The sequence below is a fragment of the Pseudomonas frederiksbergensis genome, assembly GCF_900105495.1.
GTDB lineage: Bacteria > Pseudomonadota > Gammaproteobacteria > Pseudomonadales > Pseudomonadaceae > Aquipseudomonas > Aquipseudomonas frederiksbergensis.
Genome location: NZ_FNTF01000002.1, coordinates 2,872,768 through 2,988,110, shown reverse-complemented (window position 1 = coordinate 2,988,110; position 115,343 = coordinate 2,872,768). Strand labels below are relative to the sequence as shown.

Here is a 115,343-nt window from a genome sequence, read left to right as displayed (position 1 = left end):
TGGGCGACGCGACTGGCGTGACGCACCAGACGCTCGGCCTGTGCATCGCCATCGACGCCGACCAACAGGCGACCGCGCACCGCTGGCGCCGCTTGGCCGAGCTGGCGATAGCCCTGAGTCAAATCATCATCGACCTGAGCGGCAGCGGTTTGCATCGCCAGTTCGCGCAGGGCCGTGAGGTTGGTCTGGGTGAAGAACGCGTCGATGGCCGCCCTCGCCTGCTCCGGCACGTAGACCTTGCCATCGCGCAAACGCTCGAGCAGCTCGCGCGGTGGCAGGTCAATCAGCAGCAGCTCGTAGGCTTCTTGCAGCACCCAGTCCGGCAGGGTTTCGCGAACCTGCACACCGGTGATGCCACGCACTTTGTCATTAAGACTTTCCAGGTGCTGGACGTTGACCGTGGTGTACACGTCGATGCCTGCCGCGAGCAATTCCTGAATGTCTTGCCAGCGCTTGGTGTGGCGGCTGCCGGGGGCGTTGCTGTGCGCCAGTTCGTCCACCAGCACCAGTTTCGGTTTGGCGGCGAGCAAGCCGTCGAGGTCCATTTCTTCGAGCATCACGCCACGGTATTCCGAGCGCACCAACGGCTGCTGCGGCAAGCCGCCGAGCAGCGCTTCGGTCTCGGCGCGACCGTGGGTTTCGACCACGCCGGCAATGACTTTCACGCCCTGACGCAGTTGGGTGTGGGCCGCTTGCAACATGGCGTAGGTCTTGCCGACACCGGGCGCGGCGCCGAGAAAAACCTTGAGCCGGCCACGGCCGTCGCGGGGCAGGTCTGCTAACAGCGCGTCGGCGCGGCCGGAGTCACTCATGCTTGGGGATCTCTTTTTTCAGGTAGTGATGTGGTGATTTTTCGGCCGCCATTGCGAGCAGGCTCGCTCCCACATTTGGAATGCATTCCCCTGTGGGAGCGAGCCTGCTCGCGATTAGCGGCGCCACCGATTTACAAATTTTCCAGCGCGATATTCAGCGCCAGCACATTCACCACCGGCGGCCCCACCAATGGCTGCTCGATGTGCGCATCCATCAACTGTTGAAGCGTAGATACTGGCAGATGGCGCGCCGCTGCAACACGCGCCAGTTGATAGGCAATCGCGGCCGGTGGCAAGTGTGGATCGAGACCGCTGCCGGAGGTGGTGACCATCGCCAATGGCACCGGCCCCTGGCCCGGCACCTGCAGTTTGTTGGCATCGTCGATCACCCGAGTGGCCAACGCCGGGTTGCTCGGAGAAAGGTTACTGGCACTGCTCGACACGGTGGCAAATGCACCGGCCGATGGCCGTGGATGGAACCAGGTATCGCCAACGAAATCCTGCGCGATCAGCGACGAGCCGCGGACCTTGCCATCGGCGTCGTGTACCAGGCTGCCGTTGGCTTGGTCGGGGAATGCGACCTGGGCGACACCGGTGACCACCAGTGGATAGGCGACGCCGGTGATCAGGGTCATCAGGACAAGCAGGCTCAGGGCCGGGCGGATCATTGTGGACATTTCAAAATCCTCTATTTGATAAAAAACTCAGGTCTGGAAGCTACTGCTCAGCCCTGTGGCAAAAGGGCTTCTGTGGCGAGGGGGCTTGCCCCCGTTCGGCTGCGAAGCAGTCGCCAAACCGATGTATGCATGTCTGAAGAATTGAGGTTTCAGGTTTTGGGGCTGCTGCGCAACCCAACGGGGGCAAGCCCCCTCGCCACAGAAGCCCCCTCGCCACAGAGCCTGCGTCACCCGATAGAACGTCAAACCAGATGCAACGCCGTCAACAGCATGTCGATCGCCTTGATCCCCACAAACGGCACCACAATCCCGCCCAATCCATAGATCAACAGATTGCGTCGCAGCAACGCCGCCGCACTCGCCGCCTGCACGCGCACGCCGCGCAATGCCAATGGAATCAGCACCACGATGATCAAGGCGTTGAACACGATCGCCGAGAGAATCGCGCTCTGCGGACTGTTCAGGTGCATGACGTTCAGCACGCCCAGTTGCGGGTAGATCGAGGCGAACAGCGCCGGCAAGATCGCGAAGTATTTGGCCACGTCGTTGGCGATGGAAAACGTCGTCAGCGCACCGCGGGTCACCAGCAATTCCTTGCCGATCTGCACCACGTCCAGCAGCTTGGTCGGATCGCTGTCGAGGTCGACCATGTTCGCCGCCTCGCGCGCGGCTTGCGTGCCGTCGTTCATCGCCATGCCCACGTCCGCCTGGGCCAGGGCCGGGGCGTCGTTGGCGCCGTCGCCGCACATGGCGACCAGGCGACCGTCGTTCTGCTCGTGGCGAATGCGCGCCAGTTTTTTCTCCGGCGTGGCTTCAGCCAGCACATCATCGACGCCCGCTTCGGCCGCAATCGCTGCTGCGGTCAGCGGGTTGTCGCCGGTCACCATGACGGTGCGGATGCCCAGTTTGCGCAGTTCGGCGAAACGCTCGCGAATGCCGGGCTTGACCACGTCCTTGAGGTGGATGACACCGAGCAATTTACCGTCGGCGCAAACCAGCAACGGGGTGCCGCCGCTCTGAGCGATCTTGTCGATTTCCCGGGACAGCGGCGCGGCCAGATCGGCGCGTTTCAGACCAACGAAGGCCAGCAGCGAATCCACCGCGCCTTTGCGATAGACCCGGCCCTGATAGTCAACGCCAGACAAGCGGGTTTCAGCGCTGAACGGCACGGCAGTCAGCACCTCGGGAGCCGGCTCAGGTTGCGGGTGAAGACCGCGCAGGTACTCGACGATGGATTTGCCTTCAGCCGTGTCATCGGCCAAGGAGGCAAACAACGCGCCCTCGGCCAGTTCCTTGGCAGTGACACCCGGCGCGGCGTACACCGCTGTGCAACGACGGTTACCGAAGGTAATGGTGCCGGTCTTGTCCAGCAGCAGGACGTGTACGTCCCCCGCCGCTTCAACCGCACGACCGGATTTGGCGATCACATTCAGGCGCACCAGACGGTCCATCCCGGCGATCCCGATGGCCGACAACAGGCCGCCAATGGTGGTCGGAATCAACGTGACCAATAACGCCACCAGGAACACCAGCGGCAGGCTGCCGTTGGCAAAGTGGGCGAACGGTTGCAGGGTGACGACCACCAGCAGGAAGATCAGCGTCAGGCCGATCAGCAGGATGTCGAGCGCCACTTCGTTCGGGGTTTTCTGGCGTTTGGCGCCTTCGACCAGGGCGATCATGCGGTCCAGTGTCGACTCGCCCGGGTTGGCGGTGATGCGCACCAACAGCCAGTCGGACACCAGTCGAGTGTTGCCGGTAACGGCCGAACGGTCGCCGCCGGACTCGCGAATCACCGGCGCCGATTCACCGGTAATCGCCGCTTCGTTGACCGCGGCGATACCTTCGATCACCTCGCCGTCACCGGGGATCATTTCCCCCGCTTCAACGCGGACCACATCGCCCTTGCGCAGGCTGGTCGCCGGCACGACTTGAAAGGCGCCGTTGCTGGTTTTGCGTCGCGCACTCAGACCCTCGCTGCCGGCCTTGAGGCTGTCGGCGCGGGCCTTGCCGCGACCTTCGGCCAGTGCTTCGGCAAAGTTGGCGAACAGCACGGTGAACCACAGCCACAAGGCGATTTGTGCGGCGACAAAAGTCGGCACGGCGCTGTCGGGAATGAAGCACAGCACGGTGGTCAGGATCGCGGTCAGTTCGACCACCAGCATCACCGGCGCGCGTTGCAGTTGCCGAGGGTCGAGCTTGACGAAGGCTTGCACCAGCGCCGGACGCCAGAGGGCCGAGATCGCGGTTTTCGGTTGTTCCGGCGCCTTGACGGTGGCGGCTTTAGTTGCGGGCATATTCATCATTGATTCCCCTTAGAAGCCCAGGCTCAAATGTTCAGCGATAGGACCCAGCGCCAATGACGGCAAGAAGGTCAAACCACCCACCAGCAGAATGGTCACGGTCAGCAGAGTCACGAACAGCGGGCCATGGGTCGGGAAGCTGTTCTGGCCGATCGGTGCGCTTTTCTTCATCGCCAGGCTGCCGGCCAATGCCAGTACCGGGAGGATGTAACCGAAGCGACCGATCAACATGCCCAGGCCCAGCATCAGGTTGTGGAACGCGGTGTTCGCGCCTAACCCGGCAAACGCCGAACCGTTGTTGGCACTGGCCGAGGTGTAGGCATAAAGCAACTGACTGAAACCGTGCGGGCCAGGGTTGCTCACCGCCGCGACCGGGCCGGGCAAACTCGCGGCAATCGCGCCGAGCACCAGCACGCCGACCGGCATCACCAGCAAGGTCACGACCAGCAACTGCACTTCCTTCGCCTGCAGTTTCTTGCCGAGGTATTCCGGCGTGCGGCCGATCATCAGGCCGGCGAGGAACACCGCGATCAACACGTTCAGCAACATGCCGTAGAGCCCGGCACCGACGCCGCCGAAGATCACTTCGCCGACCATCATGTTGACCATCGCGACCATGCCGCTCAGCGGGTTGAGGCTGTCGTGCATGCCGTTGACCGAACCGTTGGACGCCGCCGTGGTAGTCACCGACCACAGCACCGTGGCGGTGGTGCCAAAACGCGCTTCCTTGCCTTCCAGTGGCGCGGTCTGTTCGACGGCGACATTGTTCAGGGTCGGGTTCGGCTGGTATTCAGCCCACAGCGACGTCGCGCCGCCGATCAGGAACAGCGCCAGCATGCAGGCGATGATCGCGCGGCTCTGACGCAGGTCTTTCACGTAGTGGCCGAAGGTGAACACCAGCGCCACCGGAATCAGAATGATCGAGCCGACTTCAAACAGGTTGCTCCACGCCGTCGGGTTCTCGAACGGGTGCGCCGAGTTGACGCCGAAGAAGCCACCGCCGTTGGTGCCCAGTTGCTTGATCGCAATCTGGCTGGCGGCCGGGCCGAGCGGGATCACCTGATCGATGCCTTGCATCGTCACGGCATTCACGTACTGAGCGAAGGTTTGCGGCACGCCCTGCCAGACCAGAAACAGCGCCAGCAGCAGGCACAGCGGTAGCAAGCCGTAGAGGGTGGCGCGGGTCATGTCGACCCAGAAGTTGCCGAGGGTCTTGCTCGACTTGCGACCGATCCCGCGACACAGGGCGACCAGCACGGCGAGGCCGGTGGCGGCGCTGACGAAGTTCTGCACGGTGAGGCCGACCATCTGACTCAGGTAGCTGAGGGTCGCTTCGCCGCTGTAGGACTGCCAGTTGGTGTTGGTCATGAAGCTGACGGCGGTGTTGAACGCTTGCGTCCACTCCTGGCCCGGCAGGTTTTGCGGATTCAGTGGCAAGTGATCCTGAAACAACAGGATCGTGAACAACAGCAAAAAGCCCGCAAGGTTGAAGGCGAGCAAGGCCAGGGTGTATTTCTGCCAGCTCTGTTCGGCCTGCGGATCAACGCCGGCCACTCGGTAACATCCACGCTCCACCGGTCCGAGAATCGGCGAAAGCCAGGTGCGCTGACCTTCCATGACCTTGTAGTAGAAGCGCCCCAGAAACGGTGCCGGAATCAGCACCAGGGCGAAGAAGGCGAGGATCAGCCAATAGTCATAACTGTGCATAGCCGCTCCTAGTTCCGGTCCGCGCGCAACAGCGCAACCAACAGATAAATGAACAGCCCCACTGCCAATAGCAGCGACACTCCGTCCAGAACGCTCATGGAAATTCTCCGTGTTACGGCGTATTGCCGCGTGTGGATCCATTGTCGGCAGGGAGGCTGTAAAGGAACGAGAGCGAGGGGTGTGGCGGGGAATAAAGAATGCGTAAAGAGTGGGTTTATAGCTTTGTTACAGCGGTGTTCCGGCCGGCCTCATCGCGAGCAGGCTCGCTCCCACAGGAGTTCGGCGTTATATGGACGACGGCATTCCAATGTGTGCGAGCCTGCTCGCGATGGCGGCATAACAAACACCGCTGCCCCCAACTGGCGCACCAAAAAGCCTGCATTCAACAGCGAACATCCTCGATACGACGCCTTTCTGCACTTTACGACCGCTCTCACAACACTGGCACGCCCACTGCACACGCCTCCCCGAGCTTTCCAAACCGTTCAGGGAGCAACGCATGAACACACAACTCAAACCCACGCTGGGCACGCTGCATCTGTGGGGCATTGCGGTCGGGCTGGTGATTTCCGGTGAATACTTCGGCTGGAGTTACGGCTGGGGCGTGGCCGGCACACTCGGTTTTCTGGTGACGTCCTTTATGGTCGCCACGATGTACACCTGCTTCATCTTCAGTTTCACCGAGCTGACCACCGCAATTCCTCACGCGGGGGGTCCCTTTGCCTACAGCCGCCGGGCCTTTGGCGAGAAAGGCGGATTGATCGCGGGGCTGGCGACACTGATTGAATTTGTCTTCGCCCCACCGGCCATCGCTCTGGCGATCGGCGCGTATCTGAACGTGCAGTTTCCAGCGCTTGATCCGAAACACGCAGCAGTCGGTGCCTACATCGTGTTCATGGGCCTGAACATCCTCGGGGTGAAACTGGCTGCAACCTTCGAACTGGTGGTCTGCGTTCTCGCAGTGGCCGAACTGCTGGTGTTCATGGGCGTGGTCGCCCCGGCGTTCAGCTTCAGCAATTTCGCACTCAATGGCTGGGCCGGTTCCGATGTGTTTGGCGCGCCGGCGATTGCCGGGATGTTCGCGGCGATTCCGTTTGCCATCTGGTTCTTCCTGGCCATCGAAGGCGCCGCCATGGCCGCCGAAGAAGCCAAGGATCCGAAACGCACGATTCCGAAGGCCTACATCAGCGGCATTCTGACGTTGGTATTACTGGCGATGGGCGTGATGTTCTTTGCCGGCGGCGTCGGTGACTGGCGCACCTTGTCGAACATCAACGACCCGCTGCCGCAAGCGATGAAAACCGTGGTTGGCGAAAGTTCGGGCTGGTTGCACATGCTGGTATGGATCGGCCTGTTCGGCCTGGTGGCGAGTTTCCACGGAATCATCCTCGGCTACTCGCGGCAGTTCTTCGCCCTCGCCCGGGCCGGTTACCTGCCGGCGTCGCTGGCGAAATTGTCACGTTTCCAGACTCCGCACCGGGCAATCATCGCCGGCGGCGTGATCGGTATCGCCGCGATTTACAGCGATGGTTTGATCAACCTGGGTGGCATGACGCTGACGGCGGCGATGATCACGATGGCGGTCTTCGGGGCGATCGTGATGTACATCATGAGCATGCTCAGCCTGTTCAAACTGCGCAAAACCGAACCGAATCTGGAACGCACCTTTCGCGCGCCGTGCTATCCATTGGTGCCGTTCATTGCGCTGGTGTTGGCGGTGGTCTGCCTGGTGGCGATGGCCTGGTTCAACACGTTGATCGGGCTGATTTTCCTGGGCTTCATGGCGGTGGGGTTCGTGTACTTCATGCTGACGGCGCAACTGCGTGCCGATGCGCCGGCGGACGCGATGCTGACCGGGCTCTAAACAGGCCACATGCGGCTGTCAGAACAGGCATAGAATGGAACCACTGCGAAAACTAATCGCTCAAAGTGGTATGCACGATCGGTTGGCGAAACCCGCCAATCGGCCTGCCCTCAAGGAGAGCCCTATGCCCTGGTATGCCTGGTTGATTCTGATCGTTGCAATTGGCTCGATCGTTGGTGGTTTGATGATGTTGCGTGACACCGCCAACAAGGTCGAACTGACCGAGGAGCAACGCAAACGCGTCGCTGAACGCAACGCGGAAGCGGACGCCAAGGATGCGCAGGACCGCTAAAACAAACTTCGCCAGCCAGATCTGGCGAAAACCACCTGTAGCAGCTGGCGAAGCCTGCGTTCGGCTGCGCAGCAGTCGTAAATTTAGTTGACGCGATCTTCCTGAGTCACCGCATTGACTGATTTTACGACTGCTGCGCAGCCGAACGCAGGCTTCGCCAGCTGCTACAGGGGGGTGTCGTTGCGGTTACTCCCAATCGGCCTTGGCGATGTGCAGGCCATGCAGCCCTTTGTATGTCGCGCGCTCCGGCTGGCTCCAGCCCTTGAGCAACGAATCCTCCAACCGATAAATCTCCACCCCGAGCGGGCGGCACACGCTTAGCGGGTCTTGCGCATCCGGCCCCCACATGGCCAGCGACAGATCACCGCCCGGGCAGGTCGAGAGCGCACACAGCAGATCGATTTCAGCAAAAAACTCCAGGTAATCGCCCTTCTGCGCCGGACAGGCTTTCATGAAGTACATGTCGTCGTGGTTCAGGCCCGTGCACTGGAAAATGTTCAGCACGTCATGCACGTCGAACTCGGTCAGCCCATGAGGCAGCACTGCGCGGGTCAGGTTGGAGTGGCAGTGATGGTGGAAGTCTTCGCCGGTGAGCATTTTGTTCACATAAGGATCGCAGCGAGTGCCGAGCAAATCGTGCAAGCGACCGCCATGTTCGTCGATGCCGTAACCGGCCAGGCTGTCATCGGTAATGGTCACCAGCGGCCGCAGAAAAGGCAGGTTCGACCAGAGCCGGTCATGGGTGCTGACGTGAGCCCCCTGTAACTGCCGGGTCCGCGCCGCCCACAAACGCTCCCGCGGATCGTTGGCATTCCAGACGTTGAAATCCCCGACTTGCGGGCCGACGGGGGTGGTCACCCGGAACACATGCCCGGCCGGCACCTTCCAGGCACGACCGGTGCGGATCGGCACCTCAAATTCTTCGATCAGCATGCGCCCGTCCTTCTTGTCGCGGATCCGTTCGTAGAAGGCTTTATCCACCTGCAAGGCCGAACCTTTGCTGACTTGATAGGCCGCCGGATAGTCTTTGTACATGACACGAATCCTCGATCAGTGATGGGAAGAACGGGTAAGCATCTGCAACAAGAGGTGTTCGGAATCGTCGAGATACCGGCTCATGGCGTCCTCGGCCGCGGGTTTATCGCCCTCGGCCAACAACTCATGAATCTGCCGGTCACGCGCCAGCCAGGGCGCTTGAAAACGTGATTCATCGGGAGCGGTGCAGAACACCAGGCGCAACTGTGCGACAACGTTGGTGAAGAACTCGTCGAACAACGGACTGCGCAGCAATCCGACGATGTGTTGATGAAAGGCCAGGCTGTGGGTGCCGACGGCGCGCCAGTCTTCGCGCTCCCGGGCAAGCTCGGTGGCTTCCAGGGCTTCGAGCATCCGGTCGGATTGATAATCGCGCAGCGGCTGACTCGCGCTGATGGCCTGCAGCTCCAGGGTGCGCCTGACCTTGAACAGATCCCGCACGTCCTCGACGCCCAGCCTGCGCACCATCACGCCCTTGTTGCGCACATAACGGGTCAGCCCTTCCTGCCCCAGGCGATGCAGCGCTTCGCGGATGGTATTGCGGGAGGCGTTGTAGGCCGACACCAGATCGTTTTCCACCAACGCCATGCCGGGCAGTAAACGACCGCCAATGATGTCGGCGCGCAATTCAAGGGTGATGTGGTCGGCCAGGGACAGTCCGCTGTTCATGCTCATTGCCTCGTGATTGTTCAACAATCGTCAGTTAATGAGTAATCACTATTCGTGCCATGTGTTTAAACGCCGTTCTACCAAGATCGACGCATCTGCATGCTTTTTAGAAGTAGAAGTACAATCACCATCCCATTTTCATTGGTTAATATGGCGCATTGTTGCGGAGATACCCGATGCGCTATTCGCAGGACCATAAAGCCCAGACCCACCAACGCATCATCAAGGAAGCGTCAGCGCGCTTTCGCCGCGATGGCATTGGCGCGACAGGTCTGCAACCGCTGATGAAAGCACTGGGCCTGACTCACGGTGGTTTCTACTCGCACTTCAAATCCAAGGACGAATTGGTAGAAAAGGCTTTGCAAGCCGCGGGCGAGCAGGTCGATGGGATTTGCGCCGAGCTCTTCGCCCAGGATCGTCCGCTGGAAGCGTTCATCGACGCCTATTTGTCCGAATGGCACCAGACTTCACCCGATGAAGGTTGCCCGTTGCCGACCATGTCATCGGAACTCGGCCTGCGCGGGCAGCAAAGCCCGACCACTGACGTGGTGCTCAACGCAAGGCTCGAACAAGTGCAAGGCACCCTTGAAGACGAGGACGCCGCCGACCAAAGCATCGTCATCATGTCGACACTGGTCGGGGCTTTACTGCTGTCACGCAGTGTCGAGAACCCCGAGCTGGCGCAGCGGATTCTCGACGTGACTCGCGCCTATCTCAAACAACCCCGGGGCTAACCCTCCCAACGCTTGAACAGCACGCTGGCATTCACCCCGCCAAACCCGAAGCCGTTGGACAGCGCGTATTCGATAGCCATCGGCCGCGCCTGACCGTGGACGATATCCACGCCTTGGGCGGCGGGGTCCGGGTTATCGAAGTTGAGGGTAGCCGGCACGACCTGGTCGCGAATGGCCAACAGCGTGAAGATCGCCTCGATACCGCCCGCTGCACCAAGCAAATGCCCGGTGGCCGATTTGGTCGATGTCACGGCGATTTTGTTATCCGCGCCGAACAACGCCTTGATGGCCGCCAACTCACCCAAGTCCCCGACCGGGGTCGAAGTGGCGTGAGCATTGAGATGCTGAACCTGCCCCGGCGAAATGCCTGCCTGGGCCAATGCCAGCGACATCGCTCGTTGCGCACCACTGCCATCCTCGGGACCTGCCGTCAGGTGATAGGCGTCGGCACTGGTGCCATAACCGACCAATTCCGCCAGCGGTTGAGCACCACGGGCCAAAGCATGTTCCAGGGATTCAATCACCAGAAGGCCTGCGCCCTCCCCCATGACGAAGCCATCGCGGCCACTGTCGAACGGCCGCGAGGCGCGTTCCGGGGTGTCGTTGTAACCGCTGGACAAGGCGCGAGCGGCGGCAAACCCGGCGAGGCTGACGCGATCGATCGCCGCTTCCGCGCCGCCACATACCGCGATGTCTGCCTCGCCACAACGAATCAACCGCGCCGCATCACCGATCGCCTGGACCCCGGCCGCACAAGCTGTCACCGGCGCACCCAATGGGCCCTTGAAACCGTGCTGGATCGACACATGACCCGCAGCGAGGTTGACCAGAAATGAAGGAATGGTGAACGGCGACAAGCGTCGCGGCCCACGGCTGTCGGTGGTGCGCACCGCATCGGCTATCGCACCGAAACCACCCACGCCGGAACCGATAATGGTTGCCGTACGCTCCTGGGCATTGGCGTCCGCCGCTTGCCAGCCGGCCTGCTCCAGCGCCTGACGCGCCGCTTCCATGGCGAACATAATGAAGCGGTCCATCTTCTTCTGCTCTTTAGGCGCCGTCGCCCGATCCGGATCAAAACCCGCCTCGGGATCGTCAGCGAGCGTCGGCACTGCACCTCCGACCTTGGCCGGCAAATCGGCCACCACCTCGTCCGGCAAATTGCGCAACCCGGAACGCCCGGCCAACAGACGCGCCCAGACGGCCTCGACGCCAGAACCCAATGGCGACACCAAACCCATGCCCGTAACAACTACTCGACGATCACTCATACCGCAAATACCTCAAGCCGATTCATGACGCCTCACGTGTAACGCGCGGCAGCCTTACTTTTGGAAAGATTCGGCGCCAGTACATGACGCGCCGCCACGAAGGCATCCCAGTCGGCCGCATCCGGCAACGATGGAATGGTGATCAACTCACCCTGGTCCAGCCCCGACAACGCGGCATCGACCATATCATCGGCTTCCATGACCATATCCGCCGGAATCTGCGTTGCATCGGCGCCGGAGCGTTCCCAGATTTCAGTGCGTGTGACGCCTGGCAACACCGCCTGCACCTTGACCCCGGTGCCTTCCAGCTCGGCGTTCAACGACTGCGTCAGACTTAACACATAAGCCTTGCTGGCACTGTAAGTCGCATTGAAGCGCTCAGGAAACAAGGCGACCACTGACCCGATATTGATGATCGTCCCCCGACCCGCCTTGGCAAAACTGGCGGCCGCTGCCGAGGCCAACCGCGTGACCGTTGTCACGTTCAGTTGAATCAAACGTTCCAGCTGATCCATGTCGGCATTGGCCAACAAACCATCCGCTGCAACCCCGGCATTGTTCAGCAGCAGGCTGATACTCGAATCACTGCGAAGACGCTGCTCAAGCTTCAGCACCTCATCCTTTTGCGTCAGATCCGCCTTGAGCACCTCGACCTGAACCCCATGCTCGGCGCGCAACTTGCTCGCCGCCGCTTCCAGCCGCTCTTGATCGCGGGCGACCAACAACAAATCAAAACCACGCGCAGCCAACCGCTCGGCGTAAATCGCACCGATACCGGAAGAAGCACCGGTGACAAGGGCCGTACCTTGGGACTGGACAGAATTCATGACTGTGCTCCTGGGGAGATGCCTAAAGGAAAGACAAGCGCCTGAGGCTCAAAACGCTTGGCGGAAAGCAATTTATTATAGGCATAATCTTCGCTATATATGATAGCCGTAATTTTTATCGCATCGACGAAAGGCGCCCCATCACAGCGTTCGCCAGAAAGTAAAAAGGCCGATCAATGACCGGCCCCTGGCGCTGACGTATAAGCTTAGTTCACCTCAAGCTTCTCGCGATTCTTATCCAGGATCGCTTTACCGATTCCCTTCACTTCGAGCAATTCGTCCACGGACGCAAACGGCCCATTACCCTCACGATAGGCAACAATCGCCTTGGCCTTGGCTTCGCCCACACCGGCCAACTCACGTTGAAGGGTTGGCGCATCGGCCTGATTCAGATCGATCTTGCCGGACTGTGCCTTGGGAGAAACTTCCAGCACCACGGGTGCATTGCCAGCCTCGGGCTTGGCCGTCGGCGCAGCAATGGCCGCAATAGAGGCGCTGGTGAGCAGGGCAAAAACCAGAGAGTAGAAATAGCCAGTACGCATAAATGAAGCTCCATGACATCGATTGAGAAAGCAGCTTTTCCGAAGCTGCCTCCCAAACTTAGGCGATGTCTGGAGTCTGTCAAAAATGTGTCCGTTACAGGATGTGAAACAATCAGGGCTCGAGGCGACGTTGCTGGTGGATCCAGTCAACGATATCGCCATCAGGGGTGTAACCGCTGACGGTTTCGCGCAGGAGCTGGCGGACACGACTGTAATCGTCATGATCGACAGCAATCAGCAACTCCCTCAATCGGCCTTTGAGCACATCCCAGGGCAAATGATCTTCGTTGGCACTCATGATCATCGGATGTTGCGTCGCGGCCACGTTGTCGCCGATCAATAACTCCTCGTAGAGCTTCTCACCGGGACGCAGCCCGGTGAACTCGATGGAGATGTCGCCTTGCAAATTCTTGTCCGAACGAACGCTCAAACCGGACAGGTGAATCATCTTCTCCGCCAGCTCGACAATCTTCACTGGCTCGCCCATGTCCAGAACGAAGACATCACCGCCCTGCCCCATGGAACCGGCCTGGATCACCAGTTGCGCGGCTTCGGGGATGGTCATGAAATAACGAGTGATTTTCGGATGCGTGACCGTCAGCGGCCCGCCGGATTTGATCTGGCTATGGAACAGCGGGATCACCGAACCGGAAGATCCCAGCACATTGCCAAAGCGCACCATGGTGAAACGGGTCTTGTTGACCCGGGAGACATTGGCCTTGTCGCCGAACATCACCGGGGCAATCTCACGACTCAACGCTTGAAGGGTCATTTCGGCAAGACGCTTGGTACTCCCCATCACATTCGTGGGGCGCACAGCCTTGTCGGTGGAGATCAGCACAAAGTTGGACACGCCTGCTTGCAATGCAGCCTGGGCAGTGTTGAGCGTGCCTATGACGTTGTTGAGCACGCCTTCGGCGATATTGTGCTCGACCATCGGGACGTGCTTATAAGCAGCAGCGTGGTAGACGGTGTCCACATTCCAGGTCTTCATCACATCCAGCAGTTTGTCCTGATGGCGGATGGAACCGAGAATTGGCAACAATTTGACCGAAATCGACTTACGACAAGCGCGCTGCTCCAGTTCCGAGAGAATGCTGTACAGATTGAATTCGCTGTGTTCAAACAAAATAAGCGTCGTCGGTTCAAGCGAGAAAATCTGCCGGCTAAGCTCAGCGCCAATCGATCCGCCTGCGCCCGTGACCATCACTGTCTTGCCTTTGATACAACGCTCAAGCAGGTCCGGTTGCGCCGGGACCGAGTCGCGCCCCAGAAGGTCGGCGATATCCACTTCCTGGATGTCTTCGACCTTGACTCGGCCACTGGCCAGATCGGTGAAGTTTGGAACGCTTCGAATGTGAAGGGGGAAACGCTCCAGAATGGTGAGAATTTCCCTACGTCGTGCGCGGGTCGATGACGGGAGGGCCAGGAGGATTTCCTGGGCGCCGGTGACGTCGATCATCTGTTGGATGTGTTTGGGTTTGTAGACTTGCAACCCGGCGATCGAACGATCCGCGATGCTCGGATCATCATCGATAAACGCCACGGGGCGCATGGCTCGGCCCATGCGAAGTGCTGCGACAAGCTGATTGCCAGCCACGCCTGCGCCGTAGATGGCGACTTTGGTGAGGCCATCGTCACGGTTGGTGAACGGTACATGATGAGCGCCGGAAAACCAGTCGCCCATGAAGTACTGACGCATGCACAAGCGAAGGCCGCCAATGATGACCAGACTGAGCCACCAATAGTTGAAGACAATGGAGCGCGGGACTACCGTTTCGTGGTTGCTGTACCAATAGACAACAACAGCCAGAATCAGCGACGAAAGGCTGACAGCCTTGATGATGGCGATGAGGGCGTCATTACCGAAATAGCGCATGACCGCTCGGTACATGCCGAAACGTACAAACAAGGGAATCGCGATAACAGGGGCACAAACGAAGAGCCAAAAGTGGGCTTTCAAGGGGTTGTACATATCGTCCAGGCCAAGGCGCACAATGAACGCCAACCAAAGGGCGATCCAGACTAGCAGGATGTCAGTGGCGACCTGTATCAACCTTTTCCGACGCCGAGGGAGCCCTACCAAATATGCTCTGATTTTATCCATAAACCCTTCAAACACCTCAGTCGCCTCCTCTCAGCAGACCCATCGTCGTGGTGAAATCCATGGGCGCCGCGCGATCACTCTAAACCTAATGACATAGTAGTTGGTGCTTAGTTCTTTACCGCAGCATCTTCCAGGTCCCCTGCTCGAAACTTTATAGCCAGCGCGATCAATGGCACGTAAGCCAATATGACGCCCAACGCCCCATCCAGACCGAAATGGGTCACGGCCACGGCAAATGGCAGTAGCCAGAAAAGATTAATCACGCCCACGGCAAGAGTGACCGGTAAATGCCTGCCGAAATGACGTGAGGCGAATTGATAAGCATGACTGCGATGCGCTTCATAAACTTTGTCCCCCCTCAACAAACGGCGAAACAATGTGAATGTTGCGTCGACGATAAAAACCCCTAGCAAAATCAACCAAGCCCACAGCATCGGTCCGCTCGCCCACGCTGCCTGCAGAGAAAGCCCACCCAACGCAATGCCGAGGAAACCACTGCCAGCGTCGCCCATGAAAATCTTCGCGGGCGGGAAATTCCAATAAAGGAAACCGGCGACGGCAACTGCGAGCAATAACGGTCCCCAAATCAGCGTGTCGAGGCCGGCCAACCAGTAAAGCAGGCTGGCGCCAAGGCACACGCTAATGGCTTCAATGCTGGCAATGCCATCAATGCCGTCCATGAAGTTATAGAGATTGAGTAACCATACCAGATACAAAGCAGCCAGCACGTGACCGGCCCAACCCAGATTGACATGGAGTCCGAACAGCTCAATGGCTGGCAATCCGCCCATCCAGACCAGCAGCCAGGTCGCCGCGGCAAAATGGCCGAGCAACCGCCAACGTGCGGCGATGTGCCCGTGGTCGTCCATAAAGCCGATCAACGCTATCGAAACTCCTGCCCCAGCCATCGCGAAAAAAGCCGATGGGGAAATCAATCCTGCACTGTACAGAAAAACCAACGACACGATGAAAGCCACGACAATTGCAACACCGCCGCCCCTAGGGGTCGCGACCACATGGGAACTACGAGCATTCGGAACATCCATCAGGCTTCGAGATATTGCGTACTTGCGTAACGCTGCCGTCAGTAAAAAAGAAATACTGGCGGCCACTAGAATAAACCACGCATAACTCATTATTTGCGAGACTCCAGAAAATACTGCGCGGTTGATTTCAACCCATCACTCAGCTTTGCAGGCGGGCGCCAGCCCAGTAGCTCCTGATTTTTCTGGATATCGACCTGCAAGGAACCGAAAAGCCGTTGTGCTGCAGCACGTCGCCCCAACAAACCAGCCAGGAACACCAGAATCCCGACGGGGACGGGTACGAGCCAGGTTTTGACACCCAAATAGTTGATTAGACGCTGCATTAAGTCGGTCGTTGAAACGTCCTCGTCGTCGCTTACCAGAAATACCTGGTTTTTGGCGTGAGGATGATCGACGCAGGTCTTGACCAGATCCACGACATTTTCCAATGAGACAAGGCTTCGATAATTGGTCACTGACCCGAATGGCAACGGAATGCCTTTCACCAGCCAGAGCATCATTTGCTGAAAATTCGCACCTACACCGGCACCGTAAATAAGGACAGGACGGATGATCACGACTTCAATCGCGCCCGTATTGGCTAGTTGCATGAGTTGCTGTTCTGCTTCGTATTTGGAAACACCGTAAGGATCCGAAGGTTGCGGAATGTCATCTGCCGAGAACGCACTTCCTGGTAGAGTCGTTTCTCCATTGACCTTGATTGAACTGATAAAGATGAATCTTTTAACTCCCGCCTGTATCGCCTGGCGTGCAAGATTAAGTGTGCCCTCAACATTAATCGCACGAAACTTCTCCAGCGACTGCGCTGAATCCTCGTGCATGACGTGCACTCGGGCCGCCGAATGTACAACCACACTCACACCCGCAAGCGACTGAGTCCAGTCGGTGGATTGATCAATGTTTGAAATATGAATTTTTTCTACTGAATCGGGTAACTTGCTATTCAAATTTCTGAGGGGAGTTACAATCGATGTTTCCGGCAAAGTGCAGAAACGCCTGACTACGGCACCTCCCAGAAACCCTGTCGCGCCGGTCACAAGTATTTTTTTTGACATTTCAAACCGATTCAAAAAATAGATAGCAATGGAATAATCTATCACGAAAAGGCGTCATTTTGAGCGCTGAATTTGTGCGGAGCCCCTTGCCCTGCCCCTTGTGGGGCACAGGCCAGCCAGCCGAAAAAAACTCAAAGCCCTGCGTCTCAACACAATTTGCCATTACACAGGTTGGAGCAAACACGCGGGAGAGATAGAATCCCCCCCAATTTTGACCAAACGTTCGATGAGTTGAGCTTGAGACGCCTCGCAGAGATGGGCGGCGTCGGTAAGTCATTCAAAATACATACTAAATTTAACAGGCTACGCCTCGAAGGGAGCATATCGATGCAGCAAATCAATAATCTCAGCGCGAAAATTGCGAAGTACCGGGATCAGATCGATGCATCCATTCAGCGCGTGGTATCCAGCGGGTGGGTAGTCCTGGGTCCAGAGGTCAAACGTTTTGAATCATCCTTCGCCGAATATCTGGGTGCCAGCCACTGCGTCACCGTAGCCAATGGCACCGATGCAATCGAATTGGCCCTCAAGGCATTGGGTGTCGAAAAAGGTGACATCGTCGCTACGGTCGCCAACGCTGGCATGTATACCACCACGTCGGTCCTGGCCATCGGCGCAGTCCCTGCCTTCATGGATGTCGACTTCGATACCCAGGTCGTCACACTCGCTGAAGTGAAAGCTGCCGTTGAAGCGGGCGCCAAAGTCGTCGTCGTCACTCACCTTTATGGCTTGGCCATCCCGGAAATCCGGGAGATTGCGACTTTCTGTGCGGACAACGGCATTCCACTCCTGGAAGACTGTGCACAAGCTCACGGCGCCAGCATGCACGGCAAACGTGTAGGCACATTCGGGGACGCTTCGAGCTTCAGTTTCTACCCAACAAAAAACCTCGGCGCCCTTGGCGACGGTGGTGCAGTAGTCACCAACTCTGCCGAGATTGCGCAGCAAGTTGCTCAATTGCGTCAATATGGCTGGTCCTCCAAATACTGCGTGGAGTTGAGTGGAGCCAGAAACAGCCGCCTGGACGAAATGCAAGCCGCCATCCTTTCCGAGTTCTTGCCGCACCTTGATCAGGGTAATGCGCGACGCAACGAAATTGCCGAACGTTATCGCAACGAAATCAAGCAACCCGAGATTGTTCACCCGCGAGGCAACAGTGACGCCTGGGTCGCTCACCTGTATGTGATCAAGAGCGTGAAACGTGACGCTTTGCAGCAACATCTACGCGGCCTGCAAATCGCTTCCGAAGTTCACTACCCGATCCCTGACTACAAACAACCCATATTCAAGAACGCCAACACAGACTTCCACTTGGCCAACACCGAGCGTCTGGCCAAAGAAATCCTGACATTGCCATGCTATCCAGAAATGGAAGAGCACGAAGTCAGCGCAGTGATCAAAGCCGTCAACGGATGGGTTGCATGACGTATTCGATCATCATCCCGGTTTACAAAAACGCAGAATCCATTCCGCGCTTGATTCAGGCACTCAGCGAAATCAACGAGAGCTTGAACAACGAGGTAGAAGCGGTTTTTGTCGTCGATGGCAGCCCAGATGCATCGTTTGCGTTGATTCAAAAAGAACTGCCGAACCTGCCGTTTGCTGCGCAGCTACTGGCGCATTCGCGAAACTTCGGTTCATTCCCGGCGATTCGAACAGGCTTGATGGCGGCCACCGGCGAGTACTTCGGCGTCATGGCTGCTGACCTGCAGGAGCCGCCGGAACTGTTGATCAGTTTCTTTCAATCACTTTCAAATGATGAGTGCGATGTTGCCATCGGCACGCGCAACGCCCGTAAAGATCCTTTTTGGAGCCGCATGGCCTCTTCGATTTTCTGGGGGCTTTACAGAAAGCTTGTCGTCCATGACATGCCTAAAGGTGGCGTCGACATCTTTGGCTGCAATAACACATTCAAAGAGCAATTGTTGAAGCTTGAAGAATCTCGCTCCTCATTGATCGCACTGATCTTCTGGCTCGGTTTCAGAAGAAAATTCGTCGACTATGATCGCCAGATTCGTCAGGAAGGCAAGTCCGCGTGGACATTCAAGAAAAAGCTGGAATACATGATGGACAGCATTTTCGCCTTCACCGACTACCCCATTCGTCTATTGATAAAAATGGGCACGATCGGCTCATTAATGTCAGTCGCAATAGGCCTGCTGGTCATCATTGCAAGAATTCACGGCACCATCGCGGTACCAGGTTATGCCGCCACTATGGTCGTGGTCCTGCTGCTGGGCACCTTGAATCTTTTGGGGCTGGGCCTTGTAGGCACTTATGCCTGGCGCGCCTATGAAAATACCAAACAGCGACCGTTGGCAGTCGTGAGCATACAGTTGAACAACCGAGAGCAAATCAACCATGTCTAATCCGACAATCCACCCGAGCGCAGACGTCAAAAGTACCAACATTGGCCAAAACACCCGTGTTTGGCAGTACGTTGTTATTTTTCCTGACGCTGTCATCGGTGCAGATGTGAACGTCTGCTCTCATTGCTTAATTGAAAACGATGTCGTAATCGGCGACAGGACGACGATTAAGTCGGGCGTTTATGTTTGGGATGGCTTGAGGATTGGCAATGATGTATTCATTGGTCCAAACGTCACCTTCACCAATGACAAGTTTCCACGCTCCAAGGTTTACCCGGAAACCTTCCTGCCAACCGTAATTCACGACAAAGCTTCGATTGGCGGCGGTGCCGTCATCCTCCCTGGCGTTACCATCGGTATGGGGGCGATGGTTGGAGCCGGTGCGGTGGTAACCAAATCCGTACCTCCGTATGCGATCGTGACCGGGTCACCGGCACGGATTACCGGATACGTAGAAAATTCAGCGGCAAGTGATAACAGCGAAAAACCGAAACTCGTTGAAAATACAGAGTTGCGGGAAGGAATTACAAAGGTTGGAGTGGGCGACGTCACCTCACACAACTTCAAATACGTAGCGGACATGCGCGGCGATTTGTCGGTAGGCGAGTTTGAGAAGGAAATCCCTTTTGTTCCGAAGCGCTATTTCCTGGTATTTAACGTACCTAGTCAAAAAACCCGCGGCGAACATGCTCATCACAATTGCCACCAGTTCCTCATCTGCGTAAAAGGAAGCTGTGCGGTTGTGGTAGATGACGGACAAAACCGTGCAGAAGTAATGCTCGACGCGCCGAACAAAGGCATCTATTTACCGCCTTTGACGTGGGGCATTCAGTACAAGTACTCAGAAGATGCCGTTTTACTTGTTTTCACATCTGATTACTACGATGCAGATGACTATATTCGCGACTATTCGGAATTTATAAAAATCACTTCGAGCCTCGAATAAAGTGCCAACATTAAAAAGTGAAAGATTAAATAAGTGGTTTTTATTTCTGATCGGGGGCGGTTTAAACACCGCCCTAACATATGGGTTATACCTGCTATTAAATCTAGTCATAAATTATCAAGCATCGTACATTGCAGCCTACCTCTCAGGAATATTATTCTCATACCTATTCAACTCACAGATAGTATTTAAACTTAAAAAGACCTGGAAAGGATTACTTATATACCCAAGTGTTTACCTGATACAGTACCTCATCAGTGCTGCACTGCTCCACGTGCTCGTGGAGTCTTTCGGACTACCAAAGGAAGTAGCGCCATTATTAATCATTGTAGCGCTTCTACCTACCACCTATATTCTGAGTAAAATAGTATTGAGAGCCTCACACAAACCACAGACAAACACAGACTCTCAGGCTCCAAATGAAAAATAGAGTGATTGGAGTCTCGCCCAACGCTGCCACAGACAAGTATAGAATAATTAAATTTTTAGCAGGCCATACGCTGCCCGCGTTAATTATTGTCGCTGCGATTTGGATTCCGTTCGGCTTTGCTATGACGGGGGTCGTTGAGGAGTGGTTGGTTTTGGAGCCATTCACCACTCATGGTCTTTTCTTTCTTACAGACCTGAACAGCCCAATGTCTGCGCATGCCTTGCGGCCATTGACTGTTTTTCCTCAAGCCATAGCCTATTTCCTTGACCCACAAAGCTTTAAATATTGGCATATCATGCTTATTTTATCGCTACTGGTAAAGGCTTGGTGCTTAAGCCTTATAACGACCAAAATCACCAACTCACTAAAATGGGGAATAGCGGCGAGCGTACTGTTTCTTGTCTACCCAGCAGACACTATGCAACTATCGTTTAGATCTCTGCACATCAACTGGTCACTAGCATTAGCGTTACTTGCAACCACCATCTCTTTATATACAATTGAATCGAAAAACCAAGCCCTGTCAATATTGGGAAGCGTTATCTCAGCAGTCATTTTTACTGCTGCTTGCGCGATGTATGAAGCTTCATTGCTGCTTTCTATCTTACCTCTGCTCGTGATATGGGCTAAAGGAGGAAACTCCCATGCCATACAAACAATCAAACAAAATTTTGCTCACTTCTCAATATGGCTATCAGGAGCGATAATCTATATTTTGTACGTCATTATAACTGCTCGCCTAATATCCACCTATCAAGGCGACATAATAGGCCAGAGCAGCATTATTCAGACCATCGAAAACTCTCTACCAAAATTATTTTCCGTTGGACTACTGAGAAGTATTTTAGGCGGCTGGTTTGACGCAACAAGAATTACGACTTTAGAGTTCACCAACTATTGGTATGCGCTAGCAGCTTTAACCTTGCTAGCCATCTGCACTACTTTGACATTAAAATCTAGCCAGAACAACTTGGATGAGGACAAAGAAACTAACACTCTAATAAAAGCAAGGCGATTACTTTGTATTGGTATAGTTTTAGTGATATTGGGATATGCTCCATTCCTTATATCAGTGCCTCACCAGTATATTAGCCAGCGGACCTTTTTATTCGCCACATTGGGGGCGGTATTTTTTTCAACAGGCCTGCTTATAGCAGTTTACAAATTATCTAAAACCTTCACCGCAGTAACGGCAACTGCCTTGGTATTTATTGGCTTATCTTTTCAGCTGTATCAATTTAACCATTACGTTAGAATATCGAATACTCAAGTTTCTATACTACACGAAATATCCGAGAAATTTGATGGAAACGCGCGCGGCAAAAAGCTACTGATACTTGATAACAGCAGTCAAATTGGACATACATGGATGCTCCCCGTTGGAAATCTTCGCGGCGCATTAACATATCTTTATGGGCATACTATAGACTCAGTTGAAGTTTGTCATTTACCCAGTCGTGAATGGCAAAAAGCAGACGGTTTGGCTCGAAAGGGCTTTTGTGAAGAAAACACACAAGAGTGGATCCTTCATTATCCCGACCCGGTATCGGGTCCGGGCATGGATATACAAACCAAAAAAGAAGACGTCAAGTTGGACAAGGCGAATTTAATAGTTATAAATATTAATTCCGACTCCAACGTCAAACCACCGTCTTCGCAGACAACTCTGCCTAACAAAACCCTCCCAAGTTTCGCTAACAGCATCGCAACACCTGTGAGATACTTGAGCTTTACTAATGAAAAGAGAAAAGACTTTTACCACGGGAACTTTGGTAAATGGTGGAGCATGGAAATCCCCACAAAAGGATCTGGCTGGCGCGAGGGAGAGTGGAAGGTTAATAGTTTCTACCACGAATCTGCTGCATGGAAAACGAGTAAAGCCTCGTATTTATATTTCCAGTTCTATGCAAAACAAAAAAAATACACCCTCAGTGGGAATTTCGACTACATCGTTAGCAGCAGTATAAAGGACAGTATGAAACTTTTGCTGAACGGGAAAGAAATTCCAATTCACTGGCAGCTAAACGGCGAATTTAAAGCGCCGGTGACTCCAGAACAACTTGTTTCTGGCACCAACGAATTAAAGTTCATATCGGACGTGGACGAAAAATATTATGGTTTTTCTGCACGTTTAAGCTGGGTCGAGATTAAAATATCTGAACAACAATAAATTGCCAAACAACGAAGCCGACTCACCCGTATTACGGCCCACGCGTCATAATCGGGATAACGGTAATTCGCAAACGTTACCGCGGTTTCGGTTGCTAGTAAAAAAAGGATGCGCACATTGAGTAACGATGCAATAACCATGGTCGATCTGTCAGCACCAACATTCCGGCACCCGCTCGCCCTAATCTTAGCGGCGTGGCTAATCTACCTGGGAATGTTTGGTTTGCTGCAAGTGTTTAACACCGGAGTCGGCTTCGAGATCTGGCCAATAGGTGAGGACCGCAATTGGATATATTTATTAAAGAGCGGAAACCCCGTCCAAACATTTCAAGAGTTTTGGGCGCTTGATCATCGAAACCCGCTGGCCGCATTCTGGTGGTTACTGGCTTCACCTATCATTAAGCTCTCGGATTGGGGTTTGCATGCAGTGGCACAAATTGTCTCACCTATTGTAGCGTGCGTTACCTTTTTGACTGTTGATCGTCTCGGGCATAAAAAGCATCGTCTTTTTTCTCTAATGACAGGACTCATCGTCCTGTTGTGGAACTTTCCGGCACGCCACGACCATGTCGATAGAGTGATGGTTATAGCTTTAATTTTTACATTGCTGTCGATATATTTCTATACAGATTTTATTGATAACAAACGAACTAGGAAGCTGACTCTCGCCACCTCCCTCGCGTGCTACCTTATCGCCCTATCGACATATACCATTCAAAGTGGAGCGATAATTGCCGTACTCTTCATTGCATTTTTCAGAACTTCAGGAACACTCAAAGACAAACTAAAATACGCAACGCTGGACTGTGTTATATTTTTTGCCGGTTTTGCAATTTACACTGCAATCTGGATTCACTTCGCCGGCTCAAATAGCGGGTTTAAAATTGGTCTGACGGAACTGATGTCAAATGCAATTATCAGCATAAAGGCGTTCATTTACCCACCGTCAGTTGGACAGTTTATCGATCTAGCCGATTCAGAATTCCCATCAGGGCAGCGAGCCACCTGGTACATTATTGCCGGTGTGTTTGCGGCTATTACTGTCTTTGGTTCAACCTTGGCATCCCGCCAAAGAGTCGTGTTCCCTCCGGTAGGATGGGTGCTGGTCCTACTCGTTTCTATCGGCACGCCCACTATTTTTGTCGAGGCCGGAAACCCAACATGGGGCCCTGGCAGTCGCTCTATAATGGTGCAGCAGGTATGGGAACCATTATTTCTGGTTTGCCTGATATTCATCATAGCTAGTATCCTTCGACCGCAAACTTTCCGTACCGCAGTTGCAGCTACATTGATGTGGGCACTTTGCACAAAAATTATATTTGTTGCGTTCGCCTTCAATCATTCCCAAACAACCCTGACATTTTATCAACGAAATTTAGGCGTAGCTTTGCGAACCTTGGACGAAGGTCAGACGAAGCCAATAAACTATATAATTAGGGTCGTCAACCCAGTCAGCCCAAAAGTTGGAAGCGAGCCGACTTTGCCCTCCTATGCAGCAACTGTTATAGGACGAGAGAAGACCTTTATTCGTGTGCTCATGAAAGCTCCATCACCGCTGCCATCATATGACTCCGTATGGAGAGTGGGATTCGGCAAAGATGGAGTTACAAATGGGGGCGCCTTCTTTGACAGAGCCGTGATTCCTTATGAGAATGTTAAAGTTGTAGATTTTGATGGGCTTCACCTTGTTGTGCCAACAGAACTGGACAAGAAAGACTTCGCAGACTTCCAAGTTGACTGGGCGCTCGATGGCCGAATAGTTCAGTAATATATAATTCACCTTGAACAATAGGCGATAACTCAACACCAAACAACTGGAATGCGAATGGAAGCTTTGTCGAAACCAGATAGAAAAGCCATGCTCTATACGTTGCTAGAGAGCAAACCTCAACTCTATTCTTTTGTCGCGGTATTTTTGATACTGTTTGTAACTCATCAATTATTTGGCATTGTTGTCTACCCCTTCGACTCGACAACGTATTGGAACCTAAGTACTCCTGCCTTCATTGCGAACTTCCCCGACATTGTCAGAGGATATGTCTACGCCTACCTGCTCTTTCCAATACACTTTTTAACGGATGCTATAAACGACACAGACCGTATTGTTTTCCGAGTTAGCACTTCTGCTATCTATGCCTATTTGTTGACAGGTCCAATAGCAAATTTTTTCCTGCAGTGCTTCGCCGGTCGCCTTACCGTAATACGCCGCGTTATATTTGCAATGCTTGTAATTGGCGTTTTTCCCGGATTATTCCTTTATCCGCTATCTGACATGCCCGCCGCGTTAGCTCTGATAATTGCAATAGCATTCGCAAACAGTGCGAAACGAAAGAACTGGCTAGCCTTCATGTTGTTTTCCGGAGCTGCAGCTAGTGCGGCTTACAACATTCGGACTATCTACCTCTTCGCGTTCATTGCGTTACTATTTATCATTCCATTTGTCTTCCTACGTAGCAAATCCTGGAATGCTCGGGGACTTGGAATGGTTGCGTTTATTTTAGGGGCTTTTTTTGTGGCGCTGCCACAGATGACTATTAATAAACGTATTCATAATGTAGCCACTCCATTAGTGTTCGCCACCGTCAAAGGAAAATCCTTGATGGCGACACAGCTGTATTGGGGAATAGCGATTCAGCGATACGAAACCTACAACGGTGGAGATACTCCTGCACCTAGCCTCTACTATAGGGATCCCGCTGGAATTGCCTTGCGCTCACTTAATGAATCGCTATTTACGGGCGATCCATCCATGGGTGGCTACATTGCCTTAGTGGCAAAACACCCAGTTCAGTTTCTTGGCATCTACGGAAGACACTTCATTAATGGCATTGATGTTCGTGACGGGTTGGTTTACGTCACGAAGCCTTCAATTAACAAAAGTGTCGTAGCTTTTCTTTGCTACAGTCTGTTCTTTTTTGGCGCTCTAATTCTTTGCACAAGACGAAAACCTCGATGGATTGAAGTCGCTTATCTCGCTCCCCTGCTCCTCCCGGTACTTGCAATTATTCCTGGGGCAGTAGAAACCAGATTTTTCATGCCTCTTTATCTGGTTTTGTTTGGCGCCATTGCAACCCAATTTGAGTGGTCAGCCTTTTCAACACTTCTAAAGAAATATTGGTTACCGATCCTCTTTGCTTATACATTACTTGCCGCCTCGTTTTTGGCTATAACCACTGCCGCCATGGCCTGCATATCGTATAGCTTACCCTGATTTTCAACAGCACTGGCCGTGCTGCGGGGAGCACTTCGGCAGTACGGCCATATTCCTTCAGCCATGAAGTCGCAAATGCTCAATCACAGCTGTCCATTGTCGATCGCTGTCAACGTGTTGGTGAGTGCTACCCAAGTCGGCTGGCAAATACTCGGTCGCTGTGCGTTCAGCTATCCAGAACAACGACATGGGTACGAAGCGCAGGACTACATAAATCTGCGGGGACGGCTATCGGAGCAGCAGGACGTTAAGCGCCCCTGCATGGGGATTACGAAGCCTGACGGCCTATCGCGAAAAATGGCAACGCGGGAGACTTCGCAACCTCTCTTTCCGTCAACCTCAAGCACGTATAGCGTTTGAGGCCTTCATATACCTAGCGGTCATTTACACCCAACTCAGGTGCAATTGCCTTCATAGCGTAATTTGCACCATAAGGAGTGAGATGAACGATATCTAAATAGAACGCGTCACCGCTGGATGCAGACTCTCTCATGAGACAACCGTCTTCGTTGCACATCTTTTCAACGACAGATATAAACAGCGCACCCGATTGTTGAGCCACAGATCGTAGATTTTGCTCCGCAATCCTTGTTTGGCGAATAAGCCCCTCCGGTGGTTGAACGCCATGGTCCCGTCCATATTTAGCATAATCCAGTCGCTCCGAAGGAACCCGATGCAGAGGATCACTACTCCACATATTGAAGGTTATGCGAGACGGCGCATCTTTCCATGCAGGGGCCTGACCCAAAATGATGACTCTGCGCACTCCCGTGCTCTGTATTTGTTTGATCGTAGAAGGCAGAAGCTCCTTGTTATATTCCGCCCACATTCCGGCTAAAATCACTGTATCGGGCGCCAGTTCCCGAACTTTTTCGATCGTCCACTGATTATTGCGGCTGCAGGCGACATTATCTCCCTCGTAACCAATCATTGGGGGGCAGGCCGAGGAAGTAAATTGTGCGAGCCGAAATTGACCGCTGCGATCTGCAAGGCCACGCAGGCCTGAATAAATGGCTGCTGCCCCTGAATCCCCCCATAACACCCACAACGGTGCAGTTCCTTTATCCAGGCACTCTGGAGCGTACTGCGACGCATCCTGCCCCATATCCATAAAGCAAACTCGATTACGCAATGCTGCACGATAACCGTCGAGGTTGTACTCAGTTGCTCGTTGAATAATTTCGGGATAACGAGATGCGAAACCACCAGACTTTAATATGACCCCTGACAGGACGGCCGCGACGCACATTAAAGCGCACAGTACAGAGACTTTGAATTGAGTACGCGAGCCTGAACGAAATGGCCTTTCGATATAAAGATACGTCAGAGTTGCCAACACAGCACTCGCAACCACTACCCCCAAGCGAGCAGTCCAAGGCAAACCTTCCGGGTAGGTGCTTCTGGCAAACGTCAACAACGGCCAATGCCAGAGATAAAGAGGAAAGCTGATTAACCCTATCGCTACCATCGGGCGACTATTGAGCAACACCCTGTTGACCCATGCTTCTGTTCCTGCTGCGATTAGCAGGAAGGTACCAACAGTAGGAAACAGCGCCCACTTGCCAGGAAACGGAAGCGTGTCTTTAATTCGAAAGATTGCATAAACAATGAACAGTAGGCCGATGATCGAAACAACAGAGCGCACCTTTGCTGAGCCGAAAAACGAAGTAATCACTACGAAGTAACTGCTATGTGAAATAGCTTTCGTACTGGACTTAAATGTAAGACATGCCAACGCAGCTCCGAGTATCAGCTCCCAACCGCGAGAGAGTGGAGAATAAAAAGTCGCGGTTTGATCCTCATGAATCCCAACGATATTAATCAAAAAGGATGCGCAACCCATAAGCACTACAATCAGTTGAAGAGGAAGTCGCAAGCGCCATCCTGCCCATAGCATCAGGGGCCAGACAACATAAAACTGCTCTTCGATTCCTAATGACCAGAGATGTAATAAAGGCTTTAACTCTGACGCCTTGTCAAAATACCCCGCCTCGCTCCACAAAACAAAATTGGAGACAAAGCTGGCACCTCCAAGAACATGCTTTGCCAGAAGGACCAAGTCATCCGCGAGCATCGTATTCCAACCGAATATCAAACAGCTGGCCAATACCGTCACAAGTGCAGGGAGTATTCGGCGTATGCGACGAGAATAGAATTCAGCGATGGAAAAAGTCCCCTGATACAACGTAGTCAGGATAACTTTGGAAATGAGAAAACCAGAAATCACGAAGAATATATCAACGCCTACAAAACCGCCGCGCAACACTGTTGGGAATGCATGGAAAATCAAAACTGCCAGGACAGCGATAGCACGAAGGCCATCGATATCAGGCCTGTACCCAATATGTCTTATTGAGCCACTGGTAATTTTCGAAGTAGATATTACGGCTTGAGTCTCACTAATGGACATCGTTTTCCACCAAAGCACGATTTTTTTCGGTTTTAAATTCGGCGCACTCCAGACGTTAAGTTCGGGCACCATGTAGGGCTCGGCGACGGTTGATTCGCTCAAAAGCATTGGAATAATATCATGGCACGGCCTAGCTGCTCTGGTCGAACTGAATATCAACGTTGCGGCATTCGAGCCGACGCTTTTCGTTTTTTCTAAATCGCAGCCGTAAACGAATGCAAAACCTTTATTGAGAGCGCAACGGTGTCTGATACCATGGCTACCTTTTGTATGCCCATAAGAGATTTCAGGGATGTCCATACCGACTTTGAATAATGATGGCTGCCGCTCCGATGTTGCGTTGCGTGCCGGCATGATTTCACTTGCAGTTGTCATATCCCTATTGCTTTGCTATCGCATGACGATCGGTGTAGACCTCACGGACGAGTCCTACTACTTGTCTTTTCTGGATGGTTGGCTGAAGACCGGTTTTCAGCACAGTAGCGCTCTAGGGCTACATCAGACCGCAGAATTGCTTGTCTTTCCTTTCATCAAAATCTTTGCCGCGGTTCTGCCAAACGAGCAAGGCCTGGCTCTTCTCAACAGATTTATATATCTGGTTGCGAGTCTTATCTCGGGATTCTGCTTTTTCCGTTTCGCTCGTACTCGCCAAACATTTCCTGTCGCAGTGCTTTGCGGAATCGCGGTAACGAGCTTCATCCCCTTCAGTCTTCCCTCTCCGTCATACAACACCTTGGGCATGCAAGGCATGCTTTGCGCGATCGCAGCTTATGCGATTTTTGAAGAAACGAAGCAGCTGCGCTGGTTAATAACATCAGCAGCGGCGTGGATGGTGTCAGTGCTCGCCTACCCCACGTTCGTGGTTGTTTTGGCAAGCTTCCTGGTTGCCATTGCGGCCGTACCAGTGCTACGACCTAGCTTTCGACGATATGTTGTGTGGTGCCTAACATTTCAGATCGTCGGACTCGGGCTTTTATTGTCTGCGTACGGCGTGAGCCGTTTGATGCAGATTATCGAGTTCACCAATTCATCACTTCAAGTTTCTACCGGGCTCGGAGGAAAACTATCGAAGGCGGCTGCCTTGCTTGGCGCGAGCGGCATCTTTGTAACCTTGTGCTTTGCATCAATAGCAGTCGGTATCTTCGCGGGCAAAGGGTCTAGCCGCTCTTCCCACGGATGGATCACAGCTGCAGTTATTATCGGAATTCTTATAGCTGCCCAGCTCGCAGGCCCCTTCCTTTACGCTACATCGCATGATTACGTGCTCTTACTCGCTACCGCAGGGGCGGCCTTTTTCGTTACCGAAACGATCAGGAAAGCTAGCAATGACCACGCAATGACTGCGTATTTTTTCGTAGGGCTCTTCGCTGGCATTGTTACGTCGCTAACTGCCACGAACAGCATCATTAACTTCGCCATCGGCGGGTTCACCTGCGTCTGCGTGTTTCTTCTTGCCATATTCCCGAAAAACGACGTTAAGCGTCATTCTCACTTGGCGCTTCTCTGTGGAGTCGTCGTCCTTTTTTTAATGAGCAACTTCAACTTCATTTATGGGGAAGGTGTAAATCCATTAAGTTCGGCACCTGCAAAGCGAATTGAGAACGGGGTCTTCGCCGGTCTGCTTACAACCGCAGATAAAGCCCAGGCCATTGACCAGACCACCGCGTTCTTAGCCACGATTCCGGGCGATTCAGTCGCAGTAATCGGACGGTTCCCTAGCATATATTTACTCACTGGAATGCGACCAAAAACGCTGTCAACTTGGGATTTCAGTCAACAAAATGGAGCCACACCTAAAATCGACAGTGCAATCTCTAGATTTTATTCACTCGACGCCAATCTTCCGTCAGTGGTATTAAACGTCACCGATCCTTGGACGGCTGCTCCGTCAGAGTCAGGCAAGCAGTTGCAGGCGCGTTATGTACGGGCTTCCCAAATCGACACCGGCCAATGGAAAATCGAGATACTTGTTCTGCCATCTCCCATGAAATGAGACTTTCGCGACGTGGAGTCGACAGCCGTTCGAAAATGTTTAATGCGCCTTAGCGGAAAATTAGCGTATCGATATGACGAATACGCTAATCACTTCAAAAGCGAGTGATACACATCGCTGTAGGCCTTAACCATATCATCGGCCTTGAAATACTCTTCATAACGCTTTAGAGCATTCTCCCCCATGGTGGCGGCCCTCTCTGGATCATCCCAGAGCTTCTTCATAGCGCTTGCAAGCGACGCGCTGTCTCCCGGGAGTGCCACATAGCCCGTTTCACCTTCGATATTGATGTATGTCGTGCCTGTCCCGATTTCGCAGGAGATGAGAGGCTTGCCGTACATAGCCCCTTCCAGCAGAGAGATCCCGAAGGCTTCAGACCTGAGGTGGGAGGGAAATACCAAAGCGAAACATAGAGTCATCAGTGCAGCCTTGTCGCTATCTGGCAGGCCACCGACAAAAAAGACGTTCTTAAGGTTCTCCTCTTTAACCTTCTGCTTCAGCGCCATTTCCATGGGGCCCTTCCCCATGATCACGATAGGCAGCTTTGTCTGCTGAGCAGCTTCCAGAAGAAAGTCGAGGCCTTTGTAGTAACGGAGCGCCCCAACAAACAGGAAAAAGCGTTCACCCACTGTCTCACGCCAATGAGCCAGAGAGGCATCAGTCACCTCCGAATATGTATCACGATCTATCCCGATAGGGATGACCTTCACCTTATCCACGTACTTACCCAGCGTCTCGCTACTGGCAACATAGTTGGGTGAAGACGCAACGATAACGTCGACATTTCGAAGAAATGCGCGCATGAGCGGATTATAGAGTCGGAGTAATGTCTGCTGCTTTACGATATCCGAGTGATAAGTAACAACGGTCGGCTTCTTCACTCTGGATAGAAAATGCACCATGTCCATAAATGGCCATGGGAAATGGTAATGAATAACATCGGCTTGCTCTGCGAGTTCGATGAAATCCTTGATCGCTCCAATTGAAAAGCCAGTGGAAGCGATCTGAAGATTCTCATATGACCGATGGGTGATATGGTGTCCGAGTCGTTCGTTGCGCATTGCGCCACGGGGGCTAAGGTACAGGACTTCAGATTCGATACCGTGTCGTATCCCCCCTCGGCGAGCTGAAAGATAACCTGCTCTATACCGCCCATAGTGTCTGGGTAGTAGGTCTTGAAAAAATGCAGGATTTTCAATGTTTAGGCCCCAAAAACTTTGCAGGAACTCCCACGTAGGTGCCGGCCTTTTCAAGATTGCGATTAGCGCACGCACCCGCGCCGAGCATGACATCGTCGGTCACCCGCAGCCCGTCGATCACTGTTGAGCCAGCCCCCAGGAAGCAGCGATCACCGATACGGCTTCGGCCGGCAACTACAGCACCGACAGAAATATGGTTGTAGTCACCGACTACGCACTCATGCTCGACCATTGCGCCAGTGTTGATGATACAACCACGTCCGACTGATGCCATCGGCCCAATATGGGCGTGATGAGCAATAAAGGTCCCTTCACCGATTTGGGAACCGACGCCTATGGTTGCACTGGGAGCGATGAGCGTCGCTAAATGCCATCCCTGCTGAATTACCCATTCGCACTGCTCTATTCTTTTCTTGTTGTCGCCAGCGGCGGGAACGACTGACCAATCTTCGGGCAGCTCAAAGTCCACGGACACTTTCACTGGAAACGAACAAAAAGATTCACCTGGTTTAGCGTTGGCATCGATAAAGCACAACTGCGTAATTCCCGACGCGAGTGCGACGTCAGCCACACTCCGGGCATGACCTCCAAATCCAAGAATCAGCATGCCTATGATTGGAGTCATAATTGAGCCTCCAAAGGGATACCGCCGCCTATGGAAATAGCTTCAAGAACTGTGATGTGCTCATTCACAACATCTGTCCAGGTACGCTGAATCAGGCTCTGATAGATGTTTTTCTGCAGTGCCAGAAGCTCTTCTCGATGAGCAAGTGCCCATTCAATACGGCGAGCCATATCCTCCCATTCAAAAGGGTCAAAAAATGTCGTGTCTTGAAGCTCAGGCTGATTGAGTATTTCCTCGGTAACCGCGATTCGAGCCATGACGACCGGCGTGTCTACGGACAGAGCCTCGGTAAAGGTGAATGGGCATCCCCCCTCACTCAGACTAGGGTTTATTGCCAGATCTGCCAACTTGTAACAGGCAGCGAGCTCCTGCACCGTCAAGCCGTGCAAGCATAAAACGTCATTCTCCAAACCGTGTTCGGCTATGAACTTTTTGACGGACGGATAACGCTCAGGATCACCGGTCAAAATCAGCTTGTGACTGACATATTTCTTCCTTAAAAGAAACTCATATGCGCGCAACAACATCAACAGGTTTTTGTTCGGTCTAAACTGACTTGCATAAAATATGAATTTGAATGAGGAGTTTGCAAAACCAACCGTATAATTCTGATTAGAAGATTTGCGCATCGCACTACCGAGAAGCGTTTGCGAATAATGAAGCGAGGTCGCTTCCAGATCCGAAAACCCTCGGGTTGTGACCCATTGATTCAGCATGTTAGGTGCATGGTGGATCACTGATACATTAGAAGCACGGATCGAATACTGTTCAACCAACGTATCCCACTTGATCGCGTTGCTATAGGTGACGTAATGCTGCCCGGTCTGGATTGATCTGCGAACATCTTCATAGGTTTGCAAGAAACGTTCGCCTCCAACACTCGAGAACCCGACAGGGAAGTCAGATAACACGACATCTGGCACACACATCAGACGCGGACGATTAATTTTATTGAAGGCTGGCCAGAACGCTGTAGGACTGTACCAAGCTTTTACATCAGCTAGGCTGTCAATCAATTGAAGCATCCGCTCCGACTCAATCCGCTCCATTCGCTTATAAAGCCGAAAAATGAAAGCATCGTCCTTTGGCTCGCCGACAGCCCCTCGGGCGCGTGTCAAATGGCGCCGAAAGGGCCTACTCAGTCGCTTAAAAACAAACCTGAATTTTATTAAGGAGAGGATAATCAACGCCAAAATAACGATTGGACTGAATAGGACACCAAGCCCGAGAAGAAGAAAGCCTTCTAAAAACAGCAGCGCCAGCCCCCCATAAGAATTGGTCGTTACCAATTGTTGCTCTACATGATCAAGCGCCGCACCTTTAATCGCGGAGATTCCTATGGATATTCTTTTGAGTAGTCCCGGCTTCCGTTTTCGTTTTTTTCTAGCGATGTAGGCTTCGTAGAGTCGGAGCACCATAGGTTTTTTCGAGGGCGAAACTAATTCGAAACGCTCTTTAGAAACACCTTCACTGGTAAATAGATCTTCAAGACCTTCTTTTGACCAACTTGGGCAAACCAGTACAAAGCGTACATCTTCTCGGTCGCGGGCCCCTTTCAGAAAGGCAGCAAGGTATCTACCCAATCCTTCGTGTCGTAAATCCAGACCCGGCGCGTAAGCCAGATAGATACCATATTTGTTTATAGACACTCTCGTATGACTCCCCAATATTGTGCCGCCAACTTCTCAACGCCTTGTTCTGCCAATATCTCAGGCGATGGAAGCAGGGCCTTCTTGGACAAGTATGTCAATTCCATTTCCTTCAACTTGTGCGCCATCTCTCTATAATCGGCGGCATTCATCCAGGACAATTGCAGTGAAAACTGAACATCCATCTCACGCATAGCCGGATAGTTACTACTCAGCGAGGGCACACCTAAACTGGCGGCCTCGACAACACTGAAGGAACCATTGTCAACTTTACCTGCATGCCATAGAAACGCGGCATCCGCCAAAGAACTGCGGTACTCAAAGTCCGGGAGTTCGCCAAGCCATTTAACTTTTTCCCACAGTGCGGCGCTTGAATTAACGAGCGCAGACAGAGACTTAAGATGCGGAGCACTACTCTCAAGCAGTTTGTCAGTATTTACACCTGTTACATGACAGAATAGTTGACCTCCTAGAGCCTCATAATAAAATTTGAGTGCTTTCAGTGCGTTCACATGATTCTTATGCGCACCTGCGTTAGTTGTCCATAAGAAATACGGCTGGTCGGACGCCGGGGATATCGCAGGTTCAACGTTTGAAAAAGCGGGAGCCAACATCGGTACTTTAGCGATTCGGTTTACCTCAACGCCGGCGTATTGAATGGCGTCCTGTTTCGTAAACTCAGTGGTTACAAGAAGCTTCTGCGCTCTACGCACGGCACTAATAAAATGCTCATCCCCACTTTTCGACAGCACATTCTCGTAGCGCTGAAGGTAATCATAAACCATGAATATGCATGGCCGAAGCGGCACTAAGGGAGCCTGTACACGATCAGAGACTATGATCCACGCGTCGCAGTCCAGAAGCTGTTTAATACCATCATCCGGAACCACGTATCTCACAGAGTCCGGTTCCCAGCCGTCGTGACCTGCATATCGCATGGCTCTGCGTGCAGTTTGCGCGTCGAGGGTTTTCCATTGAAAAGTGCGAAGCTGAATTCTCTCATCCTGTTCGAAAGAGTCTTCTGCCTCATCGCCAACAGACTTCAAATGCAAGAGCACAACATCGACGTCTTCTCCCCATTGCCTGCTTCCTTCATGCAAAGCTTCCGCTAGCAGATGAGCTCCACGAAGACTTCCCCCTCGATATTCGACAGGGACTACTACTGCGATTTTTTTGCGTTTGACTGGCCGCTGGCTTTGCTCCAAGCGGCTGACTTCCAGTTCTTGCAGAATTTCCTGGAAGCTACTTATCCAAGCGGCTTCACAGTTCTCTGCGCGCATGGGCTCCAGCAGTATTGCCTGACTTTTACGCACCTGCTCGATAAACTTCGAATCATCATTCAAGATGCGACGAATTTTCTCTCTCGCTTCTTTGACAGACTCGCATCGACCAGGAAGGGTCGCACCACCCATGCGATCCAAAATGCCGCCACTCATGAAGATTAGTGGCATGCCGACGCGAATGGCTTCGAAGGGGTGATAATGAATATGGTTAGGCTCGCTTGAATGATAAAACATCACTCGCGACTCTCTCATATTTCGTTCATGTTCTTCATTAGTGACAAATCCCAACACATTCGGATCATTAACTTCGATCGGCTGCGAACCGCCGATTTTATAGGGCATCCCCTGCATATCCGAAATAAAATCTTCGTACACTTTTTTATAGTAGCTACTGAAACCAATGTCCGGGCACACGAAAAAAATATGCTTCTGCTTTCCGTTCCAGATGTCATTGATTGCACAGTTATTCAGTCCCAGCGGTAAAAACGCCTTTCTTTTTTGTAGGTACATGGGCTCAGAATCGGCAAGGTGCTCGTACGCGATCCCCAACCAAAGACGTCGTCCGAGTTTTTTTACTGACTGCGTCCCTAAGGTCAGGATCTTCACGACTTCCGAGTAACTTAGGGTCTTATCCAATCCATACGCACGCCAAATGGCCGCGCCGGTGAATGAACGTGAAACCTCATTCATGAAGCCTTTTGAGTGGCAGATGAAAAAACACACATCGAAATATTTATTGGCTATATCCCAAGCTTCTTTCGAAGGAGCCACATACCAGTTTTGCTGATTTAGAACCTCTAACTCTTCAGCCGGAATAGTCAGGTTCGCATCTTCCGAATAATCTATGCTCGCCGAACGAAAACCGATTTCCTGTGGAAATGACTTTGGTAGAAAGAACTCTTTAACGCCCAAGGACTTGAGCATTTCAAGCTCGAACTTACGAGCCGCACCATGGTTCAGCAACCACATCACACGAAATGGTTTAGTTTGCATCAGAAAGTCCATTTATTTTTTTGTATTCGGCGATAGCGTCTGTTATTTCACCGTCGAACAACAACTCACCATGGTGAAAGACCAAGCCTCGGGTACAGATGGACTGCAAAGCACCAAAGTCATGAGAGGCCAGAACTAGTATCTCAGCCTTCTCGATCAGACTGGTGATACGTACTTTTGCCTTTGCCATAAAGTTGGCATCGCCCGCACCGATAACCTCGTCCAGCAGCAAAATGTCGCCACCGACCGTGGTTGAAATAGCAAACGCGAGTCGCACTTGCATCCCGGCTGAATACGTTTTAATCGGATAATCAATAAATTCGCCCAGATCGGCAAACGCTACTATTTCGTCGATCTTCTCTCGCATGAACTTTGGAGACAGACCAAGCAACAGACCACGGTACAGAATATTTTCACGCCCCGTGGCATCCGGCTCGAATCCCAAGCTCAAGTCAAACAGGGAACGAACCTGGCCCTGTACGTTCAGTTCACCACTGGAGATTGGATACAAGCCGGCAACCGTCTTGAGGAACGTGCTTTTACCCGCGCCATTGTGCCCAAGAAGTCCCACACGTTCGCCGCTGACAATTTGAACATTTATGTTCTTGAGCGCGTGAATATCGGCCACATGATTATTGGCTTCTTTTTTTGAGAAGATATTCGCCATCAATGACTTTAATGAACGTTCCTTGTAAGCAGCGGCTGCGTAATGGAGGTTGACGTTCTTTACATTGATTTGATTGATTTTATTCATTCTCATAGGTAAAAAATCACCTTCCGCTCTGCTTTGTAACCCACATACATCGCGATAAGACCAAAGAACAAAGCGGTACCCAAGCTAAAAGTGTAGTTGGCAAGAGTCGGCCATTGCCCTTGCAACAATGGCGCTCTGAACAACTGGAGAATGTGATAAATCGGATTGTAATCAACCAGTGCGTGCAGCCCACCGTTTTGAAACATTTTCGCTTCGAAGTACACTGGAGACACAAACCACAAAGACTGCATCACCAACCCGAGCGCGTGGGGAACATCGCGAAAGCGGGTACTGATGTAGGAGAGAAGTGTCGACACAGGCCAGGCTATCAAGGCTACAACGGGAAATATCGTTAACGTCGCCAACCAGCTCCAGCCGAAATTCTGCGGCATCATGATCGCGACCCAGAGATAGAGGGAAACGCTGGCCAGCATGAGCACGATTGAACTACCGAGCACTGTTCGCAAGGTATAAATTGCCAAGGGATGATTACATTGTTTAATGTAGGCATCCGCCTGTACAAAAGACAACGAACCACCAATTGTATTAGCGGAAATGAACTCCCAAACGACTATCCCTGAGAGAACATAAGGGGCGTAAGTTAATACGTCCGTATTGAAAAGTCGGCTGAATACTAACGTCAGGAGTATTGTCATACCCAATGGCTGGATAATTGACCACGTCACACCAAAAAACGATCTGCGCCAGCGAGAACGCAAATCAGCTAGAGCAAGATGTACCCAAAAATATCGAGCAGCCCAAACGCGAGAAAAATACGAAAACATTACTTCCCCTGAACAATTAAATTCGAAAGTCTGGACATTATTCGTCCTCTTTGAATTTTATGAGAATTGAGGCTGTTACCAACCTCAACCCCAAAGCAACATCAGCTGGCAAAGTAAGATCGAATTTCTTCTACTACTTGCTGCACCTGTTCACGGCTCAACGTCGGATAACTTGGAAGGTTCATCCCTCGCGAGCTAAGGTCCTGCGCTATCGGAAAGGTTTCATCCGTTTTGCAGTGCGGCATGTTGTGAGCAGGAGCGAACAAAGGGCGTGTCTCAATACCCTTGTTCTTCAAATGATCACGCAATGCCTGACGCTGGCTCGGATCATCCAACAGCACCGAGCACATCCAATATGAGTGACGTGTGCCTGGTTGCTCTGCATGCATCTGCAGCGGAAGCCCTTCGAGCGCTTCACGATACCAGTCCGCAACCTGCCGCTTGAGAGCGATGGTCTCGTCTGCACGTTCCAGCTGTGCAAGGCCGATGGCTGCGCAGATGTTGGTCATCCGATAGTTGAACGCTAATTCGTCATGCCAGTATTCGCGAGTCTTGGACACGCCTTGGCTTTTGAGGTGGCAGGCTCTTTCATGGATGTCCTTGTTTTTGGACACCACCATCCCACCCTCACCGGTGGTAATGGTCTTGTTTCCAAAAAAGCTGAACGTAGCGACATCACCGAAAGTCCCTACATGCTGACCGTTGTACAGAGAGCCGAAAGCTTCTGCGCAGTCTTCGATCAGCAGCAGGTTGTGCTCTTTGCAAAGAGCGACGACCTCATCCATGTCACACGACAGACCGTACAGGTGTACGACCATGACGGCTTTTGTTTTAGGCGTGATACGGCTGCGTATGTCTGGAACGCTGACATTCCAAGTATCAGCTCGGGATTCAGCATACACAACGCTTGCCCCGGTTTGCATGATGGTGTTGACAGACGCCACATAAGTGAGCGTTGGGACAATCACCTCATCGCCAGGCCCCAGTCCCAAAGCAACCATTGCCAAGTGCAGAGCAACTGTACCGTTGCTCACTGTAGTCGCATGTTCCGCACCAATGTATCGTGCAAACTCGCTCTCAAAGCGGGAGATAAATTCTCCGCGAGAAGAAATCCAGGTCGAATCAAGACACTGATTTACATATTCCTTTTCGCGTCCGCCCAGAAAGGGCTGATATACCGGTATCATCACAGCCCCCTTTATTCCTGACCCTTGAAGTATTTAAAGCCGTGTTCAGCGACCAGTTTGTCACGCTTGGCTTCATTCATGTCTTCTCGCATCATTTCTTCTACCAGCTCATTGAAGGAGGTAGTTGGTACCCAGCCTAATTTGGCTTTGGCTTTGCTTGGGTCACCCAGCAGCGTTTCAACCTCGGCGGGACGGAAATAACGCGGATCGACGGCAACGATACATTTGTTGGTTGCGACGTCGTAACCTTTCTCGTCGACACCCGTACCTTCCCAACGAATCTTGATATCGATTTCCTTCGCTGCAACCTCAACAAATTCCCGAACCGAATGCTGCTCACCGGTCGCGATCACAAAGTCTTCCGGAGTTTCTTGTTGCAGCATAAGCCATTGCATTTCCACGTAATCACGAGCATGACCCCAGTCACGAAGGGCGTCCATGTTCCCGAGGTACAGACAATCTTGCAGATCGACCTTGATACGGGCCAAGGCGCGAGTGATCTTGCGTGTTACGAAGGTTTCACCGCGGATGGGCGATTCGTGATTAAACAGAATACCGTTGCAAGCATACATACCATATGACTCACGGTAGTTCACAGTGATCCAGTAGGCGTACATCTTGGCGACAGCATAAGGGGAACGCGGATAGAAAGGCGTGGTTTCTTTCTGTGGAATTTCCTGAACCAGACCGTACAGTTCGGATGTGGATGCCTGATAGAACTTGGTCTTTTTCTCAAGACCCGCGATGCGGATCGCTTCAAGGATACGCAGTGTACCCATGGCATCAGTATCAGCAGTATATTCTGGCGATTCGAAGGAAACCGCAACGTGGCTTTGCGCGCCAAGGTTGTAGACTTCATCTGGTTGTACTTCTTGCACGATACGAATCAGGCTACTTGAATCGGTCAGGTCGCCGTAGTGCAGCTTGAGATCATAGCCTTGGTTGTGCGGGTCGTGGTAGAGATGGTCAATACGCTGAGTATTGAACAGGGAGCTACGGCGCTTGATGCCGTGTACTGAATAACCTTTTTTGAGCAGGAACTCAGCAAGGTAAGCACCATCCTGACCAGTAATACCCGTAATCAACGCTACTTTCTTGTCGCTCATTTTCTCACCAATTTAAATTAATCAATCGAACAGTAAGTCTCTACCAGAGAGCCAACTTATTGCTGCCCCTCACCTTCCGTCTGGAAGTGAGAACCGTTTTTGTCATTCCATATATCTACTGTTCAGCAATCCCTCAATTTCTTTAACTTTCAACGCTACCAGCGCTGGGTCCCTTCTACTTTCCACATTCAACCTCAAAAGAGGTTCCGTGTTCGAACCTCGGAGATTAAACCGCCAGTCAGGAAACTCCAGACCGACGCCATCGGTTTGATCAAGGTTAGGCCCTTGAGGTAAATAATGCGCCAGGACCTCCGCCAGCGCCGCGGATACATCATTCACCCGATAGTTGATTTCACCGCTGCATGGATAAGCGGCAACGCGCTCATCAACAAGCTGGGCCAAATTTTTCCCCGAGGCAGACATCAACGCGGTCACCAGCAGCCAAGGGATCATGCCGCTGTCGCAATAGGCGAAATCCCGGAAGTAATGGTGAGCACTCATCTCACCGCCATAGATCGCATCCTCCAGACGCATGCGCTCTTTTATGAATGCGTGGCCGGTCTTGCATTGTACTGAAACACCACCCGCCAATCGAACCTGATCGATCGTATTCCAGGTCAACCTAGGGTCATGGATAATCCTGGAGCCGGGGTTCTTCTTGAGCAGCATTTCCGCCAGCAGGCCAACAAGGTAATAGCCCTCGATGAAGCGGCCGTTCTGGTCAAAAAAGAAGCAGCGATCGAAATCTCCATCCCACGCGATTCCCAAATCACAGCCGTTCGCCAACAACGCTTGACGTGTCAGCGTACGTTTTTCTGGAAGCAGCGGATTGGGCACACCATTGGGGAAGTTGCCATCGGGTTCTGCGTTGATGACTACCCATTCGAAGGGCAGTTTTTTGATCAATTCTTGCAGCACCGGCCCGGCAGCGCCGTTGCCCGGGTCGGCCAATATTTTAAGCGGTTTGAGATCTGCAACATTGACGTAACTGAGTAGGTGCTCGATGTAGGCCGTCTTATCCAGCTCGAATCGAACTTCACCGAGAGTGTCGGCCAGCGCGCCTAAATCACCACTCTCCACACGGTCGCGTATGGCATTTAGTCCGGTGTCACCACTGATTGGCCGGGACTCGGACTTCACAAGCTTCATCCCGTTATAACCCTTGGGATTGTGGCTCGCGGTGATCATCACTCCACCATCCGCCTTGAATGCGCTGGTGGCAAAGTACACTTCTTCGGTGCCGCACAAGCCGATATCGATGACGTTGGCCCCCGCCTCAAGCAACCCTCGTGTCATCGCCTCTGCCAGCATCGGGCTTTCGAGCCGCATATCCCGACCCAGCACAATGTTTTTTCCCTGTAACTCGGTAACCATGGCCCGGCCTATCCGATAGGCAACATCTTCATTGAGATCGGACGGTACCTGGCCACGAATATCATAGGCTTTGAAACATTGGGTTTTGACTGGGGTATTCATACCGCTCTCTTGCTGAGGTATGTGGGAGCGAGGCCGATTGACGGCCCGCTCTCTCATCAGGATGGAAATGCATTAGAACCAAGATAAATGCAAATAGGCCTGGTCGATGGGCCCCCCACCGAACAAGCTAATGACTACCAAGCTGCCGTTACGTATCGACGCGGCCGTAATTATCTTCGAAACGAACAATATCGTCTTCGCCAAGATAGTCGCCACTTTGCACTTCAATCATCACTAGATCTATGACTCCCGGATTCATCAAGCGGTGCTGGTGGCCTGCACGAATGAAGGTGGACTCATTGGTGTTCAACATCAACTCCTGTTGGTCGTTGACGACCTTAGCCATCCCGCTGACAACGATCCAATGCTCGCTTCTGTGGTGATGCATCTGCAGCGACAGAGAAGCCTTGGGCTTCACCACAATGCGCTTGATTTTGAAGCGCTCGCCATTTTCCAGCGTTGTGTAGGTACCCCAAGGACGATGCACGGTGCGGTGGAGTAAATGAACCGTATGACTGCAAGCCTTGAGCTGATTGACGATATGTTTTACATCTTGAGCGTGGTCCTTGTGGGCAATCATCACCGCATCCGGGGTGTCGATGACCAGCAAGTCCTCGACACCGACCAGTGCGGTAAGTCGATCTTCGCTGTTGACATAGTTGTTACGAGAGTTGTGAGACAGCACTTCGCCTTCAAAGCGGTTACCGTTCTCGTCAGGCTCGGTCAGTTCGCTGACGGCATTCCAGGAACCAATGTCACTCCAGCCGATGTCACAGGGAACGGTCACGACTCTAGAGGAGCGCTCCATCAACGCGTAGTCGATGGAGATATCCGGGACCTCAGCGAACGCATCAGCATCAAGCGCCAGGCAACGGTACTTGGCGGATGAAGTCAGGCGCGATGCTTCAATTGTCCTGCTGACCGCTTCCACTACGTCCGGAGCATGTTGACGAAGCTCTTCGAGGACAGTGCCCACCCGGAAGCAGAACATCCCGGAGTTCCAGTAGTAGTTGCCCGCACTGATATATGTTTGCGCGGTATCCAGATCAGGTTTTTCGACAAAGCGCGCCACTTTCAGGCCGCCTTTGAGCGGTGCATCTTTTTGCGCTTCGATGTAGCCAAACCCCGTTTCAGGGTACGTCGGCTGGATCCCGAAGGTAACCAGCCAACCTTCGGCGGCCAGCGTCATGGCGCTGGCTACGGCAGCAGCGAAGGCTTTTTCGTCTTTTATCAGATGGTCAGCGGCCAGTACCAGCATTTGGGCATCAGGGCCATGGCTCGTTTCCAGCTGAAGCGCGGCAGCGGCAACGGCAGCAGCGGTGTTACGACCAAATGGTTCAAGAATGAAACCTTGAGCATGCTTGGCTTTATTGACTACGGCGTATTCGTCTTCGGTCTTGAACAGGAGTTCGCGGTTGGTCACCGTCAGAACCTCCACAACACCTTCGAGGCGCGAGGCACGCAGGAAGGTTTTCTGGATCAGATTCTGGCCATCTGGCAGTTCCATGAAAGGCTTTGGATGGGCTTCACGAGAAACAGGCCACAACCGGCTGCCCACTCCGCCAGACAAAATTACGGGAATCAGTTCCATGCTAAATCCTTATTCCCCTTCTGGCAGATGAATCCAGTAAGTGGGGTCAGTTATGTTTCCAGTCATTCCTGCATCGTAAATCAATGCAAAAAATTGCTTGAAGCGACCATGAGAGTTTTCAGCCCCAGCCCCAACCTCAGTCCAAGCCAATCAGCCACCCCTGATCCGTGCTCTGATTGACATGCCCCTACCACTTATCGGATATTCGGCTTGCTCGCTTTACTGCAAGGACTCTCGACAAGAGGTTTCCTTGGAAAGTAAAAGCGGAGCAATCGTGATTGAGACTTCAACACTTAACGGGGCCAAATTTTATGCTGGCATTCTACAAGGTAGCACCGCGTATTAATAACTCCGGCGCCGACCGGACATAAAAATTATTTGAAAACAAATAAATGAAGCCATCAAAATAATATCACCCTTCGGCATTGATCAATCTCAGCAGCGATGCGTCTCTAAAAGCTTTTCCAAATATTGACCATAACCGGTCTTTCCTAAACGTTGAGCCTGAGCTGCCAACTCGGCTGCGGAGATCCACCCGCTGTTGTACGCAATCTCCTCCAAGCAAGCCACCTTCAAGCCTTGACGCTTCTCGATGGTATGCACGAAATGACTAGCTTCAAGCAGCGAATCGTGAGTCCCTGTATCCAACCAAGCAAATCCACGTCGAAGCATTTCGACTTTAAGGGCTTTCTGCTCCAGATAAACACGGTTGACGTCGGTGATTTCCAGTTCACCGCGCTCGGACGGCTTGATGCTCTTGGCGATCTCGACAACCTGGTTGTCGTAGAAGTACAAACCGGTCACCGCATAATTGGACTTGGGCTTCAGCGGTTTTTCTTCGATGCTCAGCGCCCTACCGGTTTCGTCAAACTCAATAACACCAAAACGCTCCGGATCTGAAACGTGATAGCCAAATACGGTCGCGCCTTGTGTTTGATTATTGGCGGAACGCAAGTGGTCCGTGAAGTACTGCCCGTAGAATATGTTGTCGCCCAGGATTAGGCAGCACGGATCATCACCAATGAACCTTTCACCGATAATGAATGCCTGCGCCAGACCATCCGGGCTTGGCTGTTCAGCGTACGACAGCTTGATGCCATACAGGCTGCCATCCCCCAGCAGCTTACGAAAGTTCGGCAAGTCGTCAGGCGTGGAGATGATCAGAACCTCCCTAATGCCCGCAAGCATCAGCACTGACAACGGATAAAAGATCATTGGCTTGTCATAAATCGGCAGCATCTGTTTGGATACGCCAAGAGTCAACGGATGCAAACGAGTGCCGGAGCCGCCAGCGAGGATGATGCCCTTACGGTTTATCGTCGTCATTTATTCAAAACTTCCCTAAGCATTCGGGTAACACCACTTTGCCAATCCGGCAAGTGTAGACAAAAATTGTCGCGCAGTTTTTGGGTACTCAGCCGTGAATTCAGAGGACGACGTGCTAGTGTCGGATAGGCGCTGGTCTCTATCGGATTAATTACCGTAACTGCAAGCTGCTCGCCATTGGTTCGAGCGAAACCGACTATGTAGATGGCATAATCGTGCCAGGAAACTTCGCCGCTTGCCGTCAAATGATAAAGTCCCGCCAGGTCCGGCCGCTGCAAAACCTGCTGAATCGCCAACGCAGTGACATCAGCAATGAGGTCAGCACCGGTTGGAGCTCCTATCTGATCGGAGACGACGTCTAAGGTTTGTCGTTCCTTGGCTAGGCGCAGAATAGTTTTTGCGAAGTTATGGCCACGAGCACCATAAGCCCAACTTGTGCGAAAAATTAGATGCTTGCAACCAGACGAGAGGATGGCGCGCTCGCCAAACGCTTTACTGATGCCATATTGGCTCAAGGGCGCAACCGCATCTGTCTCCTTCCACGGTGCCGAACCACGACCATTGAAGACATAGTCGGTCGAGTAATGAATTAGCCAAGCACCTATTGAAGCAGCCTCTTCAGCCATCACATGGCACGCATGACCGTTCACACATTCAGCTAGCTCAGCTTCAGACTCAGCCTTGTCAACTGCGGTATAGGCAGCAGCGTTGACGATAATGTCGGGCATGACGTTTCGAATCGTAGCGCGTAATGCGTCGAGATTAGACAGGTCGCCGCACAAACCATCGACCGTATGCCGATCGAGGGCGATTAACTCGCCAAGTGGGGCGAGGGAACGTTGCAGTTCCCACCCCACTTGGCCGTTCTTTCCGAGAAGGAGGATTTTCATGCCTTGTTCGAGCGGTCTGCGTAATTCTGGTCGATCCACTGCTGATAGCTACCGCTCTTCACGTGAGCGACCCATCCAGTGTTATCGAGATACCACTCAACCGTTTTGCGGATACCGGTTTCAAAGGTTTCTTCCGGCGTCCAACCCAGTTCACGCTGGATCTTGCTGGCGTCGATCGCGTAGCGCAAATCATGACCGGGGCGATCCTGAACGTAGGTAATCAGGCTGGCATGTGGACGGTAAGCAGAGTCCGGACGAAGTTCGTCGAGCAGTGCGCACAGTGCATACACCACTTCGATGTTTTGCTTTTCGTTATGGCCACCGATGTTGTACGTCTCGCCGATAACGCCTTCGGTCACGACTTTGTACAGTGCGCGGGCGTGGTCTTCGACGTAGAGCCAGTCGCGGACCTGGTCGCCTTTGCCGTAGACCGGCAGCGGTTTGCCTTCCAATGCATTGAGAATGATCAGCGGGATCAACTTCTCAGGAAAATGGCATGGGCCGTAGTTGTTGGAGCAGTTGGTGACCAGGGTCGGCAAGCCATACGTACGGCTCCAGGCGCGAACCAGGTGATCGGAACTGGCCTTGCTGGCGGAGTATGGCGAGCTTGGCTGATACGGCGTGGTTTCGGTGAAGAGATCTTCCGGACCTTCGAGGTCTCCGTAAACTTCGTCAGTCGAAATATGGTGAAAGCGGAAGTCGGCTTTACGCGCATCATCCAGCGCAGCCCAATAGTGGCGTGCAGCTTCCAGCAGGGTGTAAGTGCCGATGATGTTGGTCTGGATGAATTCAGACGGGCCAGAGATCGAGCGATCGACGTGGGACTCAGCGGCCAGATGCATGATCGCATCCGGTTGATGTTCAAGCAGGACGCGGTCAACCTGATCGCGGTCGCAGATGTCGACACGCTCGAATACGTAACGTGAGTTCTGGCTTACTTCGGCCAATGACTCAAGGTTACCGGCGTAAGTAAGCTTATCGAGGTTAACGACAGAGTCAGTAGTGTTGGAGATGATATGACGGATGACTGCCGAACCGATAAACCCGGCGCCGCCGGTTACTAGAATTTTCACGCGAAACCATACCCTTGAGTTACTGACAGGGCCGCCAACCGAGCGCTGTCTAATCCATGAATTCCAAAGCCATCAAGTCAGCAGAGGCTTCTGACAGAGTCATTCTGAACCGATATGGGAATATGCCACTATCGGACAAGCACAGCATTTTACAGCTTAATGACGGTTTTACTAATGGATATAGACAAGCTGTGGCGAAAGCTCAGTGCGCCTTGCGCGTTATGTCGTAATCAGACAAGGCGCTTGCGGGAAGCTCTGGATGTACGCCCCAGAAACCAGCCAAGAATCGGCCCGATCACCATCCCGATCAGCAACGCAATGACCATGACCAGCGATACCGGTAGTTGCGGCCCCGCCCAACCCAGGAACAGCAAGGAAACCGATTGCTGATTCTCGAGAACGAACGCCAGGATCGCCAAAACCAGCAACAGGACGAATACGGCGAGCAGTACGCGCTTGAGGTTACGCATGAGCGGTTCCTTGTATAACAGACGCCGTCAAAGACCTTCCTCCTCATCCTCGTTCACACGGTCACGCAATTCTTTGCCTGGCTTGAAATGCGGCACGAACTTGCCGTCGAGGCTGACGGACTGACCGGTTTTTGGATTGCGCCCTACGCGCGGTGCGCGGTAGTGCAAGGAGAAGCTGCCAAACCCACGGATCTCGATGCGATCACCGGTGGCCAGACATTGGGACATTTGTTCAAGCATGGTCTTGATGGCCAGCTCCACATCCTTGGATGAGAGCAGCCCTTGATGGGTGACAATTCGTTCGATCAACTCCGACTTCGTCATATTTTTCCCTTCTTTTTCAAGCAGCTAGATCAGCGCTTCAAAGGTTTTAGCACGCCCCGATGAATTTGAACAGCCCGAGTTTTGACATATCTTTACCCATAAAGAGATGCACGATTTCAGATCACTGGAACGCTGTCACGCCCTTGCGGGCTCACCTGCAGATAACCAGCATGGTGCGCGTCAGATAGCCCGCGGGATTGAAGCCAAAGAGGTATTCATCCTCATCTTTGGCATCATCGGACCTGGCCACAACTTTGTAGCCCGCCGCCTTGCACTCCTTGTTCGCTCGCTTGTGACACTTCTCCCATCCCGACCCCAACCCCGAACAATCGATCTCGATACCACTGACCCCACGCACCGCATGAGTCTTGGCGCTAGTGGTACAGCCCGCCAATGTCAGTACTGCCATGACGACAATGAGCTTGTTCATTCGCTTCCTTAGGTCGGACGTGTCACCCGACGGTCGTTCGCTTCAAGCTAAAGCCTAGCTGCAAATAAACGATTGATCCGCTTAAAGAAAGAGACAACTTGTGGGGAGGATTGGTTTCATGACAATCAATCGCAGGATTGCGAAACCATCAAGATCAGCAAATCCCGGCCACAAAAAAGGGCGACCGAAGTCGCCCTTTTTCTATGGTCTGACAGAACTTAGTTCTGCTTTTCCATTTGTGCACGCAACAGGTCGCCCAGAGTGGTAGGACCAGGAGCAGCGGTATCCGAAGCTGGCTTGTCGCGCAGGCTCTGGATTGCTTCTTTCTCTTCAGCATCGTCTTTCGACTTGATGGAGAGCTGGATTACACGGCTCTTGCGGTCAACGCTGATGATCTTGGCTTCTACTTCCTGGCCTTCTTTCAGAACGTTGCGCGCGTCTTCAACGCGGTCACGGCTGATTTCGGAGGCTTTCAGAGTCGCTTCGATATCGTCGGCCAGAGTGATGATGGCGCCTTTAGCGTCAACTTCTTTCACGATGCCTTTAACGATTGCGCCTTTGTCGTTCTCTTGAACGTACTCGGAGAACGGATCGCTTTCCAGTTGCTTGATACCCAGGGAGATGCGCTCGCGCTCTGGGTCAACCGACAGGATAACGGTGTCCAGCTCGTCGCCCTTCTTGAAGCGGCGAACGGCTTCTTCGCCCACTTCGTTCCAGGAGATGTCGGACAGGTGAACCAGACCGTCGATGCCGCCGTCCAGACCAATGAAGATACCGAAATCGGTGATCGACTTGATGGTGCCGGAGATTTTATCGCCCTTGTTGAACTGGCCAGAGAAATCTTCCCAGGGGTTAGATTTGCACTGCTTGATGCCGAGGGAGATACGACGACGCTCTTCGTCGATGTCCAGAACCATAACTTCCACTTCGTCGCCGACTTGTACGACTTTCGAAGGGTGGATGTTCTTGTTGGTCCAGTCCATTTCGGAAACGTGTACCAGGCCTTCAACGCCTTCTTCCAGCTCAGCGAAGCAGCCGTAGTCGGTCAGGTTGGTTACACGAGCGGTAACGCGGGTGCTTTCTGGGTAACGGGCTTTGATAGCAACCCATGGATCTTCGCCCAGTTGCTTGAGGCCCAGGGAAACACGATTGCGTTCGCGATCGTACTTCAGAACCTTGACATCGATCTCGTCGCCAACGTTGACGATTTCGGAAGGATGCTTGATACGCTTCCAAGCCATGTCGGTAATGTGCAGCAGGCCATCGACGCCACCCAGATCGACGAATGCGCCGTAATCGGTGAGGTTCTTGACGATACCTTTGACTTGTTGGCCTTCCTGCAGGGATTCCAGCAGAGCTTCACGCTCGGCGGAGTTCTCGGCTTCGAGGACGCTACGACGGGAAACGACAACGTTGTTGCGTTTCTGGTCAAGCTTGATGACCTTGAATTCCAGCTCTTTGCCTTCCAGGTGCGTGGTGTCGCGCACAGGACGGACGTCAACCAGAGAACCTGGCAGGAACGCACGGATGCCGTTAACGTCGACAGTGAAGCCGCCTTTAACCTTACCGTTGATAACGCCCTTGACCACTTCTTCGGCTGCGAAGGCTGCTTCCAGAACAATCCAGCATTCAGCGCGCTTGGCTTTTTCACGGGACAGCTTGGTTTCACCAAAGCCGTCTTCAACCGAGTCCAGAGCAACGTGAACTTCGTCACCGACGTTGATAGTCAGTTCGCCAGCATCGTTGTAGAACTGCTCAAGCGGGATGAGTGCTTCAGACTTCAGGCCAGCGTGAACGGTTACCCAGCGAGCCTGGTAATCGATATCAACGATAACACCGGTGATGATGGAGCCTGCCTGAAGGTTCAGGGTTTTTAGGCTTTCTTCAAAGAGTTCCGCAAAGCTTTCGCTCATTTTAATTCCTGTTGAATAAGGGCGAAGGATACGCCCATCTCCACATCCCAGACGACGTGGGTTATGTTCATTTGAAGAAACGGCGCAGGACTATGACTGGTCCCCTGAGTCGCTTCTTGGTCACCCGGCGATATCGCGAATGGCGATCTCGCTCATGATGCGTTCCAGCACCTGATCGATGGATAATTCCGTGGAATCCAGCTGTATGGCGTCAGCCGCCGGTTTGAGCGGGGCTACCGCTCGCTGGGTGTCACGCTCATCGCGGACACGTATCTCATCTAGCAGACTCGACAGACTAACACCATCGACTTTGCCCTTCAACTGCAAGTATCGACGGCGCGCACGCTCCTCGGCACTGGCAGTGAGGAATATCTTCAGCGGCGCATCGGGAAAAACCACCGTGCCCATGTCGCGACCATCGGCCACCAGGCCCGGAGCCTCCTGGAACGCCCGCTGGCGCTGGAGCAGCGCGTCACGCACCGCCGGCAGCGCAGCGACCTGGGAAGCCCAGGCGCCAACTTGTTCGTTGCGCAGATCATCAGTGACATCGTCACCTTCGAGAATGATCCGCTGCGGATGACCTTCGGTCGCACCGACGAATTGCACGTCCAGATGAGCGGCAAGCAGCTTCAGCGACTCTTCATTGGTCAGATCGACGCCATGATTACGCGCAGCGAATGCCAACAGACGGTACAGCGCACCGGAATCCAGCAGGCACCAGCCCAGGCGCTTGGCCAGAATCCCGGCAATAGTGCCTTTGCCCGAACCGCTAGGCCCGTCGATGGTGATGACCGGTGGCTTGATAATCACGACTGAGCCTCTTGTGCAACACGGATACCGACCTGCGCGCACAGCGCGAGGAAGTTCGGGAACGACGTCGCGACGTTGGCGCAATCATGGATGCGGATCGGCGCAGTGGCGCGCAGCGAAGCCACGCTGAAGGCCATGGCGATCCGGTGATCGCCGTGCCCGTGCACTTCGCCGCCGCCGATCTGGCCGCCGTCGATGATGATGCCGTCCGGGGTCGGTTCACATTTTACGCCCAGTGCCAGCAAGCCATCCGCCATGACCTGAATACGGTCAGACTCCTTGACCCGCAGCTCTTCGGCGCCACGCAGGATGGTGCGCCCTTCGGCACAGGCGGCGGCGACGAACAACACCGGGAATTCGTCAATGGCCAGTGGAACCAGCGCCTCGGGAATCTCGATACCTTTGAGTTTAGCTGCACGTACGCGCAGATCCGCCACTGGCTCACCGCCGACTTCACGCTGGTTTTCAAGAGTGATATCAGCGCCCATCAGACGCAGGATGTCGATCACGCCGGTACGGGTCGGGTTGATGCCGACGTGCTCAAGCACCAGCTCCGAACCTTCGGCGATCGACGCCGCTACCAGGAAGAACGCGGAGGACGAGATGTCGCCCGGCACTTCAATGTGGGTCGCGGTCAGCTTGTGGCCGGATTCGACCGAAGCGGTAGCACCGTTGACGCTGACCGGGTAGCCGAAGCCGCGCAGCATGCGCTCGGTGTGGTCGCGGGTTGGCGCCGGCTCGGTGACGGTGGTCTTGCCTTCGGCGTACAGACCCGCCAGCAGCAGGCAGGATTTAACCTGGGCGCTGGCCATCGGCATGGTGTAGGTCAGGCCTTTGAGTTTGTTGCCGCCGCGAATGATCATCGGCGGACGACCTTCAGCAGCGGTCTCGATCACGGCGCCCATTTCACGCAGCGGATTGGCCACGCGATTCATCGGACGCTTGGACAGCGAAGCATCGCCCGTCAGGGTGCTGTCGAAGTTCTGCGCAGCCAACAGGCCAGACAGCAGACGCATCGACGTGCCGGAGTTGCCCAGATAGATCGGGCCCGGCGCAGGCTTCAGGCCATGCAGGCCGACGCCATGAATGGTCACGCGACCGTGGTGCGGACCTTCGATCACGACGCCCATGTCGCGGAAGGCTTGCAAGGTTGCCAGGGCATCTTCGCCCTCGAGGAAACCTTCCACTTCGGTGACGCCTTCAGCCAGGGAGCCGAGCATGATCGAACGGTGGGAAATCGATTTGTCGCCCGGTACTCGAATCCGCCCAGTCAGGCGGCCACCAGGTTGTGCCAGGAAAATCAGGTCGTTGGAATTCATAGCGTCCACATAAGCCCGGCGGGCAAGGATTTTACTGAAATGTTCGCGGGCAACCCGGGCGCGAGTGAACACGCCCAATAATTGGTGCCCATCCCCTGCATCGACCGCGTCGCGCAAGGCGTCGAGGTCGCTGCGAAATGTATCGAGTGTGCGCAGGACAGCTTCGCGGTTGGCGAGGAAGATGTCGTGCCACATGACCGGGTCGCTACCCGCGATTCTTGTGAAATCACGGAAACCGCCCGCAGCGTAACGGAAGATCTCAAGGTTTTCATTGCGCTTGGCCAACGAATCGACCAAACCGAACGCCAGCAAGTGTGGCAAATGGCTGGTCGCCGCCAACACTTCGTCATGACGCTCGACCTGCATGTGCTCGACATCGGCGCCCAATTCGCGCCACAACCGGTCGACCACTGCCAGCGCTGCCGGATCGGTTTGATCCAGCGGCGTCAGAATCACTTTATGGCGACGGAACAGCTCTGAGTTAGAGGCTTCCACCCCGCTCTGCTCGGAACCGGCAATCGGGTGACCCGGCACGAAACGCGTCGGCATGCCGCCAAACGCCTCGGTTGCCGCGCGCACCACATTGCCTTTGGCGCTGCCGACGTCGGTCAGAATCGCTTGCCCCAGGTCCATGCCGGCCAATTGGCCGAGCATTTTTTCCATGGCGAGGATCGGCACGGCCAGTTGAATCACGTCGGCGCCCTGGCATGCAGCGGCCAGGTCTTCTTCGCAGCGATCCACCACACCCAACTCAACCGCCAGTTTGCGCGACTGTGGGTCGAGATCGACCCCGACCACTTCGCGGCACAGGCCGCTTTCACGCAAACCCTTGGCAAACGAACCGCCGATCAGCCCGAGACCGACCACCACTAGGCGACCGATCATAGGTTCAGCAGATTGCAGTGCAGTGACATCAACCACGAGCCAGAACCTTGGTCAGCGCTTCGAGGAAGCGGCTGTTTTCCGCCGGCAGACCGATGGTGATGCGCAAGTGGTTCGGCATGCCGTAATTGGCCACCGGACGCACGATCACGCCTTCGCGCAACAAGCCCTGGAAGACCGGAGCCGCAACACGGCCCAGATCGACGCAGATGAAGTTGCCCTTGGACGGAATCCAGCTCAACCCCAGCTCACGGAAACCTGCTTCCAGTTGCTGCATACCTGATTCGTTCAGGCGACGGCTTTCGGCCAGGTATTCGACGTCTTGCAGCGCAGCGCACGCAGCGGCCAGGGCCAGGCTGTTGACGTTGAATGGCTGACGCACTCGGTTCAGCACATCCGCAACCACCGCCGTGGACAAACCATAGCCGACCCGCAATGCCGCCAGGCCATAGGCCTTGGAGAAGGTGCGCGATACCAGCAGGTTCGGGTACGCCGCCAGGAAATCCAGGCCATCCGGCAAGTCGCTGCCTTCGGCGTATTCGATGTAGGCCTCGTCCAGCACCACCAGCACGTGTTCCGGCACGTCCTGCAGAAACTCGTCCAGCGCTTCGGCGCCGAACCAGGTTCCGGTCGGGTTGTTCGGGTTGGCGATGAACACCACGCGGGTATCGGCATCGATCGCAGCCAGCATGGCCGGCAGATCGTGGCCCCAGTCTTTGGCCGGGATCACTTTGGCCGTGGCACCAACGGCCTGGGTCACGATGGGATAGACCGCAAACGCGTGCTCGCTGAATACCGCGTTCAGACCCGGCGCCAGATAGGCACGGGCGACCAGTTCCAGAATGTCGTTGGAACCGTTGCCCAGCGTCACCTGATTGAGCTCGACGCGGCACTGATCGGCCAGCAGGGTCTTGAGCGCAAAACCGTTGCCGTCCGGATAACGGGTCAGCTCGGCCAATTCTTCGCGAATTGCCGCCAGCGCCTTGGGACTGGCGCCCAACGGGTTTTCGTTGCTGGCCAGTTTGACGATGCTGGCCGGATCGATGTCCAGCTCGCGCGCCAGTTCGTCCACGGGCTTGCCCGGAACGTAAGGCGAAAGTTGTTGCACGCCCGGCTGTGCCAGAGCGAGGAAGTCACCACTCATTTGCTACCGCCCTTAGAGAACTGCTTTCGGGTAGGAACCCAGCACTTTGAGTGCCACTGCTTCCTGACTGATCTTTTCCAGCACACCTTTGACCAGTGGGTCGCGGTGGTGGCCGACGAAGTCGATGAAGAACACGTAGGTCCATTTACCGCTGCGCGACGGACGGGTCTCGATCCGCGTCAGGTCGATGCCGTTGTCGTGGAACGGCACCAGCAACTCGTGAAGCGCGCCGGGCTTGTTGCTCATGGAGACGATAACCGAGGTCTTGTCGTCGCCGGTCGGCGGTACTTCCTGGCTGCCGATGATCAGGAATCGCGTGGAGTTGTCCGGACGATCCTCGATTTTTTCAGCCAGACGAGTCAACCCGTACAGACCGGCGGCCATGTCGCCGGCAATCGCCGCCGAATTCCACTCACCCTTGACCCGCTTGGCCGCTTCGGCGTTGCTGGACACCGCCACGCGCTCGACATTCGGGTAATGGGCGTCCAGCCACTTGCGGCACTGGGCCAGGGACTGGGCGTGGGAATAGATGCGGCTGATGCTGTCGGTCTTGGTGTTTTCACCGACCAACAGGTGGTGGTGAATCCGCAGCTCGACTTCGCCACAGATCACCATGTCGTGTTCGAGGAAGCTGTCGAGGGTGTGGTTGACCGCGCCCTCGGTGGAGTTTTCCACCGGGACCACGCCAAAGTTCACCGCACCGGCGGCCACTTCACGGAACACTTCGTCGATCGCCGCCATCGGCTTGCTGATCACGGCGTGACCGAAGTGCTTCATGGCTGCGGCTTGGGTGAACGTACCTTCAGGGCCGAGGTAAGCCACTTTCAGCGGCTGCTCGAGGGCCAGGCACGAGGACATGATTTCGCGGAACAGCCGCGCCATCTCTTCGTTGCCCAGCGGCCCCTGGTTACGCTCCATCACGCGCTTGAGCACCTGAGCTTCACGCTCAGGACGATAGAACACCGGCACTTCGCCTTCGGCCAGCGAGGCCATCTTTACTCGCGCAACTTCCTGGGCGCAGCGTGCGCGCTCACTGATCAGCTCCAGGACTTTCTCGTCCAGGGCATCGATGCGCAGGCGCAGTGCCTTGAGTTCTTGCTCAGACATTAACCGTGTTCCTTCTCGAACTCTGCCATGTACGAAATCAGTGCGTTGACCGCAACGATGTCGACGGCGTTATAGATGGAGGCACGCATGCCGCCCACGGAACGGTGACCCTTGAGGTTCAACAGGCCACGCGCTTCGGCACCGGCCAGGAATGGCTTGTCGAGACGGTCGTCAGCCAGGCGGAACGGCACGTTCATCCACGAGCGATCCGACTTGTTGATCGGGTTGCTGTACAAGCCGCTGGCGTCGATGAAGTCGTACAGCGTGCGCTGTTTAACTTCATTGAGCTTGCCAATGGCTTCAACGCCACCCTGCTCTTTCAGCCACTCGAACACCAGGCCGGACAAGTACCAGGCCAGGGTCGGCGGGGTGTTGTACATCGAGCCGTTGTCGGCCGCGACCTTGTAGTTGAGCATGGTCGGGCAAATGGAACGGGCGCGACCCAGCAGGTCTTCGCGAACGATGTTGACGACGATGCCGCTCGGGCCGATGTTTTTCTGGGCGCCGGCGTAGATCATGCCGAAGCGCGAAACATCGATCGGGCGCGAGAGAATGTCGGAAGACATGTCGGCCACCAGCGGGACGTCACCGGTTTGCGGGACCCAGTTGAATTCCAGGCCGCCGATGGTTTCGTTCGGTGCGTAGTGAACGTAGGCCGCGTCTTTCGACAGGTTCCATTCGTTCTGACCGGGAATAGCGAAATAGTCGTAAGGCTTGGCGGTAGCGGCAACGTTGACGTTTCCGTAGCGCGAAGCTTCTTCGATGGCTTTCTGCGACCAGATACCGGTGTCGATATAGTCGGCGGTGCCGCTTTCCGGCAACAGGTTCAGAGGAATCTGAGCGAATTGCTGGCTGGCGCCACCTTGCAGAAACAGCACTTTATAGTTCGAGGGGATATTCAGCAGATCACGCAGATCCTGCTCGGCCTTGGTGGCGATGGACACGAACTCATCGCTGCGATGGCTCATTTCCATGACCGACAGGCCCTTGCCGTGCCAATCAAGGAGTTCACCCTGGGCGCGCTGCAGGACAGCTTCGGGAAGTGCCGCAGGACCGGCACAGAAGTTATAGGCTCTCTTGCTCACATCCAATCTCGCTCTGATTTGGTGGATCGTACAAACACATCAGTCGACACAGATCCAATGTGGGAGCGGGCTTGCCTGTGGCGAGGGGGCTTGCCCCCGTTCGATTGCGAAGCAATCGCAAACCGGTCACCACGCTCTCATGCAAGATAACGGCGACTGGTTTCAGGGGCGCTTCGCACCCCAACGGGGGCAAGCCCCCTCGCCACAAAAGCCCGGCACCCACACGGATCTCCATGGGTGTCGATATTTCTTTACGGACAAACAACAAGGGGGCGAATTCTCATCCGCCCCCTGTTTGTCCGCTTATTCCTGCGGTTCTTCGTCGGCTGCGGCGTCGAGTTGCTGGTCTTCGATAACGTCGTCGATCACGACTTCGCCGTCGAACACTGCACCTTCTTCGCCCTCTTCACCTTCGAGCTCTTCACCCTCGACTTCCGACGGCTCCTGAACCCGCTCCAGACCTACCAGCGTTTCATCGCTGGCCAGCTTGATGAGGGTCACGCCCTGGGTGTTACGACCCAGGCTGGAGACTTCGTCGACACGGGTACGAACCAGGGTGCCCTGGTCGGAAATCAGCATGATTTCCTCGCCGTCGAGCACCTGGACTGCACCGACCAGGCGGCCGTTACGGTCGTTGCTGACCATGGCGATAACGCCCTGACCGCCACGTTTGTACTCAGGGAACTCGGTGATCGCCGTGCGCTTGCCGAAACCACGAGCCGAAGCGGTGAGGATCTGGCTGCCTTCTTCCGGGATCAGCATGGAAATCAGCTTCTGGCCTTCCGGCAGACGCATGCCGCGGACACCGCGAGCGGTACGGCCCATGGCGCGAACGTCGGTTTCCTTGAAGCGGGTTACCTTGCCGCCGTCGGAGAACAACATGACTTCACGCTCACCATCGGTAATGGCGGCAGAGATCAGTACGTCGCCTTCGTCCAGCTCCAGCGCGATCAGGCCGACGCTGCGTTGACGGCTGAAGGATTCCAGCGGGGTCTTCTTCACGGTGCCCTTGGCAGTGGCCATGAAGATGAAGTGACCTTCGGTGTATTCGTCGACCGGCAGCATGGTGGTGATGTATTCATCACTGTCCAGCGGCAGCAGGTTGACCAGCGGACGACCACGGGCAGCGCGGGAGGCTTCCGGAATTTCGTAGGTTTTCAGCCAATACACTTTGCCTTTGCTGGAGAACAGCAGCAGCGTGGTGTGGCTGTTGGCGACCAGCAGGTGAGCGATGTAGTCCTCATCCTTGACGCCGGTAGCCGATTTGCCTTTACCGCCACGGCGCTGAGCCTGGTACGCAGCCAATGGCTGGGTCTTGGCGTAGCCACCGTGGGAAATGGTCACGACACGCTCTTCTTCCGGGATCATGTCACCCAGGGTCAGGTCGAGACGGGCATCGAGAATCTCGGTGCGGCGCACGTCGCCGTATTCGGCGCGGATCACTTCCAGCTCTTCGCGGATCACTTCCATCAGGCGCGTGGCGCTGCTGAGGATGCGGATCAGTTCGCCAATCTGGTTGAGGATCTCTTGATACTCGGCCAGCAGCTTCTCGTGTTCCAGACCGGTCAGACGGTGCAGACGCAGTTCCAGAATGGCTTGGGCCTGTTCTGGCGACAGGAAGTACTTGCCTTCGCGCAGACCGTATTGCGGGTCCAGGGTCTCTGGACGGCACGAATCGGCACCGGCACGCTCAACCATCGCGACCACGGCGGAAGATTCCCACGCCGTCTTGATCAGCGCTTCCTTGGCTTCCGACGGCGTTGGCGAGGCCTTGATCAGGGCGATGACCGGGTCGATGTTCGACAGGGCAACCGCTTGACCTTCCAGAATGTGACCACGTTCGCGGGCTTTGCGCAGTTCGAACACGGTACGACGGGTAACGACTTCGCGACGGTGACGAACGAAGGCTTCCAGCAGGTCCTTGAGGTTCAGGATCCGCGGACGACCGTCGATCAGCGCGACGATGTTGATACCGAACACCGCTTGCAGCTGGGTCTGGGCGTAGAGGTTGTTGAGGATCACCTCAGGCACTTCGCCGCGACGCAGTTCGATCACGACGCGCATACCGTCCTTGTCGGACTCGTCGCGCAGTTCGGTGATGCCTTCGAGCTTCTTCTCTTTTACCAGCTCGGCGATCTTCTCGATCAGACGGGCCTTGTTCAGCTGGTAAGGGAGTTCGGTGATGACGATCTGCTGGCGACCACCGACCTTGTCGATATCTTCGATCATCGAGCGGGCGCGCATGTAAATGCGGCCACGACCGGTGCGGTAGGCTTCGATGATGCCGGCGCGACCGTTGATGATCGCGGCGGTCGGGAAGTCCGGACCGGGGATGTATTGCATCAGCTCATCGATGGTCAACTCTGGGTTGTCGATGAGTGCCAGGCAACCGTCGATGACTTCACCGAGGTTGTGCGGCGGGATGTTGGTCGCCATGCCCACGGCGATACCGCTGGAGCCGTTGACCAACAGGTTGGGAATACGGGTCGGCATGACCGCAGGGATCATTTCGGTGCCGTCGTAGTTCGGCACCCAGTCCACGGTTTCTTTGTGCAGGTCAGCCAGCAGCTCGTGCGCCAGCTTGGTCATGCGCACTTCGGTGTATCGCATGGCGGCGGCGTTGTCGCCGTCCACAGAACCGAAGTTGCCTTGACCGTCTACCAGCAGGTAACGCAGCGAGAATGGCTGCGCCATCCGAACGATGGTGTCGTACACCGCGGTATCACCGTGAGGGTGATACTTACCGATCACGTCACCGACAACACGGGCAGATTTCTTGTACGGCTTGTTGAAGTCGTTGCCCAGCTCGCTCATCGCGAACAGCACACGCCGGTGCACGGGCTTCAAGCCATCGCGCGCATCCGGCAGTGCCCGCCCGACAATTACGCTCATCGCGTAGTCGAGGTAGGACTGCTTCAGCTCGTCTTCGATATTGACCGGGAGGATTTCTTTGGCCAGTTCGCCCATGAGAAGCCTGATTCCTTTTTCTGGTGAAACTTCGTCACATCCATATGGGACGAACGAAGCTCGCCGCTGCAGGCTGAGTGCCATGCACCGACTTACGACAAATCAACGAGTTATGCCATGGATCTGCGCAGTAAAGGCAGCCACATCGGGCTACCTTGGAAACCGCCGGATGTTATCACAAGAGCCGCCACGCACCTATCCCCCTGATGCGCATGGAGTGTAGTTAGTTGACTGGTGGCAGGCTGAAAGGGGACGAGAGAGGCTCAGAGGAAAATATCAGGGGTGAATGAAGCATATTTGTTGACTATCTGGGCCCCATCGCGAGCAGGCTCGCTCCCACACTGGATCTGGGACGGTCACAAATCCCCTGTGGGAGCGAGCCTGCTCGCGATAGCGGCCTATCAGGCGCCAAATATCTTTAATGCAGACGCTTGCGGCACATCAACTGCGCCATTTTCGCGGTGTCCGGGCGCTCGACGATGCCTTTTTCGGTGATGATCGCGTCGATCAAATCCGCAGGCGTCACGTCGAACACCGGGTTGAACGCATCCACGTCCGCCCCCAACCGTTTGCCGCCGACTTCCAGCAACTCGCGACCATCGCGCTCTTCAATCGGAATGTCATCGCCGCTGGCCAGGCTCATGTCGATGGTCGAACTCGGCGCCACCACCATGAAGCGCACGCCGTGGTGCATGGCGTTCACCGCCAGCTGATAGGTGCCGATCTTGTTGGCCACGTCGCCATTGGCGGTGATCCGGTCAGCGCCGACGATCACCCAGGTAATGCCCTTGGTCTTCATGATGTGAGCAGCGGCGGAGTCGGCATTGAGTGTGACGGGGATGCCTTCGTTGGACAGCTCCCATGCGGTCAATCGCGAACCTTGCAGCCACGGACGGGTTTCGTTGGCATAGACGCGTTCGACCATGCCCTCAATGAACGCGCCACGAATGACGCCAAGCGCCGTGCCAAAGCCGCCAGTGGCCAATGCGCCAGTATTGCAGTGGGTCAGGATCGCCTGGGCGTTGCCCTGGTGCTTGCGGATCAGGTCCACGCCCAGTTGCGCCATGGTCAGGTTGGCTTCGCGATCACTCTCATGAATGGCGATCGCCTCTGCTTCCAGCACCGCCAGCGGATCGGCGTGATCCTTCAGACGCTCAAGCCGGTCGCGCATGCGGCCCAGGGCCCAGAACAGGTTGACCGCGGTCGGACGGGAATCGGCCAACAGCGCGAAATCCTCTTCCAGTGCCGCCTGCCAGTCACCGCCCTCGGCGAACCGCGCGCGGGCCGCCAGCACAACGCCATAGGCGGTACTGATGCCAATCGCCGGCGCGCCGCGCACCACCATCGAACGAATGGCCTCGGCCACGCCAGCAGCACTGGTGTAGGCAATCCAGGTTTCCTCGAACGGCAAAACACGCTGATCCAGCAGGTAAAGGGCGCCATCACGCCAATCGATGGCCTTTACTTTCTCCGCAGCCAACAGTCGATCGCGCATCCCTCACCCCGCACACATGAACAAAAGCCGTCGATTATAGCGATCCCCCTGCGAAGACGCTCGGGTATACTTCGCCATCTTTACAAAAGCTCTGGAACCGATTCTCGATGCCGAACACTGCCGCTGCGCTCGACTTGCTATTGCTGCCGACCTGGCTGGTACCCGTCGAACCCGCTGGCGTTGTCCTCAAAGAGCACGCCCTGGGCATCCGCGACGGACGCATCGTATTCATTGGCCCACGTTCGGCTGCGCTGAAGCTTAACGCAACTGAAGTCCGTGAACTGCCGGACATGTTGCTCTGCCCCGGCTTGATCAATGCCCACGGGCATGCGGCGATGACACTGTTCCGCGGCCTGGCCGATGATCTGCCCCTGATGACCTGGCTGGAAAACCACATCTGGCCGGCCGAAGCCAAGTGGGTCGACGAGGCATTCGTGCGCGATGGCACTGATTTGGCGATTGCCGAACAGATCAAAGGTGGCATCACCTGCTTCTCCGATATGTATTTCTTCCCCAAGGTTGCCAGCGAGCGCGTCCATAACAGCGGCATTCGCGCGCAAATTGCCATTCCGATCCTCGATTTCCCGATCCCGGGCGCCAGCACGGCGGACGAAGCCATTCGTCAGGGCGTCGAACTGTTCAACGATCTCAAGCACCACGAGCGTATCAAAGTCACCTTCGGCCCCCATGCACCCTACACCGTGGGCGACGATAACCTGGAAAAAATCCGGGTGATCACCGAGGAACTGGACGCCTCGATCCACATGCATGTGCATGAAACGGCGCATGAAGTGCAGCAATCCGTCGAGCAGCGCGGCGAGCGCCCGTTGGCCCGCCTCGGTCGCCTGGGTTTGTTGGGGCCGCGCTTCCAGGCCGTCCACATGACTCAGATCAGCGACGAAGACCTGATGTTGCTGGTAGAAAGCAACACCAACGTGATTCATTGCCCGGAGTCGAACCTGAAGCTGGCCAGCGGGTTCTGCCCGGTGGAGCGTTTGTGGCAGGCTGGCGTCAATGTTGCGATCGGCACCGATGGCTCGGCCAGCAACAATGACCTGGACTTGCTCGGCGAAACCCGCACCGCCGCCTTGCTGGCCAAAGCCGTCGCCGGCTCCGCCACTGCGCTGGATGCCCATCGCGCCCTGCGCATGGCCACGCTCAATGGCGCCCGTGCGCTGGGCATTGAATCCGAAACGGGATCGCTGGAAGTCGGCAAAGCGGCAGACATCGTCGCGTTCGACCTCTCCGGCCTGGCGCAGCAACCGGTCTACGACCCGGTTTCGCAGCTTATATATGCCACCGGCCGTGACTGCGCGAGACACCTTTGGGTCGCCGGCAAGCAATTGCTCGACGACCGTCGCCTGACTCGCCTGGATGAAGAACAACTCTGCGCCACCGCCAAGGCCTGGGGCCAGCGCATCAGCGGCCATACCGAATCGTAAGCACCCCGGTTCATCACCGGGGCAACAGGATTTTTCAAGTTTTAGAGGACTTAACCATGAGCAACGTCGACTACGCCGAAATCGCCAAATTCGAAGCCCTGGCCCATCGCTGGTGGGACCGCGAAAGCGAATTCAAACCGCTGCACGACATCAACCCGCTGCGGGTCAACTGGATTGACGAACGCGTCAACCTGGCCGGCAAGAAAGCCCTCGACATCGGTTGCGGCGGCGGCATTCTCAGCGAAGCCATGGCCCAGCGCGGCGCTACCGTGATGGGCATCGACATGGGCGAAGCGCCGCTGGCGGTCGCGCAACTGCATCAACTGGAATCCGGCGTGAGCGTCGAATATCGGCAGATCACCGCCGAAGCGCTGGCTGAAGAAATGCCCGAGCAGTTCGACGTGGTCACCTGCCTGGAAATGCTCGAGCACGTGCCGGACCCGTCCTCGGTGATCCGCGCTTGCTTCCGCATGGTCAAGCCTGGCGGCCAGGTATTCTTCTCCACCATCAACCGCAATCCGAAGGCGTACCTGTTCGCCATCGTTGGCGCGGAATACATCATGAAGCTGCTGCCGCGCGGCACCCACGATTTCAAGAAATTCATCCGCCCGTCCGAGCTGGGTGCCTGGAGCCGCATGGCCGGCCTGACCGTCAAGGACATCATTGGCCTGACGTACAACCCACTGACCAAGCACTACAAACTGGCCTCCGACGTGGACGTCAACTACATGATCCAGACCCTGCGCGAGGAGTAAGCCGATGCGTATCAGAGCAGTTCTTTTCGACATGGACGGCACTCTGCTCGACACTGCGCCGGACTTCATTGCGATCTGTCAGGCGATGCGTGCCGACCGCGGCTTGCCGCCGATGAACGACAAACACATTCGCGACGAGATCTCCGGCGGCGCCAAGGCGATGGTCGCCGTGACCTTCTCCATGGACCCGGAATCACCGGGTTTCGAGGAATTGCGCCTGGAGTTCCTGGAGCGTTACCTCGCCGGTTGCGCGGTCCACAGCAAACTCTTCGACGGCATGGGCGAACTGCTGGCCGACATCGAAAAGGCCAACCTGATCTGGGGCGTGGTCACCAACAAGCCGCTGCGCTTCGCCGAGCCGATCATGCAGCAGCTTGGCCTGGCCGAGCGCTCGGCGTTGTTGATCTGCCCGGACCATGTGAAGAACAGCAAACCGGACCCGGAACCGTTGATCCTGGCGTGCAAGATGCTCGACCTCGATCCGGCCAGCGTGTTGTTTGTGGGTGATGACTTGCGCGATATTGAATCCGGTCGCGACGCCGGCACCAGGACAGCCGCCGTGACCTATGGCTACATTCATCCGGACGATAACCCGCGGCATTGGGGGGCGGATGTGGTGGTCGATCATCCGCTGGAGTTGCGCAAGGTTTTGGATAGCGCCCTCTGTAGCTGCTGAGTAGAGAAGCTTTTGTGGCGAGGGAGCTTGCTCCCGCTGGGCTGCGAAGCGGCCCTTTAATCTGCCACTGCAATCTGTCAGGCACACTGAATTTGCAAGTTTTACGACTGCTTCGCAGCCGAACGGGAGCAAGCTCCCTCGCCACAGGTTCAGTGCCGGCCTTATTGTTGAATTGTTGTGAGGTTTTTCATGTTTGATTATTCCGCCCGCCCAGAATTGCTCAAGGACCGGGTCATCCTGGTCACCGGCGCTGGCCGTGGCATCGGCGCTGCCGCCGCAAAAACCTTTGCCGCCCACGGCGCCACCGTGCTGTTGCTGGGCAAGACCGAAGCCAACCTGACTCAGGTCTACGACGAAATCGAAGCCGCCGGCCACCCACAGCCGGCCGTTATCCCGTTCAACCTGGAAACCGCCCTGCCCCATCAATACGATGAGCTGGCAGCGATGATCGAGACCGAATTCGGCCACCTCGACGGTTTGCTGCACAACGCGTCGATCATTGGCCCGCGTACGCCGATCGAGCAGCTGTCCGGCGAAAACTTCATGCGTGTCATGCAAGTCAACGTCAACGCCATGTTCATGCTCACCAGCACCCTGCTGCCGCTGCTCAAGCTGTCCCAGGACGCCTCGGTGGTGTTCACCTCCAGCAGCGTCGGCCGCAAGGGTCGTGCATATTGGGGCGCTTACGGCGTGTCCAAGTTTGCCACCGAAGGCTTGATGCAAACCCTCGCCGACGAAGTCGATACCGTGGCTCCGGTGCGCTCAAACAGCATCAACCCGGGCGCCACCCGCACCAGCATGCGCGCCCAGGCTTACCCGGGTGAAAACCCGCTGAACAACCCGACGCCCGAGGAGATCATGCCGGTCTACCTCTACCTGATGGGTCCGGACAGCACCGGCATCAACGGTCAGGCGTTCAACGCTCAATAATGCCCGCGCGTCGCTTTTGTGCCGCGGCGGCTTCCCGCCGTGGCACTCAAAGCACGTCGCAACCCTCCCATCAGACGTCAAGCAACTGTCACAAAACCCGCCACCCCTCCTCATCAATAGTTTCAACACATTGATTTATAACGTTTTTTATCCGACTGAACTGAATGGCACGACTTTCGCTCTATATCTGCTTAGACACGCAGTGTGAAAGCAAGCGGGCGGACGCCTGAGCCGACAGATTACTTATCGTCGGCAAAGCGGACTAAACTTGGGCCAGATGTCCTACGGGACTGATGGACCAGTATGACGCGCAGCCCAAAGCCGCTCTCACCCAGCCTGTAAGACAGCCTTACTGCTTAGGGGCGCACGCCATATGAAATCACCTTCCCAGACCAACGCAATTGACTTCGATAGCGCCAAATTGCAACGCCTGGGCTTTGGTCAGCAGCCTACCCTCATCGAGAGGCCGGTCAGCCTTGCACAAAGGCGACAGCAACTGGGCCTGCAGCTGCAAACCAGTCTTGAGCCGCAACGCATTCTCGGGCTCTTCTTCCGTGAGATTCAGCGACTTGTACCGCTTGACGCCATGACGTACGAGCACCTGTCCAGCGACTTGCGCCTGGAGTTCGGCCTGCGCGGCCATCACTCGATCAGCTATAGCCTCAGTCATGAAGGCGAGAATCTGGGTGAACTGGTTTTCCGCCGCAACCAGCGTTTCAGTGAGCAGGAACAAGGCGACCTCGAGTCACTGCTGTCCGCATTGCTGTACCCGATGCGCAATGCCTTGCTCTACCGCGCGGCCACCCAAAGCGCCTTGCGCGATCCGCTCACGAATACCGGCAACCGCATCGCCATGGATCAGACCCTGAAGCGGGAAACCGAGATGTCGCGTCGGCATCTGCAACCCTTGTCGCTGCTGATGCTGGACATCGATCACTTCAAACTCATCAACGATAACCACGGACACAGCGCTGGCGATGACGTGCTCAAGGCCGTTGCAGCCTCGATCAAAAATCAGTTGCGCAATGTGGACATGGTCTTCCGTTTTGGTGGCGAAGAGTTCTTGATCCTGCTTTCCAACACGAGCCGTGAGGCGGCAGCCATGATCGGCGAGCGCCTGCGATTTGCGTTGCAGGCCGAGAAATATCTGGCTGACGGCCATGCGGTCGAGCTGACGGTCAGCCTTGGTTGCTCGACGCTATTGCCCGGCGAGTCCGCCGAAAGCCTGTTGCGACGGGCCGACAGTGCGTTGTATGTGGCCAAGCGCGAAGGACGTAACCGCTTGGCGATGGCGGGTTGAATGCGCGGCGCGGGCACGCTGGGTTAGCGGCCCGCAACGAAAGGAATCAGCGCATAGCGCCGCGCAATTCCCCCACCAACCCTTGCAACCGGGCTGGCTCTGCCACGTCGACCGACACCGCAGGCCCTGCCACCAGGGTCACCCGTGACCACAACCGGCGAAACATGCCCTTTTGCGGATCGCGACTGAAAAAACTCCCCCACAAACCCTGCAATGCCAGGGGAATCACCGGTACCGGCGTCTCTTCGAGAATCCGCGTCAGCCCACCCTTGAACTCGTTGATCTCGCCATCGGCGGTCAATTTGCCCTCAGGGAAGATGCACACCAACTCGCCGTCCTTCAGATACTGAGCAATGCGCGTGAAGGCTTTTTCGTAGATCTGAATGTCTTCCTGACGTCCCGCGATAGGAATGGTCCCGGCCGTGCGAAAGATGAAGTTCAGCACTGGCAGGTTGTAGATCTTGTAATACATCACAAAGCGAATCGGCCGACGCACCGCGCCGCCAATCAGCAAGGCGTCGACGAAGGACACGTGATTGCACACCAGCAATGCCGCGCCTTCATCGGGAATCAGCTGCAAATTGCGATGCTCCACGCGGTACATGGAGTGGCTGAGCAGCCAGATCAGGAAGCGCATGCTGAATTCGGGGACGATGCTGAAGATGTAGGCGTTGACGCCGATGTTCAGCAGCGACACCACCAGGAACAGCTGCGGAATCGACAGCTCGACCATGCTCAGCAAGACGATCGAGACAATCGCCGAGACCACCATGAACAGCGCGTTGAGAATATTGTTGGCGGCAATTACCCGCGCCCGCTCGTTCTCCGGAGTCCGCGACTGAATCAGCGCATACAGCGGCACGATGTAGAAACCGCCGAACACGCCAAGCCCGAGAATGTCGATCAACACCAGCCAGGCATGGCCAAAACCCAGGACTTCGATCCAGCCATGGCCGGCAACACTGTCTGGAATCCCACCGGAATGCCACCACAGCAGCAAACCAAACACAGTCAGACCGAACGAGCCGAACGGCACCAGACCGATCTCGACTTTGCGACCGGACAATTTCTCGCAGAGCATCGAACCGAGTGCGATACCGACCGAGAACACCGTAAGAATCAGCGTCACCACGGTTTCGTCGCCGTGCATCCACTCCTTGGCGTAAGCAGGGATTTGCGTCAGATAAATCGCCCCGACAAACCAGAACCACGAGTTGCCGACAATCGAGCGTGACACCGCAGGCGTCTGCCCCAAGCCCAGCTTCAAGGTGGCCCAGGACTGGCTGAAAATGTTCCAGTTCAGGCGCATTTCCGGGGAGGCGGCCGCAGCCCTCGGAATGCTGCGACTGGCCAGATAGCCGAGCATCGCCACACCGAGGATCGCCGTGGAGACGATCGGCGCGTAATGACTGGAGGACATCATGATCCCGGCGCCGATGGTCCCGGCGAGGATCGCCAGGAAGGTGCCCATTTCCACCAGGCCGTTGCCACCCACCAGTTCTTCGTCACGCAAGGCCTGGGGCAGGATCGAATATTTCACCGGCCCGAACAGCGCTGAGTGAGTGCCCATGGCAAACAGCGCCACCAGCATCAGCCACAGGTGATCGAACATGAAACCGACCGCGCCGACCGCCATGATGGCGATTTCCCCGAGCTTGATCAGACGAATCAGCGCGTCCTTGGCGAACTTTTCCCCGAACTGCCCGGCCAGTGCCGAGAACAGGAAGAACGGCAGGATGAACAGCAGCGCACACAGGTTGACCCAGATCGAGCGGTCACCGTCGATCGTCAACTTGTAGAGAATGGCGAGAATCAGCGACTGCTTGAAGATGTTGTCGTTGAACGCCCCGAGCGACTGCGTGACGAAGAACGGCAGGAAGCGCCGGGTGCGAAGCAAGGTGAACTGTGAGGGGTGACTCATCTTCCATGTGTCCCTGATGTTGGGTAGAGAGTGGCGTGGATGCAGTTATTGGAATATCCAACGACGATCCAGGCCACACATTACCTAAACTTTGCAGGTTATTTGTTTAATCCTGCAATGCACGGCGAGACAAATAACTCACCCCGCCAGGCGCCCTGCACTGTCCGTTTGGCGACGATCAGCCACATCACCGCCAGCAACACCACCAGCACGCAGCCAAAAACGCTGAAAAACCTCAGGTTCAAGGTACTGGCCAGTTTCAATGTCGCCAGGGAATAGACGCCCAGCGGGAAGGTAAAACCCCACCAGCCGAGATTGAAAGGGATGCCGACGCGCAGGTAACGCAGGGTGATCAGCACCGCGATCAGCATCCACCACAGGCCAAAGCCCCACAAGGTAATCCCGGCCACCAATCCCAACCCTTCGGCGATTTCACCGATGCCCGGCAGACCATTGGCCGCAAAGATCGCCGGCGCGTCGGCGCCCAACAGCAACATGCCCAACGCCCCGGTGCCGATCGGACCGAGTGCCAGCCAGCTGGAGGCGGCCATGTTTTCGTGGGGCAATTTATGCAGCGCCATACGCAGCAACAGAATGGTCAGAATGCTGAACGCCACCGGCAGGGAAAAGGCCCAGAGCACGTAGCTGGTCACCAGCACCACCAGTTGCGAATGGACATCGGCCAGGTGCGGCGCCAGCAGACCACCGCTGGCGGCCGCCACTTCTGCCGCTACCACCGGCAACAGCCAGACGGCGGTCATCTGGTCAATGCTGTGCTCCTGACGGGTGAACATCAGGTAGGGAATCAGCACGCCGCACGCCACAGACATCGCCACATCCAGCCACCACAGCACCTCGGCGAGATGTATCACGCCCTCACCCCAACGCGGCAGACCAAACAGTAAGAAACCATTAATGGTGGTCGCCAGGCCCATGGGGATGGTGCCGAAAAACATCGAGACCGTGGAGTGACCGAAAATCCTTCGCGCCTCATCGAAAAACAGCGCCCAACGCGCCGCATACATGACCGTGAACAAAACGAACAGCACGATGTTGAACAGCCATAGGGCTTCGGCAATCGCGTACAAACCGGCATTTGCGCCGGGCAGCTGCGCCAGCGCCAACGCCAGCACACCGGTGCCCATGGTGGCGGCGAACCAGTTCGGCGTGAACTGGCGGATCACCTCACGCGGGTGCTGCAAATGACTGAAGGGTTTGAAACCGGCTGGGGCAATGTTGGGGCATGTCATGGTGAACTCCTGTCCTCTGTTGAGGTGGAGTCCATGGTAGATCCGAATCGAATATCGATATAACGGGTAATATCTCTAACTGTTATCTGTTTTGCAGATATAGCGTCAGACGCTGCCTTCAGTCTCGATCACCAGGATTCTTGCCACACCTTGCGGATGGGCAACGTGTTCGGTGCCAACGTCGGCATAGAAGATATCGCCTACGCCCAACATCACTTCTTGCTCCTGACCTGCTTCGCGATAACGCATCTGCACAACACCATCCAGCACCACGAACACTTCCTGCCCATCATTGATGTGCCATTTATAGGGCTGGTCGGTCCAGTGCAAACGCGTGGTGATGCCGTTCATATTGGCGATATCCAAAGCGCCCCAGGCACGGTCAGCGGTGAAGGATTTGCTGCGGATGATTTTCATGGGGCGGTCCGTCGAAAGGCAGGGCGGTGCCAAGGCTAACGGTCATCGAACATCGACGCCACAGACTTTCATCGACTGCTGACGCATCAACGCGAGCAGAGCGCCGGCCGAAAGAATAATCAGCACCGCGCCGTAACCATCGGTCGTGGCCACCAGCCCGAAGGTCCGGGTCAAATTCCCGGCCAGCAACGACGGCAAGCAGAACGCCAGATAACTGAGCACGTAGTAAGCCGACATCAACCCTGCCCGTTCATGGGGTAAGGCCAGCGGCACGACGCTGCGCAATGCACCGAGGAAACCGGCACCGAAACCGCATCCGGCCACCAGCGTCCCGACGAAAAACAGCGTAAGGCTGGCGCTGTGCACCGCCATCAGGATCAGCGCGACACCAACGGGCAGCAGGCTGCCGCCCAAGCGCAAAACCTTGTCGGCCGGCCGATCGCGCAGGGTGTAGATCATCAGAGCGCCGGTCACCGTCAACACCGCCACCGTCGCACCGCCAATCAGATTCGAGGTCGATCCCGTCGCTGTGCGCACCAGAGACGGCGCCAAGGAAGCGTAAAAACCACCGAGCGCCCACACCGCGATATTGATCGGCAGCACCAGCCACAACGCACGTCGCGCCTGGATCGGCACATGCAGTGTCGGGCGCAGCGAGGCCCAGGCTCCCGGTTGGCGGCTGACGCTTTCCGGCAATCGCCAGACGTACAGCGCCTGCATCACAAACAGCGCGAACAGCACCCAATAGGTCAACTGCAACGGCAGCGGTGCAAACTCGGCCAACAAGCCGCAGCCCATGGCGCCCACCGCCATGCCCAGCAACGGCGCGACACTGTTGACCAACGGCCCCTGCTGGCGATCGGTGTCCAACAGCGCCGCACTCAATACGGCGGTGGCCATCCCCGTTGCAAAGCCTTGAAGCACTCGCGCGCTGATCAAACAGGCGACACTGTCTGCATTGATGAACAGCAGCATCGCCAGCATGTTCAGCATCACAGCGGTAAAGATCACCGGTTTGCGCCCCAGGTAATCCGAGAGCGAACCGACCGTGAGCAGTGCCGCCAGCAAGCTGATCGCGTACACGCCGAAAATCAGGGTCAGGGTCGCTGCCGAGAATTGCAGGTGTTCCTGGTACAGGTGGTACAACGGCGTCGGCGCCGTGGACGCCGCCAGAAAACTGAGTAAGGTGATCGCCAGGAACCACAGGCTTGAACGATTAGACGTTGAACTGGACATGCGCACGCTCCGTAAAGCTAATTTTTTGCTTTTGCGGAGTGTGCGACTGGCTAGAGCTTAAAGCAAATTCTTTGTGTTAAGGTCCGATGCATGGCTATAAAAGAAGGTTTACGCCCCGGCGGCAGAAGCGCCCGGGTGCAAGAGTCGGTCCACTCGGCAGTGCGCGATCTCCTCGAAGAGCAGGACCGCACCACCGTGACCGTCCCGCAAATCGCCGCCCGCGCGGGCGTCACGCCGTCGACCATCTATCGGCGCTGGGGCGACCTGTCAGTGTTGTTGGCGGACGTCGCCCTCGCCCGCATGCGTCCCGAAAGTGAGCCGGCCAATACCGGCAGCCTGCGCGGCGACGTGCGCGCCTGGGCCGAGCAATATCTGGACGAAATGAGTTCCGAACCCGGTCGCAACATGTTGCGCGACGTGCAATGCAGCACCACGCCGACACTTTGCGCGACGATTATTGGCGGGCAGTTGCAGACGATCCTGGATCGTTACCCCGATCAGCCGAAGCCGAACGTCGATCGGCTGATCAACCTGGTGGCGGCGCCGACGGTGTTTCGCATCCTGTTCTCGGCGGCGCCGCTGGAGGTTGAGGAGTTGCATCGGTTGATCGAGATTGCGTTGAGTCAGTAATACCGCCATCGCGAGCAGGCTCGCTCCCACAGTTGATCTTCAGTGGACGCCGCCATCGCGGGCAAGCCTTGCTCCTACAGTTGATCTTCAGTGGACGCGTAATTTGTGCCCAACATAGATCCATTGTGGGAGTGAGCCTGCTCGCGATGAGGCCCGCCCAAACACCCAAGATCCCACTGACACACCGCCTGCGACACCCCGCCACGCCGCGACCTTGGTCGACACTGACTAACCCCTGCCATCGTGCGAGACTGTCTGTCCGGGAGGGAGTCCCGGGTGTCTTTTGTCTGGAGTTCCCATGTCGCTGTCCAGCGGGCTGATCGCCGTCGTCGCCCTGGCCTATATGGCCATCATGTTCGCCATCGCCTTCTACGGCGATCGTCGCAGCACACCGTTGCCGCCGCGAGTGCGCGCCTGGGTGTACAGCCTGTCGCTGGCCGTCTATTGCACCAGCTGGACCTTCTTTGGCGCCGTGGGCCAGGCCGCCGAACAACTCTGGTCTTTCCTGCCGATCTACCTCGGGCCGATCCTGCTGCTGGTGTGCGCGCCGTGGGTCCTGCAAAAAATGGTGATGATCAGCAAGCAGGAGAACATCACCTCCATTGCCGACTTCATCGCCGCGCGTTATGGCAAATCCCAGTCGCTGGCGGTGGTGGTGGCGCTGATCTGCCTGGTCGGCGTGTTGCCCTACATCGCGCTGCAACTCAAGGGCATCGTGCTCGGGGTGAACCTGCTGATCGGCGCCGGTGCCGACGCCATGGGCACGCGCGCCCAGGACACGGCGTTGATCGTGTCGCTGGTACTGGCGCTGTTCACCATCGTCTTCGGTACCCGCAACCTCGACGCCACGGAGCACCACCGCGGCATGGTGCTGGCGATTGCGTTCGAATCGCTGGTCAAGCTGTTCGCCTTTCTCGCGGTCGGCGCGTTCGTGACCTATGGCCTGTACGACGGTTTCGAGGACCTGTTCGACCAGGCCATGCTCGCCCCGCGCCTCGAAGAGTATTGGAAGGAAACCATCAACTGGCCATCGATGGTGGTACAGACCGGCGTGGCGATGATGGCAATCATCTGCCTGCCCCGGCAGTTCCATGTGACCGTGGTGGAAAACATCGACCCTCAGGATCTGCGCCTGGCCAAATGGGTGTTTCCAGCCTATCTGGCGCTGGCGGCGCTGTTCGTCGTGCCCATCGCCCTCGCCGGTCAGATGCTGCTGCCGAGTTCGGTGCTGCCGGACTCGTTTGTCATCAGCCTGCCGCTCGCCCAAGCCCATCCTGCCTTGGCGATGCTGGCGTTTATAGGTGGCGCCTCGGCGGCGACCGGCATGGTGATTGTCGCCAGCGTGGCGCTTTCGACCATGGTCTCCAACGACATGCTGTTGCCATGGTTGCTGCGGCGCAACAACGCCGAGCGGCCGTTCGAAGTGTTCCGCCAGTGGATGCTCTCGGTGCGCCGAGTGAGCATTGTGGTGATTCTGCTGCTGGCCTACGTCAGTTATCGCCTGCTCGGCTCGACGGCGAGTCTAGCGACCATCGGCCAGATCGCCTTCGCCGCCGTGACCCAACTGGCCCCGGCCATGCTCGGCGCCCTGTACTGGAAACAGGCCAATCGTCGCGGTGTATTCGCGGGTCTCGCCGCCGGGACATTCCTCTGGTTCTACACCCTGATTCTGCCGATCGCGGCCCACAGCCTTGGTTTGTCCTTGAGCAGCTTCCCGGGGCTGGCCTGGTTGCACAGCAACCCGCTGAACCTGCCGCTCACCCCGCTGACCCAAGGCGTGGTGTTGTCGCTGGCGGCCAACTTCACGCTGTTCGCCTGGGTGTCGGTGCTGTCGCGAACGAGGGTTTCGGAACATTGGCAGGCGGGTCGCTTCATCGGTCAGGAAATCAGCGCCCGCCCCAGCGCCCGTTCGATGCTGTCGGTGCAGATCGACGATTTGTTGCAGCTGGCCGCACGCTTCGTCGGCGAAGAACGCGCCCGTCAGAGTTTTATCCGCTTCGCCTACCGTCAGGGCAAAGGCTTCAACCCGAACCAGACCGCCGACGGGGAATGGATCGCCCATACCGAACGCTTGCTGGCCGGTGTACTCGGCGCTTCCTCGACCCGTGCGGTGGTAAAAGCCGCCATTGAAGGTAGGGAAATGCAACTCGAGGACGTCGTGCGAATCGCCGACGAAGCTTCGGAAGTGCTGCAATTCAACCGCGCGCTGCTGCAAGGCGCGATCGAGAACATCACCCAAGGCATCAGCGTGGTCGACCAGTCGCTGAAACTGGTGGCCTGGAACCGGCGCTATCTGGAGCTGTTCAACTACCCCGATGGACTGATCAGGCTGGGCCGCCCAATTGCCGACATCATTCGCTACAACGCCGAGCGCGGACTATGCGGTCCCGGTGAAGCCGAAGTGCACGTTGCCCGGCGCCTGCACTGGATGCGTCAGGGCCGCGCCCACACCTCTGAAAGACTTTTCCCCAATGGTCGTGTGATCGAGCTGATCGGCAACCCGATGCCGGGCGGTGGTTTTGTCATGAGTTTCACCGACATCACCGCGTTCCGCGAGGCTGAACAAGCGCTGACCGAAGCCAACGAGGGCCTGGAGCGACGGGTCACCGAGCGGACCCACGAACTGTCGCAACTCAACCTCGCCCTGACCGAAGCGAAAGGCACCGCGGAGCTGGCCAACCAGTCGAAAACCCGATTCCTGGCGGCGGTCAGCCACGACTTGATGCAACCGTTGAACGCTGCGCGACTGTTCTCGGCCGCCCTGTCCCACCAGGAGGACGGTCTCTCCGGCGAGGCGCAAAAACTGGTCCATCATCTGGACACGTCACTACGCTCGGCGGAGGACTTGATCAGCGATTTGCTGGACATTTCCCGCCTGGAAAACGGCAAGATCAACCCCGATCCGAAGCCGTTCGTGCTCAATGAGATGTTCGACGTCCTCGGTGCCGAGTTCAAGGCGCTGGCCCACGACCAGGGGCTGAAATTCCGGGTCAGGGGCAGCAAGTTGCGCGTCGACAGCGACATCAAACTGCTGCGACGAATCCTGCAGAACTTCCTGACCAATGCCTTCCGCTACGCCAAAGGCCCAGTGCTGCTGGGGGTTCGCCGACGCAAGGGCGAGCTGTGCCTGGAAGTCTGGGACCGAGGTCCGGGCATTCCGCTGGATAAACAGCAGGTCATCTTCGAAGAATTCAAACGCCTCGACAGCCACCAGACGCGCGCTGAAAAAGGCCTCGGGCTGGGCCTGGCGATCGCCGACGGGTTGTGCCGCGTGCTCGGTCATACCTTGCGCGTACGCTCCTGGCCGGGGCGCGGCAGCGTGTTCAGCGTCAGCGTGCCGTTGGCTCGTGCTCAAGCCGCCCTGCCGACCAAGACCGCCGAGCTCAATGGCAAATTGCTGAGCGGCTCGCAGGTACTGTGCATCGACAACGAAGACAGCATCCTGATCGGCATGAACAGTTTGCTGACGCGCTGGGGTTGTCAGGTCTGGACCGCGCGCAACCGCGATGAATGTGCGGCGCTGCTCAGCGACGGGATGAGACCGCAATTGGCCTTGGTGGATTACCACCTGGACGATGGCGAGACCGGAACCGAACTGATGGCATGGTTGCGCACCCGATTGGGTGAGCCTGTGCCGGGGGTTGTGATCAGCGCCGATGGGCGACCGGAGACGGTAGCCCAGGTGCATGCGGCGGGGCTGGATTACCTGGCTAAACCGGTGAAACCGGCGGCGTTGCGGGCGTTGTTGAGTCGGCATTTGCCGTTGTAGCGCGGCAGGTTTCAGATCGTTCCCACGCTCTGCGTGGGAATGCAGCCACGGACGCTCCGCGTCCGCTTCGGTAGCTGTGACGCAGAGCGTCACTGGACACATTCCTACGCGGAGCGTGGGAACGATCATTTACTCCGGCAATTCGGCCAACCCATCCACGTCGGTCATCGCCCGCTCCAGCAAGTCTGCCGGCAAGCTCTTGCTCGCCCGCGCGCCAAGCAACTTGAGTTGCTCGGCGCGACTGACCAGATTGCCGCGGCCTTCTGTCAGCTTATTGCGCGCCGAGCTGTAGGCTTTATCCAGTTGCTGTAAGCGATTGCCGACTTCATCCAGATCCTGGATGAACAACACGAACTTGTCGTACAGCCACCCGGCCCGCTCGGCGATTTCCCGGGCGTTTTGGCTCTGGCGCTCCTGCTTCCACAGGCTGTCGATGACGCGCAGGGTCGCCAGCAAAGTGGTCGGGCTGACAATGACGATGTTGCGATCGAAGGCCTCCTGAAACAGTGTCGGTTCAGCCTGCAACGCGGCGGAAAACGCCGCTTCGATCGGTACGAAAAGCAGGACGAAATCCAGGCTGTGCAAACCGTCGAGACGCTTGTAATCCTTGCCGGCCAGCCCTTTGACGTGAGTGCGCAAGGACAGCACGTGCTGCTTGATGGCGATCTGGCCGATCGCATCGTCTTCGGCCGCGACGTATTGCTGATAGGCCGTGAGGCTGACCTTGGAGTCGACCACCACCTGCTTGTCGCCCGGCAGATAAATGATCACGTCCGGCTGGAAACGCTCACCGTCCGGCCCCTTGAGGTTGACCTGGGTCTGGTACTCGCGCCCCTTCTCCAGGCCCGCGTGTTCAAGCACCCGCTCAAGAATCAGCTCACCCCAGTTACCTTGGGTTTTCTGCCCTTTCAAGGCGCGGGTCAGGTTGGTGGCTTCGTCGCTCAGGCGCAGGTTCAGTTGTTGCAGCCGCTCCAGTTCCTTGGCCAGGGAAAAACGTTCGCGGGCTTCTGCCTGATAACTTTCTTCGACGCGTTTTTCGAAGGACTGAATACGTTCCTTCAACGGATCGAGCAACTGACCGAGGCGTTGTTGACTGGTTTCGGCAAAACGCTGCTCGCGTTCGTCGAAGATTTTGCCGGCCAGCTCCGCGAACTGCGCTCGCAGCTCGTCTCGTGAGCCCTGCAGGTCATTGAGGCGCTGCTGATGGCTTTCCTGCTGCTCGCGTAGCTCGGCGTTGAGCGAAGCGGCCTGGGCGGCCAGACGGCGCAACTCAGCCTCTTTGCCGGCGCGTTCCAGATTCCAGGCGTGGGCGGCGTCGCGTGCGTCGTCACGTTCGATCTGCAGCAGTTCGACTTCACGGCGTACGGCGGCCAGGTCTGCCTGTTTGGCGGCGTTGGCCTGGCCCAGATCACCGATTTCATCGCGACAGGCTTCGAGTTGGGCGTTCAATCCATCCTGAGCCAGTAGGGCCATGGCCAGACGCTCTTCCAGCAGCGCAGCCTCTGACTGCGTGGCGTTCGCTCGCCGCTGAAGTTGCCAGGCCAGTACCAGTAACGGCAGCGCAGCGCCCGCCAGACCGAGCAATGCGCTGGTCAAGTCCATAGCCATAGCCACTCCTGCCAATGAAATAAAGCTTGAAGGTTAACCAAGGCGTCAGGTCTTGGACAGCTCAGTCTTCGATCAGCCCCAGTTCCTGCTGGGCGCGTCGATCCCCTGCCCGCGCGGCCGAACGCAGAAGGTCCTGGCCGATACGACGATCCCGGGCATTCCCGCATTCACGGCACATCAGCAGACCGAGGCGGCTTTGCGCGGCCACGACCCCTTCACGGGCTGGCTGCTTGAGCAAACGTCCGGCGAGGTGTTTGACATTGGGGTTTTCGCCCAGACGCGGGCTGTCCAGCAGCCACTCGGCCACACGCATCGAAAAGCGTTTAGGCGGGGTGATGCCGGAGGGTGTGGAGGTTGCAGAGACTGATACTGAGCGAAACTTCATAAAGCACTGTGGGGCAGATCGGAAGGCGCGCCACTCTACTCTTTTTTTCTTACAGGTAAAGCCCAAAAAAACCCGGCACGCCCGTCCTAGAGCAAGCGCTCGGGACAATCCACAGAAGCTGTGGATAACTCAGTGGACAACCGCCCTTGAACTCTCGCAAAGCCCTATGGAATGGGGCTCGCAGTCAAACTGACGATTTTTTCACCAGTAAAAAAAAGCGATGTTTTTCATTGACTTAAATTTTGGTTACAGGCACCCACTGCGTTTGAAGGGAAGATGACAGCGGCGTGACACTCTTCGCAACTTATGTGCACAAGTCCCTTCGAGGCAGTTATATCGATGCGCTTTTTCGGCGCATTTTTTGCCTGCGGCTGGGGATAAACCTTGGCAAACCCACGATCCAGACTGGTCCTGGGCCGATGAGCCGCGACTACCAATGGTCGGAATTTGTGCTATTACAGGGCGCGTCAGCGATTCAAGAGCCTTGTCCGAGCGCCAATCCGAACGTTGAATGGGGGCGTTCAAAGAACTTTTTTGCCAACACGCTTCCCTTCAGGCATTCAATCCGTTAGTATCCGCGGCGTTAGTACCAAGCTGAAAGTCAATTCTGGTCGAACAAATCCCCCCGGTCAGCCTTCCCAACGGAAGCCTCTACCGACAAAGCGGGATCGACCACCTCGATGGTTTCCAGGTAAACCTTGCGTCAACACTGCCTTTGAATCGAAAGCAAAGGGTGTTGCGAAGCTCACTTACTCTGACCGAACCAACCTGCAAATTGATCAGGATCTTCACCCCGGGCCCAGAACCTTTGCCCTTGATGTGTTGCCTGCCCTCCTAAGTACCTACCTGCCAGCCCAAGCGCGCCAATTTATCAGCGCTTCAAACTGGCTGCTTTGTTCCAGTCGGGTTCTTCGTTCGACCAATGGTGGTCGTCGTCACTGGAACGTTTTAACTTTGCACGGTTCTTATCCGTGTCGCTTGTAGGAACACCCAATGACTATGTCTACTCAAATCCACACCCAGGATGCCATTCGCACCCTAACCAACGCTTTTGCACCAATGAACTGCCTGATCATGGCTGCTCGCAAAGGCTGCTTCAGCTTCACTCTGGTCAACGAACACGGCATCGCTCGTCACAGCGAACGCCTGTACCCCGATCAATACTCCAGCGCCGAGCCGCTGCAGGCCGTGATCGAGCGTACCCGTCAGGCACTGGTTGCCTGATACGCCAGAAAGACTGAAAACCTCAAAAGCCTCGCTTAAAAAGCGGGGCTTTTTATTGCCTGATATTTCTCTTTTCGCCGCTGCCGCCTAAGTACAAACCGATATAACGGTTATAACTCGCGGCCGGAAATATTTTAAAAACAGGCCTTTACGGCGCGAATATGACACTACACTTCAACTCAAGCGGCTTGAGCCGCTTCCGGCGAGCCTGAGTCGATTCACCGCTGCCAAGGCCTTCAGGTATCGCCGACCATTTCATGTTTCGAGGGTTTTATGGGTATCGCTGCCAGCGAACTGTGCCGTTATGTGATCCGCCCGACCTTGATTTATCTCGGGCGCCATAGCGCAACTGCCGAATCCCTGCTGTTGGGTGTTGCCGCCAGCCAGTCAGCCCTTGGAACTGCCCTGCATGACCGCCGTGGACACGGCTTGTACCGAATCGCCGAACCCCGCCACCAGGCACTTTGGGACCACTACCTGGCACTTGATCCCGAACGCGCAAGCCTGGTTCGCGGCCTGGCCAGCCAACATGCGTTCCTCAGTGGCCCGCATCTCGAGTTGACCGTCAACCTGCGTTACGCCACAGCCATCGCCTGGCTGCTGGTAGAAGAACAGAACACCCCCCTCCCCGAAGCAGACGACCTACTGGGAATGGCGCGCATCTGGCGCCAGACCTTCCAGCCTCAAGGACGCCTGAGAGACTTCACCTGCGCTTGGCAAACCTGTGTTTCACCGCTGAATCAGGTCGCCTGCTGATCGACTGTTTCCACAAGATCGCTCAACTGCTGCGATTTTGGTCGGATTGTCCTACAAAACCGCTCTAAATCAAGCGATACAGCCTATGGCGCTGGGACGAAAATGTTGGTAATTTTCGCCCCGGTGATCACCAGGAGTTCTAATAATGAAAAAAGTAATGCTCAAAACCACCATTAGCCTCGCCGTTGCCATGGCATCCACCCAAATCTTCGCCAGTGGTTTTGCCCTCAACGAACAAAGCATCAGCGGGATGGGGACAGGTTTTGCCGGGCGATCTTCAGCTGCCGACGACGCATCCACAGTTTTTGGCAACCCTGCCGGCATGTCTCGCCTCAAGCGCGAACAAGTAACCGGTGGTGTTGCATTCATCGACGCGCACGCTGATATCAGCGATGCGAGCTCCAGCCCGAATAGCGGTACCAACAAAGGTGACATGGTCCCTTTCATGGGCGTGCCCATGGGTTACTACGTCAAGCCAATCGATGACCAGTGGGCAGTCGGTTTCGGCGTCTACGCTCCGTTCGGCCTGGTGACCGACTACGAGAACGGCTTCGCCGGCAAATACTTCGGCAGCAAGAGCGAAGTCACCATCGTGACTCTTCAGCCAACTGTCAGCTACGCCTTCAACGACAAGGTGTCGATCGGTTTCGGTCCGACCATCAACCGCATTGACGGTACGCTGGAATCGAACCTGTCGCTGAACCCTCGCGCCGCAGACGGCACCGTCAAGATCGAGGGTGACGACACCGCGCTGGGTTACAACATCGGCATCATGGTTCAAGCCCTAGAAAGCACTCGCCTCGGCCTGACCTATCACTCGAAAGTGAAGTACAAGCTCGAAGGTGACACCAAGGTCAACTATGCCGTGCTCGGCCCACTGGGGAACCAGAAGTTCGACGCTTCGCTGGACATCACCACGCCTGAGTCGGTGGACTTCTCGGTCACTCACCAGTTGAACGACCAGTGGACCCTCTACGCAGGCAGCACCTGGACTCGCTGGAGCCGCCTGAAAGAGATCTCCGTCGATAACGAAGGCGTTCCTGCCGCCCTGGCCGCACGTGGTTTTGGCACCATCACCGAAGAACAGAACTGGCACGACACCTGGGCTCACGCCATCGGTGCTTCGTACCAGCTGAACAAACAGTGGGTGCTGCGTACCGGCCTGTCGGTTGACCAGTCGCCGACCAATAACGAAAACCGTTCCCCACGCATCCCGACCGGCGATCGCAAGATTTTCAGCCTGGGCGCTGGCTGGAGCCCAACCGACGACCTGACCATCGACGTAGCGTATTCGTACCTGCGCGAAGAGTCGGTCAAGGTCAACAACAGCAACGGCCGTCAGAACTACAGCGCAGAGTATGAAAACTATGCAAACGGTTTCGGTGTTGGCGCGACCTACCGCTTCTGATGATTCACGGCGAGCCTGAATCTCTGGCCGCCTGAATTGAAAAAGCCCCGCTCTCTTGTGCAGAGGCGGGGCTTTTTAATGGGCGCCGATCAGGGTTGCGAGGCCAATGCCTTCTCCACCGCCGCGATGAGTTCGGGATCATCGGGCTTGGTCAGGCTGGAGAAACTGGCGATCACCTTGCCCTGGCGATCGACCACGTACTTGTAGAAGTTCCACTTCGGCGCGACGCTCTGCCTGGCGATGACCTTGAACAAGTGCGTCGCGTCATTGCCGCGGACTTTCTGCGGTTCCGTCATGGTGAACGTCACGCCGTAGTTCACGTAGCAGACCTTGGCAGTCTCTTCGCCATCCTTGGACTCTTGCTTGAAGTCGTTTGACGGAACACCGATTACTTCCAGCCCCTGATCCTTGTAACGCTGATTCAGCGCCTCAAGGCTTTTGAACTGCGGGGCGAAACCACAGAAGCTCGCGGTATTGACCACCACCAGCGGTTTGCCAGCGAAGCGCTGGCACAGGTCGATGGATTCCTTGGCGCGCAGCTTGGGCAACGAACCTTGCAAAAGCTCCGGGCATTCGGCCGCTTGGGCCAATCCACCAAACGCTACCAGTAACGCGGGAACTGCCAGCCAACGTTTCAACATGTCGGTGCATCCTTGAGAATCGTCAAGACCGAAGTTACTCGCCCTCACATCCTGCTAGCAAGCACCCATGCCCAGTTGCATCAACGCCAGCCCGCCCTGATGCCAGCCCCACCACGACAGGGCCAGCAGCAAGGCGCAGACAGCGAGGACAGCAATCCGCGGCCAGAGACTGTTCATATCGCACTCATCTGTGTTTGCAGGCGCGCCACCGGCTGTTCACGCACCGGCCAGTTCAGGGCGGCGGCCAACAGGCTCAAGAGAATCGCTACCTGCCAGATCAAGTCATAGCTCCCGGTTCGGTCGTACACCACCCCGCCCAACCAGCCGCCGAGGAACGATCCGAGCTGGTGAAACAGGAAAACAATCCCACCGAGCATGGACAGATTTCGCACGCCGAACAAGGTCGCCACGGTGCCGTTGGTCAAGGGCACCGTCGACAGCCACAGAAAGCCCATCGCCATGCCGAACAGGTAAGCAGTGGTCGTCGTGACCGGCGCCCACAGGAACAACCCGATCACCACTGCGCGCAGCAGATACAGGCCAGTCAGCAAACGTGGCTTGGACATCCGGCCCCCGAGCCAGCCCGCCGTGTAGGTCCCGAAAATATTGAACAACCCGATCAGCGCCAGCACCGTCGTGCCGACGCTCGCCGGGAGGTGCTGATCCACCAGATACGCCGGCAAATGCACGCCGATGAATACCACCTGGAAGCCGCAAACAAAAAAGCCGAACGCCAGCAGCCAGAATCCCGAATGGGAACAGGCCTCGTGCAAGGCTTCGGACAGTGTTTGCTCATGACCGAGCACCGGCAGCGGTTTGTCCTTGAGCATGCTCACCAGCGGCACAATCAGCGCCACCAGCAGACCCAGCACCAGCAATGCCGCGGACCAGCCAAGCCAGCCGATCAACCCCAGTGTGCCGGGCAACATGGCGAATTGACCGAAAGAGCCGGCAGCGCTGGCAATGCCCATGCCCATGCTGCGTTTCTCTGGCGGCACTGCGCGGCCGACCACGCCGAGGATCACCGAGAACGAGGTACCGGACAGACCGATGCCGATCAACAGGCCGGCACTCAGAGACAAGGTCACGGCCGAATCCGACAGGCCCATGAACACCAGGCCCAATGCATACAGGACACCGCCGACCAACACCACTTTTGCGGCGCCGAAGCGGTCGGCCAGCGCGCCGGTGAAGGGCTGCGCCAGGCCCCAGATCAGGTTCTGCAAGGCAATGGCGAAGGCAAACGTCTCACGCCCCCAGCCGAATTCGGCACTCATTGGCGCCAGAAACAGCCCGAAGCCGTGTCTTACCCCCAAGGACAACGCGAGAATCAGCGCACTCCCCAACAAAACCCAACCGCACGTACGCCACATCGATGTCATTCTTGTTCTCCGGTAGCGGGTATATACCCGCTTAAGATCGGAAAAACCGGCTTCACGCCAGTTCGTCCAGCAGTCGCAGCAAGGTTTCTCGTTTTTCGGCGCCCAAGCGGTCGATCAACCGCTGCTGCGCCGCTTCCCACGCCGGCAAGGCCGCTTTCAGACGTTCAATACCAGCCTCGGTGAGCATGACGATGCGGTTACGCATGTCTTCGCCCTCGACCAGCATTAGCAGGCCTTCGCCTTCCAGCACCCGCAGATTGCGCCCCAAGGTGCTGCGATCCAGCCCCATGGCCTCGGCCAACGTGGAAATACTCGGTTTATCCAGACGCTGCAGATTACACAGCAGAGAATACTGGGCGACGTTGATCCCGAAGCCATCGAGAGCGCCGTCGTAGTGCCTGCTGACGCCACGGGCGGCGCGACGCAGGTTGATGCATAAACATTGGGATTCGAGCATGGTGCGTGTATATACCCGCGGTTAAATGAAAGCAAGTTTCAAAATTAGTTTTGTAAGGTAGATCGCCATCGCGAGCAAGCTCGCTCCCACAGGGACCGCATCCCAATGTGGGAGCGAGCTTGCTCGCGATGAGGCCAAAACAGCCACCGCATCTCAATCAGGTCAACGTCAACCCCACCAGCACCGCGACCTCAAGGATTTCCAACAACGCCCCCGCCGTATCGCCCGTCGTACCGCCCAATCGGCGCAGCATCACTTGCCGCAGCCAGACAAACACCAGCGCCGCCAGCACCACTGCCAATACGCCGCTGAAACCGGCAATCAAAACGCAAGCCAACGCACTCACCGCCAACACCTGCGTACCCGCCAAACGCGGCAGATGATCGGCCAGCGCTTGCCCCAAGCCACCAGCGCGCACATAAGGCGTGGTCAGGAACAACCCCAACATCGCGCTGCGCCCGATCAACGGGACAATGATCAGGACAACGGCGTGTTGCTGCTCGATCAATGCCAGCAACGCGGCGAATTTGAGCAGCAACACCAGCACCAGCGTCACCACCGCAATCGGCCCGCTGCGCGGGTCCTTCATGATCGTCAAGGTGCGCTCGCGGTCGCCGAACCCACCGAGCCATGCATCGGCGCTGTCGGCCAGGCCATCCAGGTGCAAAGCACCGCTGAGCAAGACCCAAACCGTCAGCAACAGCGCGGCGTGAAGCAACAACGGGGTGCCGAGCAGCAGCCAGTTGAACGCCCACAAAATCGCGCCGAACAGCAGACCGACCAGCGGATAAAACAGCAACGACCGCCCCAGCTCCTGTGGTTCCGGCATGCCCGGCAGACGAATCGGCAGACTGCTCAAAAATTGCAGGGCGATCCAGAACGGCAACATGGTCAGAGCGCTTCCTTTAACAACAGGCCGGATTCGACCGTCAGCGAAAACACTGCGCCATGCCCGACTTCGACGTTGAGCAACTGCTCACGAGGCAATCCCCGCGCCTGAGCCAGCAACAAGCGCATGACCCCGCCGTGACTGATCAGCAACACCCGCTCGCCCGCGCAGGTAGCCTGCAAGCGCTCAACGGCTGCCAACACCCGCGTCGAAAAATCCACCACCGGTTCACCCTGAGGCGGCGTGAACGCATAAGGGTCGGCCCAGAACAATCCCAACGCCTCGGCATCGGTTTCCATCAGCGCGGCGGCGCTCTGCCCTTCCCAGGCGCCGAAGTGTAGCTCCTGCAGGTCCTTATCCAACTGCACCGGCAAACCCAACTGTGCGCCGAGTTCTTCGGCGAACCGCGCACACCGCTGCAGTGGCGAACTGACCAAACGATCCCAAGGCCCCTGCTCGATTACCGCCGCGCGCATCTGCGCCCAGCCCTTTTCAGTCAGCGCATCGTCGAGGCTGCCGCGCAAACCGCCACCGAGTTCGGTTTCACCGTGGCGCAACAGGTCCAGGCGCAAGGTCATGCCGGACGGTCCGCCACGGCGGCCTCGGCGAACGTCGCCATCTGCCCGTGAAGGTCGCACGCCAAACGCAGCAACGGCACGGCCAACGCCGCACCACTGCCCTCGCCCAGACGCAGGCCGAGGTCCAGCAGCGGTTCGGCGTTCAGGGTTTCCAGCACATGACGATGACCCGGCTCGGCACCGCGATGACCGAACAACAGCCACTGACGGCATTCAGGATTCAAGCGCACCGCGACCAACGCCGCGACGCTGCAAATGAAACCGTCGACCAGCACTGCGACGCCTTCCTGGGCACACGCCAGATACGCACCGACCAGTGCCGCGATTTCAAAACCGCCGAGGTTGAACAGGGTTTGCAGCGCATCGCCACGTTGAGCGCTGTGCAACGCCAAAGCGCGTTCGATCACTTGCGCTTTATGGCTGACACCCGCCGCATTCAAACCGGTGCCCGGCCCGGCCAGATGCACCACCGGGCAATCGAGCAAGGCACAGGCCAATGCGCTGGCCGCGGTGGTGTTGCCGATGCCCATCTCGCCACCGATAAACAACTGCGCACCCGCCGCGATGGCGCGCTGCACGCTGTCGCGACCGGCCTGCAAAGCGAGCTCGCCTTGAGCCGGCGTCATTGCCGGACCTTCGACGAAATTCGCCGTACCGGGGCCGATGTTCACGTGACGCACACCCGGCGAATTCAACGACGGCGTCACCGTGCCGAGGTCGACCACTTCCAGGGAGGCCCCGAGTTGCCGCGCCAACACGCTGATCGCCGCCCCGCCGCTGACGAAGTTGAGCAACATCTGCCCGGTGACTTCCTGGGGAAATGCCGACACCCCTTCAGCGACCACGCCATGGTCACCGGCAAAAATCGCGATCCACAACTGATCCAGACTCGGCTTGACCTGCCCTTGCAGCCCGGCCAATTGCACCGCCACCGACTCAAGCCGACCGAGGGAGCCGGCCGGTTTGGTCAGCTGCTGTTGACGGGCCTGCGCCTGCTCGACCGCTTGAGCATCGATCGGCTTGCACGGGTTCAGCCACCAGGATTGAGTCATAACGCAGTTCCTTTCAAAGTCAGGGGCAGGCCGGCGACGGTCAGGACGACTCGCTGACAGCGCTCGGCCAAGGCTTGATGCAGCCAACCGGCTTCATCGACATAGCGGCGAGTCAATTCGCCCAGCGGCACGACACCCATTCCGGTCTCGTTGCTGACAAAAATGATTTCACCCGGCAACGATGCCAGGCAGTCCAGTAGCGCTTCACGTTCGGCCGACAGACGCTCAGCGTCGTCGAGCATCAGCAGGTTGGTCATCCACAACGTCAGGCAATCCACCAGCAGGCAACGTTCAGCGCTGGCGGTTTCGCGCAGGACGCGGGCGAGTTGCAGAGGTTCTTCGATCAACGCCCATTCGGCTGGACGACGGGCGCGGTGATGGGCCACTCGCTCGTTCATTTCACCGTCCAGGGGTTGGCTGGTGGCGATGTAAGTCACTGCCAGACCGCTGTCGGAGGCGAGTTTTTCAGCCAGGCGGCTTTTGCCGGAGCGGGCGCCGCCGAGGATCAGTTGCAGCATGGTTCATTCCTTAAATGTGCGGTGAGCCGACTTCCGTCTTCGCGAGCAGGCTCGCTCCCACAGGTGATCGCATTCCAATGTGGGAGCGAGCCTGCTCGCGATGGGGCCGCAACAGCCACCTTAAATCCCGCAGAGCTCACGCAACAGTCGGGTATCCAGATGCTTCTCCACCAGATCCGCCAGCCGCTCGATATCGCGCTCACGTAACGCGTGATAATCCACGTCCTGCACCGCCTGCAAACCGGCCCAGCGCAACAGCGCACTGCACGCCGCGGGCGATTCAAACAAGCCATGCAAATAGGTACCGAAAATCTGCCCGTCCACACTTTGCGCACCGTCGCAGCGACCGTCGTCCAGCAGCACCGCGGCGTTTTCCAGCGCCGGTCCGGTGGTGACCCCGGCATGAATTTCATAGCCGCTGACCGGCGCGTCTTCCAGCGCCAGACGCCCGCGCACATTGCGCAATTGCTTCTCTTCTTCGAGCCGGGTTTCGAATGCCAACAAGCCCAGACCGGCGCTGGAACCCGGGGCGCCTTCGAGGCCCAGCGGGTCGTGGACCTGCTCGCCGAGCATTTGCAGACCGCCGCAAATCCCCAGCACTTTGCCGCCATAACGCAGATGACGACTGATCGCAGTGTCCCAGCCGTTGGCCCGCAGATACGCGAGGTCATTGCGCACGCTTTTCGAGCCGGGAAGAATTATCAGGTCGGCCGGTGGAATTGCCTGCCCGGGGCCGACAAATTGCAGATCCACCTGCGGATGCAGGCGCAACGGATCGAAATCGGTGTGGTTGCTGATGCGCGGCAGCACCGGCACCACCACTTTCAGGACGTGGTCGGCCTTGTCGGTCTGACGCTGATCGATGCCGTCCTCGGCTTCCAGGTGCAAGTCCATCACGTAAGGCAGAACGCCGATCACCGGTTTGCCGGTGCGCGCTTCCAGCCAGTCCAGCCCCGATTGCAGCAAAGCGATATCGCCGCGAAACCGATTGATGATGAAGCCTTTGACCCGCGCCTGCTCGCTGGGCGACAGCAGTTCCAGCGTGCCCACCAGATGCGCGAAAACCCCACCGCGATTGATGTCGGCAATCAGCACCACCGGACAATCCACGACTTCGGCAAAGCCCATGTTGGCGATGTCGCCGGCACGCAGATTGATCTCGGCTGGCGAGCCCGCGCCTTCGACCATGACCACTGGATACGCCGCGCTCAGTCGTTCATGAGAGGCCAGCACTGCTTGCATGGCGATGGCTTTGTAGTCGTGATACGCGACCGCGTTCATCGTCGTGACCGCGCGGCCATGGATGATCACTTGGGCGCCGGTGTCGCTGTTGGGTTTGAGCAGCACCGGGTTCATGTCGGTGTGCGGCTCAAGGTTGGCGGCCTGGGCCTGCACAGCTTGCGCACGACCGATTTCGCCACCGTCGGCGGTCACGGCACTGTTGAGCGCCATGTTTTGCGGTTTGAACGGTACGACGCTGACGCCCTGACGCGTGACCCAGCGGCACAACGCCGTTACCAGCGTACTTTTACCGGCGTCGGAAGTGGTGCCTTGAACCATCAAGGTAGTCATTGGGTTTCCTCAGCGTAGGCTTCGAACGCTTGCGCGAGACGTGTCCAGTCGGCTTCATCGGCGGGCAAGCCGAAACGCAGGCTGCTGTTGTGCGTGAACATTCGCAGCAGAATGCCGCGCCGGGCCATGAAGGCATGCAGCTCTTCGGCGCGTTCGGTGATCAGCCATTGGAACAAGGCGCAGCCGCCCTGTGGTTCGAAGCCGTGGTGTTCAAGCAGCAGCGCCAGACGTTTGCTGGCCTCTTCTGTGCGAACCCGTTGCCGGATATGCCCTTCGGTATCCAGCAGGCAGGCCTGACCCAGTACCCGCGTCGGCCCGCTGACCGCCCAAGGCCCGACTTGCTCGGCCAGCAACTTGAGCACCTTGCGCTCAGCCAGAACGAAACCCAGACGCACACCGGCCAGGCCGAAAAACTTGCCGAAGGAACGCAGCACGATCAACCCGACCTGATTGGCAAAAGGTGCCAGGCTCAGCTGCGGCGTGTTGTCCATGAATGCCTCGTCCACCACCAGCCAGCCACCGCGTTGGGCCAGCCGCGTGTGCCAGTCGAGCAAGCGACTGGGTGTCAGGCTCAGGCCGGTAGGATTGTTCGGATTGACCACCACCAGCACGTCGAGGCTGTCGAGAAAGAAGTCGACTTCCTGCTCCAGCACTTCACGCACGATGTAGCCATTGCGGCGCCACGCTTCGGCATGTTCGGCGTAACACGGCGAGAGCACGCCGACCTTGCCCGCCCGGCGCAAACGCGGCAGCAACTGGATCGCCATTTGCGAGCCGGCCACCGGCAGCACCTGGGCAGCGCCGTAATATTCACAGGCCGCCTGCTCCAGACCGTCATCGGTTTCCGGCAACCGCGCCCACGCCCGCAACGGAATCTCCGGGACCGGAAACGGCCAGGGCGCGAGGCCGCTGGACAGGTCGAGCCAATCGGCTTCGGCGATGCCGTAATCGAGCGCCGCCTTGCGTAACCGCCCACCGTGCTCAAGCATAAAATTCAGCCCCCACGCAGAGGATCAGCAACCATAACCATACCCCGCGCTGGACCAATTGCCAGCCGCGGTCGATGGAGTCGGCGTCTGCCGGTTCGCCTTCGCCCAATGGCGGACGCTGATGCAGTTCGCCGTGATAAATCGCCGCCCCGCCCAACTCGACGCCGAGCGCACCGGCACCGGCCGCCATCACCGGACCGGCATTCGGGCTGTCCCAGGTTCGGCCCTGGGTGCGCCAGCATTTCAGCGCCAGGCGGGTTTTGCCCAGCAGCGCGTAGGTCAGGGCCACCAGGCGTGCAGGAATATAGTTGAGGACATCGTCGATCTTTGCCGCGGCCCAGCCAAAACGCTCGAAGCGTTCATTGCGGTAACCCCACATCGCATCCAGCGTGTTGCTCAAACGGTAGAGCACCACGCCTGGCGCGCCGGCCACGGCAAACCAGAACAGCGCAGCGAATACCGCATCGCTGCCGTTCTCCAGCACCGATTCGGTGGCGGCGCGGGCGACTTCGGTCTTGTCCAGTTCGCTGGTCTGGCGGCTGACCAGATAACTGACCCGTGTGCGCGCCTCGTCCAGGTCATCACCGCGCAGCGCCTTGGCCACCGGCTCGACGTGTTCACCGAGGCTGCGCATGCCGAGGGCGCAATAGAGCAGGAGAATCTCGACGATCCAGCCGATGTAGGGCGCCCAGGAAAATGCGGTGGCCAGCAGGGTCAGCGGCAACACCGCGATCACCCAGGCAGTGACGCCATGGCTGCGCCAGCCGCGACCTTCACCATTGAAACGTTGCTCGATTCGGTCGGCAAAGCGGCCGAACGCCACCAGCGGATGCCAGCGTTTGGGTTCACCCAGCAGCGCATCCAGCGCAACCGCGGCGACACTCAACAACGCCACACTCATTGACTCACTCCCCAATAATTTTCATACAGCAGTTCACTGAGCGGACGCGCCTGCGCCCAGCCTTCGAGTACCAGCATCGGCGCCGGATAGAACTCCGTGACCGGCCCCAGGCAAAGAACGGCCAAGGGTTTGGCACCCGCGGGAAAACCCAACAGGTCCGCCAGGGCTTGCGGCTCGAACAGCGAGACCCAGCCCATGCCCAATCCTTCAGCGCGGGAGGCCAGCCAGAGGTTCTGGATCGCGCAGGAGAGCGACGCCATGTCCATTTCCGGCATCGTGCGCCGGCCGAAGATGTGACGCTCGCGATCGTCCATCAGCGCGGCGACCAGCACCTCGGCGCAGTCGTTGATGCCTTCGACTTTCAGCTTCATGAATTCGTCGGTGCGTTCGCCGAGGGCTTCGGCGGTGCGGATGCGTTCTTCTTCCACCAGTGACTGGATCTTGCCGCGCAGGGCTCGATCGCTGATGCGGATGAACCGCCAGGGCTGCATCAGGCCGACGCTCGGCGCCTGGTGTGCGGCTTCGAGCAGGCGCTGCAGCAACTCAGGCTCGACGGTGCCGCCGCTGAAATGACGCATGTCGCGGCGTTCGCCGATGGCTCGGTAGACCGCCGCGCGTTCGGCTTCGGAAAATGCGTTGTCGGTCATGGCCTCTTCGCGAGCAAGCCCGCTCCCACAGTGGAAGGTGTGCTATCTGAAGAAACGCGGTCCCCTGTGGGAGTGAGCCTGCTCGCGATGGCGTCCTTATGGTCAGGCACAAACAGCGCGGCAATCGCCGATGGATTGGACGGAAAATAAAAGTGCACATAAGAAGCCGTCATCCGCCCCTCACGATAAACCGCCTCCGCCCCACGCCCACCGTTCGGGCTCAGCCCACGAGCAATCGGCTCAAGTGCAGTGCTGGTCAACGAGTGGTGATACGTGTGCCCGCGCAACAAACCTTCCGGCAATTCGACGGCCTGCAACGCCAACGCGGCCAGACGCTTTTGCATCACCGCATTCCCCGTCAGCAAGCCGACCAGTTCAGCGCGAGTGCCCTCGACATCGGTCAACGAATCGAGCAGATACAGCATGCCGCCGCACTCGGCCAACAACGGCTTACCCGCCGCATGGTGAGCGCGGATTGCGGCCAGCATCGTGGTGTTCTGTGACAGCGCCACGTGATGCAATTCAGGATAACCGCCAGGCAGATAGAGGCTGTCTGCCTCCGGCAATTGCATGTCACGGATCGGCGAGAAAAACGACAACTCGGCGCCCATGGCCCGCAGCAGATCCAGGCTCGCGCCGTAGGTAAACGCAAAGGCTTCGTCCCGGGCCACGGCAATTCGCACACCGGCCAGCAAGGGTTCGGCTGCGATCATTTCAGGCGCGGCGAATTCCACAGCTGGTGGTAGAGCGACATCGCAACTGCTGGCCAAAGACTCGGCGGCGGCATCGAGGCGCAGGTCGAGATCGTTCAACTCACTGGCCTGAACCAGCCCGAGGTGCCGACTCGGCAATTCGATACCGGTTTCCCGGGACAGCGCGCCATACCAGCGCAAACCTTCAGTCAGACTGCCTTCGAGCAACTGCGCATGGCGCACGGTGCCGACGCGGTTGGCCAGCACACCGGCAAACGGCAAGTCCGGCTGATACTTCGCCAACCCCAACGCCAGGGCGCCAAACGTCTGGGCCATGGCAGTGCCGTCGATCACACCGAGCACTGGCACACCGAAGTGTCGCGCCAGATCAGCGCTGGACGGCGTACCGTCGAACAGCCCCATGACGCCTTCGATGAGGATCAGATCGGCTTCGCCGGCCGCTTCCCACAACAGTCGACGACTTTCCTGCTCGCCGACCATCCACATGTCCAGTTGATACACCGGCGCACCGCTGGCGCGCTCGAGAATCATCGGGTCGAGAAAGTCCGGCCCGCATTTGAACACGCGCACCTTGCGCCCCTGATTGCGATGCAAACGGGCCAGCGCGGCGGTGACGGTGGTCTTGCCCTGACCGGAGGCCGGTGCGGCAATCAATACCGCCGGGCATTGACGATGGCTATTCATAAAGTGCAGCTCACAACTCGACGCCTTTTTGCGCCTTGATCCCGGCCTGGAACGCGTGCTTGATCACGCCCATTTCGGTGACGGTGTCGGCCAGCTCGATCATCTCCGGCTTGGCGCCGCGACCGGTGACTACCACGTGCTGCATTGGCGGACGGGCCTGCAAGTCGCTGAGCACCTGATCGAGATCCAGATAACCGTGCTTGAGCGCGATGTTCAACTCATCCAGCACCACCAGGCCGATCGACGGATCACGCAGCAATTCGCGCGACACTGCCCACGCGGCTTCAGCGGCGGCGATGTCACGCTGGCGATCCTGGGTTTCCCAGGTGAAGCCCTCGCCCATCACATGAAAACGCACCTGCTCCGGGAAGCGCCGGAAGAACAGCTCCTCGCCGGTGCTGTTGCGCCCCTTGATGAACTGCACCACGCCACACTGCATGCCGTGGCCCATGGACCGGGCGAGCATGCCAAAGGCCGAACTGCTTTTGCCTTTGCCGTTGCCGGTCAGCACCAGCAGCAGGCCGCATTCATTCGGGGAATTGGCGATGCGTTCGTCGATCACGGCTTTTTTGCGCAGCATGCGCGCCAGATGACGTTCGTCACGATCGGGGGTATCAGTCATGGGGGAGCTCTCCGTTGAGGCTGGATAACGGCGGGCAGGCACAAGAATAGACGGCAACAAGCCTGGCATCGCCCACCGTGATGCCGCTGGATGGATCAGGCCGGTCTCCGGGCTCATGAGCGGCGATTTGCCTGACTGCGCGCCTTCCCATGTCGACGACACAGTGGCTCAAGGCGCAGTTTTTACTCATTTACCGTTGCGGGGGCAGCGCCGGGATCATGGCTCTTCGTCGCTTGAAGAGCGTCACTCACCGGCTTCCCTGTTTCACTCTGTCAACCAAGGTCACAGAGCACCTGAAACAAGCCGCGAAGGTTAGAGGGTTGGGGATGGAGCGTCAATTGAAGACGGGCAGCCTGGGAGCGAATAACTGCTGTCGATCAATTATCTGACGCCAATCTTGTGCCACACTCCCAGCAGTGATATCAAAGAGCCACAATCTCACAACACAATAACAAGGGTGAGCCACATGCAAGGCATGATCATCAGCAATCCGAAGCTGGAATTCCTGCGACCGGTGCTGGAACGCTGGTTTGACTGTATCGACCGCTACAACGCCGTGCGCGGCGATAACGAAACGCCTTACTGGTTCGATGAAAAAGCCAACCTGAGCCTGCTGTCCGCCGCAGCCTGGATGGCAGAGATGGTTACGCTGCAGCAAACACCAACTCGTAAACAGGTCGAAGAAGGCGAACGCAATGGCCGCGCCGATCTGTTTATCGCGACGAGCGAAGAACGCGCTTACCTTCAGGCGACCCAGCGCTGGCCACGGGTCAACAACCTGAACCTGACTCAAGCGTTGCAGGACATCACCAGCGAAGCCAAACGCATCAGTTACGCCAGCGACCTGAAACTCGGCTGCCTATTCGTCGCACCGCAAAAAGCCCAACAAAGCGCCACCCCGGAAGAACTCCAGGACATGGTCGACGACCTGCAAAAGGAACACACATGCGCGGTGGCCTGGTACTTCCCCTATGCCTATCGCAAGTTGCGCAATGAAGCCGGCAACTATCACCCCGGCATCGCCGTGCTGTTCAAGGAAGCCCGCGGCTGACCGGTTGAACCATCGCGCACTGCACTTCTCTATTGATTAGCTCACTGCATTCATAGGGAAGATCAGCATGCGCAAGCCTCAGCTCGCTCTCGTCATCGTGCTCGCCGGAGGGCTTGCCGCCTGTGGTGAAACCGCCAGGCTGCAAGTCTCCGACGGCACCGGCCCATCGCCCAAGCTGCCAGAACCGAACAAGACCCTGATCCCGACGGTGAACATCGCCCCGGCGATCGGCTGGCCGGACGGCGCAAAACCTATCGCCGCGACAGGAACTCAGGTGGTGGCTTTTGCCGAAGGCCTCGATCACCCGCGCTGGCTCTACGTGCTGCCCAACGGCGACGTGCTGGTCGCCGAAACCAACGCACCCGCCAAACCCGATGCCGGCATTCGTGGCTGGATCATGGGCAAAGTCATGGGCCGTGCCGGCGCCGGCGTACCGAGCCCGAACCGCATCACGCTGCTGCGGGACAAGGACCACGACGGCATCGCCGAAACCCGTACGGTGTTCCTGGAAAACCTCAACTCGCCCTTCGGCATGACCCTGGTCGGCAATGACCTGTACGTCGCCGACACGGACCGCTTGCTGCGCTTCCACTATGAAAACGGCGAGACGGCGATCAAGTCACAGCCGATGAAGGTGATCGACCTGCCGGGCGGGACGCTGAATCACCACTGGACCAAAAACGTTATCGCCAGCAAGGACGGCAGCAAGCTGTACGTCACCGTGGGCTCGAACAGCAACGTCGGTGAAAACGGCATGGATCAGGAGGAAGGTCGCGCGGCAATCTGGGAAGTGGATCGCGCCACCGGTAATCATCGGATCTTCGCCTCGGGGATTCGTAATCCAAACGGCCTGGCCTGGGAACCTCGCAGCGGCGCATTGTGGACAGCGGTCAATGAGCGCGACGAAATCGGCAGCGATTTGGTGCCGGATTACATCACTTCAGTGAAGGACGGCGGGTTTTACGGCTGGCCTTACAGTTATTACGGTCAGCATGTCGATGTTCGCGTCAAGCCGCAAAACCCCGACCTGGTGGCCAAGGCCATTGCGCCGGACTACGCGGTCGGCCCGCATACCGCCTCGTTGGGCCTGACGTTCGCTGAAGGCAACAGACTGCCGGCGCAATTCAAGGAAGGAGCATTCATCGGCCAGCATGGGTCATGGAACCGTAAACCGCACAGTGGCTACAAAGTGATTTTCGTACCGTTCAGCGCAGGGAAACCGAGCGGGCCGCCGATTGATGTGCTCACTGGCTTCCTCAATAACGAGGAAAAAGCCATGGGCCGGCCGGTGGGTGTAGTGATTGATCAGCAGGGGGATTTGTTGGTGGCGGATGACGTGGGCAACAAGGTGTGGCGCGTGTCGGCGGCTCAATAACTGCAATACACATCAACTGTGGGAGCGAGCCTGCTCGCGATGAGGCCGGTACACCCGACATTGAACTTGCCTGACCCACCGCTATTCGCGAGCAAGCCCGCTTCCACAAGAACCGCGTTCAGCGCTTGCGGCAGAGTGTGAGCCCATCCCCCAACGGCAACAGCGACAAATCCACACGCGAGTCATCCTTCAAGGCGCAATTGAGCGCCTGGATGGCTCGGGTGTCTTCACTCTCGGGATTGTCCTCAAGCACCCGACCACCCCACAGCGTGTTATCAAACACCGCCAGCCCGCCGACGCGCAGCAGACGCAATGCATGCTCCAGGTAAAGGGGGTAGTTGGCTTTGTCGGCATCGATAAAGATCAGGTCGAATGACTCTGGCTGATCCAGCTGAGCCAGGGTTTCCAGCGCGGGCGCCAAACGCAGATCGATCCGCGCGGCAAGTCCCGCTTCCTGCCAGTAACGGCGCGCGGTGGCGTTGTAGTCACCGGGAATGTCACAGCAGATCAGCGAACCGTCATCCGGCAGCGCAGCCGCCATGCACAAGGCGCTGTAACCGGTGAAAGTACCGATTTCCAGCAGGCGCCTGGCACCGATGAGTTTCACCAATAGCGCGAGGAATTGCCCCTGCTCCGGCGCCACCTGCCAGCGAGCCATGGGCAGCGCCTGGGTTTCGTCACGCAAACGCTTGAGCAACGGCGTTTCGCGCAGGGAAACGTCGAGCAGGTATTGATACAGGGAATCGTCGAGATTGAGTGTGCGAGCGGTCATGACAACCTCTGCCCTTTAGGGATTGCGTGCCAAGTGCTCAGGTTGCAAGACGCGCTTGGCGCTCAGATAGGCTTTCTGCCAGTAAGCTTTGGACAAGCTGTCGAGCTTCACCGTTCCGCCGGTGGCTGGCGCATGGACGAAGCGACCTTCGCCGACGTAGATCCCGGCGTGGCTGACCTGAGAACCGCCATTGGTGGCGAAGAAGATCAGGTCACCGGTTTGCAGGCCTTCCTTGCCCACGCTGGCCGCCTGCATGCCGATCATCTCGCGCGTGGTCCGCGGCAGGGAAATGCCGGCGACATCACGGTAGACATAACCGATCAGCCCGCTGCAATCGAAACCCGAATCCGGCGTGTTGCCACCCCAGCGATACGGCGTGCCTACCAGGCCGAGCGCGCGGAACAAGACGTCTTCTGCCTCAGGCGAGAATGCTTGGGAGGAACTGAAAACAATCGGCGCGCGAACCACCGGTGCAGGTGGCGGTGTACGGCTGGCGCAGGCACTGAGCAGCGCTGCGAAGAACATGATTGCGAGGCGGGCCGACGTCGACATAGGCAGAACATCCTGATCTGGCTGCGGCTTTTTCTGCAGGGGCGCAGAAAAGAAAACCGCCTGCGCAGGACGCAGGCGGTTTGCCATCAATAATAGATCAGGATTCTAGCTGCTACGGGGCAAACTTCAAGTAAGACTTTAAGTTCACCTTACAAACTGTCCGCTTACTTGCGCGCCGTGACGATCGGGGCCGTCGCCGGTGCCATCGCGAGAGCGCGTTTGGCTTCGATGAAAGACTTGCTCCAGTAGCTGTCGCCCAGACTATCGATCCGCACACCACCACTACGACGGCTGCTGGAATGGATGAACTGGTTGTCACCCAGGTAGATCCCGGCGTGACTGACGCGGCCGCGACGGCCATTGGTGGCGAAAAACAGCAAGTCGCCCGGCTCCAGTTTGCTGCGAGAAACCAGCGGAGCGTCGACGTTGATCATTTCGCGGGTGGAGCGTGGCAGGTTCAGGCCAGCTTCTTCACGAAACAGGTAACCGATGAAGCCGCTGCAATCAAAGCCTGCTTCGGAGGTGCCGCCGAAACGGTAACGGGTACCGATCAGGGACATGCCGCGTTCAAGGATGCTGTCGGCCAGAACCGGAAGCTGATACGACTTGCCGCCGGCGAAGTCTGCCAGTTCTTTTTCGCTGGCCGCTTCTTCCTGCTCAAGCGCTTGTTGATAAAGAACGGAAGATTGGGCGGTAGCAGAGTTTTTGACCTGCTGTTGTTGCTCTTGCTGGGACACTGGAGAGTGAGCAGCGCAACCGAACAACAGGGTGACGAGTGCGAGAGGCACGAGGGGTGCAAAGCGATTTAGCATGGGCACGACCGTGGCTGATAGTTCTAAGAAGCCGAGACTATGCCTACTATCAAACTCATTTGCAAATTCAATCGACCTTTATGTGACTTCTTGGTTTCGCGTTTACATCTAAGCGCTTAAGCCCGTTTTAGACGTTCGCGCAGCCTGCAACCCTGTAGGAAAGCGGATTTCTTGACGCCTGAAATATGCCGAAACCCGCTACAGGCCTTGGTTTTCACCAGCCTAGCGTTTCTTTCAGGAACGGGATGGTCAGCTTGCGTTGAGCCTGGAGGGAAGCCTGATCGAGACGTTCAAGCAGCTCGAAAAGCGCACTCATGCTGCGCGTACCGCGGGTCAAGATGAAATGCCCGACTTCATCGGTCAGGTGCAGGCCACGACGCGAGGCGCGCAGTTGCAAGGCACGCAATTTGTCTTCATCGGAGAGCGGACGCATCTGAAAGATCAGCGCCAGGGTCAGACGGGATTTGAGGTCCGCCAGCTTCACTGGCAGTTCACGCGGGGAGGTCGATGCGGCGATCAGCAGGCGCCGACCGCTGTCACGCAGACGATTGAACAGATGAAACAACGCCTCTTCCCAATCCGCCCGACCAGCCACCGCCTGCAAATCATCCAGGCAGACCAGTTCGTACTGTTCGAGGTTGTCGAGGATCGCGATACCGCGATCGAGCAGTTCGGCCAACGGCAAATACACCGCCGGCTCTCCCAGTTGCTCGAAGCGCAGGCAGGCCGCCTGCAACAAGTGCGTACGCCCTACCCCGTCCTTGCCCCAGAGATAAATCAGGCTTTCGGTCCAGCCGGCGTCGGCTTCGCATAGCCGCTCGACATAGCCGAGTGCAGCGGCATTGGCGCCTGGATAGTAATTGATAAAGGTAGCGTCATCACGCAGACGCACACCTAGGGGCAGCTGAATCGGTTTCATGCTGACTGAACAGTTCCAAAGGAACCGTTAGTGGCCTCTGTGTAAAGTTTGCGAAGTTTATACCCGTGAGGCGGGTCGCACAATGCGACAGACCACAAGCAAAATCAAAGGTTTGCGTTAACACCCTGGTTTTATGACAGTTTCTTTGGCGGCGCAGGTGACAGCCGCGCGAGGGATTCGGGCCAGCCCGGCAATGCACCAGGCTGGCCGCGATGGTTGATCAGCCGCTCTTAAATCCCGGACTCATCAACACCGCTGTACATATCAGAATCTTTATACAAATCATGCATATGGCGCACCAGCACCATGATCACAGCCGCCACCGGCAGCGCCAGCAGCACGCCGGTAAATCCGAACAGCTCGCCCCCAGCCAGAATCGCGAAGATCACCGCCACCGGGTGCAGACCGATCTTGTCCCCCACCAACAATGGCGTGAGCACCATGCCTTCCAGCGCCTGCCCAACCATGAACACCGCGACGATACCGAACAGGGGATACAGATCGCCGCCGAACTGGAACAGACCGGCAATCAAGGCCGCGCCGATCCCGATGACGAACCCCATGTACGGCACGATCGCCGCCAGACCGGCAATCAACCCGATCAACAGCCCCAACTCCAGCCCGATCAACATCAGGCCGGCCGCGTAGATCACGCCCAACGCCACCATCACCAGCAACTGCCCGCGCACGAACGCACCGAGCACTTCATGGCATTCACCTGCCAGGGTCATAACCCGCTCTTCGCGGTCACGGGGCAGCAGGCTGCGGATCTTGGCCATCATCAGGTCCCAGTCCCGCAGCAGATAGAAGACTACTACCGGGATCAGCACCAGATTCGCCAGCAAGCCAATCAATGCAAGGCCGGAGGCCGTTGCCTGACTCAGCACCACTCCGACGATGTCAGTGGTCTGGCCCATGTGCTCGCTGATCGCAGCCTTGAGCTTGTCGAACTTCCAGAAATTATCCGACAGTCCGAATTTCGATTGTGCCCATGGCAGTGCAGTGTGCTGCAACCAATCGAGCATCTGCGGCGTCAGCTCATACAAGCGAAACAACTGCTTGGCGAGCATGGGTATCAACACCAACAGCAATGCCGTGAAGATCAAGGTAAACAGCGCAAACACCGCCACCACGCCCCAGGTCCGGGACAGGCCGGCCTTCTCCAGCCGATCCACCAGCGGGTCGAACAGATAGGCCAGCAGCAATGCGATCAGGAACGGGGTCAGGATCGGATGCAACAACCAGACAAACACGCAGAGCAGAACCACCCCACCCAACCAGAACCAACGCCGCGTATCGGCCATGTACCACTCCATGCATCTATATAAAGAAAGAAAACTTACCAACGGAAACGCAGCTGCGGCGTCGGTGCCGGCGTTGGCGCTACGGCCGGTGTCGAACCGGCGGCCGGTTGAACGGGGGTGGCGGGGGCTGGTGCCTCACCCGCTGGAACTTCCTGCAACCTGGCCAGCGACAATTGCGCCTTCAACTGTTCGGCACTGCCGTTGACCCGATAAAGAATCCGGTCGCCGTCGACACTTTGCAGGCGCGCACCAAACGGTTCCAGCAAGCGCCCAAGCGCCGCGTAGTGTTCCAGATTCATGCCCTGCACCTCGAGCAATTGTTCGCCCGAAGCCCCCGGCCTGACGACAAACCGCGGTGCCAGCCGCTGACTGACCGCCAGCATCACCGCATCGGCCACCGCGGCCTGATCCGCGCCCTGCACGCTGCCCGCCTCCTTTTTGTCGCCGAGCCACAAATTCCACTTGGCCTGCCACTGTCCGCCCTCTTCACGCGCATGCACCGCGAGCAAGGCGTCAGCGTTGTAACGCTCCGATGCCCCGCGCAGTGGCGTCGCGTCCGTACCTTCCAGATTCGGTGCGGCGGCGACGATCTGCTCGCTCAGATCGGCCAGCGGCAAACGCAGCGGCAAGCCACGGTGTTGCGCCGCTCGACGCAACGGCGCAGCACTGGCCTGGCCATCGCCGACCAGGCTCGAACCCTCGGTGGAATCGTTCAACCACCAGCCGAGGATCGAAGGCCGGTTTGCCCCCCACAACGACAGCCCGGCACGGCGCAATGCTTGCTCGGTGCTAGCCGGGTCGAAATCGACCTTCAACACTTCCGGCGGGCCGGCTTCAAAGCCGTACTGACTGATGATTTGCTGCGGGTCCTTGCGCAGTCCCGCCAACCCTGGACTTTGCGCAGCCTTGGGATCGCCGGTCAGCCGCAACACCAGCGTCTCCAACGCTAGCTGGGTCGCTTGATCGCGCACTTCCGGGGTTTGACCACTGACAGGCTGACGCACCTGATACAGATTTTTTACGGTTTCGGCATGACTCGCCAGGCTGACCAATGACATACAGCCCGCAAACAAAAATCTAGAAAAAAAACGCATGGCGGATTCCTGACGACAAGAGCGGCTGGAACAGGCCGCGTGAACCGGATTGAGCAAGGCTGTGACCACGCCCCCCAGCAAAACATTCACCTGACCCTGGTAAGTTTTTGCACTGTCCTAACGATAGACGGTTAATAGCGATACCTTATACAGCCATGAAGGAGGCGACCAACACGGGCAATGAAGGTTTTTTTAAGCGGATATGCCCCTGCTGTCGGCCTGAGGATGGCCGCTGCCCCTCAAGCCTGATAAAATCGCGCGCCTTCGCAGACCGGCAACAGCCGGGCACCCTGAAATTCGTCGATGGCACTCGCCTTCGCCTGTTTCGGCGGTCCCACTGGACTCGGTCGTTACCCCTGAATCCCCCCTAAAGGCCTGGATCATGAGCAAGCAACCCTCCCTGAGCTACAAGGACGCCGGTGTAGACATCGACGCCGGTGAAGCATTGGTCGAACGCATCAAGAGCGTCGCCAAGCGCACTGCGCGCCCGGAAGTCATGGGCGGCCTGGGCGGTTTCGGCGCCCTCTGCGAAATCCCGGCCGGCTACAAACAGCCCGTGCTGGTTTCCGGTACTGACGGCGTCGGCACCAAGCTGCGTCTGGCACTGAACCTGAACAAGCACGACAGCATCGGCATCGACCTGGTTGCCATGTGCGTGAACGACCTGGTGGTCTGCGGCGCCGAGCCGCTGTTCTTCCTCGACTACTATGCCACCGGCAAACTCAACGTCGAAACCGCGACCCAGGTCGTGACCGGCATTGGCGCTGGCTGTGAATTGTCCGGCTGCTCCCTGGTTGGCGGCGAAACCGCTGAAATGCCAGGCATGTACGAAGGTGAAGACTACGACCTGGCCGGCTTCTGCGTCGGCGTCGTGGAAAAATCCGAAATCATCGACGGTTCCAAAGTCGCTGCCGGCGATGCCCTGCTCGCCCTGCCGTCTTCCGGCCCGCACTCCAACGGCTACTCGCTGATCCGCAAGATCATCGAAGTGTCCGGTGCCGACATCGAAAACATCCAGCTCGACGGCAAACCGCTGACCGACCTGCTGATGGCCCCGACCCGCATCTACGTGAAGCCGCTGCTGAAGCTGATCAAGGAAACCGGCGCGGTCAAAGCCATGGCGCACATCACCGGTGGTGGCCTGCTGGACAACATCCCGCGCGTTCTGCCAAAAGGCGCACAAGCCGTGGTTGACGTCGCGAGCTGGACCCGTCCTGCGGTGTTCGACTGGCTGCAAGAGAAAGGCAACGTTGACGAAAACGAAATGCACCGCGTGCTGAACTGCGGCGTAGGCATGGTCATCTGCGTTGCTCAAGAGCACGTTGAAACCGCGCTGAACGTATTGCGTGAAGCCGGCGAGCAGCCTTGGGTCATCGGTCAGATCGCCACCGCTGCCGAAGGCGCGGCTTCGGTTGAACTGAAGAACCTCAAGGCACACTGATGCAAGAGCGGATGTCCCAGACCTGTGATGTGGTGGTGCTGTTGTCCGGCACCGGCAGTAACTTGCAGGCCTTGATCGACAGCACGCGGACCGGCGACAGCCCGGCCCGCATCGCTGCGGTGATTTCCAACCGCGCCGACGCCTATGGCCTGCAACGCGCCAGGGACGCGGGTATCGACACCCGCACCCTGGATCACAAGGCTTTCGAAGGCCGCGAGGCCTTCGATGCCGCGCTGATCGAACTGATCGATGCGTTCAATCCAAAACTCGTGGTACTGGCCGGGTTCATGCGCATTCTCAGCGCTGACTTCGTGCGCCACTACGCGGGTCGCCTGCTCAACATCCATCCCTCGCTGCTGCCCAAATACAAAGGGTTACACACTCATCAGCGCGCGCTGGAAGCCGGCGACACCGAGCACGGCTGCTCCGTGCACTTCGTCACCGAGGAACTCGATGGCGGACCACTGGTCGTACAGGCAGTAATACCGGTAGAGTTGCACGATTCGCCGCAGAGTCTGGCGCAGCGAGTCCATACCCAGGAACACCTGATCTACCCGTTGGCTGTACGCTGGTTTGCCGAAGGTCGTTTATCACTCGGCGAGCAAGGTGCTTTACTGGATGGAAAGTTGCTCGCGGCCAGCGGCCACTTGATTCGAACCTAGGAGATTTTATGCGTCGCGCCCTGCTCTTCGCTTGCGCTCTGTTCGCACTGCCCTTTGCGCAGGCTGCAGAACTTCAACCTTTCTCCGCCAGCTACACCGCTGACTGGAAGCAGTTGCCCATGAGCGGCACCGCTGAACGCAGCCTGACCAAACAAGCCAACGGCGCCTGGAAGCTCAGCTTCAAGGCCTCGATGATGATCGCCAGCCTGACCGAAGAAAGCACCCTGACGCTGGACAAGGACACCTTGCTGCCGCAGTCCTACCACTTCGAACGTGGCGGCCTGGGCAAAGCCAAGAAGGCTGACCTGGATTTCGACTGGACCAACAAAATGGTCACCGGCACTGATCGCGGTGACCCGGTCAAGATCCCGCTCAACCGCGGCATGGTCGACAAGTCCACTTATCAGCTCGCCCTGCAGCACGACGTGGCCGCTGGCAAGAAAAGCATGAGCTATCAGGTCGTCGACGATGGTGAAGTCGATACCTATGATTTCCGCGTGCTGGGTTCGGAAAAGGTCGACACCAAGGCTGGCCAGATCGAAGCAATCAAGGTCGAGCGCGTGCGCGACCCGACACAAAGCAAGCGCATCACCGTCCTGTGGTTCGCCAAGGATTGGGATTACCTGCTGGTTCGTCTGCAACAGGTTGAAACCGACGGCAAGGAGTACAACATCATGCTCCTCGACGGTACGGTCGACGGCAAGGCTGTCAAAGGCAGCTGATCCGGCTCGACTCCAAAATCCGGAATCCGATAAGGGTTCCGGATTTTTTTTGCCTGCTGATTTTCAGATCCGCGCCAGCGCCTGTGCCAGGTCGTCGCGCAGGTCTTCGACATCCTCGACCCCCACGGACAACCGTACCAACGCATCGCCGATGCCGAGTTGCGCACGGGTCTCTTGGGGGATGCTGGCGTGGGTCATGATCGCCGGGTGCTCGATCAGGCTTTCCACCCCGCCCAGGCTCTCGGCCAAGGCGAAAATCCGCACACTCTCGAGGAAGCGCGTGGCACCGGCCAGGTCGCTGTTCAGGTTGAGGGAGATCATCCCGCCGAAACCACGCATCTGCCGCTGCGCCAGTACGTGCTGCGGGTGCGACGGCAGGCCCGGATAATAGACGCGCGCCACTTGCGGCTGACGCTCCAGCCATTGCGCCAGGTCCAGCGCGTTGTTGCAGTGGCGCTCCATGCGCAGCGCCAGGGTCTTCACGCCGCGCAGGGTGAGGAAAGCGTCGAACGGCCCGGCGATCGCGCCTACCGAGTTCTGCAGGAAGCCCAGACGCTCCGCCAGGTCTGCGTTTTGTCCAACCACCGCGATGCCGCCGATCACGTCGGAGTGGCCGTTCAGGTACTTGGTGGTCGAGTGCAGCACGATGTCGAAGCCCTGCTCCAGCGGGCGTTGTATCCACGGGCTGGCAAAGGTGTTGTCGGCCACACAAATGATGCCTCGCGAGCGACAGATGCGTCCGACGGCGGCGAGGTCCGTCAGGCTCAGCAAGGGATTGCTTGGCGTCTCGACCCAAACCATCTTCGTGTCGGGCTGCAGTGCCGCTTCGAATCCCTCCAGGTCAGTCAGATCGACGAAGCTGAAGCGATGCCCGGCGCTGCGTTTGCGCACCTTGTCGAACAGCCGAAAGGTGCCGCCGTACAAATCATTGCCGGAGACGATGTGCGAGCCCGCGTCGAGCAATTCGAGCACGGTGGAAATCGCCGCCAGCCCCGACGCGAACGCGAAGGCTCGGGTGCCGCCCTCGAGGTCTGCAACGCAACGCTCCAGCGCAAAGCGCGTCGGGTTGTGCGAGCGCCCGTAGTCGAAGCCTTTGTGCACACCGGGGCTCTGCTGCAAATAGGTGGAGTTGGCATAAATCGGCGGCATCAGCGCACCGGTGGAAGGGTCGGGCGTTTGCCCGGCATGGATCACACGGGTGGCGAAGGCGCGTGGTACTGCGTTTTCGTCGTGTTGACTCATGTAAGGGATCTCCGTAGGTGAATGAGCATGTCGACTCGAGTAATCAAGCCGTAGAAGCCCGAAGCGTCGGCGATGATCGCCACCAGCCCACGGTCGAGCTCCGCCCGCAGTTGCGCCAGACTGGCGCTGGGCGGCAGGGTTTGCAGCTTGTCGGTCATTGCGCTGGCCACGCTCATGCGAAAGTGCGAAGCATCTTCCTGCAGGCCAAGCAGAATGTCGGACTCGTCGATCACGCCGACCAGCCGCTTCCCGCCCTCCAGCACCGGCAGTTGCGACACGTCCGCCAGACGCATGCGCTGGAACGCGGTGAGCAGCGTATCGTCCGGGCCCACGCTGATCACCCGGCCATCCTCGAAACGCCGCGAGATCAGGTCGCGCAGATCGCCATAATGTTTGTATTGCAACAGGCCCTGGTCGTTCATCCACTGGTCGTTGTAGACCTTCGACAGATAGCGCGTGCCGGTGTCGCAGACGAAGCTGACGACCCGCTTCGGCTCGGTCTGCTCGCGGCAATAACGCAACGCCGCCGCCAGCAGGGTGCCGGTCGAAGAGCCACCGAGTATGCCTTCGGCGCGCAACAGCTGGCGGGCATGATCGAAGCTTTCCTCGTCGCTGATCGAATAGGCGTGGCGCACGCTGGACAGGTCGGCAATCGACGGAATGAAGTCTTCGCCGATGCCCTCCACCGCCCAGGAGCCGGGCGTGTTCATGGTGCCGCTGCGGCTGTATTCGGCCATCACCGAGCCGACCGGATCGGCCAGCACCATGACCAGGTCCGGTTGCACGCGGCGAAAGAAACGAGTCAGCCCGGTCAGCGTACCGGCCGAGCCGACGCCGACGACGATCGCGTCCACGTCATGCTGAGTCTGCGCCCAGATTTCCGGCGCGGTGCTGCATTCATGGGCCAGCGGGTTGGCCGGGTTGTTGAATTGATCGGCGAAGAAAGCGTCGGGGATTTCCAGCGCCAGCCGCGCCGCAACGTCCTGGTAGTAATCGGGATGGCCCTTGCCGACATCGGAGCGGGTGATGTGCACCTCGGCGCCCATCGCCTTGAGGTGCAAGACCTTCTCGGTGGACATCTTGTCCGGCACCACCAACACCACTCGGTAACCCTTGGCACGACCGACCAGGGCCAGGCCCAGGCCGGTGTTGCCGGCGGTGGCCTCGACGATGGTGCCGCCGGGGCGCAGGCTGCCATCGCGTTCGGCCGCGTCGATCATCGCCAGGCCGATGCGATCCTTGATCGAACCGCCGGGGTTCTGCGATTCGAGCTTGAGGAACAGCGTGCACGGGCCGGTATCGAAACGGCTGACGCGCACCAGCGGCGTGTTGCCGATCAGTTCGAGCACGGCGGGTCGGGAGTCGGTGGGCATGTCGTCACCTCGCTACGCAAATCAGCACTGGATGGACAGCAACCGACGGCGAGTCATCACGCGCCAGTCGCAAGTAAAGTATCGTTTGGACCATAGGCCGGGATGGCGCCACCCGCAACCTTGCACAGCCAGCCGGTAGCGCCGCCGGAACGACAAAACCGCTGCGCGTTCAGACCGAGAACCGCGCCACCATCGTGTTCAGATCGACCGCCAACCGAGACAGCTCCTGGCTCGCGGCACTGGTTTGATTTGCCCCGGCCGACGTCTGTAACGCCAGATCGCGAATGTTCATCAGGTTGCGATCCACCTCGCGCGCGACAGCCGCTTGTTCCTCCGAGGCGCTGGCGATCACCAGGTTGCGCTCATTGATCAGGGTAAACGCCGTGGCGATTTCCTCCAGCGCCGTGCCCGCCGCTTTCGCCACTTCAAGAGTCGAACGCGCGCGCGTGTTGCTCTGCTGCATCGAACTGACCGCAGCATCGGTGCCTTTCTGGATGCCGGAGATCATCTGCTCGATTTCCTGGGTCGATTGCTGCGTCCGGTGCGCCAGCGCCCGCACTTCATCGGCCACCACCGCAAAGCCGCGCCCGGCACTCCCGGCCCGCGCCGCTTCGATGGCCGCGTTCAGGGCCAGCAAGTTCGTCTGCTCGGCAATCGAGCGAATCACATCCAGGACTTTGCTGATGCCATAAACTTTCTGCGCCAGGTCCTCGACCTGGGTGGCGTTGGCGGTGACATCGTCGGCCAGGGATTCGATGGACAACACGGTCTGATGCACCTGCTCGCGACCGTGCTGGGCGATCCGGTCGGATTCCCGAGACGCTTCGGACGTGGCCACCGCGTTGCTCGCGACCTCCTCCACCGCCGCGGTCATCTGATTCACTGCCGTGGCGGCCTGGTCGATTTCCAGGCTCTGCTGGTGCAGGCCCCGGGTGGCCTCTTCGGTCACACAACTGAGCTCTTCCGAGGCCGAGGCCAATTGGCTGGATGAGTCGGAAATACGCCGCAGGGTTTCGCGCAAACTCCCCTGCATGCTCTTGAGGGCGTGCAGCAGCCGCGCCGGTTCGTCCTTGCCGCTGATGCTGATATCACCGGTGAGATCGCCGCCAGCCACCCCTTCAGCCACCCTCAACGATTGGGAAAGCGGCACGACAATACTGCGAGTCAGCAGCAGCGCCAGGCCGATGGTCATCAGCGCTGTCAGGCCGATCATCACCCCGACCCAGACCCGCGCATGGCTGAACACCTGGCGCGCGGCCTGCGTCGCCAGGTTAGCGTTGTGCTTGTTCAGTTCGACCAATGCCTTGAGGGTGGCGGCGATTTCATCGGCCAATGGGCTCATCTCGCCATTGAGGACGGCAGCCGCCTCTTCCACCCGTCCCTGAGCAGACAGCGTCATCACCTGAGTCTGGAACTGCAGGTATTGTTGCTCCGAGGCTTTGAAGCGATCGAACAACACACGCTCTTCGGGCAGCACGATCAGCGCGTCATAGCGCTGCCGAGGTTCATCCAGGATGCCTTTGAGCTCGTTGAGTTTGCTGACGTTTTGCGCCAGCGCCTGCGGGTCCCGATTGATCAGCAGGCGCATGGTCAATGCCCGCAGCCGCAGCATGTCCTGATTCATCTCCCCGACCGCCATCACGCTGGGCAGCCAGTTGTCATCGACCTGATCGGACTGCGCGCGCATGTTCGACATTTGCAGCAGCGCGAACGCCCCCAATCCAAACACCATTAACGCCAGCAGGCCAAAACCCAGGCCCGCGCGCGGCGCAATATTGAGACTTCTGATACTCATTGCTCTGGTTCCTTCCAAAAGCGCTGCATCAACCCTGCAGCGGGCTGCTTAAGAAGGTATCGGCCCGGAGAAATTTTGCGTAAGACGAAAACGTGATATCAAAACGCCTTAACTGCTTCGATCACCGGGCGGTAACGGTTCAGCGTTCGGGAATGGGCGAGCTATCAAGTGGAACGCGTCACTGGAAGAGTGCTCTATACCTTCAAGGTGTTTTTTGCTCGAATGACTTTTCCTGTTGCCTATGAGGTTTCCCATGACTGTCACCGTCAATACCGTTTCCACCGAAGGTTATCGTCACAGCGTCCAAATCGATGACCATGAACTGTTTGCCGACGTACCGACACTCGCTGGCGGCGAAGGCTCGGCGCCCGAGCCACACGATTACTTCGACGCCGCCCTGGGTGCCTGCAAGGCGCTGACCCTGAAGATGTACGCGAAGAAAAAAGACATCCCGCTGACCGGTGTCACGGTCGAAGTCAAACGTGACAACAGCGAAGAGCAGAAAGGTAAATATGCCCTGCACGTCAAACTGACACTCAAAGGTGTGCTCTCCGACGCTCAGCGCGACGAGTTGCACCGCGTCGCCGACCGTTGCCCGGTCCACAAGTTGATGACCACCACAGACGTCAGCATCGAAACGCACCTGGCTGAAGGTGCCTTCAGCCAATAGCGGCAAGGGCTGCGCAAGCGGGTTATGCTCCACGCATTACCCGCTCAGCCTGGAATGCAGCATGAACACTCCGCTCGTGATCCGCCCCCGCGCCGAAGATGTCGAAGGCCAACCCATACTTCGTCCACTGCCGTCAGCCAAATGCCGCAGCGTCGGGCCTTTCGTGTTTTTCGACCACATGCTCGAAACCCGTTATGAGGCGGGAAAAGGCATGAACATCCGTCAGCATCCGCACATTGGCCTGTCGACCCTCACCTACTTGTTCGAAGGAAAAATCCAGCACAAGGACAGCCTCGGTTCCGACCAGGTCGTGGAGGCCGGTGATGTCAGCTGGATGACGGCGGGCAGCGCGATTGCCCACGTCGAGCGCACGCCCGAGACGTTGAAGGACAGCGGTTTCACGATGCATGGTTTGCAGATTTGGCTGGCCTCACCGAAAGAAAAAGAGCACGGCCCCGGACACTACAGCCACCATCCGGCGGCCACCCTGCCGGTCAGCGATAACCTGGGGGTGAAAATCCGCATGATTGCCGGGTCAGGCTTTTGCCTGGAATCGCCGGTCCCGGTGCTTTCTCCTACCTTGTATGCCGAATTGAACCTGCAAACGGCGACCACCTTGCTGATTCCTGCCGAACATGAAGAGCGGGCGTTGTATGTGCTGGACGGCGAGGTGCAACTGGATGGCGAGCCGATAGAACCGCATTCGCTGGTGGTATTGCCGGTCGGGGAAGAGATGACACTGTTTGCTGAAAGCGACTGTCATGCCGTGCTGTTTGGTGGTGCACCGCTGGATGGGCCGCGGCGGATCAACTGGAACTTCGTGGCGAGCGATCCGGCGTTGATCGATGAAGCACGGCGACGCTGGGCGGCCGGGGATTGGCCGACGGTGCCAGGGGAAAGTGAGCGGATCGAACTGCCAAAAGGACGAAGCGAGCCAACCCCGCTGTAACGATCAAAAAACCCGCCGAAGCGGGTTTTTGTACAGCGAAGTTAAACCGACAATTCAACCAACAGCTTGTTGAGACGGCGCACGTACGCGGCCGGGTCTTTCAAGCTGTCGCCAGCGGCCAGGGCCGCCTGATCGAAGAGAATGTGCGACAGGTCGCCGAAGCGTTCGTCGCTCTGCTCGTTGTCGAGCTTCTCGATCAGCGGGTGAGCCGGGTTGAATTCGAAGATCGGCTTCGAATCCGGCACCTTCTGACCGCTGGCTTCGAGGATCTGACGCATCTGCAAGCCCAGGTCCTGCTCGCCGATGGCCAGAATCGCCGGGGAGTCGGTCAGGCGGTGGGAAACCCGAACTTCAGCGACGGAATCGCCCAGTGCAGTTTTCAGACGCTCAACCAGACCTTCCTTGGACTTGGCGACTTCTTCCGCCGCTTTCTTGTCTTCTTCCGAATCCAGATTGCCGAGGTCGAGGTCACCACGCGCCACGTCGACAAAGCTCTTGCCGTCGAAGTCGCTGAGGTAGCTCATCAGCCACTCGTCGATGCGGTCGGTCAGCAGCAGCACTTCGATGCCTTTCTTGCGGAAGACTTCCAGGTGCGGGCTGTTCTTGACTTGCGCGTAGGTCTCGCCGGTCAGGTAGTAAATCTTGTCCTGACCTTCCTTGGCGCGAGCCAGGTATTCAGCCAGACCCACCACTTGCTCGCCTTCATCACCGTTGGTCGATGCGAAACGCAGCAGGCCAGCGATTTTCTCTTTGTTGGCGAAGTCTTCTGCCGGGCCTTCTTTCATGACCTGGCCAAAGTTTTTCCAGAAGCTCTTGTATTGCTCAGGCTCGTTCTTCGCCAGCTTTTCCAGCATGTCGAGAACACGCTTGGTCAGCGCCGACTTCATCGAATCGATGATCGGGTCTTTCTGCAGGATTTCCCGCGATACGTTCAGCGACAGGTCGTTGGAATCGACCACGCCCTTGATGAAGCGCAGGTACAGCGGCAGGAACGACTCCGCCTGATCCATCACGAACACGCGCTGCACGTACAGCTTCAGGCCTTTCGGCGCTTCACGCTGGTACAGATCGAATGGAGCACGGGCCGGCACGTAGAGCAGCGAGCTGTATTCAAGCTTGCCTTCGACCTTGTTGTGGCTCCAGCTCAGCGGGTTCTCGAAGTCATGAGCGACGTGTTTGTAGAACTCCTGGTATTCCTCGTCCTTGATCTCGGTACGCGGACGGGTCCACAGGGCGCTGGCGCGGTTGACAGTTTCCCATTCAACGGCCGGTTGTTCTTCGCCTTCAACGGCCGCCACTTCTTTCGGCAATTCGATCGGCAGAGCGATGTGGTCGGAGTACTTCTTGATGATGTTGCGCAGACGCCAGCCATCGGCGAATTCGTCTTCACCGGCTTTCAGGTGCAGGACGATACGAGTGCCGCGCTCGGCTTTATCGACGGTGGCAACTTCAAAATCGCCTTCGCCCTTGGACGACCAGTGCACGCCTTCGCTGGCAGCAGCACCGGCACGACGGCTGAACACGTCGACTTTATCGGCGACGATGAATGCAGAGTAGAAACCCACACCGAATTGACCGATCAGGTGCGAGTCTTTTTTCTGATCACCGGAGAGATGTTTCATGAAATCGGCAGTGCCGGATTTGGCGATGGTCCCCAGGTGGGTGATCGCATCTTCACGGCTCATGCCAATGCCGTTGTCTTCGAGGGTGACGGTTTTAGCGTCCTTGTCGAAGCTCACACGGATTTTCAGTTCGGCGCCGCCTTCCAGCAACTCAGGCTTGGACAGGGCTTCGAAGCGTAATTTGTCGACAGCGTCAGAGGCGTTAGAGATCAATTCGCGAAGGAAAATTTCCTTGTTGGAATACAGCGAATGGATCATGAGGTGCAGCAGTTGCTTCACCTCGGTCTGGAAGCCCAGGGTTTCCTTTTGAGTTTCCACACTCATGGTCATCAAACTCCAATCAGATGGCAGTGGCCGCGACCTGAAGGGTCGGCGGCGGGTTGTCATCAAAGTTGGGGGCTCAGTTCAGGATTTCAAGGGCTATTCAATTTTGAAATGGGCGCGGGCGGTGGCAATCGGTTCGACTTCAGTGCTTTGCCAGGCCGTAATCGCGACGTTGGCCACCCGGCGGCCCTGCCGGCAAACCTGGCATCTGGCCCAGGTGTCGCGAAACTGCCCGGCACGCAAGTAGTCGAGGGAGAAATCGATGATCTTCGGCACACCCGGCGAACCGGTGAAAATCAGCAGGTGCAGCGCCGCGGACAGCTCCATGAACCCGGCGATCACGCCACCATGAATCGCCGGCAATAAAGGGTTACCAATGTTGTCCTTGTTGGCCGGCAAGCGAAACAGCAGATCATCCCCTACCCGCGAACATTCGACGCCGATCAGTTTGGCGTAGGGGATCAAGTGCAGCAGCGAGGCATAGTCGCCCTGCTCATGTGCCAGTTGAAGTTGTTCCTTGAAGGAATCGGTCATTTCGCACCTCCGGCGATAGCGCCGCCAAAGCCTTTGGTGCCCTTGATGGCTTTACCCATGCGCATGAAAGTGCCCACCACATGGGCGATGGGCTGCTCGGGGTCGTCCTGATAGGCGAAACCGCGAGCAAAAATCACATCCGTGGTCACCCGGTAGCACTGGGCAAAACCGTAGACATCCTTATGCGGCTCGGCGGCGTGCATGTAGTCGATGCGCAGGTCGAGGGTCGGACAAACCTCGAACTCGGGCAGCACGCAGAGGGTGGCCATGCCGCAGGCCGTGTCCATCAGCGAGGTCAGCGCCCCGCCATGAATCACACCGGTTTGCGGGTTGCCCACAATTTGCGGACTGTACGGCAGGATAACCGTCAATCCTTCGCTGCTGGCGCTGTGAACGCGCAGCCCCAGTACCTGACAATGTCGCAGCGCCGATAGAAACCGTGTAGCACGCTCAAAAACGGGGTTTTCGGCCATTTTGATAAACTCTTCTTAGTGTCCGGGCGACACACCTGGTGTTTTAGTAAAAGTTCCCGTCGGAATAAACTTATATATCTGTATGAATTGAGGAACTTAACGCTATGCGCTGTGCTCGAAAGGCCAGTAGATATTTTCCATAAGGAGAAACACCCCATGCGTAAGACTTTAGCTATTGCCTTGATGTTGACCGCTTCCCTCGGTCTCGCTGCTTGCGATAAAAAATCCGAGGACAAAGCTCAAGAAGCCGAAAAACATGCCGAGCAAGCTCAGCAAGACATGAGCAAAGCTCAGGATAAAGTGAACGACGCAGCGAAAGAAAACGCCGAAGCCGCCAAAGCTCAGGCTGAATCGGATGCAGCGGCAGCAAAAGAAGCACCTAAAAACTAAAACAGTTTTTAGCGTGATAAAGAAAACCCGCCAAGTGCGGGTTTTCTTTTGCCTTTTTTTTGCCTGGCAGGCGTTACAGCAAAATTGTTCTAAAAGTCGGACTAATCATCAATAGCAACGAACACAATAGTCCAATACCCCACACCAGGCTGCGCTGCCAGGCCAGATCAACCCAATAGCACAACAAATAAATGATTCGGGTAATCACGAAGATGATTGCCAGCAAGTCGATCAGCCACCCCGCTGTCTGCGTGGTATGCGCCATCAGCACCCCCACCGCGAACAGAATGAACGCCTCAAAACAGTTCTGATGAGCGGCCAACGCACGGGCACCAAAGCCAGTCAGTTGCGCCTGTTGCTGACGCGGCAGATGGTTGTCATAACCACCCAGGTCATTCATCGCTTTGGCCACGGGAATCTTTGCTACAAAAATAAGCAAGGCACTGATTAACACACACCAGAACGGAATACTCATCAAACAGCCTCTTTAATCGCCTCGGGCAATGGCGCCTCTGTAGGTGTATAGACCATCACGTCAAGAACGTCGGAATGAAATTCCCGGCGATACAACACCAACACCACACCGGTACTCATCAACATGAACAACCATGGGCTGACGAACCAGGCCAGCATGGTCATGCCGAAGTAGTAGGAGCGCAGTCCGAAGTTGAACTGGTTGGCGGCCATGGAAATGACGCGGGCCGCCCGGGCAGCGAAGGCTTTGCGTTCTTGTTCGGATACGTGACGCTCACCGACCATAGGCGCCGAGCCCACCAGAATGGCCGCAAAGTTGTACTGGCGCATGCACCAGCTGAACGTAAAGAACGCATAGACAAACACCAGCGCCAGACACAGCAACTTGATCTCCGACATCCCCTGGGATGCCTGCTGCACCATCGGGATATCCGCCAACAACGACACTGCCCTTTCGGAGGCTCCGAGCACCGTGAGAATGCCGGCCAGGATAATCAGTGTGCTGGAGGCGAAGAACGAGGCATTGCGCTCCAGGTTACCGATCACGCTGGCGTCAGCGATGCGGTTGTCGCGCAACAGCATGCGGCGCATCCAGTCTTCGCGATAAAGGTGCAGCACGCTGGCCAGGCACGCAGTGTCGCGGCCCTTCCACGTCGCATAACGGGTGTAGCCGCCCCAGCAGATGGCGAACCAGAGCGCGGCGAGGATGTGGATCATGTTGGCGTGGATGAACGACATGCAGGTCCTTGTGGTGTGTATTCGGAGTACTGAAACCTGTGGGAGCGAGCCTGCTCGCGATGGCGGTAGATCAGCCAACATATCTATTGAATGTAAAGCCGCCATCGCGAGCGGGCTCGCTCCCACATTAGATTTGGCAATGCTTCGACGTTAGCTCAAGGAAAAAGACACTGCACCCCCTCCAAAAAAAATGCCCCGTATCGATTGATACGGGGCATTTCCTTGTGTGTTCACGACCCGCTTGTGGCGGGCCATGAAGCGGCTTAAGCCAGTGCTTCTTCGCGCTTGCCCAGCAGGCGATCGCAAACCACCGCGACGACCAGGGTCATGACCGACGGCACCAGCCAGGCCAGGCCTTGCTCGCTCAGCGGCAGGTGGGACAACTGAGTCGGCATCCAGTCCGCCAGACCCGCGCCCTTGAGGGCGTCGATCAAACCGAAGATAAACGACACCAGCATCACCGGACCGACGATGCGGCCCTGCTCATGCCAGAAGTCCTTGCAGAAGCTCAGGGCGACCAAGGCGATGCACGGCGGGTAGATCGCGGTCAGCACCGGGATCGAGAACGCAATCAGCTTGGTCAGGCCCAGGTTGGACACAAACAGCGAGAACACCGCCAGGATGATGACCAACGTCTTGTAGGACAGCGGCAACACACGGCTGAAGTATTCGGCGCAGGCGCAGGTCAGACCTACCGCCGTCACCAGGCAGGCCAGGGAGATCAGCACCGCCAGAAAACCGCTGCCCAAAGAGCCGAAGGTGTGTTGCACGTAAGCGTGCAACACCGCTGCGCCGTTGGTAGCACCCGCGGCCACTTCATGGCTGCCCGAACCGAGACGGAACAAGCTGACGTAAACCAGCGCCAGGCCCACGCCGGCAATCAGCCCTGCGATGATCGCGTAACGGGTGATCAACACCGGCGACTCGACGCCACGGGAACGGATTGCATTGACGATGACAATGCCAAACACCAGCGCGCCCAGGGTATCCATGGTCAGGTAACCATTGATGAAGCCTTGTGAAAAAGGTGCCGCCACGTATTCCGGGGTGGCCACGCCGACATCACCGGCCGGCAATGCAAACGCGGCGATGCCGAGCGCGGCCAGGGCGATGATCTTCAGCGGTGCGAGGAAACGTCCTACGGTATCCAGCAGCCGGCCCGGATAGAGCGAGATGAAAAAAACCAGCAGGAAGTACACCGAGCTGTAGAGGAACAACGCCAACGGGCTCTCGCCAGTCAACGGCGCCAAGCCGACTTCGAATGACACGGTGGCGGTGCGCGGTGTCGCGAACAGCGGGCCAACAGCGAGGTAGCACGCGGCCGCCAGCAGGCCACCGGCGACTTTCCCGATCGGGCTGCTCAAGGCATCCATGGCGCCACCGACCTTGGCCAGGGCAACAACGGTGATCACCGGCAAACCGACCGCGGTGATCAGAAAGCCCAGCGCCGCCATCCAGACATGTGGACCGGATTGCAGACCGACGATAGGCGGGAAGATGATGTTGCCAGCCCCGACAAACAGGGCAAACGTCATAAAACCAAGTGCCAGGATGTCCTGGCCTTTCAACACTTTCATTAAGGAAATACCACACTACTGAATCGGAATTTAGAGAGGGATTTCCCTGAGGGGTGAGGGAAATGCTGTCGGTCCGTATAGGACTGACCCGTTTAGCGCGTAGCAACCTTGTGGGTCGCGGACGCAAAAATGGCTGCTAGCCTAACGAATTTGCCCAACAAACGCACTGTTAGGGTGCGATCTATCCGATACGCGACATTTCCGTGTCGCGTTTACATATCTAATTTACTTACAAAGAACCCTGTGGCGAGGGGATTTATCCCCGTTCGACTGCACAGCAGTCGTAAAACCATCGCATGCGGTGCATCTGATACACCTCGGATGCAGATTTTAGAATCGCTTCGCGACCCAACGGGGATAAATCCCCTCGCCACAAAAGCCCGGTACAAACCCCGGAAACGACAAAGGCCACCCGAAGGTGGCCTTTGTTTGGTGAAGCGTCAGATAAGCGCGAGGCTTACTTGATTGCCCAACCAGTCAGCTCGGACAAAGCCTTGCCGATGTCTGCCAGCGAACGCACGGTTTTAACGCCTGCGTCTTCCAAGGCAGCAAACTTCTCGTCTGCAGTGCCTTTGCCGCCAGAGATGATTGCGCCAGCATGGCCCATGCGCTTGCCCGCAGGGGCAGTCACACCAGCGATGTAGGAAACAACCGGCTTGGTCACGTGTGCCTTGATGTAGGCAGCCGCTTCTTCTTCAGCCGAACCGCCGATCTCACCGATCATCACGATCGCTTCGGTCTTCGGGTCTTCCTGGAACAGCTTCAGGATGTCGATGA

102 protein-coding genes, 2 pseudogenes and 1 riboswitch (2 of these 105 only partly in view) are annotated in these 115,343 nt (G+C 57.0%); of the genes and pseudogenes, 29 read left to right on the top strand and 75 right to left on the bottom strand.

Going from position 1 to position 115,343, the window contains the following annotated elements; genetic code table 11:
• From BLW70_RS13995 to kdpF, 5 genes are all read right to left on the bottom strand, one after another.
• Positions 1–812, bottom strand: partial view of a sensor histidine kinase gene (locus BLW70_RS13995; protein ID WP_074874835.1) — the beginning only. The gene continues 1,834 nt to the left of window position 1, outside the view; the window shows 812 of its 2,646 coding nt (coding positions 1–812); its start codon is at positions 810–812; its stop codon lies off the left edge, out of view.
• A 131-nt stretch (positions 813–943) separates the two neighbouring features.
• Positions 944–1,489, bottom strand: a complete 546-nt coding sequence (kdpC, locus tag BLW70_RS13990; RefSeq protein WP_074874833.1) for a potassium-transporting ATPase subunit KdpC — start codon at positions 1,487–1,489, stop codon at positions 944–946.
• Between the two features lie 242 nt (positions 1,490–1,731).
• Positions 1,732–3,789, bottom strand: coding sequence for a potassium-transporting ATPase subunit KdpB (gene kdpB, locus BLW70_RS13985; protein ID WP_074874831.1), 2,058 nt, complete (start codon positions 3,787–3,789; stop codon positions 1,732–1,734).
• A gap of 12 nt (positions 3,790–3,801) precedes the next feature.
• Positions 3,802–5,496, bottom strand: a complete 1,695-nt coding sequence (gene kdpA / locus BLW70_RS13980) for a potassium-transporting ATPase subunit KdpA (protein WP_074874829.1) — start codon at positions 5,494–5,496, stop codon at positions 3,802–3,804.
• Positions 5,497–5,504: 8 nt separating this feature from the next.
• Entirely contained in the window at positions 5,505–5,594 is a 90-nt protein-coding gene (gene kdpF, locus BLW70_RS13975; RefSeq protein ID WP_007899818.1) for a K(+)-transporting ATPase subunit F, read from the bottom strand.
• A 401-nt stretch (positions 5,595–5,995) separates the two neighbouring features.
• On the opposite strand from kdpF, the gene eat reads away from it, so the two are divergent.
• Complete coding sequence (gene eat / locus BLW70_RS13970) at positions 5,996–7,360, top strand: ethanolamine permease (RefSeq protein ID WP_033055766.1); 1,365 nt, start codon at positions 5,996–5,998, stop codon at positions 7,358–7,360.
• Positions 7,361–7,484: 124 nt separating this feature from the next.
• Positions 7,485–7,652 (top strand): DUF2897 family protein, encoded by a 168-nt coding sequence (locus tag BLW70_RS13965; protein ID WP_008006000.1) that lies wholly within the window; start codon positions 7,485–7,487, stop codon positions 7,650–7,652.
• Between the two features lie 186 nt (positions 7,653–7,838).
• On the opposite strand, the gene BLW70_RS13960 is transcribed toward BLW70_RS13965, so the two are convergent.
• Entirely contained in the window at positions 7,839–8,687 is an 849-nt protein-coding gene (locus BLW70_RS13960; RefSeq protein WP_074874827.1) for an urea carboxylase-associated family protein, read from the bottom strand.
• 15 nt (positions 8,688–8,702) lie between these two features.
• Entirely contained in the window at positions 8,703–9,356 is a 654-nt protein-coding gene (locus BLW70_RS13955) for a GntR family transcriptional regulator (RefSeq protein WP_074874825.1), read from the bottom strand.
• Between the two features lie 176 nt (positions 9,357–9,532).
• Between BLW70_RS13955 and BLW70_RS13950 the strand changes: the two genes are divergently transcribed.
• On the top strand, positions 9,533–10,090 hold the full coding sequence (locus BLW70_RS13950) for a TetR/AcrR family transcriptional regulator (protein ID WP_074874823.1): 558 nt from the start codon (positions 9,533–9,535) through the stop codon (positions 10,088–10,090).
• Here BLW70_RS13950 and fabF read toward each other — a convergent pair.
• From fabF to BLW70_RS13920, 6 genes are all read right to left on the bottom strand, one after another.
• Positions 10,087–11,361, bottom strand: a complete 1,275-nt coding sequence (gene fabF / locus BLW70_RS13945) for a beta-ketoacyl-ACP synthase II (protein ID WP_074874821.1) — start codon at positions 11,359–11,361, stop codon at positions 10,087–10,089. The two genes, BLW70_RS13950 and fabF, sit on opposite strands and share 4 nt — an antisense overlap.
• A 32-nt stretch (positions 11,362–11,393) precedes the next feature.
• Positions 11,394–12,188, bottom strand: coding sequence for an SDR family NAD(P)-dependent oxidoreductase (locus BLW70_RS13940; protein ID WP_074874819.1), 795 nt, complete (start codon positions 12,186–12,188; stop codon positions 11,394–11,396).
• A 206-nt stretch (positions 12,189–12,394) separates the two neighbouring features.
• Positions 12,395–12,730, bottom strand: coding sequence for a ComEA family DNA-binding protein (locus tag BLW70_RS13935; protein WP_074874817.1), 336 nt, complete (start codon positions 12,728–12,730; stop codon positions 12,395–12,397).
• Between the two features lie 112 nt (positions 12,731–12,842).
• Entirely contained in the window at positions 12,843–14,837 is a 1,995-nt protein-coding gene (locus BLW70_RS13930; protein WP_074874815.1) for a polysaccharide biosynthesis protein, read from the bottom strand.
• Between the two features lie 107 nt (positions 14,838–14,944).
• Positions 14,945–15,973 carry an MraY family glycosyltransferase gene (locus tag BLW70_RS13925; protein ID WP_074874813.1) on the bottom strand — a complete coding sequence of 343 codons (1,029 nt, stop codon included), beginning with the start codon at positions 15,971–15,973 and terminating at the stop codon, positions 14,945–14,947.
• Positions 15,973–16,983 (bottom strand): UDP-glucose 4-epimerase family protein, encoded by a 1,011-nt coding sequence (locus BLW70_RS13920; RefSeq protein ID WP_083383369.1) that lies wholly within the window; start codon positions 16,981–16,983, stop codon positions 15,973–15,975. Before BLW70_RS13920 ends, BLW70_RS13925 begins: the two co-directional genes overlap by 1 nt.
• A 192-nt stretch (positions 16,984–17,175) precedes the next feature.
• Between BLW70_RS13920 and BLW70_RS13915 the strand changes: the two genes are divergently transcribed.
• The 7 genes from BLW70_RS13915 (at position 17,176) to BLW70_RS13885 (ending at position 26,063) form a co-directional block, all read left to right on the top strand.
• Positions 17,176–18,363, top strand: a complete 1,188-nt coding sequence (locus BLW70_RS13915) for a DegT/DnrJ/EryC1/StrS family aminotransferase (RefSeq protein ID WP_235865000.1) — start codon at positions 17,176–17,178, stop codon at positions 18,361–18,363.
• Positions 18,360–19,307: a glycosyltransferase family 2 protein gene (locus BLW70_RS13910; RefSeq protein WP_074874809.1), complete on the top strand. Its 948-nt coding sequence runs from the start codon at positions 18,360–18,362 to the stop codon at positions 19,305–19,307. The genes BLW70_RS13915 and BLW70_RS13910 overlap by 4 nt, the downstream gene beginning before the upstream one ends.
• Positions 19,300–20,253 (top strand): WxcM-like domain-containing protein, encoded by a 954-nt coding sequence (locus tag BLW70_RS31355; protein WP_074874807.1) that lies wholly within the window; start codon positions 19,300–19,302, stop codon positions 20,251–20,253. The genes BLW70_RS13910 and BLW70_RS31355 overlap by 8 nt, the downstream gene beginning before the upstream one ends.
• Position 20,254: 1 nt before the next feature.
• The gene (locus tag BLW70_RS13900; protein ID WP_074874806.1) at positions 20,255–20,683 is read left to right on the top strand and encodes a GtrA family protein; all 429 of its coding nucleotides are present in this window, start codon (positions 20,255–20,257) and stop codon (positions 20,681–20,683) included.
• Positions 20,673–22,853, top strand: a complete 2,181-nt coding sequence (locus tag BLW70_RS13895; RefSeq protein ID WP_139273382.1) for a hypothetical protein — start codon at positions 20,673–20,675, stop codon at positions 22,851–22,853. Before BLW70_RS13900 ends, BLW70_RS13895 begins: the two co-directional genes overlap by 11 nt.
• 117 nt (positions 22,854–22,970) lie before the next feature.
• The gene (locus tag BLW70_RS13890) at positions 22,971–24,620 is read left to right on the top strand and encodes a glycosyltransferase family protein (protein ID WP_139273381.1); all 1,650 of its coding nucleotides are present in this window, start codon (positions 22,971–22,973) and stop codon (positions 24,618–24,620) included.
• Between the two features lie 57 nt (positions 24,621–24,677).
• Positions 24,678–26,063 carry a hypothetical protein gene (locus tag BLW70_RS13885; protein WP_074874800.1) on the top strand — a complete coding sequence of 462 codons (1,386 nt, stop codon included), beginning with the start codon at positions 24,678–24,680 and terminating at the stop codon, positions 26,061–26,063.
• Positions 26,064–26,436: 373 nt separating this feature from the next.
• Here the strand turns inward: BLW70_RS13885 and BLW70_RS13880 are convergent, their stop codons facing one another.
• Positions 26,437–28,773: an acyltransferase family protein gene (locus tag BLW70_RS13880; protein ID WP_235864999.1), complete on the bottom strand. Its 2,337-nt coding sequence runs from the start codon at positions 28,771–28,773 to the stop codon at positions 26,437–26,439.
• On the opposite strand from BLW70_RS13880, the gene BLW70_RS13875 reads away from it, so the two are divergent.
• Positions 28,766–30,466: a hypothetical protein gene (locus BLW70_RS13875; protein WP_074874798.1), complete on the top strand. Its 1,701-nt coding sequence runs from the start codon at positions 28,766–28,768 to the stop codon at positions 30,464–30,466. The genes BLW70_RS13880 and BLW70_RS13875 overlap by 8 nt on opposite strands.
• Before the next feature lie 89 nt (positions 30,467–30,555).
• Here the strand turns inward: BLW70_RS13875 and BLW70_RS13870 are convergent.
• The 24 genes and pseudogenes from BLW70_RS13870 to mtnA all read right to left on the bottom strand — a co-directional run bounded on the left by BLW70_RS13870 (position 30,556) and on the right by mtnA (position 60,349).
• Positions 30,556–31,664: pseudogene (locus tag BLW70_RS13870) on the bottom strand (glycosyltransferase family 4 protein).
• Positions 31,661–32,290: an acetyltransferase gene (locus BLW70_RS13865; RefSeq protein ID WP_074874796.1), complete on the bottom strand. Its 630-nt coding sequence runs from the start codon at positions 32,288–32,290 to the stop codon at positions 31,661–31,663. Before BLW70_RS13865 ends, BLW70_RS13870 begins: the two are co-directional and overlap by 4 nt.
• Positions 32,287–33,939: a glycosyltransferase gene (locus BLW70_RS13860; RefSeq protein ID WP_235864998.1), complete on the bottom strand. Its 1,653-nt coding sequence runs from the start codon at positions 33,937–33,939 to the stop codon at positions 32,287–32,289. Before BLW70_RS13860 ends, BLW70_RS13865 begins: the two co-directional genes overlap by 4 nt.
• On the bottom strand, positions 33,930–36,215 hold the full coding sequence (locus BLW70_RS13855) for a glycosyltransferase (RefSeq protein ID WP_074874792.1): 2,286 nt from the start codon (positions 36,213–36,215) through the stop codon (positions 33,930–33,932). Before BLW70_RS13855 ends, BLW70_RS13860 begins: the two co-directional genes overlap by 10 nt.
• Complete coding sequence (locus tag BLW70_RS13850; protein ID WP_074874790.1) at positions 36,205–36,975, bottom strand: ABC transporter ATP-binding protein; 771 nt, start codon at positions 36,973–36,975, stop codon at positions 36,205–36,207. Before BLW70_RS13850 ends, BLW70_RS13855 begins: the two co-directional genes overlap by 11 nt.
• Positions 36,972–37,754 (bottom strand): ABC transporter permease, encoded by a 783-nt coding sequence (locus BLW70_RS13845; protein WP_074874788.1) that lies wholly within the window; start codon positions 37,752–37,754, stop codon positions 36,972–36,974. The genes BLW70_RS13850 and BLW70_RS13845 overlap by 4 nt, the downstream gene beginning before the upstream one ends.
• 101 nt (positions 37,755–37,855) lie before the next feature.
• Positions 37,856–38,941, bottom strand: coding sequence for a DegT/DnrJ/EryC1/StrS family aminotransferase (locus tag BLW70_RS13840; RefSeq protein ID WP_074874787.1), 1,086 nt, complete (start codon positions 38,939–38,941; stop codon positions 37,856–37,858).
• An 11-nt stretch (positions 38,942–38,952) separates the two neighbouring features.
• The gene (gmd, locus tag BLW70_RS13835; RefSeq protein ID WP_074874785.1) at positions 38,953–40,047 is read right to left on the bottom strand and encodes a GDP-mannose 4,6-dehydratase; all 1,095 of its coding nucleotides are present in this window, start codon (positions 40,045–40,047) and stop codon (positions 38,953–38,955) included.
• Positions 40,048–40,149: 102 nt separating this feature from the next.
• The gene (locus BLW70_RS13830) at positions 40,150–41,523 is read right to left on the bottom strand and encodes a phosphohexomutase domain-containing protein (protein WP_074874783.1); all 1,374 of its coding nucleotides are present in this window, start codon (positions 41,521–41,523) and stop codon (positions 40,150–40,152) included.
• Positions 41,524–41,671: 148 nt separating this feature from the next.
• Entirely contained in the window at positions 41,672–43,114 is a 1,443-nt protein-coding gene (locus tag BLW70_RS13825; RefSeq protein ID WP_074874781.1) for a mannose-1-phosphate guanylyltransferase/mannose-6-phosphate isomerase, read from the bottom strand.
• 435 nt (positions 43,115–43,549) lie between these two features.
• On the bottom strand, positions 43,550–44,440 hold the full coding sequence (rfbA, locus tag BLW70_RS13820) for a glucose-1-phosphate thymidylyltransferase RfbA (RefSeq protein WP_074874779.1): 891 nt from the start codon (positions 44,438–44,440) through the stop codon (positions 43,550–43,552).
• The gene (rfbD, locus tag BLW70_RS13815) at positions 44,437–45,330 is read right to left on the bottom strand and encodes a dTDP-4-dehydrorhamnose reductase (protein WP_074874777.1); all 894 of its coding nucleotides are present in this window, start codon (positions 45,328–45,330) and stop codon (positions 44,437–44,439) included. The genes rfbA and rfbD overlap by 4 nt, the downstream gene beginning before the upstream one ends.
• Positions 45,327–46,403 (bottom strand): dTDP-glucose 4,6-dehydratase, encoded by a 1,077-nt coding sequence (rfbB, locus tag BLW70_RS13810; RefSeq protein ID WP_074874775.1) that lies wholly within the window; start codon positions 46,401–46,403, stop codon positions 45,327–45,329. Before rfbB ends, rfbD begins: the two co-directional genes overlap by 4 nt.
• Positions 46,404–46,633: 230 nt before the next feature.
• The gene (locus BLW70_RS13805; RefSeq protein ID WP_052964115.1) at positions 46,634–46,873 is read right to left on the bottom strand and encodes a LapA family protein; all 240 of its coding nucleotides are present in this window, start codon (positions 46,871–46,873) and stop codon (positions 46,634–46,636) included.
• Positions 46,874–46,900: 27 nt separating this feature from the next.
• Positions 46,901–47,197 carry an integration host factor subunit beta gene (ihfB, locus tag BLW70_RS13800; RefSeq protein WP_003369729.1) on the bottom strand — a complete coding sequence of 99 codons (297 nt, stop codon included), beginning with the start codon at positions 47,195–47,197 and terminating at the stop codon, positions 46,901–46,903.
• A 151-nt stretch (positions 47,198–47,348) separates the two neighbouring features.
• On the bottom strand, positions 47,349–47,627 hold the full coding sequence (locus BLW70_RS13795; protein ID WP_074874773.1) for a hypothetical protein: 279 nt from the start codon (positions 47,625–47,627) through the stop codon (positions 47,349–47,351).
• Between the two features lie 218 nt (positions 47,628–47,845).
• Positions 47,846–49,540: a 30S ribosomal protein S1 gene (gene rpsA / locus BLW70_RS13790; RefSeq protein ID WP_074874771.1), complete on the bottom strand. Its 1,695-nt coding sequence runs from the start codon at positions 49,538–49,540 to the stop codon at positions 47,846–47,848.
• Between the two features lie 120 nt (positions 49,541–49,660).
• The gene (cmk, locus tag BLW70_RS13785) at positions 49,661–50,350 is read right to left on the bottom strand and encodes a (d)CMP kinase (protein ID WP_008148720.1); all 690 of its coding nucleotides are present in this window, start codon (positions 50,348–50,350) and stop codon (positions 49,661–49,663) included.
• Positions 50,347–52,554, bottom strand: a complete 2,208-nt coding sequence (locus BLW70_RS13780; protein ID WP_235865036.1) for a bifunctional prephenate dehydrogenase/3-phosphoshikimate 1-carboxyvinyltransferase — start codon at positions 52,552–52,554, stop codon at positions 50,347–50,349. The genes cmk and BLW70_RS13780 overlap by 4 nt, the downstream gene beginning before the upstream one ends.
• A gap of 28 nt (positions 52,555–52,582) precedes the next feature.
• Complete coding sequence (hisC, locus tag BLW70_RS13775; protein WP_074874767.1) at positions 52,583–53,695, bottom strand: histidinol-phosphate transaminase; 1,113 nt, start codon at positions 53,693–53,695, stop codon at positions 52,583–52,585.
• A gap of 12 nt (positions 53,696–53,707) precedes the next feature.
• A complete protein-coding gene (gene pheA / locus BLW70_RS13770; RefSeq protein WP_074874765.1) occupies positions 53,708–54,802 on the bottom strand; it encodes a prephenate dehydratase in 1,095 nt (364 codons plus the stop codon).
• The gene (gene serC, locus BLW70_RS13765) at positions 54,802–55,887 is read right to left on the bottom strand and encodes a 3-phosphoserine/phosphohydroxythreonine transaminase (RefSeq protein WP_074874763.1); all 1,086 of its coding nucleotides are present in this window, start codon (positions 55,885–55,887) and stop codon (positions 54,802–54,804) included. The genes pheA and serC overlap by 1 nt, the downstream gene beginning before the upstream one ends.
• Before the next feature lie 303 nt (positions 55,888–56,190).
• Positions 56,191–58,854 carry a DNA gyrase subunit A gene (gene gyrA / locus BLW70_RS13760; protein ID WP_074874761.1) on the bottom strand — a complete coding sequence of 888 codons (2,664 nt, stop codon included), beginning with the start codon at positions 58,852–58,854 and terminating at the stop codon, positions 56,191–56,193.
• Positions 58,855–59,272: 418 nt separating this feature from the next.
• On the bottom strand, positions 59,273–60,349 hold the full coding sequence (gene mtnA / locus BLW70_RS13755; RefSeq protein WP_074874759.1) for an S-methyl-5-thioribose-1-phosphate isomerase: 1,077 nt from the start codon (positions 60,347–60,349) through the stop codon (positions 59,273–59,275).
• Between the two features lie 107 nt (positions 60,350–60,456).
• Between mtnA and BLW70_RS13750 the strand changes: the two genes are divergently transcribed.
• The 5 genes from BLW70_RS13750 to BLW70_RS13730 all read left to right on the top strand — a co-directional run bounded on the left by BLW70_RS13750 (position 60,457) and on the right by BLW70_RS13730 (position 65,452).
• Positions 60,457–61,791: a TRZ/ATZ family hydrolase gene (locus BLW70_RS13750; RefSeq protein WP_074874757.1), complete on the top strand. Its 1,335-nt coding sequence runs from the start codon at positions 60,457–60,459 to the stop codon at positions 61,789–61,791.
• Between the two features lie 56 nt (positions 61,792–61,847).
• Complete coding sequence (ubiG, locus tag BLW70_RS13745; protein WP_074874755.1) at positions 61,848–62,546, top strand: bifunctional 2-polyprenyl-6-hydroxyphenol methylase/3-demethylubiquinol 3-O-methyltransferase UbiG; 699 nt, start codon at positions 61,848–61,850, stop codon at positions 62,544–62,546.
• A gap of 4 nt (positions 62,547–62,550) precedes the next feature.
• A complete protein-coding gene (mupP, locus tag BLW70_RS13740; protein WP_074874753.1) occupies positions 62,551–63,222 on the top strand; it encodes an N-acetylmuramic acid 6-phosphate phosphatase MupP in 672 nt (223 codons plus the stop codon).
• A 189-nt stretch (positions 63,223–63,411) separates the two neighbouring features.
• Positions 63,412–64,152, top strand: a complete 741-nt coding sequence (locus BLW70_RS13735) for a YciK family oxidoreductase (protein ID WP_074874751.1) — start codon at positions 63,412–63,414, stop codon at positions 64,150–64,152.
• 373 nt (positions 64,153–64,525) lie between these two features.
• The gene (locus BLW70_RS13730) at positions 64,526–65,452 is read left to right on the top strand and encodes a GGDEF domain-containing protein (protein WP_074874749.1); all 927 of its coding nucleotides are present in this window, start codon (positions 64,526–64,528) and stop codon (positions 65,450–65,452) included.
• Between the two features lie 46 nt (positions 65,453–65,498).
• On the opposite strand, the gene BLW70_RS13725 is transcribed toward BLW70_RS13730, so the two are convergent.
• The 4 genes from BLW70_RS13725 to BLW70_RS13710 form a co-directional block, all read right to left on the bottom strand.
• A complete protein-coding gene (locus tag BLW70_RS13725) occupies positions 65,499–67,373 on the bottom strand; it encodes an MFS transporter (RefSeq protein ID WP_074874747.1) in 1,875 nt (624 codons plus the stop codon).
• Between the two features lie 98 nt (positions 67,374–67,471).
• A complete protein-coding gene (locus tag BLW70_RS13720; protein ID WP_074874745.1) occupies positions 67,472–68,623 on the bottom strand; it encodes a TDT family transporter in 1,152 nt (383 codons plus the stop codon).
• A 105-nt stretch (positions 68,624–68,728) separates the two neighbouring features.
• A complete protein-coding gene (locus tag BLW70_RS13715; RefSeq protein ID WP_074874743.1) occupies positions 68,729–69,040 on the bottom strand; it encodes a cupin domain-containing protein in 312 nt (103 codons plus the stop codon).
• Between the two features lie 42 nt (positions 69,041–69,082).
• On the bottom strand, positions 69,083–70,276 hold the full coding sequence (locus BLW70_RS13710; RefSeq protein ID WP_074874741.1) for an MFS transporter: 1,194 nt from the start codon (positions 70,274–70,276) through the stop codon (positions 69,083–69,085).
• 90 nt (positions 70,277–70,366) lie between these two features.
• Here BLW70_RS13710 and BLW70_RS13705 point away from each other — a divergent pair, with 90 nt between their 5' ends.
• Both BLW70_RS13705 and BLW70_RS13700 read left to right on the top strand, forming a co-directional pair.
• Positions 70,367–70,906, top strand: a complete 540-nt coding sequence (locus tag BLW70_RS13705; protein ID WP_074874739.1) for a TetR/AcrR family transcriptional regulator — start codon at positions 70,367–70,369, stop codon at positions 70,904–70,906.
• Between the two features lie 298 nt (positions 70,907–71,204).
• Positions 71,205–74,675 (top strand): hybrid sensor histidine kinase/response regulator, encoded by a 3,471-nt coding sequence (locus BLW70_RS13700; RefSeq protein WP_074874737.1) that lies wholly within the window; start codon positions 71,205–71,207, stop codon positions 74,673–74,675.
• A 129-nt stretch (positions 74,676–74,804) separates the two neighbouring features.
• On the opposite strand, the gene BLW70_RS13690 is transcribed toward BLW70_RS13700, so the two are convergent.
• A complete protein-coding gene (locus tag BLW70_RS13690) occupies positions 74,805–76,169 on the bottom strand; it encodes a DNA recombination protein RmuC (RefSeq protein ID WP_162842870.1) in 1,365 nt (454 codons plus the stop codon).
• Between the two features lie 175 nt (positions 76,170–76,344).
• Complete coding sequence (locus BLW70_RS13685; RefSeq protein WP_074874731.1) at positions 76,345–76,668, bottom strand: SEL1-like repeat protein; 324 nt, start codon at positions 76,666–76,668, stop codon at positions 76,345–76,347.
• A 999-nt stretch (positions 76,669–77,667) separates the two neighbouring features.
• Between BLW70_RS13685 and BLW70_RS13675 the strand changes: the two genes are divergently transcribed.
• The 3 genes from BLW70_RS13675 (at position 77,668) to BLW70_RS13665 (ending at position 80,056) form a co-directional block, all read left to right on the top strand.
• Positions 77,668–77,892 (top strand): hypothetical protein, encoded by a 225-nt coding sequence (locus BLW70_RS13675; protein ID WP_007898912.1) that lies wholly within the window; start codon positions 77,668–77,670, stop codon positions 77,890–77,892.
• A 273-nt stretch (positions 77,893–78,165) separates the two neighbouring features.
• Positions 78,166–78,648 (top strand): hypothetical protein, encoded by a 483-nt coding sequence (locus tag BLW70_RS13670; protein ID WP_074874727.1) that lies wholly within the window; start codon positions 78,166–78,168, stop codon positions 78,646–78,648.
• Positions 78,649–78,793: 145 nt separating this feature from the next.
• Complete coding sequence (locus BLW70_RS13665) at positions 78,794–80,056, top strand: OmpP1/FadL family transporter (RefSeq protein WP_074874725.1); 1,263 nt, start codon at positions 78,794–78,796, stop codon at positions 80,054–80,056.
• 89 nt (positions 80,057–80,145) lie between these two features.
• On the opposite strand, the gene BLW70_RS13660 is transcribed toward BLW70_RS13665, so the two are convergent.
• The 14 genes from BLW70_RS13660 to cobO all read right to left on the bottom strand — a co-directional run bounded on the left by BLW70_RS13660 (position 80,146) and on the right by cobO (position 91,701).
• A complete protein-coding gene (locus BLW70_RS13660; protein WP_074874723.1) occupies positions 80,146–80,697 on the bottom strand; it encodes a glutathione peroxidase in 552 nt (183 codons plus the stop codon).
• A 54-nt stretch (positions 80,698–80,751) separates the two neighbouring features.
• On the bottom strand, positions 80,752–80,874 hold the full coding sequence (locus BLW70_RS31285; protein ID WP_256581131.1) for a hypothetical protein: 123 nt from the start codon (positions 80,872–80,874) through the stop codon (positions 80,752–80,754).
• Positions 80,871–82,079, bottom strand: coding sequence for an MFS transporter (locus BLW70_RS13655; RefSeq protein WP_074874721.1), 1,209 nt, complete (start codon positions 82,077–82,079; stop codon positions 80,871–80,873). The genes BLW70_RS31285 and BLW70_RS13655 overlap by 4 nt, the downstream gene beginning before the upstream one ends.
• Before the next feature lie 52 nt (positions 82,080–82,131).
• Positions 82,132–82,536 carry a MarR family winged helix-turn-helix transcriptional regulator gene (locus tag BLW70_RS13650; protein WP_074874719.1) on the bottom strand — a complete coding sequence of 135 codons (405 nt, stop codon included), beginning with the start codon at positions 82,534–82,536 and terminating at the stop codon, positions 82,132–82,134.
• A gap of 157 nt (positions 82,537–82,693) precedes the next feature.
• Complete coding sequence (locus BLW70_RS13645) at positions 82,694–83,425, bottom strand: adenosylcobinamide-GDP ribazoletransferase (RefSeq protein ID WP_074874717.1); 732 nt, start codon at positions 83,423–83,425, stop codon at positions 82,694–82,696.
• Between the two features lie 2 nt (positions 83,426–83,427).
• Entirely contained in the window at positions 83,428–84,003 is a 576-nt protein-coding gene (cobC, locus tag BLW70_RS13640; RefSeq protein WP_074874716.1) for an alpha-ribazole phosphatase family protein, read from the bottom strand.
• The gene (gene cobT / locus BLW70_RS13635; protein WP_074874714.1) at positions 84,000–85,055 is read right to left on the bottom strand and encodes a nicotinate-nucleotide--dimethylbenzimidazole phosphoribosyltransferase; all 1,056 of its coding nucleotides are present in this window, start codon (positions 85,053–85,055) and stop codon (positions 84,000–84,002) included. Before cobT ends, cobC begins: the two co-directional genes overlap by 4 nt.
• Positions 85,052–85,573: a bifunctional adenosylcobinamide kinase/adenosylcobinamide-phosphate guanylyltransferase gene (gene cobU / locus BLW70_RS13630; RefSeq protein ID WP_074874712.1), complete on the bottom strand. Its 522-nt coding sequence runs from the start codon at positions 85,571–85,573 to the stop codon at positions 85,052–85,054. Before cobU ends, cobT begins: the two co-directional genes overlap by 4 nt.
• Before the next feature lie 120 nt (positions 85,574–85,693).
• Positions 85,694–87,145, bottom strand: coding sequence for a cobyric acid synthase (locus BLW70_RS13625; protein ID WP_074874711.1), 1,452 nt, complete (start codon positions 87,143–87,145; stop codon positions 85,694–85,696).
• Positions 87,142–88,134 (bottom strand): threonine-phosphate decarboxylase CobD, encoded by a 993-nt coding sequence (cobD, locus tag BLW70_RS13620; RefSeq protein WP_074874709.1) that lies wholly within the window; start codon positions 88,132–88,134, stop codon positions 87,142–87,144. Before cobD ends, BLW70_RS13625 begins: the two co-directional genes overlap by 4 nt.
• Entirely contained in the window at positions 88,127–89,035 is a 909-nt protein-coding gene (cbiB, locus tag BLW70_RS13615) for an adenosylcobinamide-phosphate synthase CbiB (protein WP_074874707.1), read from the bottom strand. The genes cobD and cbiB overlap by 8 nt, the downstream gene beginning before the upstream one ends.
• A complete protein-coding gene (gene bluB / locus BLW70_RS13610) occupies positions 89,032–89,682 on the bottom strand; it encodes a 5,6-dimethylbenzimidazole synthase (protein WP_074874705.1) in 651 nt (216 codons plus the stop codon). The genes cbiB and bluB overlap by 4 nt, the downstream gene beginning before the upstream one ends.
• Positions 89,679–91,079: a cobyrinic acid a,c-diamide synthase CobB gene (locus tag BLW70_RS13605; RefSeq protein ID WP_074874703.1), complete on the bottom strand. Its 1,401-nt coding sequence runs from the start codon at positions 91,077–91,079 to the stop codon at positions 89,679–89,681. The genes bluB and BLW70_RS13605 overlap by 4 nt, the downstream gene beginning before the upstream one ends.
• A gap of 10 nt (positions 91,080–91,089) precedes the next feature.
• The gene (gene cobO / locus BLW70_RS13600; RefSeq protein WP_074874701.1) at positions 91,090–91,701 is read right to left on the bottom strand and encodes a cob(I)yrinic acid a,c-diamide adenosyltransferase; all 612 of its coding nucleotides are present in this window, start codon (positions 91,699–91,701) and stop codon (positions 91,090–91,092) included.
• An 81-nt stretch (positions 91,702–91,782) separates the two neighbouring features.
• Positions 91,783–92,013: riboswitch (cobalamin riboswitch) on the bottom strand.
• A gap of 154 nt (positions 92,014–92,167) precedes the next feature.
• Between cobO and BLW70_RS13595 the strand changes: the two genes are divergently transcribed.
• Entirely contained in the window at positions 92,168–92,752 is a 585-nt protein-coding gene (locus tag BLW70_RS13595) for a hypothetical protein (protein ID WP_074874699.1), read from the top strand.
• A gap of 67 nt (positions 92,753–92,819) precedes the next feature.
• Complete coding sequence (locus BLW70_RS13590) at positions 92,820–94,127, top strand: PQQ-dependent sugar dehydrogenase (protein WP_074874697.1); 1,308 nt, start codon at positions 92,820–92,822, stop codon at positions 94,125–94,127.
• Between the two features lie 118 nt (positions 94,128–94,245).
• On the opposite strand, the gene BLW70_RS13585 is transcribed toward BLW70_RS13590, so the two are convergent.
• The 6 genes from BLW70_RS13585 to BLW70_RS13560 form a co-directional block, all read right to left on the bottom strand.
• Positions 94,246–94,899 (bottom strand): O-methyltransferase, encoded by a 654-nt coding sequence (locus BLW70_RS13585; protein ID WP_074874695.1) that lies wholly within the window; start codon positions 94,897–94,899, stop codon positions 94,246–94,248.
• A 15-nt stretch (positions 94,900–94,914) separates the two neighbouring features.
• Positions 94,915–95,451, bottom strand: coding sequence for a C40 family peptidase (locus tag BLW70_RS13580; protein ID WP_074880553.1), 537 nt, complete (start codon positions 95,449–95,451; stop codon positions 94,915–94,917).
• A gap of 164 nt (positions 95,452–95,615) precedes the next feature.
• Positions 95,616–96,263: a C40 family peptidase gene (locus tag BLW70_RS13575; protein WP_074874693.1), complete on the bottom strand. Its 648-nt coding sequence runs from the start codon at positions 96,261–96,263 to the stop codon at positions 95,616–95,618.
• A gap of 214 nt (positions 96,264–96,477) precedes the next feature.
• Complete coding sequence (gene hda, locus BLW70_RS13570; protein WP_008148645.1) at positions 96,478–97,182, bottom strand: DnaA regulatory inactivator Hda; 705 nt, start codon at positions 97,180–97,182, stop codon at positions 96,478–96,480.
• 230 nt (positions 97,183–97,412) lie between these two features.
• Positions 97,413–98,486, bottom strand: coding sequence for an AI-2E family transporter (locus BLW70_RS13565; RefSeq protein WP_074874691.1), 1,074 nt, complete (start codon positions 98,484–98,486; stop codon positions 97,413–97,415).
• A 35-nt stretch (positions 98,487–98,521) separates the two neighbouring features.
• On the bottom strand, positions 98,522–99,580 hold the full coding sequence (locus BLW70_RS13560; protein ID WP_074874689.1) for a DUF2066 domain-containing protein: 1,059 nt from the start codon (positions 99,578–99,580) through the stop codon (positions 98,522–98,524).
• A gap of 382 nt (positions 99,581–99,962) precedes the next feature.
• Here BLW70_RS13560 and purM point away from each other — a divergent pair, with 382 nt between their 5' ends.
• From purM to BLW70_RS13545, 3 genes are read left to right on the top strand one after another with little or no spacing between them, the layout of a single operon-like run.
• Positions 99,963–101,021: a phosphoribosylformylglycinamidine cyclo-ligase gene (purM, locus tag BLW70_RS13555; RefSeq protein ID WP_074874687.1), complete on the top strand. Its 1,059-nt coding sequence runs from the start codon at positions 99,963–99,965 to the stop codon at positions 101,019–101,021.
• An 11-nt stretch (positions 101,022–101,032) separates the two neighbouring features.
• On the top strand, positions 101,033–101,683 hold the full coding sequence (purN, locus tag BLW70_RS13550; protein ID WP_074880550.1) for a phosphoribosylglycinamide formyltransferase: 651 nt from the start codon (positions 101,033–101,035) through the stop codon (positions 101,681–101,683).
• Between the two features lie 8 nt (positions 101,684–101,691).
• Positions 101,692–102,405 carry a DUF3108 domain-containing protein gene (locus BLW70_RS13545; RefSeq protein ID WP_074874685.1) on the top strand — a complete coding sequence of 238 codons (714 nt, stop codon included), beginning with the start codon at positions 101,692–101,694 and terminating at the stop codon, positions 102,403–102,405.
• A 63-nt stretch (positions 102,406–102,468) separates the two neighbouring features.
• Here BLW70_RS13545 and BLW70_RS13540 read toward each other — a convergent pair whose 3' ends face one another.
• The 4 genes and pseudogenes from BLW70_RS13540 to BLW70_RS31490 form a co-directional block, all read right to left on the bottom strand.
• Positions 102,469–103,647 carry a cystathionine gamma-synthase gene (locus BLW70_RS13540; protein WP_074874683.1) on the bottom strand — a complete coding sequence of 393 codons (1,179 nt, stop codon included), beginning with the start codon at positions 103,645–103,647 and terminating at the stop codon, positions 102,469–102,471.
• Positions 103,644–105,020 (bottom strand): pyridoxal-phosphate dependent enzyme, encoded by a 1,377-nt coding sequence (locus tag BLW70_RS13535; RefSeq protein WP_074874681.1) that lies wholly within the window; start codon positions 105,018–105,020, stop codon positions 103,644–103,646. The genes BLW70_RS13540 and BLW70_RS13535 overlap by 4 nt, the downstream gene beginning before the upstream one ends.
• A 169-nt stretch (positions 105,021–105,189) precedes the next feature.
• Positions 105,190–106,053: a methyl-accepting chemotaxis protein gene (locus BLW70_RS31495; RefSeq protein WP_413037961.1), complete on the bottom strand. Its 864-nt coding sequence runs from the start codon at positions 106,051–106,053 to the stop codon at positions 105,190–105,192.
• A pseudogene (locus BLW70_RS31490) lies at positions 106,045–106,815 on the bottom strand (MCP four helix bundle domain-containing protein); the annotation flags it as partial. The gene BLW70_RS31495 and the pseudogene BLW70_RS31490, both read right to left, overlap by 9 nt.
• 253 nt (positions 106,816–107,068) lie before the next feature.
• On the opposite strand from BLW70_RS31490, the gene BLW70_RS13525 reads away from it, so the two are divergent.
• Positions 107,069–107,485, top strand: a complete 417-nt coding sequence (locus BLW70_RS13525) for an OsmC family protein (RefSeq protein WP_074874677.1) — start codon at positions 107,069–107,071, stop codon at positions 107,483–107,485.
• Positions 107,486–107,546: 61 nt separating this feature from the next.
• Complete coding sequence (locus BLW70_RS13520) at positions 107,547–108,434, top strand: pirin family protein (protein WP_074874675.1); 888 nt, start codon at positions 107,547–107,549, stop codon at positions 108,432–108,434.
• 41 nt (positions 108,435–108,475) lie between these two features.
• On the opposite strand, the gene htpG is transcribed toward BLW70_RS13520, so the two are convergent.
• The 3 genes from htpG to BLW70_RS13505 all read right to left on the bottom strand — a co-directional run bounded on the left by htpG (position 108,476) and on the right by BLW70_RS13505 (position 111,387).
• Complete coding sequence (gene htpG / locus BLW70_RS13515) at positions 108,476–110,380, bottom strand: molecular chaperone HtpG (protein ID WP_074880547.1); 1,905 nt, start codon at positions 110,378–110,380, stop codon at positions 108,476–108,478.
• 96 nt (positions 110,381–110,476) lie between these two features.
• Positions 110,477–110,914, bottom strand: coding sequence for a PaaI family thioesterase (locus BLW70_RS13510; protein ID WP_074874673.1), 438 nt, complete (start codon positions 110,912–110,914; stop codon positions 110,477–110,479).
• Entirely contained in the window at positions 110,911–111,387 is a 477-nt protein-coding gene (locus BLW70_RS13505) for a PaaI family thioesterase (RefSeq protein WP_074874671.1), read from the bottom strand. The genes BLW70_RS13510 and BLW70_RS13505 overlap by 4 nt, the downstream gene beginning before the upstream one ends.
• Before the next feature lie 156 nt (positions 111,388–111,543).
• Here BLW70_RS13505 and BLW70_RS13500 point away from each other — a divergent pair, with 156 nt between their 5' ends.
• The gene (locus BLW70_RS13500; RefSeq protein ID WP_008032682.1) at positions 111,544–111,777 is read left to right on the top strand and encodes a hypothetical protein; all 234 of its coding nucleotides are present in this window, start codon (positions 111,544–111,546) and stop codon (positions 111,775–111,777) included.
• 73 nt (positions 111,778–111,850) lie between these two features.
• Here BLW70_RS13500 and BLW70_RS13495 read toward each other — a convergent pair whose 3' ends face one another.
• From BLW70_RS13495 to sucD, 4 genes are all read right to left on the bottom strand, one after another.
• Positions 111,851–112,252 carry an MAPEG family protein gene (locus BLW70_RS13495; protein ID WP_074874670.1) on the bottom strand — a complete coding sequence of 134 codons (402 nt, stop codon included), beginning with the start codon at positions 112,250–112,252 and terminating at the stop codon, positions 111,851–111,853.
• Complete coding sequence (locus BLW70_RS13490) at positions 112,252–112,989, bottom strand: DUF599 domain-containing protein (protein ID WP_074874668.1); 738 nt, start codon at positions 112,987–112,989, stop codon at positions 112,252–112,254. The genes BLW70_RS13495 and BLW70_RS13490 overlap by 1 nt, the downstream gene beginning before the upstream one ends.
• 263 nt (positions 112,990–113,252) lie before the next feature.
• Positions 113,253–114,566 carry a branched-chain amino acid transport system II carrier protein gene (gene brnQ, locus BLW70_RS13485; protein ID WP_074874666.1) on the bottom strand — a complete coding sequence of 438 codons (1,314 nt, stop codon included), beginning with the start codon at positions 114,564–114,566 and terminating at the stop codon, positions 113,253–113,255.
• A gap of 457 nt (positions 114,567–115,023) precedes the next feature.
• Positions 115,024–115,343, bottom strand: partial view of a succinate--CoA ligase subunit alpha gene (gene sucD, locus BLW70_RS13480; RefSeq protein WP_008148605.1) — the end only. It continues 562 nt past the right edge of the window; only the last 320 of its 882 coding nucleotides appear in the window; its start codon lies off the right edge, out of view; it ends in the stop codon at positions 115,024–115,026.

What these genes read in the sequence shown, in the direction of transcription:
- BLW70_RS13885 (WP_074874800.1), top strand. Translation starts at nt 24,678, where the DNA reads ATGGAAGCTTTGTCGAAACCAGATAGAAAAGCCATGCTCTATACGTTG.
- purM (WP_074874687.1), top strand. Translation starts at nt 99,963, where the DNA reads ATGAGCAAGCAACCCTCCCTGAGCTACAAGGACGCCGGTGTAGACATC.
- cobD (WP_074874709.1), bottom strand. Translation starts at nt 88,134, where the DNA reads ATGCTTGAGCACGGTGGGCGGTTACGCAAGGCGGCGCTCGATTACGGC.
- kdpF (WP_007899818.1), bottom strand. Translation starts at nt 5,594, where the DNA reads ATGAGCGTTCTGGACGGAGTGTCGCTGCTATTGGCAGTGGGGCTGTTC.
- BLW70_RS13830 (WP_074874783.1), bottom strand. Translation starts at nt 41,523, where the DNA reads ATGAATACCCCAGTCAAAACCCAATGTTTCAAAGCCTATGATATTCGT.
- fabF (WP_074874821.1), bottom strand. Translation starts at nt 11,361, where the DNA reads ATGAGTGATCGTCGAGTAGTTGTTACGGGCATGGGTTTGGTGTCGCCA.
- BLW70_RS13490 (WP_074874668.1), bottom strand. Translation starts at nt 112,989, where the DNA reads ATGTCGTTCATCCACGCCAACATGATCCACATCCTCGCCGCGCTCTGG.
- BLW70_RS13645 (WP_074874717.1), bottom strand. Translation starts at nt 83,425, where the DNA reads ATGTTGCCGTTCTGGATCGCCCTGCAATTTTTGAGCAGTCTGCCGATT.
- pheA (WP_074874765.1), bottom strand. Translation starts at nt 54,802, where the DNA reads ATGTCTGAGCAAGAACTCAAGGCACTGCGCCTGCGCATCGATGCCCTG.
- BLW70_RS13540 (WP_074874683.1), bottom strand. Translation starts at nt 103,647, where the DNA reads ATGAGTCAACACGACGAAAACGCAGTACCACGCGCCTTCGCCACCCGT.
- kdpB (WP_074874831.1), bottom strand. Translation starts at nt 3,789, where the DNA reads ATGAATATGCCCGCAACTAAAGCCGCCACCGTCAAGGCGCCGGAACAA.
- BLW70_RS13805 (WP_052964115.1), bottom strand. Translation starts at nt 46,873, where the DNA reads ATGCGTAACCTCAAGCGCGTACTGCTCGCCGTATTCGTCCTGTTGCTG.
- BLW70_RS13840 (WP_074874787.1), bottom strand. Translation starts at nt 38,941, where the DNA reads ATGATACCGGTATATCAGCCCTTTCTGGGCGGACGCGAAAAGGAATAT.
- rpsA (WP_074874771.1), bottom strand. Translation starts at nt 49,540, where the DNA reads ATGAGCGAAAGCTTTGCGGAACTCTTTGAAGAAAGCCTAAAAACCCTG.
- rfbA (WP_074874779.1), bottom strand. Translation starts at nt 44,440, where the DNA reads ATGACGACGATAAACCGTAAGGGCATCATCCTCGCTGGCGGCTCCGGC.
- BLW70_RS13720 (WP_074874745.1), bottom strand. Translation starts at nt 68,623, where the DNA reads ATGACATGCCCCAACATTGCCCCAGCCGGTTTCAAACCCTTCAGTCAT.
- BLW70_RS13850 (WP_074874790.1), bottom strand. Translation starts at nt 36,975, where the DNA reads ATGAGAATGAATAAAATCAATCAAATCAATGTAAAGAACGTCAACCTC.
- BLW70_RS13880 (WP_235864999.1), bottom strand. Translation starts at nt 28,773, where the DNA reads ATGGACATCCCTGAAATCTCTTATGGGCATACAAAAGGTAGCCATGGT.
- brnQ (WP_074874666.1), bottom strand. Translation starts at nt 114,566, where the DNA reads ATGAAAGTGTTGAAAGGCCAGGACATCCTGGCACTTGGTTTTATGACG.
- BLW70_RS13685 (WP_074874731.1), bottom strand. Translation starts at nt 76,668, where the DNA reads ATGAAGTTTCGCTCAGTATCAGTCTCTGCAACCTCCACACCCTCCGGC.
- BLW70_RS13715 (WP_074874743.1), bottom strand. Translation starts at nt 69,040, where the DNA reads ATGAAAATCATCCGCAGCAAATCCTTCACCGCTGACCGTGCCTGGGGC.
- BLW70_RS13930 (WP_074874815.1), bottom strand. Translation starts at nt 14,837, where the DNA reads ATGGATAAAATCAGAGCATATTTGGTAGGGCTCCCTCGGCGTCGGAAA.
- BLW70_RS13595 (WP_074874699.1), top strand. Translation starts at nt 92,168, where the DNA reads ATGCAAGGCATGATCATCAGCAATCCGAAGCTGGAATTCCTGCGACCG.
- BLW70_RS13575 (WP_074874693.1), bottom strand. Translation starts at nt 96,263, where the DNA reads ATGCTAAATCGCTTTGCACCCCTCGTGCCTCTCGCACTCGTCACCCTG.
- BLW70_RS13855 (WP_074874792.1), bottom strand. Translation starts at nt 36,215, where the DNA reads ATGCAAACTAAACCATTTCGTGTGATGTGGTTGCTGAACCATGGTGCG.
- BLW70_RS13940 (WP_074874819.1), bottom strand. Translation starts at nt 12,188, where the DNA reads ATGAATTCTGTCCAGTCCCAAGGTACGGCCCTTGTCACCGGTGCTTCT.
- BLW70_RS13935 (WP_074874817.1), bottom strand. Translation starts at nt 12,730, where the DNA reads ATGCGTACTGGCTATTTCTACTCTCTGGTTTTTGCCCTGCTCACCAGC.
- BLW70_RS13730 (WP_074874749.1), top strand. Translation starts at nt 64,526, where the DNA reads ATGAAATCACCTTCCCAGACCAACGCAATTGACTTCGATAGCGCCAAA.
- BLW70_RS13495 (WP_074874670.1), bottom strand. Translation starts at nt 112,252, where the DNA reads ATGAGTATTCCGTTCTGGTGTGTGTTAATCAGTGCCTTGCTTATTTTT.
- BLW70_RS13510 (WP_074874673.1), bottom strand. Translation starts at nt 110,914, where the DNA reads ATGACCGATTCCTTCAAGGAACAACTTCAACTGGCACATGAGCAGGGC.
- BLW70_RS13560 (WP_074874689.1), bottom strand. Translation starts at nt 99,580, where the DNA reads ATGCGTTTTTTTTCTAGATTTTTGTTTGCGGGCTGTATGTCATTGGTC.
- BLW70_RS13505 (WP_074874671.1), bottom strand. Translation starts at nt 111,387, where the DNA reads ATGGCCGAAAACCCCGTTTTTGAGCGTGCTACACGGTTTCTATCGGCG.
- BLW70_RS13925 (WP_074874813.1), bottom strand. Translation starts at nt 15,973, where the DNA reads ATGAGTTATGCGTGGTTTATTCTAGTGGCCGCCAGTATTTCTTTTTTA.
- gmd (WP_074874785.1), bottom strand. Translation starts at nt 40,047, where the DNA reads ATGAGCGACAAGAAAGTAGCGTTGATTACGGGTATTACTGGTCAGGAT.
- BLW70_RS13660 (WP_074874723.1), bottom strand. Translation starts at nt 80,697, where the DNA reads ATGTTGAAACGTTGGCTGGCAGTTCCCGCGTTACTGGTAGCGTTTGGT.
- htpG (WP_074880547.1), bottom strand. Translation starts at nt 110,380, where the DNA reads ATGAGTGTGGAAACTCAAAAGGAAACCCTGGGCTTCCAGACCGAGGTG.
- purN (WP_074880550.1), top strand. Translation starts at nt 101,033, where the DNA reads ATGTCCCAGACCTGTGATGTGGTGGTGCTGTTGTCCGGCACCGGCAGT.
- rfbD (WP_074874777.1), bottom strand. Translation starts at nt 45,330, where the DNA reads ATGAAAATCCTCCTTCTCGGAAAGAACGGCCAAGTGGGGTGGGAACTG.
- BLW70_RS13675 (WP_007898912.1), top strand. Translation starts at nt 77,668, where the DNA reads ATGTCTACTCAAATCCACACCCAGGATGCCATTCGCACCCTAACCAAC.
- BLW70_RS13795 (WP_074874773.1), bottom strand. Translation starts at nt 47,627, where the DNA reads ATGAACAAGCTCATTGTCGTCATGGCAGTACTGACATTGGCGGGCTGT.
- BLW70_RS13650 (WP_074874719.1), bottom strand. Translation starts at nt 82,536, where the DNA reads ATGCTCGAATCCCAATGTTTATGCATCAACCTGCGTCGCGCCGCCCGT.
- BLW70_RS13535 (WP_074874681.1), bottom strand. Translation starts at nt 105,020, where the DNA reads ATGCCCACCGACTCCCGACCCGCCGTGCTCGAACTGATCGGCAACACG.
- BLW70_RS13705 (WP_074874739.1), top strand. Translation starts at nt 70,367, where the DNA reads ATGGCTATAAAAGAAGGTTTACGCCCCGGCGGCAGAAGCGCCCGGGTG.
- BLW70_RS31285 (WP_256581131.1), bottom strand. Translation starts at nt 80,874, where the DNA reads ATGAACAGTCTCTGGCCGCGGATTGCTGTCCTCGCTGTCTGCGCCTTG.
- BLW70_RS13590 (WP_074874697.1), top strand. Translation starts at nt 92,820, where the DNA reads ATGCGCAAGCCTCAGCTCGCTCTCGTCATCGTGCTCGCCGGAGGGCTT.
- BLW70_RS13545 (WP_074874685.1), top strand. Translation starts at nt 101,692, where the DNA reads ATGCGTCGCGCCCTGCTCTTCGCTTGCGCTCTGTTCGCACTGCCCTTT.
- hisC (WP_074874767.1), bottom strand. Translation starts at nt 53,695, where the DNA reads ATGAGTGGTGACTTCCTCGCTCTGGCACAGCCGGGCGTGCAACAACTT.
- BLW70_RS13655 (WP_074874721.1), bottom strand. Translation starts at nt 82,079, where the DNA reads ATGACATCGATGTGGCGTACGTGCGGTTGGGTTTTGTTGGGGAGTGCG.
- BLW70_RS13950 (WP_074874823.1), top strand. Translation starts at nt 9,533, where the DNA reads ATGCGCTATTCGCAGGACCATAAAGCCCAGACCCACCAACGCATCATC.
- BLW70_RS13955 (WP_074874825.1), bottom strand. Translation starts at nt 9,356, where the DNA reads ATGAACAGCGGACTGTCCCTGGCCGACCACATCACCCTTGAATTGCGC.
- BLW70_RS13735 (WP_074874751.1), top strand. Translation starts at nt 63,412, where the DNA reads ATGTTTGATTATTCCGCCCGCCCAGAATTGCTCAAGGACCGGGTCATC.
- mupP (WP_074874753.1), top strand. Translation starts at nt 62,551, where the DNA reads ATGCGTATCAGAGCAGTTCTTTTCGACATGGACGGCACTCTGCTCGAC.
- BLW70_RS31355 (WP_074874807.1), top strand. Translation starts at nt 19,300, where the DNA reads ATGTCTAATCCGACAATCCACCCGAGCGCAGACGTCAAAAGTACCAAC.
- BLW70_RS13520 (WP_074874675.1), top strand. Translation starts at nt 107,547, where the DNA reads ATGAACACTCCGCTCGTGATCCGCCCCCGCGCCGAAGATGTCGAAGGC.
- BLW70_RS13780 (WP_235865036.1), bottom strand. Translation starts at nt 52,554, where the DNA reads ATGATCGGTCGCCTAGTGGTGGTCGGTCTCGGGCTGATCGGCGGTTCG.
- kdpA (WP_074874829.1), bottom strand. Translation starts at nt 5,496, where the DNA reads ATGCACAGTTATGACTATTGGCTGATCCTCGCCTTCTTCGCCCTGGTG.
- BLW70_RS13580 (WP_074880553.1), bottom strand. Translation starts at nt 95,451, where the DNA reads ATGTCGACGTCGGCCCGCCTCGCAATCATGTTCTTCGCAGCGCTGCTC.
- BLW70_RS13865 (WP_074874796.1), bottom strand. Translation starts at nt 32,290, where the DNA reads ATGACTCCAATCATAGGCATGCTGATTCTTGGATTTGGAGGTCATGCC.
- BLW70_RS13895 (WP_139273382.1), top strand. Translation starts at nt 20,673, where the DNA reads ATGAAAAATAGAGTGATTGGAGTCTCGCCCAACGCTGCCACAGACAAG.
- mtnA (WP_074874759.1), bottom strand. Translation starts at nt 60,349, where the DNA reads ATGCGCGATCGACTGTTGGCTGCGGAGAAAGTAAAGGCCATCGATTGG.
- kdpC (WP_074874833.1), bottom strand. Translation starts at nt 1,489, where the DNA reads ATGTCCACAATGATCCGCCCGGCCCTGAGCCTGCTTGTCCTGATGACC.
- ihfB (WP_003369729.1), bottom strand. Translation starts at nt 47,197, where the DNA reads ATGACGAAGTCGGAGTTGATCGAACGAATTGTCACCCATCAAGGGCTG.
- BLW70_RS13525 (WP_074874677.1), top strand. Translation starts at nt 107,069, where the DNA reads ATGACTGTCACCGTCAATACCGTTTCCACCGAAGGTTATCGTCACAGC.
- BLW70_RS13825 (WP_074874781.1), bottom strand. Translation starts at nt 43,114, where the DNA reads ATGGAACTGATTCCCGTAATTTTGTCTGGCGGAGTGGGCAGCCGGTTG.
- bluB (WP_074874705.1), bottom strand. Translation starts at nt 89,682, where the DNA reads ATGACCGACAACGCATTTTCCGAAGCCGAACGCGCGGCGGTCTACCGA.
- BLW70_RS13585 (WP_074874695.1), bottom strand. Translation starts at nt 94,899, where the DNA reads ATGACCGCTCGCACACTCAATCTCGACGATTCCCTGTATCAATACCTG.
- cobC (WP_074874716.1), bottom strand. Translation starts at nt 84,003, where the DNA reads ATGACCTTGCGCCTGGACCTGTTGCGCCACGGTGAAACCGAACTCGGT.
- ubiG (WP_074874755.1), top strand. Translation starts at nt 61,848, where the DNA reads ATGAGCAACGTCGACTACGCCGAAATCGCCAAATTCGAAGCCCTGGCC.
- BLW70_RS13670 (WP_074874727.1), top strand. Translation starts at nt 78,166, where the DNA reads ATGGGTATCGCTGCCAGCGAACTGTGCCGTTATGTGATCCGCCCGACC.
- BLW70_RS13725 (WP_074874747.1), bottom strand. Translation starts at nt 67,373, where the DNA reads ATGAGTCACCCCTCACAGTTCACCTTGCTTCGCACCCGGCGCTTCCTG.
- BLW70_RS13565 (WP_074874691.1), bottom strand. Translation starts at nt 98,486, where the DNA reads ATGGCCGATACGCGGCGTTGGTTCTGGTTGGGTGGGGTGGTTCTGCTC.
- cobU (WP_074874712.1), bottom strand. Translation starts at nt 85,573, where the DNA reads ATGCTGCAACTGATCCTCGGCGGCGCCCGCTCCGGCAAAAGCCGCCTG.
- eat (WP_033055766.1), top strand. Translation starts at nt 5,996, where the DNA reads ATGAACACACAACTCAAACCCACGCTGGGCACGCTGCATCTGTGGGGC.
- BLW70_RS13700 (WP_074874737.1), top strand. Translation starts at nt 71,205, where the DNA reads ATGTCGCTGTCCAGCGGGCTGATCGCCGTCGTCGCCCTGGCCTATATG.
- cbiB (WP_074874707.1), bottom strand. Translation starts at nt 89,035, where the DNA reads ATGAGTGTGGCGTTGTTGAGTGTCGCCGCGGTTGCGCTGGATGCGCTG.
- BLW70_RS13750 (WP_074874757.1), top strand. Translation starts at nt 60,457, where the DNA reads ATGCCGAACACTGCCGCTGCGCTCGACTTGCTATTGCTGCCGACCTGG.
- BLW70_RS13665 (WP_074874725.1), top strand. Translation starts at nt 78,794, where the DNA reads ATGAAAAAAGTAATGCTCAAAACCACCATTAGCCTCGCCGTTGCCATG.
- BLW70_RS13965 (WP_008006000.1), top strand. Translation starts at nt 7,485, where the DNA reads ATGCCCTGGTATGCCTGGTTGATTCTGATCGTTGCAATTGGCTCGATC.
- BLW70_RS13500 (WP_008032682.1), top strand. Translation starts at nt 111,544, where the DNA reads ATGCGTAAGACTTTAGCTATTGCCTTGATGTTGACCGCTTCCCTCGGT.
- BLW70_RS13605 (WP_074874703.1), bottom strand. Translation starts at nt 91,079, where the DNA reads ATGAATAGCCATCGTCAATGCCCGGCGGTATTGATTGCCGCACCGGCC.
- BLW70_RS13875 (WP_074874798.1), top strand. Translation starts at nt 28,766, where the DNA reads ATGTCCATACCGACTTTGAATAATGATGGCTGCCGCTCCGATGTTGCG.
- BLW70_RS13910 (WP_074874809.1), top strand. Translation starts at nt 18,360, where the DNA reads ATGACGTATTCGATCATCATCCCGGTTTACAAAAACGCAGAATCCATT.
- BLW70_RS13960 (WP_074874827.1), bottom strand. Translation starts at nt 8,687, where the DNA reads ATGTACAAAGACTATCCGGCGGCCTATCAAGTCAGCAAAGGTTCGGCC.
- BLW70_RS13710 (WP_074874741.1), bottom strand. Translation starts at nt 70,276, where the DNA reads ATGTCCAGTTCAACGTCTAATCGTTCAAGCCTGTGGTTCCTGGCGATC.
- gyrA (WP_074874761.1), bottom strand. Translation starts at nt 58,854, where the DNA reads ATGGGCGAACTGGCCAAAGAAATCCTCCCGGTCAATATCGAAGACGAG.
- BLW70_RS31495 (WP_413037961.1), bottom strand. Translation starts at nt 106,053, where the DNA reads ATGCAGGGGAGTTTGCGCGAAACCCTGCGGCGTATTTCCGACTCATCC.
- BLW70_RS13625 (WP_074874711.1), bottom strand. Translation starts at nt 87,145, where the DNA reads ATGACTACCTTGATGGTTCAAGGCACCACTTCCGACGCCGGTAAAAGT.
- cobT (WP_074874714.1), bottom strand. Translation starts at nt 85,055, where the DNA reads ATGACTCAATCCTGGTGGCTGAACCCGTGCAAGCCGATCGATGCTCAA.
- cobO (WP_074874701.1), bottom strand. Translation starts at nt 91,701, where the DNA reads ATGACTGATACCCCCGATCGTGACGAACGTCATCTGGCGCGCATGCTG.
- hda (WP_008148645.1), bottom strand. Translation starts at nt 97,182, where the DNA reads ATGAAACCGATTCAGCTGCCCCTAGGTGTGCGTCTGCGTGATGACGCT.
- BLW70_RS13845 (WP_074874788.1), bottom strand. Translation starts at nt 37,754, where the DNA reads ATGTTTTCGTATTTTTCTCGCGTTTGGGCTGCTCGATATTTTTGGGTA.